Raw genomic sequence first — 114912 nt, 5'->3', positions numbered from 1 at the left:
CCAGCCGAGGAAGCCCAGGGGCGCGGAAATCAGCAGCAGCGACATCACGAGCATCAGGTTCACGGCGTCCTCCTAAAACTTCAGATCGATAATCTTGCGCAGCCAGAGGCCGCCGATGCTCATCATGATGGCCGACGCCCCGATCATGATCCAGCCGAGCGGCTCAGTAAACAGCGGAGTGACATAGCCCGGGCTGACGAGCATCAGCATTGCGCCAATCCCGAAGGGCAGGGCAACCAGAATGTAGGCGGAGAACTTGCCTTCCGCACTCAGGGCGCGGATCTGACCCTTGATTTCGCTGCGCTCACGGATGGTTTCGGCAACATGGTCCAGGACTTCCGCGAGGTCCCCGCCCACCTCGCGGTTGATCTGGATTGCCTGTGCAATCCACGCGAAGTCATCACTTTCCATGCGTCGGGAGGCATCGAGCAGGGAAACCAGCAGATCCTTGCCGAGGCTGGTCTCGGTCACCACGCGGCGCATTTCGTCCGACGTCGGTGCGTCCGCTTCGGTTGCCGCGGCGTCGATCGCCCGCAGGATGCTGTGGCCGGCGCGGAGGCCACCGGTGAGCAACTGCAGGGTGTCGCCGAGCTGGGAATCGAACTTCGCGCGCCGTCGTCCGGTCCGCATCACAAGGACAAGTTGCGCAGCGAACGGAGACAGGACAAGCAGCAGTATTCCGAGGAAGGGACCAGCGATGGCCCAGCCGAGGAGAAGGCCTGCAAAACCTCCGCTGATGACCAGGAGGAAGACATCCGCCTGGCTCAGCCGCACTCCGGCGGTGTCCAGGATCTCCTGGCGATACAGCCGCTTCGGGTGGCGGCGCAGGTAGCGCTCCATCGCCCGCACGGCTGAGCCTGCGAAGCGGGTCAGCTGGGAGGTCGATTCCTCCTCCGGCGGGCGACGCCGGTCTAACGGTACCGCCGATTGCCGCGGCCGCAGGGCGATCACCACCAGCACGACGGCGGCGACGCAGAAGAGCGTGCCCCCCACGAACAGTATGGTCATGTGGGTCACCGCCGGCCGGTCAGCGCAGCGCCGAACACCCCGGGTGAGACGGTGATTCCCATGTCCTCGAAACGTTCAATGAAGCGCGGACGGATCCCGGTCGGAATGGGACGGCCAAGGAACCTTCCGGAGGAATCGACGCCGGCCGAGTAGTCGAAGACAAACGCGTCCTGGAGCGTGACCACTTCGCCCTCCATGCCCTGTACCTCGGTGACGTGGGTGATGCGCCGTGTGCCGTCACGCAGGCGGGCAATCTGGACGATCAGGTTGACCGCTGAGGCGAGCTGTTCCCGGATGGCCCGCAGGGGCAGGTCCATACCGGCCATCAGGACGAGGGTTTCAAGGCGTGCTACGGCATCGCGCGGTGAGTTGGCGTGGACAGTGGAGAGCGAACCGTCGTGTCCCGTGTTCATGGCTTGCAGCATGTCGAGTGACTCGCCGCCGCGAACCTCACCGATCACAATGCGGTCCGGGCGCATACGCAGGGAATTGCGCACCAGGTCGCGGATGGTGACCTGGCCCTTCCCCTCGGTATTCGGCGGACGGCTTTCCAGCCTCACGACGTGCTGCTGCTGAATCTGGAGTTCGACGGCGTCCTCGATGGTTACGATGCGGTCCGAGTTCGGGAGGAACGAGGAGAGCACGTTCAGCAGGGTGGTCTTTCCGGTGCCGGTTCCGCCGGAGACGATGATGTTCAGCTTGGCCTTGACGCACGCGTCGAGGAGCTCGGCCATTTCCGGGGTCAGCGTGCCGTAGCTGATCAGCTTCTGCACCGTGAGGGGAGTCTTGCTGAACTTACGGATGGTCAGCGAGGAACCGTTCACCGCAAGCGGTGGAATGACGGCGTTCACACGGGAACCGTCCTCAAGCCGCGCATCGACGAACGGTGAGGACTCATCGATACGGCGTCCCACCTTGGACACGATGCGTTCGATGACCCTGCGCAGATGCTCTTCCGAGCTGAACCGTGAGCCGGTAAGGACCAGCTTCCCGTCTTTCTCAACGTAAATCTGGTCCATCCGATTGACCATGATTTCGGTGATGTCTGGGTCATCGAGCATGCGCTGGAGCGGGCCGTAGCCGAGGACGTCGTCGGCCACGTCCTGGATGAGCCGGCGGCGTTCATCCGGACTGAGCGGAACCTGCTCGGCGTCGATCACCTGACTCAGTTCCTCGCGGGCGGTGGCGCGGAGGTCTTCCTCGCGCAGGGAGGAGTCGCTGAACCGGGTGCCCATGCGTTCATAAAGGGCTTCAGCGGCGCGCTGCTTCAGACCGGCGAAAGCGTCGATGCGCGCGCTGGTCGGCGCTTCGGGCGATGACGACGGCGTGCCGCCCGCCACAGTAGCGCCGGTGAAAGCGGGTGTTTCGGTGGGGCGAGCCAGGGGTGGGGTGGGCAGGCGCTCGGCTGTCGCCGTCGTCGTACCGGGTGTTTCAGCTGTTGCGCCGGCATTCTGGAGGCGTTCGGAGAGTTTCACCTAGATCACTACCCTGCGGTGGAGCTTGCGTTGGGTGCGTGCACGCCACTGTGGGTCGAAGCGCTCGACGAGGCCGCGCAGGTTCTTGGTTGCGGGGTCGCGGACTTCGTCCTGGAGGAGTGGAACGCCCCTATTGGTTGCGAGTGAGAGGCCGCGGGAGCGAGGGATGGAGACGTCCACGGGCGCGCCGAGGGTCGCTTCGATGTCCTGGACCGAGAGTCCGGTCTTGGAATCGGCGAAGTTCAAAACCACGTGACGCGATTCGGGGAACAGGTTGAGGGAGCCGAGCACATCCAGGCCCGTGCGCAGGCCGCGGACGCTGGGTACGTCCATGCCGGTGACCCAGATGGCGTCCGTGCACTGTTCGAGTGCGGCGAGGCTGTGCTCGGTGAGGCCGGGGCCGGTGTCCACGACCACGTACGGGAACTCCGCGGTGAGCTGCTTCAGGAGGACGGCGAGTTGGGCGGCCGAGATGTTGTCGGCTTCTGCGGGGTTCTTCGGAGCGCATAGGGCGTAGATGCCGGACGGGTGCGGGGTGAGGAACGCCTTGAGCACCATGGTGTCCTGGGCGGCGGATCCGGAGACGGCGTCGAGGACCGAGTACTCCGGGTTCAGGTACAGGTTGGAGGCGACGTCGCCGAACTGCAGATCGAGGTCGACCAGCACAACGCCCATCGGCGCAAGCTTCCCGAGTCCGACGGCGACGTTCGTGGCGACCGTGGTTTTACCGACGCCGCCTTTGGGTGAAAACACGCCGATCACCAGGCCGTGTTCCTGCTTCGCGGCCTGGTGCGGATTCTCGGTGCGGTGGCGGCTGGCAAAAGCGTGGCAGGCGCGTTCAAGCAGCATACGGACGGCGGGGATGTCCGCTGCCGGCTGGAGGACGTCGCGGATGCCGGCGCGCATGGCCTGCAGAACAAACTCGGGATTTTCATCCGAGATGAGCACCATGCTGACGTTGGGGAATCGGACGTCGACAACGGTGGCGAGCCTCAGCGCGCCGTCCGGCGCCATGCCCGGACCCAGGATGAGGACTTCGGGACGTTGGACGGCGAGCAGGTCCAGGAGGTCCTCGGGCTGTTGCAGGAGCTCCGGCTTGACGGAGAGAACGTCGCCGGGGAGTGCGCCGGCCGCGGCGAGCCGGACTGTCTGCTCGAACGCGTTGTCTGCGGTGATGAGAAGGAAACGGCTCATCGGTACAGCTCCTTGTCGTGGACGATGAATGGGGGAGCGTCGTTTTCGGCAACCGTGGCCTTGCTGAGCCAGATCGATTCGAACTCGCTGGCGAACACAAGCCGCGTGGCCTGGTCCGGGTTGACGGCGAGGGTGAGCATCAGCGAACCGGTGGGCAGCGCTTCTGCCTCAGCTGCGGCACGTTCTTCCTCGGACAGGTTGGGGTCGATAGGCGCTGCATCGGGTGCGCGTTGAACCGCGGAGACGAGGACGCGGGGGAGTACCAGCTCGGTAGATTCGGCTGCCGGGTCTTCTTCGAGGCCTCCGGAAACCATGGACATGAAAACACCCACGTAGTCTCCAGCCGTGATGCGGCCGCCGGCGATGCGCTGCGGTTCGACGAGGATGGAGACCTCGTGCAGACCGGCGGGAACCTCAACGGAACCGGGGGTCACGACGTCCGAGGGATCGACCAGCCGTTCGGTGACGAGCTGCTCACCGACTACGAGATCGACGGCGGTTACCTTGCCTTCGGAGCTATTGAGGTCCTTGAGTGCGGTGTCGGCGACGGCGGTTGCCGGCAGCTCGGTCGCTGCGATGGCCGTGCCGAGTTCCGAGACGGGGGTCCCGGCCGGGACCGGCTGCTGAACCACGAGGACGCTGATCGGGTCAAGGTCCTCGACGGCGCGGGCTTCAGCTCCGTTGGCGTAGGTGTAAACCATCATCGCGCCGACCAGTGCGAGCACTACGGCTGCGATTCCTGCAATGAGGCGGGACTTCATGGGATCTCTTCTTCTTCGAGAGTGAGTTTGACGACTGTGGTCTTCAGAGAGGGGTCAACGGGACCCAGTTTGTACCCATCTTCCAGGGAGACCATCTTGATGAACTTTCCGATGATCCCGATGCACTGAGTGGTGTTGCATTTGGAACCCGAGTAATGGTTGTGACGGAAAGCGTCAGGAAAACTCGGATTGCCGGTTTGCTTCAGCTTCCAGCCATAAACCTCAAACGCAGCAAAACCTTTGAGGGCGTATGTGGCGTTGTTGCCGGAATCTGTAATGGATGTATAGATTGGAAAAAGGCCGATTGGAGCCCTTCCTGCCTCGATTTCGCTCCGCCAGAAAGTAAGAAGAGCCGTGCAGGTCGAGTCCACACCCTTGTTTCCCACGTTGCTGCCAGATGCTCCGGCGGAAACGGTAATCATTGCTTCGCATTTTCCTGCCACGGAGTCCAGGTGGCTGAACCCTCCTGGTGGTCCGCTCGGACAGCCGGAAGTATTGTTACCCTTCTTGCGAAACTCCACTACTTGCATTTCGCTGCCGTCTGAGAGTTCACATTCTGAGAAAACAACGGGAAACGGCGCTGGACCGGAGACCGGGCTACCCCAGGCTGCATAAGCGCTCGCGGTAACGTCGGCCTCAGCGATCCCTAATGCATTCGCGAAGAAGAGCGACACGCGGTTGGCAGTCGCACCGTTTTCGAGCGCACCGGTTTCGACGGATACGGTCCTTAACGAGGGGTCGATGTCGACAACTTGGGGGTTGCTCCGGCCGTCGAGCGCGTTTCCGTCAGCCAGTTGCTTGGCCAGCGAACTTGCTGCCACAGATTCGACGCAATCCGCAGTTGGAGGAGTCGACGCGCAAGCTTGGGCTACGCCTAGAGCAGTTGCGTCAGCTCCATTCTGGAGCTGTGCCTTTTCTGCATAAAGCATCCCCACGTCGACGGCTAGCGCGGCAAACGCGAGGAGAACCACCATCAGGAAAGCAGCGAGAACGCTGACCGCGCCCTGCTCTCCGTCCTTCTGTGTCAGCCGCCGCATCGCATGACTCCCTTGCCCGTCAGGGTGAACGGCCCAGCGATGCCGGTAAGGGTGGTGAGTTCGTAGGTGATCGTGACGATGTGCGCGTCGTCGACACAGGCACCAACGGATACGTCGGCGTCAGTCAATTCAGGATTGAGCGTTACTGCTGCATCCTTGGCGGCTGTCTTGGCTTTGCTGGCGACACCACCGATCGCCATCTCGCGGACCGCCTCACGGGCCGCGTTGGTTAACGTCACCTGGGCGTTGAACGCCCGGCCGAACTCCATGATGCCGAGGAGCAGAAAAAGGAGGAGTGGGAGAAGGAGCGCCATTTCGACGGCGACGGCGCCGCGGTCATTGATTGTGCGCATGCCTCCCCTTCTCATGGTCGCCAGGTGGGGAAGGTCAGCGAAAGTCCTTCCCCACCGGTTGGATGTGACTACGGGGTGCAAGCAACGGCGTCAGTGCCGGCGCCCGTAACTGTTCCGCCTTCGATGCCACAAGCAATTTCTTCGAACATGCCGGTTAGTTGCCCCCCGAGCAGCGTGACAGCCGCAATTACAACAACGGCGATGAGCGCGACCATGATGCCGTACTCGACGGCCGTGGCGCCGGTCTCGTCGCGGTTGGTGCGGGACTTGATGATGGTTTTGACGTCAGAGAAGAACGAGGTGAGCATTGGATTTCTCCTGTACGAGGAAGAGGGTGGCTGGCCCTTCGCCAGCTCATGGCAAAGAAGCTAGCAACGAATTTCCTCGAAAGCTCCAAGCTTGAACTAAAGCTGAGTAAACCCTGTAGCTGTCGCGTTCTTAGGCGTCAATCCTGAGTATTCCCTGTGCATCCGCTAGGGATTGCGCCGATGCCGCCCGGAGTAGGAGCGAGGCACTTCAATCATCTCCGGCGAGGCTTCGTCACTTGGTTCGACGGAGGAGGCACCAGCCGAAGCAGTGGCCTGGCCGCCTAGAATCCGTCCGTCGTGCAGTTCAAGCACACGGTCCGCGCGTTGCATGAGCAGGGGATCATGAGTAGACACGATAGCGGCGACCCCGTGACTGTGCACGAGATCGCTGATGAGGTCCATCATGGTGCCGGCCGTGACGCTGTCCAGCTGGCCAGTCGGCTCATCCGCGATGAGCAACTTCGGCCGGTTCGCCAGCGAACGAGCCAGGCCCACGCGCTGCTGCTGACCGCCCGAGAGTTCAGCCGGACGCTGGTGGTGATGGTCGGCCAGGCCTACCAGCTCGAGCAGCTCATCGACCCGTGCCTGCCGCTCCGCAGGCGGCATCCCGACCAGCCTCATCGGAACCTCCACGTTCTCCGCGGCCGAGAGAATTGGAATCAACCCAAAGGACTGAAACACGAATCCCAGTTGGGTCTGGCGCAGTTCGACCCGATCCGACTCGCGCATCGCGGTCAGCTCGCGATCCCCGATGAACACGGTGCCGCTATCCGGCTCGTCCAGTCCGCCGATGCAGTTCAGCAGCGTGGTCTTCCCGGAACCGGAAGGCCCTTTCACCACCAACAGCTCGCCGGGTTGCACGGACAGGCTCGCATCCTGACACGCATGCACTGCGCTCTCGCCCTTGCCGTACGTCCGGTTTATCCCGACAGCCCGCATTGCGGGAGCAGAATCGCTGCTCATCGTGTCTCCTCAGCATCGGACGAAGCTTTCGACGAAGCTTCGGATAAAGCATCGGTCGAACCATCAGGCGAAGCATCGGAGGAAGCCGGGGTGACACGCACATGGTCAGGTTCCAACCCCAACCGGACCCGGTCCTTCATCTCCAGGGTCTGCATGAAATCCTGCGGAAGCTGCAAGCGGCCCACGCGGTCTATCACGGCGAATTCCTCGGCAATCAGATGTTCGTCGCCGTCGTTGTTCAGGCCGGTCCGGCGAAGGGTCTCAGTGGAACACCGGCCATCCCGGATCTGGACTGTGCGCTTCACATGCTCGGACACCGTCGGGTCATGCGTCACGATCAGCGTGGTGGTACCAAGCTCCTCATTCACCGTGCGCATCGCGCCCAGCACATCGGCCGACGTATGCTCATCAAGCTCACCAGTGGGCTCATCAGCCAGGATCACCGCCGGCGAATTGGAAAGCGCGACGGCGAGTGCCACCCTCTGCTGTTCACCGCCGGACATCTCCTGCGGCCTGCGATCCTTGCAATGACCCACTCCGGCAAGTTCAAGGAGTTCATTAACGCGCGTCTGCTGCTCCTTACGCCTGCTGATTGCCATCGGCAGAGCGACATTCTCGGCGGCAGTGAGATAGGGCAGAAGGTTGCGCGGGGTCTGTTGCCAGACAAAGCCCACCGTCTGCCGCTGGTACCGTGCCCGATCCTTCCTGCCGAGTCCGAGCAGATCCACGCCGGCCACCTGCGCACGTCCCGCCGTCGGCCTGTCCAGACCGGAAAGGATCGTCAGCAGTGTGGACTTCCCCGATCCGGAAGCGCCGACGACGGCGGTCATCTCGCCGGGCATCACGCGCAGGTTCAGCCCTTGAAGGGCCTGAACCTCGATCCCTTCACCCTTGAAGATCCGCACCACGTCCTCGCAGAGGATGTGCGGCTGCGTTTCTGTTCCCATGTGTGAACGCCCTAACTGTCTGTCATTCGAAGCACCGCTGCCAACCGTTGTCGTCGTCCCGCGGCCACAGCCGCGGCAAGCGAAGCAAGCACCACCACCATAAAACCAGCCACCAATGCCAGAACCAGCAGAGGATTGATGGCCAGCGCCGGCTCGTCCTCGCCACCGGTGAAAGCCGAGAGGTCAATACTGTCCAGAATGATGAGCGGCAGAACCAGGCCCAGTGCTGTTCCAGCGAGAATCGCGGCCGCAGCGATGGGCCCCAACTCCCACAACATCAATGCGCCATCCCGGCGCGGCGGAAAGCCAAGCGTACGTAGCAGCGAGATCAAGCGGTTCCGGGCCGGCGTGTTCACCACTGACGTCATCACAATCGTCAGGGAACAGAGCAGCACCATGGAGACAATGACCGCCCACAGCCCTAACTGCAGCCCGAATCCTGAGGCCGAGCCGAGTGTTCGCTCAACATTCTGGTCGGGCGTCTGCAGCAGGATCTGCGGACCGGTGATGTCCTCGACGGCACCCATCACGGCCTGCGGATCGGCATCCTCGCCTAGATCCGTGAGGATGACCGACGGCTGGAACGTCCGTTCCTCAACCGAGTTGATGGCGTCCTGCCCCACCAGCATCCATTCGGCCGCTGGAGTGAACACCGTATTCTCCGAACCAACCCCAACAACCTCAAGGTCGATGGTTGTTCCGCGATAGCGAAGCTCGACGGCGGTGCCGGGCTCAAGCTCCAGGACCGGTGAGACTACAACCGGGAGCGCGCCGTCCGACGTCGGTTCCTCCAACGCAGCCAGCAGCGACGGCGGGAAGGCGCCCGCCAGCCCCTCCTGCACTCCGCGCATCGCCGACGGATCCGTCGTCAGCAGGTTCACGTCCTTGGTTTCTCCACGGACTTCGGCGCGGAGGCGGCTGAGGTCAGTCACCGGGGCAACGGAGGTTACGCCGTCGACCTCCCCAATCGCCGCAACCTCCTGGGTTGTGAACGGTGGCCCCTGAATACGGAGGTCAGCGCCGACGTCAGCCTGCGCCGCATCGCCCACTCCTGCGCGGAAGGTCGAGAGCAGGACTCCGGAGAACAGTACGACGGCGAGTCCCACGATCAGCGCCAACACCGGCACCAGTCCGGCGCCCGGGGACCGCACAGCACGTGTTGCGCCGAGGAAGCCGATCAAGCCCGGCTGCCGGCGTCGTGCTCTTGCGAACCAGGCCAACGGCACCGGGTACAGGCGCAGCACAAGAACGCACACGGCCAGCGCAATGAGCAGGGGAGTGGCAGAGAGCAGCGCATCAACCTCGCCATATTCGAGGGTTCCCTGGGCAATACCCCGCTGGAACAGCAGCGTGGTCGCGACCACGGCGAGCACGACGACGGCGCCCTCCGCACTCAGGCGCCAACGGTTGCGTGTGAACGGGGCGAGGTCATCGCGCGCATCGTCTCCACGGCGGTGCTGAAGCGCCATCAGCGCAGCGGGAACGAAAGCTGCCGCTACGGCCCAGCCCACGTGACCGACCGCGAAGGGCACGGGTACCAGCAGAATCGCTGCCAGCGCGCCCAACGCGGCGGCGGGAACCGCGAGGATCAGGCCGTCGAGCGCAAGGGAACCGCGCACCTGCCACTCGCTCGCACCCCGGGCGGAGACCAACGCAAGGGCCTGCCGCCGTCGTTCTATCAGGAGCCGGACAGCCAGCGCCGCCGTCGCAAGGCACACGCCGAGGGGGCCGGAAGCAAGCAACGCGAGGATCTGGTTCGTGGATGCGGCGCGCTGGGTGGCTTCGGCAATTGCATCCGGTGTTTCGGATCCAAAGACCACCGTTGGCCCCGGCACGAACGCAGCGGGAACGGACTGAGGTGTACCAAGAAACTCCCTTAGCTGTGCTTCGACCTGCGGAGCGGTGCGGGCGGTCAGCGCCTCGGTGGCCATCGGGTACCAGTACGAGGTCTGTTGCTGTTCCGCTGCCAGCCGGGTTATGAGGAATGCGCGTGGCGAGATGAAGGCTGTGGCATTGACGGCGGTTCCGGTGTCGGGATCGTACTCCTCGGCGGCCGAGAGGAGCGTATTGTTCAGGCTCCAATACTCCGCGCCGGGGTCGATTGCCTTGTAGATGCCGCTCAGAACCACCCGCTGTTCCGAGGGGATGTTCTCCCGTTCGCGGATGGTGGCGGACAGCCGCACCCGCACACTGCCCTCTTCTCCGACGGTCCACTTAGCCGCCTCGGCAGAATCCTCCGACAACAGGAGCTCGATCGGATCGCCGCCGATCTCGTCGGGCGGCGGTCCGGGCAACGTACCCTCGATGACTTCGATGTGCTCCAGCACCTGCAGATCCACGGCGTAGTTCAGCACCAATTCGCGGATGCGATCCGGCAGCGGACTGATGACCGGTGAACCGAGGCCCATGGCTATCCAGCGCCCGTCACCCAATGCAGAGCCGAGTGGCTGCGCAAGGTCCGTGCGGATCCGCTCGAGCGCCCGCGCAGTCTGGCCCTCGTTCTCGGACTCTTCCATCGGCTGGTTGAAGTCCGCGTCCGGCGGTGAGGCCGAACCGAATGCACGTATCGCCTGTTGCGAACCGGCGAGGTTCGACACGGATTGCTGTAGATCCGCGGTGTACATGGCGTCCACTGCGCGCGGCCATGCGCAGAGCAGCGCTGAAACCACCAGCACGATCGAGGCGAGAAGGACAGACGGCCAGCGCGAATGCCGGAACTGCCGGCGCAACAGGGCAAACAGTGTCACAGCGCGTCCACCGCCTGTGTGGGACTCAGCGCCTGCCTTCGGACGCGCTCGCCGTAGAACCAGCTGGACAGAAGCAGGATGAGCACCTGCGCAGCCAGCACCGCGCACAAGGGGACAACCGCGACCGACAGGGGTGCGCGCAGCGATTCGGCAGCGTTGACCACCACTGCCTCGGCGAGCAGAGAGACGGTCAGTGCGGAGACGCCCAGGCCGGCCAACAGGCCCAGGACGACGGCGGCCGCCCCGACACTGAGCACCTCCCAGCGGCGCCCGCGCACCTGGTCCCGGGCCTGCATCCCGAGCGCCCGGAGAACAGCAACTTCGGACCTCCGGGACTGAACCAGTGTCACGATGCTCGCGGTCAAAGCTGCACCGCCCACCAGCAGGGTCCCGATGGCACCTATCCAGAGTGCGGTTGTCGCCGGGCTGAGGAATCGCGCGATGAGGCTGTTGTCCGCGCTGGTGACGGTGCTGCCGGGACCCGCGATGGCTGCTGCCGCAGCGGAGGTGGAGGCGCGATCCCCGGACGCAAGCCAGATTTCGCCCGGGCGCGGCTGCGTGGATGAGCTGCCTAACCACGCCTGGCCATAGGCCTGCAGGTCCGTCAGGGCTGCAACGCTCTCGGTTGTTCCCGGAAGAACGGGGGACACGGCGCCCACAACGCCTGCGATCTCAACTCCTCCCGGCCGCAGGGATACCGGGTCGCCAACCGCGAGGTCCAGTTCGGCCATGAGCTGGCTGGTAAGCGCAAGGGGCAAAGGGGGCTGGTTCTGGGCGTCCGGTATCAGACGCACCTGCGCTGTGCCGAAGACGGAGCCTTCCTCGGGGAAGCGCACACCGACGCCTTCCTCCAGCGGCTCGATCCCGCTCTGGGCAACACCGAAGAGACCGTTGACCATTCCCAACGAGGAGTCATCGGTGAAGCGGGTTTCCCCGGTTCCCACACCGCCGTCGCTGGCGATGCTGGTGATCTCCAGTTCGTAGGAGGAGGAAACGGCAGCACGTTCAAGGGCGATGTCGACGGCCGCGATGGCAACGGGATCCAGATTCTCCGGGAGCGGGAAGGAGAGGGAGTGCGCCCGCTCGCCCGGCCCGGAAAGGGTCAGCGTTCCGGCCGGCAACGGAACCAGGAATCCCTGCTCGGTGCGGATCCAGGCGGTTATCGTGGCGCGTCGGTTGGCGGCGCCGTCGGTCACTCCCGACATGGCATTAGAGGTGAGCTGCATGCGTACCTGCGTTGCCGACGGCCGCAGGACCAGCGCGGGCTCCGGTACCGGCGGCTCGTATGCCAGGGAGCTGGCGAGGTGCCCGGCGTCGACAGTGCTGCCACCCGCGGACAGAAGGCCCGGGAGCTTGGCCGCGTCCACTGCAAGGAGTGGGACCGTCACGGAGGCCAGGCGGGCTTCGCCGCGGTAGGCCAGGGATGCAGCCGAGACCGAGTCAATGGCGGCGTAGGGCTCCAGATCCGGGATGTCTTCGGGAGAACGGACTACCAGGGGACCGGGCAGGGTTACCCGAACATCCGATCCATTGCCGAGCTGGGCAGCGGCTTCCTGCGACTGGCTGGTTGTCTGCGCATACGCAGCGGTGAAGGTCGCGCTTCCCACCGTGACGGTGACCAGTGCGATCGGGATGATGTACGAGGCGATGCGGCGCGAAACCTGCCGTGCTGCCAACGGAATGCCCAGGGCCGTCCGCGCCGCAGCCCGATGCTCTACGCGCCGCGCCGACCAGCCGGTGATCAGCAACGCCAGAGCGGTACATGCGAGCAACAGCAGCGCCGGTGCGGGCGCGGCCAGTGGATTCACGGCCAGTGCACCGCTGGCGGTTTCCGACAGGGGCGAGCGGTACAGAAGGAACTGCCACACGGAGATACCGGTGGCCGCCACAAGGAGCGCCAGTATGCCGAAGGAGGCCACCTGGGCACCTCTTCGTGCTTCGGCGCCGGAACCCCTCGCACGCACCGCGTCCAGCAGGGCAACCCCAATGAACACCGCGGCGGCGAGAGTCGCGCACAGCAGCGGCACGGTCCAGCTCGCTGCCGCGAATTCCGCCACGCCCTCCAGGTATTCGGTCTCGCTGCCGGTCGAGAGCAGCGGGCCGAGCATTACCGCAACAGCCCAGCCCAGAAGGGCACCGCCTGCCGCTCGTGGAACCATCTCGAAGGCCGCTACCGCGGCATGCTGCCCTGCTGTCGACCCCCGTGCGCTGATCAACCGGTCCTCGATCGTGCGGGTACCCGCAAGCAGGCGTGCGAACTGAACCACGGTCACCGCGCTCAACGCAATCAACAGGATGATGGCAATCGGGACGATCGCGCGAACTGCCTGCGTCGCATCAGCCGCGGCGCCCAGCAGGGCGGCGAGTTCACCAGAAGGTATGACTCCGCCGTCGTTGATTGTGGGATCTGCTCCCATGAGCTCGGGAAGTTCGCGTAGCCCGTCCGCAAGGCCGGAAAGTGCTGCAGCGGAAACCGTTTCAGCGTTCACCGTGAAGACCCACTGGATCTTCGGCTGTCCGCTCAGCAGCGGGATGGCTTCAGGGGGTACGACGACGGCGGTCGGCTCGCTCTCGGCGCCCTGCACGGGAACAGGATCAAGCAGGGCTGCGTCGGCACCGCTTGGCTCGAGGGTTGCCACCAGTTCCAGGCGTACGGTGCCGTCTGCACCCTCAAGGGCGACTGTGTCACCGACTGCAATCCCCAGGGATTCCGCGGTGGAGGCCTGCATCGCGGCCGGTATGGGCCCGGACGCCGTCTCCTGGTTCGAGCCAGGGGCGAAGGCGTCGAGCGAGCCTTCTGCCGGCGTCGTCGTCGGGCTTGCACCGACGGGAAGGAAAGTAAGTTCCGCGGGCAGGTTGGTGGCGGTGCCACCGGAGGGGACGAGGGGCCGCGGCGGGGAGTATGGTGCCGGGGTGATGCGTAGGCCGTCATCGAGGCCCAGTTCACTAAAGATAGCGGTGGTGGCGGCGCGTTGGGGTTCGGCGTCGTCGGCGATGGTGGTGTGGATCCGGAAGTAGCCCTGCGTGCCTGACGCGGAGGCGAGGGACCGCAGTGCCTCAGTGGCGGCGAGCTGTGTGTAACCGCTGATGCCGCCGAGGACGGCGGTGATGAATGCCAGCGACAGGGCAATCAGCGTAAGGAGGCCACGGCGTGAACCAGCACGGCGGAACGCAAGGTGTGCCAGCACGTAGAACGCCCTTCCCCCGGGATGCTGTGGCTGTTGGCCAGGTGCTCCGAGCGCCGGCCACCGTATGACCCGCGCCACAATCAATGATCTCCTGCCATCCTAAATGCTTCTGGGGAGTGACCGGAACAGCGTCAAATTGCTGTGAATAACGCAACAATCGGCATGGCAAGCGCTTTCCCAATCATCCTTCGATAGACTCGCTCGCGGAACTACGTAACGTTCGTTGCGCTGAAGCGCCAGGAGCGTACCGACCGAGGGAGAGGCCAACTTGCAGGTAATACTGTGTGATTCCGCGGAGCATGTCGGAAAGCGCGCGGCAGACATCGTGGAGGACTACGTTCGGGCGGGTTCGGCGGTGCTGGGCCTCGCGACCGGCGGCTCACCCAGCAGCACCTACAGGGAGCTGATCCGCAGGCACCGCGAAGAAAGTCTCGGCTTCAGCGACGTCAGGGCGTTCACGCTCGATGAGTATGCGGGGCTAGCCCCCGACCACGAGCAGTCCTACCACACGACCATCCGCCGGGAATTCGTCGACCACGTGGATCTACCGTTGGAAAACCTGATGACTCCGCAAGGGGATGTATCGGATCTCGCTGCCGAAGCCGAGCGGTATGACGCCGCTATCGGCGCGGCAGGGGGAGTCGACGTGCAGATCCTCGGCATCGGGGCCAATGGGCACATCGGCTTCAACGAGCCAACTTCCTCATTGAGCTCGAGGACACGCGTGAAAACCCTTGCGGGCACCACGCGTCGAGACAATGCACGCTTCTTTTCCGACGGCGAAGTGCCGCGGTTGTGCCTGACCCAGGGCCTGGGCACCATCCGTGAGGCCCGCACTGCGCTCCTGGTTGCGATGGGCGCCAATAAGGCGGAGGCCGTCCGGGCAATGGTTGAGGGGCCGGTCAGTGCACATTGTCCGGCCTCCGTGCTGCAGCTTCATCGACGTGCCGTGGTCATCCTCGACCCTGACGCAGCTTCCCTTCTCTCGCTTGCGGACTACTATCGTGAGGCGCAGGAAATGAATGACGAGTTGGGCCTGTCCGCGCGCAGCGGCGGCTTCGACTGAATTCCTGCATGAGCGTCTTTCCGTCGGGCGTAGGACCGCTTGAAGTGCGGCGTGTGGCGGTGTTGCGGTCTGTTTTGACCGGTGGGGGCGGTCCACGCTAATCTTGGAAGTCGTTGTGCGTGTCCCACCTCGATACGTCCATGTCCGCGTGCGGCTCAGTTGCAGAGCTACCTGGTCCGCGGAAATGGCCGAGACCCAAGGGATCACCGGTGTCGTTTCAGTCCTCACCTGAAGTTCCGGTAACGCATGCATCAGCTGCGTTGGCATCTGGAGTTTCCCTCCGGCCGCCGGCGTCACCGTAGAACAAGAAACGAAGGCAAAATCGTGCGTACGTACACCCCGAAGCCCGGCGACATCAACCGCCAGTGGCACGTCATTGACGCCACCGACGTTGTCCTAGGCCGTCTTGCCAGCCAGACCGCAACACTGCTGCGCGGAAAGCACAAGCCGACCTTTGCACCCCATATGGATATGGGCGACTTCGTCATCATCATCAACGCAGAAAAGGTAGCCCTCACCGGCGCCAAGCTAGAGCAGAAGCGCGCTTACCGCCACTCCGGTTTCCCGGGCGGCCTCAAGTCCGTGACTTACGCGGAGCTGCTTGAGAAGAACCCTGTGCGCGCTGTGGAGAAGGCCATCAAGGGCATGCTCCCCAAGAACTCGCTCGCTGCACAGCAGATCGGCAAGCTGAAGGTTTACCGCGGTGCGGAGCACCCGCACGCGGCCCAGCAACCCCAGACTTTCGAAATCACCCAGGTCGCTCAGTAGTCCTGGCCACCACAGACTAAGAATCACTCAAGGAGAACCGTGGCTCAGAACACTGAAGAGCTGAATGAACCAACCGAGGAGCTCACCAGCTACACCTCGGAATCCTCGGCCGTCTCAGACGCCCCCGTCAAGGAGCGCCCCGCGCTCACCGTCGGTGGCGCCGCCGTAGGCCGTCGCAAGGAAGCTGTTGCACGCGTCCGCGTTACACCGGGAAGCGGCAAGTGGATTGTCAACGGCCGCGAGCTGTCTGACTACTTCCCCAACAAGCTGCACCAGCAGGAAGTCAATGACCCGTTCAAGCTCCTCGAGCTCGACGGCGCGTACGACGTCATCGCCCGCATCCACGGCGGCGGCCCCTCCGGCCAGGCCGGTGCGCTGCGCCTCGGCGTTGCCCGTGCGCTCAACGAGATCGACCGCGAGAACAACCGCCCCGCCCTCAAGAAGGCAGGCTTCCTGACCCGTGACGCCCGCGTCATCGAGCGCAAGAAGGCCGGTCTCAAGAAGGCACGTAAGGCGCCTCAGTACTCCAAGCGTTAGAAAAAGTCTTCCCCGTGGAATACCGCTGGCGCGTTATTCCACGGGTCCCCTCGACTTTTTCCAGCGCTCGGCTCCACGCTCCTGCCTGCCACTTGGGTCTAAGGCGCTTGGGAGCCCGAGTTACATGCTTTACCCGTTACGCCCGTTCGGCAGCTGCCGGGCGGGCGTAACGCTTTAAGCACGGCTTCGAAGGCCCGGCACCCTTCTGACTTAGGATGGACCACGATGACTAGATTATTTGGGACCGATGGCGTCCGTGGGCAAGCGAACGGCCTCCTCACAGCTGAGCTCGCCCTGCAACTCGCGCAGGCAGCGGCCATGGTGCTCGGACACCGAAGTTCGGACGGCAGGCGCCCCACTGCGGTCATCGCCCGCGATCCGCGCATCAGCGGTGACTTCATCGCGGCGGCCGTTGAAGCAGGACTGGCCAGCGCAGGTGTTGACGTCTACGATGCCGGGGTGCTTCCCACCCCCGCCGCAGCCTTCCTGGTCGCTGACCTCGACGCGGATTTTGGCGTCATGATCTCCGCCTCGCACAATCCGGCTCCGGACAATGGCATCAAATTCCTCGCCCGCGGCGGCAAGAAGCTGGACGACGCCGTGGAAGACGCCATCGAAGCGGAACTCAATGCTCCTCCCCGCCGCCCGGTGGGGCCGGATGTGGGCCGGATCCAACGCTTCGCGGACGCTGAAGACCGCTATGTGGTTCACCTCCTGCAGTCCCTGCCGCACCGCCTGGACGGGCTCAAAGTTGTGCTGGACTGTGCCAACGGCGCGGCAAGCGGCTGCTCACCGCAAGTGTTCTCCGATGCCGGCGCGGACGTCGTCGTCATCGGCGCAGACCCGGACGGTAACAACATCAATGACGGTTGCGGCTCCACCCATCTGGAAATGCTTCAGGCTGCGGTGCTCGAGCACGGCGCCGACCTCGGCATAGCGCATGATGGCGACGCCGACCGCTGCCTTGCTGTGGACCACGAAGGAACCGTGGTGGACGGCGACCAGATCATGGCGATCATGGCGGTCGCGCTCAACGCGGCCGGGCGGTTGAAGGACAGCACCCTCGTCGCGACCGTTATGAGCAACCTGGGGCTGAAGCTCGCGCTGCGCGATGCGGGCATCAGCCTCCGCGAGACCGCCGTTGGCGACCGCTACGTGCTGGAAGGAATGCGCGACGGCGCGTTCAGCCTCGGCGGAGAGCAGTCCGGCCACGTGATCTTCGCCGACCACGCAACAACCGGTGACGGTGTACTCACCGGACTCCAGTTGGCAGCCCAGGTAGCGATGACCGGGCGCAGCCTCAAGGAACTGTCCACGATCATGACCAAGCTCCCGCAGGTCCTCATCAACGTAAAGGGAGTGGACAAGTCGAGCGTGAACAGCGACGACGAAGTGCAGCGCGCAGTCCGCGAGGCGCAGAACTCCCTCGGCGAAACCGGGCGGGTGCTGCTGCGACCGTCGGGCACGGAGCCCGTAGTCCGCGTTATGGTCGAAGCGGCGGACATGGCAACCGCAGAATCAATTGCGGACCGTCTGGCGGACACGGTGCAGAGGCAGTTGGCTCTCGAGCCTGCCTAGGCTCGATTTACGTTCGCTGGCGAAGGCTGTCCCGGATTTCGGTCAGCAGCGCGATCTGCGGATCGACTTCCTCCACCTTCTGCTTCAACTCAAGCTTCCGGTCGCGGCGTTCAATGAACTTGTTCATTGGCAGCACGATCACGAAGTACACAGAGGCAGCCACAAGCAGGAAGTTCACCACTGCCGTGAGGAATACGCCGAACTGAATCTCGTTCCCGTTGAGCGTGATCCGCGCGAAGTCGTCAAACGTGGGCGATCCGGCGAGCGCCGAGATCAGCGGCATCAGCACATTGTTGACCAGCGAGGTCACCACAGCGCCGAAAGCCGTGCCCATGACAACCGCCACGGCCAGATCGATGACGTTGCCCTTCATGATGAAATTCTTGAATCCACTCAGCATGGTTTCAGGCTATCCAAGCGAAGGGTCAGCCGGACAGGGCACGCCGGTACGGAAGGTGAACGTTAGTATCCGGGCGCGGGCGGCAGGCCGAAGAACTCCTCAAGGGTCGCTACGCCGTTCTCGCGCATCGCCTGTGCAGCTTCCAGCCCGACGTACCGGTAATGCCAGGGCTCGCCCGAGAATCCGGTGACCCCCTGGGCTCCGATTGGGTAGCGCAGGATGAAGCCGAAAGCGTGTGCGTTCTCTGCCATCCATTGCCCTGCCACAGTGTCCGCGAAACAGGAGGACAGCGTGCAGGCGCCATCGGCCTGGCCAACGTCGAACGCGAGGCCTGTTTGGTGCTCCGAATAACCCGCCCGGGCAGAAATACGGTCAGCTTCGGCAGCGTTTCCTCCGTATTGGGCGACCCAGTGTTGATACGTGGCCACCTGATCCTGGTAGGAGCGGTAACCGCTCACCAGGGTGAGGCCCACGCCGTCGTCGGCGGCCGCAGCGAACAGTTGCTCCACCGCCGCGCTGGTGTCCGCCCGCAGGAGAGCATTGGGTTCGGCCACGGCCAGCGGAACTGCGGGAAGGACAAGCCCGGACGGGAAGAAGTCGAGCGGGTCGAGCGGACGCTGCTTGTTGACGACCACGAGGATCGACGACGGATCGCTCAACTCCTCCGCTTCGGGTGGGGGCGCCGGCGCTGTGCTCGGCGCGGGAGCCGGAGGCTCTTCTGTGACGGCCGGGGTCGTGCTCGGGGCGGCCGCGGGCGACGGCGGCGCGCTGTTTCCCGCGGGGGACGGAGGCCGCTGCGCAGGAGCTGGGATCTCGCCCGGAGTCTGCGGTGCGGACGACGGCGGCGGCTGGCTGGCCGGGGCGGTGCCGTCCGTGGTGGGCGCGGGCGTTCCGCAGGCCGAAAGTACGACGACGAGGGCCGTCGTCGTCATCAACCAGACCGGCATCCCTCGGAGCCGCCGCAGGGGTTCCATCAGGTTTTCCGTAGCAGCATTCGGCGGATGGAGTGGTCGGCTTCCTTGGTGAGCACCAGGGTGGCTCGGCCGCGGGTGGGAAGGACGTTCTCGGACAGGTTCGGTTCGTTGATGCGCCGCCAGATGCCTAAAGCGGTCTCCTCGGCTTCCTTATCCGTGAGGGAGGCGTACCGGTGGAAATAGGACGCTGGATTCGCGAAGGCGCCGCTGCGCAGGGACTGGAAGCGCTGGACGTACCACTCCTCTATATAGGAGGTCTTGGCGTCCACGTAGATGGAGAAGTCAAAGAAATCGCTGAGCGCCAGGCCTGAGCGCCCGTCCGCCCGGGTTCGTGCAGGCGCGAGGACGTTCAGCCCCTCGACAATCAGTACGTCAGGGCGGCGGACCACAATCTCGCGTCCAGGAACGATGTTGTAGGTCAGGTGCGAGTACCAGGGTGCACGCACTTCCTCAGCACCGCTCTTGACCTCGCTCACGAAGCGTAGGAGCCGACGCCGGTCGTACGACTCAGGGAAGCCCTTGCGCTGCATAAGGCCGCGCCGTTCCAGCTCCTCATTGGGGTAAAGGAAACCGTCAGTGGTTACCAGTTCCACGTTCGGAGTGCCCGGCCAGCGGCGGAGAAGCTCACGCAGCACACGCGCGGTGGTCGACTTCCCGACGGCAACGGAGCCTGCCACACCGATCACGAACGGCGTACGGGTTGTGCGCTCCCCGAGGAACGTGGTGGTGGCCGCGTGCAGTTCGCCGGCAGCGGCAACGTAGAGGGAGAGGAGCCGGGATAGCGGAAGGTAGACCTCCCGCACCTCATCGAGGTTCAGTGCGTCTCCGAGGCCGCGAAGCCGCTGCACATCCTCGACGTTCAGCGGAGACTCGATCTCATTCGACAGCCGCGCCCACATCTGGCGATCAAGCTCGACGAACGGGGTAACGCCCGCCTCCACCGTGGTGGTGGGGCCGGTACCTCGAGTTTCGTCGCTCACCCTAGAATTCTGCCCCCTGGCCAGGACATTAACAAACAGCCCGCGGGAGCCGGGCGTGATGCGCACCACTCTGGCAGGTCGCAGTTCAGGGCTGAACCCGCGCTACGGGTACGCTTAAGGCCATGTGTGGAATCGTAGGATACGTAGGCCGTAACGGCGGTAAATCCCTTGGCGGAGCGCTTGGAGAAGCAGAACTCAACGGAGCTGATTCCAACGGTAGCCACGGCGCCCTGGACGTGGTCATGGAGGGCTTGCGTCGCTTGGAGTACAGGGGTTATGACTCAGCGGGCGTCGCAGTGCTGACCGAAACAGGTATCCAGTCGCGGAAGAAGTCCGGCAAGCTGACCAACCTTGTGGCAGAGCTGGACTCCTCACCGCTGCCCGCATCGTTGACCGGCATCGGCCACACCCGGTGGGCTACGCACGGTGGACCCACGGACCAGAACGCACATCCGCATCTCGCCGATGACGGGCGCCTTGCCCTCATCCACAACGGAATCATCGAGAACTTTGCCGAGCTGAAGGCTGAGCTGCTGGAGCAGGGCGTTGTCTTCGCTTCGGACACCGACACCGAGGTTGCTGCGGCGCTGCTCGGCAGCATCTACCGTCGTCGAACGGATGCCGGCACCGCAGATGCCCTGACCAGTGCTATGCAGGAAGCCTGCCAGCGCCTTGAGGGCGCATTCACCCTGCTTGCCATCCATCAGGACGCGCCCGACGTCGTCGTCGCCGCCCGCCGTAACTCACCGCTTGTTGTGGGACTGGGTGACGGCGAGAACTTCCTTGGCTCGGATGTTTCCGGCTTCATCGACTTCACCCGCCGTGCGGTGGAACTGGGCCAGGACCAGGTCGTGACCATCACACCGGAAGACGTCACGATCACCGACTTCTACGGAGCGCCCGCCACCGGTAAGGAGTTCCACGTCAGCTGGGACGCTGCCGCGGCGGAGAAGGGCGGCTACCCGTCCTTCATGGCCAAGGAGATCAACGACCAGCCCGACGCCGTTGGGCAGACCCTGCTGGGCCGCACCGACGCGAAGGGCAACCTTGTCCTCGACGAACTGCGCATCGACGAATCAATCCTGCGCTCGGTGGACAAGATTGTTGTCCTCGCCTGCGGAACGTCCGCGTACGCCGGCCAGGTGGCCAAGTACGCAATCGAGCATTGGTGCCGGATTCCAACGGAGATCGAGCTTTCGCACGAGTTCCGCTACCGGGATCCGATCGTCAATGAGAAGACGCTCGTGGTGGCCATCTCCCAGTCCGGCGAGACCATGGACACCCTGATGGCTGTGCGGTACGCCCGTGAGCAGGGCGCCAAGGTTGTGGCAATCTGTAACACCAACGGCTCAACCATTCCCCGGGAGTCGGATGCGGTGCTGTACACGCATGCCGGTCCGGAGATTGCCGTCGCTTCCACCAAGGCGTTCCTCGCGCAGATCACCGCCACCTATCTCCTCGGGCTGTACCTGGCGCAACTGCGGGGCAACAAGTTCCGTGACGAAATCGCGGACGTACTGGCGGACCTCAGCGAGATGCCGGCGAAGATCCAGGAGGTCCTGGATAACTCGGACCCCGTCAAGGAGCTCGGACGGAGCATGGCGGATGCCAAGTCCGTGCTGTTCCTCGGCCGCCATGTGGGGTTCCCGGTGGCCATGGAGGGTGCGCTTAAGCTCAAGGAGCTCGCCTACATCCATGCGGAAGGATTTGCTGCCGGCGAGCTCAAGCACGGGCCCATCGCGCTGATCGAGGAGGGTCAGCCCGTCGTCGTCGTACTGCCTTCGCCCCGCGGACGCGACTCGCTGCACGCCAAGGTGGTTTCGAACATTCAGGAGATTCGGGCCCGTGGCGCAGTCACCATTGTGATCGCCGAAGAGGGCGATGAGTCCGTGGCTGCGTTCTCCGAGCACGTCATCCACGTTCCGCAGACTGCAACACTGCTTGCGCCGCTGCTCACCACGGTCCCGCTGCAGATTTTCGCGTGCGAGCTGGCCGCTGCCAAGGGCTATGACGTGGATCAGCCGCGGAACCTGGCCAAGTCCGTCACGGTCGAGTAGTAGGTATCGGCGTGATTGTCGGCATTGGCGTGGACGTTGTGGACGTCGCGCGGTTCGAGCGGCAGCTTCAGCGCACGCCCGGGCTGCGGGACCGTCTGTTCGTTGCGGCTGAGCGTGCGTTGAACACCCGCTCGCTTGCCGCACGCTTTGCAGCAAAGGAAGCCGTTGCCAAGGCGCTCGGCGCGCCTGCGGGCATGAACTGGCAGGACTGCTGGATCGGTCTCGACGGCAACGGAAGCCCTACCGTCGAGGTGTCCGGGACTGTGGCAGCCGTCGCGTCTGGCCGCGGCGTTACCCGGTGGCACCTCTCGCTCAGCCACGACGGCGGGGTCGCAACCGCAATGGTTGTCGCCGAAGGAGAACTTCCGCCGGCCACCCGCTAGGATTCTAAGCATGCTTAGTGCCTATACCGGGAGCCAGATCCGGGCAGCGGAAGCGCCGCTGCTTGAGGCCGGATACGGCGATGCTTTGATGCAGCGGGCTGCCCACGGCCTTGCGCAGGTTGCCGGCGCCGAACTCCGCGATACCGGCGGAATCTACGGACGCGCCGTCGTCGTGCTGGCGGGGAGCGGAAACAACGGCGGCGACGCCCTGTACGCCGGCGCGCGGCTGGCGGGTCGTGGCGCGGGCACGACGGCGATTCTCACCTCCGAGCGGGTACATGTCGAGGCGCTGGTTGCGTTCCGTGCGGCCGGCGGCAGGGTTGAGCAGCTCACCGACGACCGCGTTGACGCCCTGGCGATGCGGATTGCGTCCGCCGCCCTGGTGATTGACGGGATCCTTGGCACGGGTGGTAGTGGCGGCCTGCGCGGCGCGGCGGCGAAACTGGTCCAGCAGGTGAACGCACGTGGTGTGGCCCGCGTTGTCGCCTGCGACCTTCCCAGCGGAATCGACGCGGACACCGGCGAGGCAGCCGGAGAGATCCTCCCGGCCGATGTCACAGCAACCTTTGGTGGCGTCAAGACCGGGCTGCTCGCAGGCGCCGGAGCACGGGCAGCGGGGCGGGTGGTCACCATCGACATCGGTCTCACCCAATCCCTTCCGCCGGCGGCGGCGTATTCGCTGGAACCGGAGGATCTCCGGCAGCTCTACGCGCGGCCCGGACCAACGGACCATAAATACAGCAGGGGAGTGCTCGGCATCGCGGCGGGCTCGGCGATGTACCCGGGGGCTGCGGTGTTGGCGACCGGTGCGGCGCTGGGTACCGGCGTCGGGATGGTGCGCTTTCTGGGCCCGCCAACAGTTGCTTCTCTCATCAACGCCGTCCATCCGGAGGTTGTCTGCTCGCAGGGCTCTGTTCCGGAATCACATGTGCAGGCCTGGCTTGTGGGGCCGGGCGCCACGGAGGATCCCGGGCAGCGGCAGCGGGCACGCGACGCCATCGCGTCCGGCCTGCCCACCGTCGTCGACGCCGGTGCGCTGCCCCTGCTGCCGGAAAAAGTGGGTGAGCAGGTCATTCTTACGCCCCACGCTGGTGAACTGGCGGCGCTGTTCCAACGCCGGGGCGAAGACGTTGAACGGGTTGCCATTGAAGCAACGCCCGCCTACTTCGCCCGCCGTGCAGCCGCCACAACCGGTGCAACCGTCCTGCTGAAGGGCTACACAACGGTGGTCGCGGCGCCGGGCGGCGAGCTCTTCATCCAGTCGAATGCCACACCCTGGCTGGCCACCGCGGGATCGGGTGACACACTCGCGGGGATCCTGGGCGCGCTGGTCGCGACCAACGCCGGGAACGACGACGTCGCCGCACCGCTGGGGCTGCCGCCGTCGTCGCGCTGGGCTGCTTTGGGAGCGGCGGCCGCGACGCTGCACGGACTGGCGGGGCGGCGCGCAGCACGGCGCGGACCGGTGATGGTCGGAGAGCTGCCCAGGCACGTGGGCCGCGTACTCGCGGAACTGCTGTAACAGCCGCACCCCGACATAGTTCACCGAAATGTCGGAGTCCTGCGCTATGAAAGGATGCAGGACAAAAGGTCACTGAGAACATTCGGTCAACTTCACTGAGGACCGAACTGAGTATTGAAACGAGCAAGGAGAACACATGGAGCTTTGGCCAGGAGATGCCTATCCGCTAGGGGCAACCTATGACGGCACGGGAACCAACTTCGCGCTCTACAGCGAAATTGCCGAGAAGGTGGAGTTGTGCCTGATTGACGACGACGGCGCGGAGACCCGCATCGAACTCAAGGAAGTGGACGGCTATGTGTGGCACGGCTACCTGCCGCAGGTTTCACCCGGGCAGAAGTACGGATACCGCGTCCACGGGCCCAACAATCCGGACGAGGGCCACCGCTGCAACCCGAACAAACTGCTGCTGGATCCCTACGCAAAAGCGGTGCACGGCCAGATCGACTGGGACCAGGCCCTGTTCGGCTACAACTTCGGCGACGAGCATTCGGTCAACAATGAGGATTCCGCGGCGCACATGATGCTCGGCGTTGTCATCAATCCCTTCTTCAACTGGGACGGCGACCGCATGCCGCGCACCCCGTACCACCAGTCGGTGATCTACGAGGCGCACGTCAAGGGGCTCACGCAGTTGCACCCGGAAATCCCGGAGGAGCAGCGCGGCACGTACGCCGGCGTGGCCCATCCGGCGGTTATCGCGCACCTGCAGAAGCTCGGCGTCACGGCGATCGAGCTCATGCCCGTGCACCAGTTCGTCAACGACAGCACGCTGCAGGAAAAGGGCCTGTCCAACTACTGGGGCTACAACACCATCGGCTTCTTCGCACCGCACAACGCCTACGGCTCCACCGGCGATGAAGGCGAGCAGGTGCAGGAATTCAAGGCCATGGTCCGCGAGCTGCACCTGGCGGGCATCGAGGTGATTCTCGACGTCGTGTACAACCACACGGCGGAGGGCAACCACATGGGGCCAACGCTCTCGATGCGCGGCATCGACAATGCGTCCTACTACCGGCTGGTGGAGGACGACAAGCAGTACTACATGGACACCACCGGCACCGGTAACTCTCTGAACGTTGGAAACCCGCACTCGCTGCAACTGCTCATGGATTCGCTGCGCTACTGGGTCACGGAAATGCATGTTGACGGGTTCCGCTTCGACCTTGCCTCGGCCCTGGCCCGCGAGTTCTACGAGGTGGACCGGCTGAGCGCGTTCTTCGAACTCGTGCAGCAGGATCCGGTCGTGTCCCAGGTGAAGCTGATTGCCGAGCCCTGGGACGTTGGTCCCGGCGGGTACCAGGTGGGCAACTTCCCTCCGCAGTGGACGGAATGGAACGGTAAATACCGCGATACCGTGCGCGATTTCTGGCGCGGCGAGCCCTCCAGCATCGGGGAGTTTGCCTCGCGGCTGACGGGTTCGGCGGACCTCTACGAGCATTCGGCGCGCCGGCCGGTGGCATCGATCAACTTCGTCACGGCCCACGACGGCTTCACGCTGCGGGACCTCGTGTCCTACAACGAGAAGCACAATGAGGCCAACGGCGAAGACAACAACGACGGCGAATCCCACAACCGCTCGTGGAACTGCGGCGCCGAAGGATCCACCGACGATCCTGAGGTGCAGACCCTGCGCGTTCGGCAACAGCGGAACTTCATCGCAACGCTCCTGCTGTCACAGGGCGTGCCCATGATCCTGCACGGCGATGAACTGGGCCGCACGCAGGACGGCAACAACAACACCTACTGTCAGGATTCGGAGCTGTCCTGGGTGCACTGGGACAACCTGGACCAGCCGCTGCTCGAGTTCACGGCAGCCGTGAGCCGGCTGCGCTCCGAGCACCCGACGTTCCGTCGTCGTCGTTTCTTCGACGGCCGGCCGGTTCGGCGTGGAGAGGGCGAGGCGCTGCCGGACATCGTCTGGCTGGACACTGAGGGCGAGCTCATGGCTCCGGAAGACTGGAATGACGGCTTCGGCCGCTCCATCGGCGTCTTCCTCAACGGTCAGGGCATCCGCGGACGGGACCAGCGCGGCCAGCGCATCACCGACCTGAACTTTCTGCTCTACTTCAACGCCCACGATGAAGCGGTGAAGTTCACGGTGCCGTCCGAGGAATACGGGCCGATGTGGGACGAGGTCATCGACACCGCAGGTGTCTACGCGGACTCCGACCCCATCCCGGCCGGTGCGGCGGTGACGGTGGAAGCCAAGTCGATGGTGGTTCTGCGTGCGCATGCCGAGGCAGAAGACCTTGACCACTCTGTCGCGGCATCGCTTGCGATCCTCGCCAACGAGAACACCGCGAAGACCGGCTCAGCCTGAGCCCGGCACGTTCAGAGCACCTGGAGGAGAAGTACGTGAAGGCACCCAAGTCGACCTACCGGTTGCAGATTCGTTCTAGCTTCGACCTGTCCGCCGCCGTTGAGGTTGTGCCCTATCTGAAAGACCTCGGGGTGGACTGGGTGTACCTCTCACCGGTGCTGACGGCCGAGCAGGGATCCGACCACGGGTACGACGTCACCGACCCCACCACGATCGACCCCGAGCGTGGTGGGCCGGAGGCGTTCGACGCCCTGTGCCGGACCGCGCACGGGGCCGGTCTCGGCGTGCTCGTGGACATCGTGCCGAACCACGTCGGTGTGGCCACCCCGGCCCAGAACACATGGTGGTGGGATCTGCTCGCGAAGGGACGGGACTCCCGGTATGCCGAGGCGTTCGACATCGACTGGGACGCCGGTGGGGGACGCATTCGCATTCCTGTGCTGGGCGACGGAGACAACGAGGTGGACCAGCTCAAGATTGTCGACGGCGAGCTGCACTACTACGAGAACCGTTTCCCCATCGCAGACGGTACGGCGCAGCCGGGTGACACCGGCGCGCAGGTGCACGCCCGGCAACACTACGAGCTGGTGAACTGGAGGCGCGCGGACAGCGAACTGAACTACCGGCGATTCTTCGGCGTGAACACGCTGGCGGGCATCCGGGTGGAGGTCCCGTGGGTATTCGACGAGGCACACTCCGAGGTTCGACGCTGGTTCGGCGAATCGCTGGTGGACGGGCTGCGCATCGATCACCCGGATGGGCTCGCCGACCCGGCAGGCTACCTCGACCGGCTGCGCGAACTCAGCGGCGGCGCCTACACGCTGGTGGAGAAGATCCTTGAACCCGGCGAGGAGTTGCCGGAGCGGTGGGCGTGCGAGGGAACCACCGGCTACGACGGGCTTGCGCTGATTGATCGGCTGTTCGTCGATCCTGCCGGCCGCCCCGCGCTCGAAGCGGCTGTTCCAACTGAACCGTTCGTCCACATGATCCACGGCACCAAGCGCGGAATCGCGGACGGAATCCTGCGGTCTGAAGTGCTGCGCCTTGCACGGCTGGTTCCGCAGGAGGCGGGCCTGGACTTCGAAGAGAGCGCCGATGCGCTGGCCGAGCTGCTGACCTGCTTCCCGGTCTACCGCAGCTACCTTCCGGACGGCGCGCACTACCTCGCCGAAGCAGTCCTAAGCGCGAAGGTCCGCAGGCCGGAGCTGGCGAATGTTCTGGACGCGCTGCATCCGCTCCTGAATCCGTTCCTTGAAGATGGGGGAGCTGAGGACAACGGCGCTGACCTGTCTGGGTTGGCTGTACGGTTTCAGCAGACCTCGGGCATGGTCATGGCCAAGGGCGTCGAGGATACTGCCTTCTACCGCTACAACCGGCTCACTTCCCTCAACGAGGTTGGCGCGGATCCGTCCATTTTCGCGCTCGACGGGTACGAACTCCACCGTGCACTGCTGGAACGCCAGGAGTCCTCGCCGCTCACCATGAACTCGTTGAGCACGCACGACACCAAGCGCGGCGAGGACACGCGGGCCCGGATCTCGGTGCTGTCGGAGATCGCCGAAGAATGGGTGGCCTCACTGGAGCAGCTGGACCGCCTGGCCCCGATCGGGGACAGGGCGTTCGCGTCGCTGATGTGGCAGGCGCTCATTGGCGCCTGGCCGCTAAGCAGGGAACGCGCGCACGCCTACGTTGAGAAAGCTTCCCGCGAAGCAGATGCGAGCACGCACTGGACCGCGCCGAACGATGCCTTCGAAGAGAAGATGCATGCCGCCGTCGACGCCGCCTTTGACGACGCGGAGGTGCACCGGCTTGTGACTTCGCTGGTGGAGCGCGTGTCTGCGCCGGGCTGGTCCAACTCCCTATCGGCGAAACTGCTGCAGCTCACCATCCCGGGCATTCCCGACGTCTATCAGGGTTCCGAGCTCTGGGAAACCTCGCTGGTGGACCCGGACAACCGCCGTCCCGTCGACTTTGGACTGCGCAAGCAGGGCCTCGTGGACCTGGCATTCGGCGCCCTTCCGCAGATTGACGACGGCGGGATGGCCAAGCTCCTTGTCGTCTCCCGAGCGCTGCGGCTACGCAGGGATTCGCCGGAACTGTTCTCGACCTACCGCTCGGTGACAGCCACGGGCCCGGCGGCGGAGCATGTGTTCGCCTTCGACCGCGGCGGCGTTGTTACGGCGGTCACCAGACTCCCACTGGGACTGGACCGGGCCGGCGGCTGGCGGGACACCGCCGTCGTTCTGCCCGAGGGCGCGTACAGCTGTGCCATTACGGGCACCGGCTTTGAGGGCGGCCCTGTTCCGGTCAACCGGCTGTTCGAAACCTATCCCGTGGCACTGCTTGTGAAGGAGGACACACGATGAGTTCAAGGTTTAATGTCTGGGCACCGAAGGCCCAGTCCGTGACGCTGCTCGCAGACGGCCAGAAGCATCCGATGGTTGCCCGTGACGGCGACTGGTGGGAAGCACCCGGCGCGCCCGCTACCGGCGAGGTCGACTACGGCTACCTGCTCAACAACGCGGAGAATCCCGTGCCGGACCCGCGCTCGCGAAGGCAGCCGGAGGGTGTGCACAAGCTGTCCCGAACGTTCGACGCCGGCACCTACTCCTGGAGCGACGACAGTTGGGTTTCCCCTGGCCTCGACGGCAGCGTCATCTACGAACTGCACATCGGCACCTTCACCCCTGAGGGCACCTTCGACGCCGCCGTCGGAAAGCTGGACTACCTGGCGAACCTCGGCGTCCAGTACATCGAACTGCTGCCGGTCAACGCGTTCAACGGCACCCACAACTGGGGATACGACGGCGTCCTCTGGTACGCCATCCACGAGCTCTACGGTGGACCGGAGGGATACCAGCGCTTCGTCGACGCAGCGCACCAGCGCGGGCTGGGCGTGATCCAGGACGTGGTCTACAACCACCTTGGGCCGAGCGGGAACTACCTGACACAGTTCGCGCCCTACCTCACCGAGGGCAAAGCCAACACCTGGGGGGATTCGCTGAACCTCGACGGCCCGCTCTCTGACGAGGTGCGGCGTTACGTTGTGGACAATCTGCTCATGTGGTTCCGCGACTATCACGTGGACGGCCTACGGCTCGACGCCGTGCACGCGCTGCATGACGAGCGCGCGATCCACATCCTTGAGGAATTCGCGGTCGAGACCGCGCACTGCGCGGAAGAGCTGGGTAAACCGCTGTTCCTGATCGCGGAATCGGACCTGAACAATCCACGTCTCATCGCAGCACGCTCCGCAGGCGGTTACGGACTCGCAGGACAGTGGAGCGATGACTTCCACCACGCGGCGCACGTGAACCTGACCGGTGAAACAGCCGGTTACTACTCGGACTTCGATTCCGTCGGCGCGCTCGCCAAGGTTTATCGGGAGGGCTTCTTCCACAACGGAACCTGGTCCTCCTTCCGCGAACGGTCGCACGGACGGCCGATCGACCCGGCTAAGCACAGCCTGCATCAGCTGGTGGTGTGCACACAGAATCACGACCAGATCGGCAACCGCGCCGCAGGGGACCGCCTCAGCGGAACGCTGAACTCGGCCCAACTGGCCCAGGCCGCCGTCCTGAACATCGCCGGCCCGTTCACGCCGATGCTGTTCATGGGTGAGGAGTACGGTGCCACCACGCCGTGGCCGTTCTTCACTTCGCACCCCGAACCGGAGCTCGGCAAGGCCACTGCAGAGGGCCGCCTTGCCGAGTTCGAGAAGATGGGTTGGGACCCGGAAGCCGTGCCCAATCCACAGGACCCGGGGACGTTCGCGTCCGCCAAGCTCGACTGGAGCGAACTGGAGCGTCAGGACCAAGCCGGCTTGCTCAACATCTACCGGGACCTGATCAGGCTCCGCCGGGAGAACAAGGACCTGCGCAACCCGGACTTCACCTCGGTGAGCGTCGAGTTCGACGAAGACCAGCGCTGGCTGGTGCTTCGCAGGGGTAAGCGCACCGCCGTCGTCGTCAATTTCGCAGGCGAGCAGCGGGAGGTGCCGTTGGCAGCGAAGGAGGTCCTGCTGAGTACCGAGCCGGGCGAGTCGATTGGAAGCGGAACGGTGACCCTGCCCGCTCATGGTGCGGCAATCCTGAAGGTGTAGCCTACCGACCATGCGCGAGCTTCGAACAGAAGTGCTGGTGGTGGGAGCCGGCCCCACCGGGCTGATGCTCGCCGCGTGGTTGGCGAAGCTCGGCGTCGATGTGCTGGTTGTGGACGGCAAGGACGGCCCTACGCGCGAATCCCGTGCCCTGGGAGTCCACTCGCGAAGCATGGAGATTTACGACCAGCTGGGTGTGATCGACCGCGTGCTGTCCGAGGGTTGGCCCGTCGCCAAGATCCGTCCCGGCTACGAGGCCTCATCCTTCGGCGCGGTTCCCATCGGCACGATCGGTGCGGACCTCACGCCCTACCCGGGCATCCACGTCCTGGAGCAGAGCAAGAACGAACAAATCCTGCTTGACAGGCTGGAAGAACTCGGCGGAGCTGTGCACTGGGGGCGGCAACTCGTAAACCTCAAGCACGACGTCGTCAGGGTCACGGCCGACTGTGCGGGAACTGAAGCGCTCTCTATCAGCGCGCGCTTTTGTGTGGGTGCGGACGGCGGTTCGTCGGCGGTGCGGAAACTCTCCGGCATACCTTTCGAGGGACTGACGAATGAACACACCTTCTACGTGACCGATGTAATGGGCGCCGAGGGGGTGGCCGAGGACAGCGTCAACCTGCGCTTCGGTGCGGACGAGTTCCTGCTCGGCTTCCCCATGGGCCCGGACGGACACCACCGCCTGCTTGGCGTCCTTCGCACTACCGGCAACGAGGATGTCCCCGAGTTCCTTGCCCGGGAGCGCCTGCAGCAGACGTTCGACGTCGGTTACCGGGAATCGATCTGGTTTTCCACCTACCGCATCCATCACCGGGTGGCCGCACAGTTCAGGAAGGGGCCGGTGTTTCTCGCAGGAGATGCGGGTCATGTTCATTCGCCGGTGGGTGCGCAGGGAATGAATACCGGCCTTCAGGACGCGCATAACCTTGCGTTCAAGCTGGCGGAGGTTCTTTCCGGGCGGTCCTCCGAGCAGCTGCTGAACCGGTACGAAGCCGAGCGGCGGCCCGTCGCGCTGAGGCTCGTCAACAGCACCGACCGCGTGTTCGCTTTGGTGACCTCCCGCAATCCGGTGGCCCGCACCGTGCGGCGTGCCGCGCCGCGGTTCCTTGTCCCGGTGGCCATCCGGGTGGTGCCGCGGCTTCCGATCGCGCGGCGTCTGATCGGCTATCTCTCCCAGCTCCGGATCCATTACTGGCTGGATAGCAATCCAATGAACGACGACGCCGCCAGGCAGGCTCCCGCACGCGGCCGCCGGCGTGGGCGAGTGGTCGGCAGGCGGCTTCCCTGGACCGGCGAGAACTTCGAGGCGCTACGTTCCGCGATGTGGCAGGTTCACGTCTATGGCGACGTGGACGCGGAGGTGGCGGACGCCGTCGGGCGCGGTTTGAACATTCCCGTGCACTTGTTCCGTTCCGCTCCCGGGAAGGGACTGCTGGATGGGACTTGCTACCTGGTGCGCCCCGACGGTTTTGTGGCTGGAACCGCTCCCGTGCACAGGGCGGTGTCAATGTTGCGTCCGCTGTTGCCGGATCAGTGGAACGCCCGTCCAGGTTCTAGGATGAATGGATGACTTATCACCCTGCAGATAACCGCTATGACACCATGCCGTACCGCCGGGTCGGGCGGAGTGGGCTGCACTTGCCCGCCGTGTCCCTGGGCCTGTGGCACAACTTCGGCGATGACAAGCCGTTCGACGTGCAGCGGGACATCCTTCGCCGGGCATTCGATCTCGGCGTCACGCACTTCGACCTCGCCAACAACTACGGACCTCCCTACGGTTCGGCTGAGACCAACTTCGGAAGGCACTTCAAGGACGACTTCAAGCCGTTCCGCGACGAACTGATCATCTCAAGCAAGGCCGGTTACGACATGTGGCCCGGCCCGTACGGAAACTTTGGTTCGCGCAAATACCTGCTGGCGAGCCTGGACCAGTCGCTGTCCCGGATGGGCCTGGACTACGTCGACATCTTCTACAGCCACCGTCCTGACCCGGAAACGCCGCTTGAGGAAACTATGGGGGCACTTGATACCGCTGTGCGCTCCGGCCGCGCACTCTATGCGGGCATCTCTTCCTACTCGCCTGAGAAGACGGCCGAGGCCGCAGCCATCCTGCGGGATCTGGGCACGCCGCTGCTGATCCACCAGCCCTCGTACTCGATGTTGAACCGGTGGGTCGAGAACGGAGAGCCGAACCTGCCGGAGGTACTGGAGTCGGTAGGTGCTGGTTCCATCGCCTTCTCACCGCTGGCGCAGGGTCTGCTGACCACCAAGTATCTTGGCGGTATCCCGGAGGGCTCGCGTGCGGCGTCGAACAAGTCCCTGTCGGAGGACCATCTCTCCGAGGACAACCTTCGCCGGGTTCGCGGTCTGAACAGCATCGCCGAATCCCGTGGCCAGACCCTCGCGCAGATGGCGATCGCGTGGATCCTCCGGCCACAGGGCAAGGGGTCCCCGATCACCTCGGCGCTGATCGGCGCCTCCAGCGTGAAGCAGCTTGAGGACAGTCTGGGCGCGATCAACCAGTTGGACTTCAGCGATGACGAACTACACGCCATTGACGAGTTCGCTGTCGAGTCCGACATCAACCTGTGGGCAAGGGCGCTCGACGCCTGAGTCCGCTTGCCCTACCGCCACAGCCCGCGTAGCGAGGGAAAGGCTTCCTCGTACTTCGCCAGCAGCCGACGGGCCGTGTGAGCCGAGTCGATCAGCGGGTGCAGCGCGAATGCCCGAAGGGCGAGCGTCCGGTCTCCGTGTACGACGGCGGCAATGAGGTCCTGCTCCACGCCTTTGACCTGCGCCATGAGACCGAGCTGATGGAGACTCGGCGGAGTGATCGGCAGCGCGGTTGCACCGTGGGCGTCGATACGTGCGGGTACTTCAACGACGACGTCGGCCGGTACTTCCGCGATGGCGTTGCCGTTGCGGACGTTGACGATCAACTCCGTGGAAACGCCGGTCAGCAGAGCGTGCATGACATTGAGGGCCACCTGCTCGTACCCGCCGCCGGCGAGGTCTTCCTCGTTTCGGGACTCCTCTGCGGGGCGGGCTTCGGCGAGGTAGCCTTCCTCCCGCTTCCGGCGGGCGGATTCCCAGCGGGCGTAGGGCCGTTCTCCGGACAGGAGCTGCGGATATAGCCCTTCCTGTTGCTGCTGGAGCGCCTCCCCACGGGTCTCAGCAGCGGATGCCAACGCGCGGCGCGCTTCGGCGTGGAAGTAGTAATAGAAGAGGTACTCGTTCGGCAGCGCCCCCAGTGTCGAGAGAAGTTCCGGCCCGAACACCCTGCCTTCCTCAAACGTTGCCAGCCGCGCGGGATCGGTGAGCAGCCCGGGCAGGAGGTCGCCGCCGTCGTACTCCAGCTGACGCAGCCAGCCCAGGTGGTTCAAGCCGACGTAGTCCACACCGGTGAGCGTGCCGAGCGGCAGCGATCCGCCGGCTGCAGCGGCCGCCCGGCGCACCAGGCCGGACGCGGAATCGCAGATGCCGATCACCCGCCGGCCCAGGAGAGGCTGTAGCGCCTCGGTGATGATGCCCGCGGGATTCGTGAAGTTGATGAGCCACGCCTCAGGACAGATCCGGGTGATGTTCTCGGCCAAATCGAGCATCGCGGGGACCGAACGGAGCGCATAGGACAGGCCGCCGGCACCAACCGTCTCCTGTCCCAGCACTCCGTGGGAAAGAGCCACCCGCTCATCCAGGACCCGGCCTGCAGCCCCACCCGGGCGAATGGCGGCGAAGACGACGACGGCGCCGGCCAGCGCTTCCTCCAGGCTCGCGGACACGTTGACCCGGGGCGGACGCGCGTCCGCCGGAAGGGGCATGTCCGCGGTCACGCGGGCGATGGCAGCAGCACGCGAGGGGTCGTCGTCGTACAGTGCGACGTCGTCGATCAGTCCGCGAAAAGTGCCGGTGCTGAGGGCCCGGTACACGAGCGGCACGCGGAACCCGCCGCCGCCGATCACAGCCAACTTCATGGTGCGCTCCTTCGTGGAAGGCCTAAGAGTATCGTGCCGTACATGGGCACCCAGTTTCGATTCGACCCGCTCGCGTCCTCCCGCACAGGGGAAGACCCGGAGTTTGACCTCCTGCTCACCGGTTCGGTGTTCTTCGACATCATCTTCACCGGGATGGAAGGGCTGCCAATGCCGGGAACCGAGGTGTGGGCAGACGGCATGGGTTCCTGCCCGGGCGGAGTGGCCAACCAGGCGATCGCCGCCAGCAGGCTCGGCCTGCACACCACACTGGCGGCGGCCTTTGGTGACGACGGCTACGGTGCTTTCAACCGCAGCATCCTGCAGGGCCAGGAGCACGTTGACCTCTCCCATTCGCGAACCTTCGAGCAGTGGCATTCCCCGGTCACCGTGTCCTTGTCGGTCAACCGGGACCGGTCCATGGTCACTCACGGGCATCCGTCCCCGCTGTCCGCTTCCGAGCTGCTGCAGGACCCGCCGCGCTGCCGGGCCGCCGTCGTCGACGTCGGCAGGACAGTTGAGCCGTGGGCGATCGCCGCCCGCGCGAACGGGACCCGCCTATTCGGTCACGTGGGATGGGATCCTAGCGGTGCCTGGTCGAGTGACGCGCTGGATACACTCGAGCACTTTCACGCGTTCCTGCCCAACGACGTCGAAGCCATGGCCTACACGCGCACGCAGGATCCGTGGGCTGCGCTGTACGCGCTCGCCGACCGTGTGCCGGTAGCGGTGGTGACCATTGGCCAACAGGGAGCGATCGCCGTCGACTCAATCACGGGAGAAGAGGAGTGGGTGCCGGCACTGCCGGTCAATGCGTATGACCCGACGGGTGCGGGAGACTGTTTCGGAGCCGCTTTTGTTACCGGCGATCTCGCTGGATGGCCGCTCGCGGACAGGCTGGCATTCGCGAACCTGTGTGCGTCGCTCTCCGTCCAGGAAGTTGGTGGCTCGCTTGCGGCGCCAGGGTGGGGCGACATTGCGGACTGGTGGCGCCGGATGAGCGCAGGCCGCGACGGCGTCCGCAAACAGTGGTTGCGGCGCTATGCCTTCCTTGAACACATTGTGACGGACGTTCCGCCGGAAGCGGTGCGGCGGGCGACGGCGACGATAGCCACGCAGTCGGATGCCTGAGGGTGGACGCTCGTCGATAACTGACAGAATGGTCCTGTGAGTTTTTCAGGAACCCCGCTACCGGAACGACGGGTGGACATCGACCTTGCCGCCGTGCGGCACAACGTGCGCCATATTGCCGAGATCGCGAGCCCCGCGCGTGTAATGGCCGTCGTCAAGGCGGACGGCTACGGTCACGGGGCGGTCCCGGTGGCTAAGGCCGCGCTGGAAGCTGGCGCCACATGGCTCGGCGTCGCGCACATCGCCGAGGCGGCGCAGTTGCGCGAAGCCGGTATTGAGGCGCCGATCCTCGCTTGGCTGCATACCGAGTCCAGCGACTTCTCCGCTGCGATCGAAATGGGCGTAGACCTCGGAATTTCGGGCTGGGAACTGGCGCACGTGGTTGCGGAAGCGCGCCGTCTGGAGCGCCCTGCCCGCGTACACCTCAAGATTGATACCGGCCTGGGACGGAACGGGTGCCCGCCCGAGCACTGGGAAACCCTGCTCGGTGAAGCGCTGGAACATCAGGAGGACGGGCTCCTGCGGGTAGTCGGTGTGTTCTCCCATCTGGCGGTGGCGGATGAGCCCGACCGCGAGGAAACCGACGAACAGATTGAACGCTTCCGGGACGCCGTCGCCGTAGCCGAGGACGCCGGCGTCGACCTCGAGGTCCGCCACCTCGCCAACACGCCGGGGACGCTCTCCCGGCCTGACAGCCACTTCGACCTGGTGCGCGTGGGCCTCGGCATGTACGGGCTCTCGCCGTTCGAGGGGCAGACCTCACTGGAACTCGGGCTCCGGCCGGCGATGACCTTCCGGACCACCATCGCCAACTGCAAGGAGGTCCCCGCCGGACACGGTGTCTCCTACGGGTTGTCCTACCGGACCGAGAAGCGCACCACGCTCGGCCTGATCCCTGTCGGCTACGGCGACGGCGTTCCCCGCGTCGCCACCGGCGCCCCGGTCAGCGTTGACGGCCGGCGCTACCCTGTGGTCGGGCGGATTGCCATGGATCAGTTCGTCATCGACTTCGAGGCAACTGGGATCGTCGGCACGGACGACAGCCTGTTGGGCCACGAGGTGGTGCTCTTCGGCGACGGCAACGGCACACCCACCGTGGACGAATGGGCCCGTGCGTGCGGCTCCATCAATTACGAGATCGTTACCCGCATCAGCCCCCGCGTGGTTCGCCGGTACGTCGACCCGGAGGCTGATTCGTGAGCGATCCGGTCTGGTCGCAGGAGTTTTCTGTGTCCTCCGTCGAAGAACTGCAATCCGCTGCTGCGTCGCTGGGAAGTCGGCTTACCGCAGGGGACCTGCTGATCCTCACCGGTGAACTCGGCGCCGGGAAGACAACCTTCGCTCAAGGCCTTGGCCGCGGCCTGGGAGTCCGCGAGGGGATCATTTCCCCGACCTTCGTGCTCGTGCGCAACCATCCTTCGCTGACGGGCGGTCCGGCGTTGGTGCACGTTGACGCGTACCGACTGGAATCGGATGCGGAGATAGACGACCTGGACCTCGAATCCACCGTCGATGATTCCGTCACGGTGGTTGAATGGGGAGCCGACAGGGTGGAGCACCTTGCCGAGAGCCGGCTCGTCGTCACTTTGGTGCGTCCCTCTACGGTGCCGCCTAGTCACCAGAGCGGGGACGCCGTCGTCGTGCCGACAGCCCAGATGAGAGAGAACGACGACGACGACGAACCTCGCCACGTCCGCATCGCCGCCTATGGTCCGCGCTGGGCGGACGCAGAGCTGGGGGCCCTGACCCGATGATGATTCTTGCAATCGACACATCGGCTGCCGCCAGCGCTGCACTCACGCGCGACGGCGAGGTTCTGGAGCGTTTCGCGTCAACGGACACACGTTCACACGCGGAGGTCCTGGCGCCCGCTGTACAGGAGTTGCTTGCCAGAGCGGGCCTACCCGGAACCGACCTCGATGCGCTTGTTGTCGGCGTCGGGCCCGGTCCTTTCACCGGCCTGCGGGCAGGCATCGCGACCGCGCGGATGCTCGCGTTTGTCTGGGATGTTCCGCTCCACGGGGTGATGAGCCTGGACGCTGTTGCGCTGGAGGCGGGTCATGCGGAGGGCGAATTCGCGGTGGCAACCGATGCCCGCCGCAAGGAAGTGTACTGGGCACGCTACCGTGCGGCTTCTCCGTCACCGGAGCTCCTGGATGGGCCGCATGTCGGCCCCGCCGAAAACGTTCCCGACGTACCTGTGTATGGGCGAGGTGCGGGCCTGTACGCAGACCGGTTGGCGGGGCGGGTGCACGCAGGGGAGCTCACTCCGGATGCGGCGGCGCTCTCAGCAGTTGCGTATCGGACGCTGTCCGGCGGCGGTGCGCTCCGCGACACGACGCCGCTCTACCTGCGTGAATCCGATGCCAAGGTTCCCGGCCCGCGGAAGAAGGCGCTGTAGGTGAAGTTCACATTGCGTCCGATGCGGCTGGAGGACATCCCGCACGTCGGCTCCCTCGAGCAGAAGCTCTTCCCTGTGGACGCCTGGCCGCTTGAACTGTTTTTCGATGAGTTTGCGCAGACCGAGACCAGGCAGTACCTGGTGGTCGAGGTGGACGGCGCGGTGGTGGGTTACTGCGGCGTCATGGTGGTGGGCGCAACGGCGGACATCCAGACCATCGGTGTGTTGCCCGGGTTCGAGGGGCAGGGCATCGGCACCGCCATGCTGACCGAAATGCTCTCTGAGGCCCGTCGCCGTGGCGCCAGGGAGACGCTGCTCGAAGTCCGCGAGGACAATCCGCGAGCCCGCAGGCTGTACGAGCGATTCGGCTTTGAACATATCCACACCCGGCGGGGTTACTACCGTGACGGCGTCAGCGCCTGCGTCATGCGCCTGATCTTCGAGGAGAGCAAGGAGGCGGCGCATGAACCGCGCTGAGCCACTGGTCCTGGGCATTGAATCGTCCTGTGATGAGACCGGTGTCGGTATTGTCCGCGGCGCCACCCTGCTGACCAACGCCGTTTCGTCCTCCATGGATGAGCACGTGCGTTTCGGCGGAGTGATCCCGGAGATCGCTTCGCGGGCGCACCTGGACGCGATGGTGCCGACCCTCCAGCAGGCGCTTAAGGACGCATCGGTGACACTCGATGAGGTGGACGCCATCGCTGTGACCTCCGGTCCAGGGCTCTCGGGAGCGCTGATGGTCGGGGTCGCTGCTGCCAAGGCGCTGGCTGTGGCAACAGGCAAGCCCCTGTTCGCGGTGAACCACTTGGTTGCCCACGTCGGTGTTGGCCTGCTCGACGCCGGAGAGTTGCCGGAGAACCTTGGCGCCCTGTTGGTTTCGGGCGGACACACGGAGATTCTTCGCGTCCGGAACCTGGCCGCCGACGTCGAGCTTCTGGGTTCAACGATCGACGACGCCGCGGGTGAGGCCTACGACAAGGTCGCCCGCATCCTCGGCCTGGGGTATCCGGGCGGTCCGGTGATCGACAGGATGGCTTCCGACGGCGACCCGAAGGCTATTCGCTTCCCCCGCGGACTGACCCAACCGAAGTACCTGGGCACGCCGGAAGCCCCGGGACCGCACCGTTACGACTGGTCCTTTAGCGGGCTGAAAACCGCCGTTGCCCGCTACGTCGAGGATTGCGAGGCGCGCGGAGTGACGGTGCCGGCAGCCGATGTCGCAGCGTCGTTCCAGGAGGCCGTCGTCGATGTCATTACTGCGAAGGCGGTGCTTGCCTGCACCGAGCACGGCATCACGTCGCTGCTGCTGGGCGGCGGAGTGGCATCGAACTCGCGGTTGCGTCAGCTGACCCGGGAACGCTGCGAAGCTGCCGGAATCACGCTGACCATCCCGCCGTCGTCGTTGTGTACCGACAACGGAGCGATGGTGGCGGCGCTTGCTGCCCGGATCATCATGGACGGCGGCAGACCGAGCGGGATCGGGTTCGGCACCGACTCATCACAGCCGGTAAGCACCGTCCACCTTTAGCCTGCTACGGGTTGTTCATCCGCAGGTACTCGCCCGGAGTCATGCCGATCACCTGCGCGAAGTCACGCGTGAAGTGCGCCTGATCGGCGTAGCCGAGGTTGGCGGCCACCTGGCTGACCGTGCAGCCGCCTGCGGCCAGTCTGACGCCCGCCTCCTGCAACCGGCGGCGCTGGATGAGCCATTTGGGACTCAGGCCGAGGCGTTTCCGGGTCAGGCGCTGCAGCGCCCGCTCATCCAGCCCGGCGTGGACGGCCAATTTGTCCACCCGCGTGAGTGACGGGGTCGTCTCCACATGGTCTGTGATGGCGTTGATGAGTGACTCCTCCGGGTCCAGCGGCCCGCACATCGGGCCCAAGGTCTCGACGGCAAGTGCCATGCACCGTGCGTGGACAGCGGACGACGACGGCGCGGCCGCCATCTCGGCCCGAACCCTGCGGATCAACCCGGTCATGCCCGGTGCAACCTCGGTGAGGGGGATTTCGCCGTTGACCAGCTCGGCCAGCCGGGCGCCGTGCAGCCGGTACCCGGCCGCGGCCTGGAAGAGTACGCCGAACGCCCACGAGGTACCGCTGAGCACTTTGTGCGAAAGTGCCAGCTCGGGTCCCTTGGCGATGGCATAATCCGGTGCGATGACCAACAGAGTGCTCGGGTACTGAAGCACCTTCTGGTGGGAGGTGACACCGTTCGGAAAGTCCCAGACCGGGATCCAGAAGTGCCGGATGATGTGGGCGTACTCCGCATCGGGCGCATACCGGAACAGTTGCGGCGCGGGAAGGCTCGGGTCCTGAAGTTGTCCCCGGCTGATCGGATCCGTCTGCGCTGCCACCTGTCGGATTTTATCAAGACGGTTTCACCGAGCGATGGTTAGCCTAATTCCATGACTACCTACTCGGAACTGTTTCGGACAGAAGACGCACGCCTGACGGAGATTCTGGAGACCATCGAGGACTGGAACGCCGGTTCACCCTGCACGGGGTGGACGGTGCGCGATGTCCTTGACCATCTGATCAACACGCAACGAGACTTCCTGAACCAGCACAATATCGAGATTGGCGCACGGCCGGATACTGCGAAGGATCCGGTAGGTGCATGGAAATACCACTCTTCGAAGGTGCAGAACGTTATGGACACGGCGGAGCTGGCGGAGACAGCCTTCGACGGCTTCTTTGGGCCGACGACGGTCGGGGCGACCCTTGCCAGGTTCTACGGGTTCGACCTGCTGGTCCATCGGTGGGATATTGCGCGCGGCGTGGGGCAGGAGACCCACTTTTCCGACCCGGAGCTGGACCTGATTGAAGAATCGCTGGACGGTTTTGGCGAGCACCTGTACATGGAGGGGATCTGCAAGCCTGCCCTGTCCGCTCCGGAGGATGCCGACCGGGAGACCAGGCTGCTGGCACGGATGGGGCGGGACACCGGGTGGCGGGCTGGCGTCAACGCCTGATCAGGCGCGGAGCTGGCGCACCATATCCAGCACGACGGCGCCAAGGTCACCATTGTTTTCCTCGGCCACGCGGCGTTGACGCTGGTACCCGGCTCCGCGCTGCAGGATCTTTTCGACGTCGGCGAGTTCTTCCGAGCAGCCGAGCCTGGCGGCAACGGGCTCAAGCCGGTTGAGTTCCTCGGTCAGGTGTTCGGTGACCAGCCGTTCGTTCCCCGCGGCGTCGAGGATGATAATCGCGTCCAGGCCGTAGCGCGCGGCCCGCCACTTGTTCTCCTGCACATGCCATGGCGGCATCGTAGGGATGGTGCCGCCGTCGTCGAGCGTGGAGGAGAAGTCATCCACCAAGCACTGGGTGAGGGCCGCGACTGCGCCGACTTCCTCGAGCGTCGAGAGTCCGTCGCACACCCGCAGCTCGATGGTGCCAAGGTTCCCCACCGGCCGGATATCCCAACGGATTTCGCTCACCGTATCGATGACCCCGGTGGTGAACATGTCCTGCACATACGCCTCATACTCGGCCCAGGAGGGGAACTGGAAGGGGAGTCCCGCCGTCGGAAGCTGTTGGAACATGAGCGCGCGCTGGGAGGCGTAACCGGTGTCCTCTCCTCCCCAGAACGGAGAGGATGCGGAGAGCGCCTGGAAGTGCGGGAAGTAGTTGACCAGCCCATCGAGGACCGGAAGCGCTTTGTCGCGGTGGTCGAGCCCCACATGTACGTGTACCCCGTAGATCACCATCTGCTGGCCCCACCACTGGGTCCGGTCGATCAGCTTGGCGTACCGTTCCTTGTCCGTCACCGGCTGGGATCGCGGTGCGCTGAACGGGTGTGAGCCGGCGGAGAACAGTTCCACGCCCATGGGGTCGGTGACTTCGCGGACGGCTGCCAGGGAGCGGCCCAGATCCTCTTTTGCCTCCGCGACGGTATGGCAAATGCCCGTCACGATCTCCACGGTGTTGAGCAGGAGTTCCTGCTTGATGTGCGGGTGTTCCTCATCCGCCTGAAGCTCGGGGTGGCGTTCGTTGACTCCACGTAGCACTTCCTTGGCAACGGACACCAGATCGCCGTTGTACCGGTCCACCAGAGCGAGTTCCCACTCGATGCCGAGGGTCGACTGCTCGGACTGCGCGAACTCAATCTTCAATGGTGTGCTCCTGACCCGTACCGGACGGTGAAAAGTGGGTGCCTCGGTATCGCTTGAATCGCGGGTGAGAACTGAGCTCAATAGTAGTGCAGGGGCGCGGACTTACCGGGTTCAGACCGGATCGACGACGACGGCGATGCGGTCCTCGCCGATCCTCGTCAGTACCAGCATCCCCTTATGCACTGCCTTGTTCCCCGACCTGTTCGATCCGGCGAGGAGTTGCTTTCGAAGCTCCTCGGGGGTGACGGACGTTCCGCGCTTCTTGATGTCCAGCACCCCGATGCCGTTCGCCTTCACCCAGGACTTCAGCGCCTTCACGTTGTACGGCAGAACCTCGAGGATCCGGTATGCCCGTGCAAACGGTGTTTCCACCAGTCCGGGAGCACACACATAGGCGATTTTCGGATCAATCAGGTGGCCATCGAGTTGGCGGGCGACGTCGGCCACCAGGCCCGAGCGGATGATCGCTCCGTCCGGCTCATACAGGTACCCCTCAACGGGTCCCAGCGGCGCGTCGTCGTCGTGTCCGAAGTCGGTGTTGCTCGTGAGCTCAGCGGCGCCGTCGGCACGGATCAGCAGCGCTCCCCGGCGGACGTTCTCACGGCGGAGGGTGTTGAACCACAACACCACTTCGGCGACGTCGCCGTCCACCGAAACCCACTGCGCCTCACAATTCTCAGGAACGGACTCGTGCGGAATTGCAGGGCCAAGCTTCACGCCGAGGGGCATGCCCGTTTCGGCGAGGCCTTCGACGAAGGACAGCGGCGGTGAGAAAGCCTCCGGGTCGAAAAGGCGTTTGCTGCCGGAACTGGACACAGTCCTGCGGGCGGGGTCCAGCCACACGCCGTCGTACTCCGACAGGTCCACCGTACATGCGTCCGCGTTGAGGACGGTGGCGTTGGACCAGGGGAGCAGGTTCATGGTGGCTGCCGCGGCGGTGGTCTCGTCGAGTTCGACGGCGGTGACCTCGCGTTCGAGCGTGGCCAGCGCCATGGAGTCGGCCCCGATCCCGCAACCCAGATCGGCAACCCTGCTGAGCCCGGCGCTGACATAACGCTGAGCGTGCCGGGCAGCAACGGTGAGCCTGGTGGCCTGTTCGAGTCCGTCCGGCGTGAAGAGCATGCGGGCGGCGAAAGGCCCGAACTTCGCCTGGGCTTTCGCACGCAGCCGCGACTGCGTGAGGGCTGCCGCGACCACCTCCGGGGAATGTCCGGCATCGCGCAGTTGGCTGCTGAGCCGGAGGCTGTCCGCTTCCGAATAGGGGCCGAGCGAGTTGAGCAGCTCCCAACCATCGGGAGTGAGGACTGGCTCTAGGAGGTTCTGGGTCACGGTGTCGCTTTCGAACGGGAGCTTATCGCGGGCGGCGGAAGGACCGGCCCTTCAGTCTAGAGGTTCTGCATCATCAGGGCGGTGGCAGGAGTAAAGCCGAGCCGCTCGTAGAACGGAATGGACTGGGTGCTGGGGGAGAGGACTACGCGCACTGCGCCGAGGGCTCTGGCCCGCTCCAGCGCGGACTCCATGAGCGCGCCGCCGATGCCGCGCTTCCTCTCGTCCGGCAGCACAAAGGCATTACCGACGTAGACCCAGCACGACGGCGGTGCGTCCGGCTTCGGCATCCGATTGAAAACCAGGAAGTTCACCATGCCGATGGCATCACCGTCCCGTTCGGCGAGGAACGTTATTCGCGGGTTGCTCGCTGCCCACTCACTGAAGACGCTCTCGAAGGCGGCGCCGTCGTCGTTCCGTTCGTGGTTCTGCCGGGCACCGAGCTGCTCCGCGGCCCACTTCGCCCTCAGCTCCGCAAGTGCCGGCCAGTCCGCTTCGGTCGCTTCCCGGACGGTGATTTCAAGCATCGGTCGTGAGCCACTTTGCGCGGACCTCGACGTCGGAGCGTTCGTAGCCCAGGCGCTCATAGAAATTGAGCACCTCCGTGTTGGTCTCGCGGATCATCAGCTGCACCTTCACAGCGCCCTGCCGGCGCAGCCACTGTTCACACGCGTCCATCATGAGCCCGCCGAGGCCCTCTCCCCGTCGGTCCTCGGCCACCGCGAGGTAGTAGACCCACCCGCGGTGCCCGTCATGGCCCACCATCGCGGTGCAGGCAAGCTCGTCGTCGATCAAGCCGCCCAGCACTGTGGAAGAGGGGCTCTGCACAGCGCGGAGGAGGTCTGCTTCCGGGTCATTCCACGGTCGGGTCAGTCCGGCCGCCTCCCAGAGCTGGACGGCGTCGTCGTAATGAGGTGGCTGAAGGTCCGTGATGAGCATCCGTCGAGCTTATTTCACCTACGCTGCCAGTATGGGACGGAAAGCGGACGACGGCGGGGTGTTGGCCACGGTGCTCAGGCGCGCCTTCGGGGGTGGCAGGGTTCTGGTGGGCGTCGACGGTGTGGATGGTTCGGGCAAGACGACGTTCGCTGATTCCCTTGCGGCTCTGGCCTCGCGTGATGGCCGGGCTGTGGTCCGTATCGGGCTGGATAACTTCCTGAAGGCAAGCGCAGTGCGTTACCGGCGCGGACGGGACTCTCCCGAGGGTTTCTGGCTCGATTCCTATAACTACGGGCGGTTTCGCGAGTGGGTGCTGGAGCCGCTTCGCGGTGACGGGTTCTACCGGGAGGCCTGCCATGACCTTGCCACTGATAGTTCCCTCTGTCCGCCGTTGCAGCAGGCACCATCCGATTGCCTCGTGCTGATTGATGGCATGTTCCTGCACCGGGACGAGCTTGCTGGGGTTTGGGATGTGTCGGTGTTCCTGGACGTGCCGTTTACGGTGACGGCTGAGCGGATGGCAATCCGCGACGGGTCCAATCCCGATCCTGAACATCTCTCCATGCGGCGGTATGTGCAGGGGCAAAGGCTTTACCTCGGCGGATGCGATCCGGCGTCCAGGGCTACGTTCGTGGTGGACAATTCCGATCCGGGTGCGCGTCGTTTCGTCGAGCCGGAATCCGTTTCCTACCGTGCGTGAGCTCTACCCGGTCGATTCCGCGCAGGTCTCGTCAGAGGGCGACGCGTTTGCAGCGCGTGTCGGGGGCGACTCGCCGTCGTGTCTGGCCGAACCTGCACGGAATCGACAGACAGAACAGACGTGAAGTGACAACTCTCTGGCACTCGCCTTGACCGAGTGCTAACCGTTGCATAAAGTCAGACTTGGCACTCTCATCATGAGGGTGCTAATCCTTCGAGGATGCGCCAACCGGCACCGCGACGACGGTCAGCGCCTGCTCGAAACCTAAGATTCATACAACCAAGTGAAGGAGAGGTCCGAGTGTCGGTCTCTATCAAGCCTCTTGAAGATCGTATTGTTGTCCGGCCGCTGGAAGGCGAGCAGACCACTGCTTCCGGCCTGGTCATCCCGGACACCGCCAAGGAAAAGCCCCAGGAGGGCGAAGTCGTCGCAGTAGGCCCCGGCCGCGTTGACGACAACGGCAACCGTGTTCCGGTTGACGTTTCCGAAGGCGACGTCGTCATCTACTCCAAGTACGGTGGCACCGAGGTCAAGCACGGCGGCCAGGAGTACCTGGTTCTTTCCGCCCGCGACGTCCTGGCGATCGTCGTCAAGTAGTTGTGCAGAAGAACCCCGGTCACCATTGGCCGGGGTTCTTTTCCTGCTGGTACACACCCCTGCACACGCCTGAAAGGAACAAGATATGGCAAAGCAGTTGGAGTTCAACGACGCCGCGCGCCGCAAGCTCGAAGCCGGCGTCGACAAGCTGGCCGACACCGTCAAGGTGACCCTCGGCCCGCGGGGACGCAACGTCGTCCTCGACAAGAAGTGGGGCGCACCCACCATCACCAACGACGGCGTGACCATCGCACGTGAGGTGGAGCTGGACGACCCCTATGAGAACCTTGGCGCCCAGCTTGCCAAGGAAGTTGCCACCAAGACCAACGACGTCGCCGGTGACGGCACGACGACGGCCACAGTCCTCGCGCAGGCACTGGTCAAGGAAGGCCTCCGCAACGTTGCAGCAGGTGCCGCTCCCGGCGCCCTGAAGCGCGGCATCGAGGTTTCCATCGAGGCTGTTGCCGATCGCCTGCTGGAAAACGCCCGTGAGGTTGTCGGAAAGCAGACCGCCAATGTCGCTGCCATCTCGGCCCAGAGCCAGGAAGTCGGCGACCTGCTGGCCGAGGCTTTCGAGAAGGTCGGCAAGGACGGCGTCATCACGATCGAGGAATCCTCGACCACGCAGACCGAACTGGTCCTCACCGAGGGCATGCAGTTCGACAAGGGATACCTCAGCCCGTACTTCGTGACTGACGCAGAGCGCCAGGAAGCTGTCCTCGAAGACGCACTGATCCTGATCAACTCCGGCAAGATTTCGGCGCTGCAGGAATTCCTGCCGCTGCTTGAAAAGGCGCTGCAGGCGGGCAAGCCGCTCTTCATCATCGCTGAGGATATCGAGGGCGAGGCGCTGTCCACTCTTGTGGTGAACAAGATCCGCGGCACCCTCAACGTGGTTGCAGTCAAGGCACCCGGCTTCGGCGACCGCCGCAAGGCCATGCTCCAGGACATCGCAACCCTCACGGGTGCGCAGGTTGTCTCGCCGGATCTCGGTCTGAAGCTCGATCAGGTTGGCCTTGAGGTCATGGGTTCGGCCCGCCGCATCACCGTCACGAAGGACAACACGACCATCGTCGACGGCACCGGCAGCGCGCAGGATGTCGCTGACCGCGTAGCCCAGATCCGCGCAGAGGTTGAGCGTACGGATTCCGACTGGGACCGCGAGAAGCTGCAGGAACGTCTTGCCAAGCTTGCCGGTGGCGTGGGCGTCATCAAGGTCGGTGCAGCTACCGAGGTTGAGCTCAAGGAAAAGAAGCACCGCATCGAGGATGCAGTTTCCTCAACCCGCGCGGCCCTTGAAGAGGGAATCGTCGCAGGTGGCGGATCCGCCCTGATCCACGCCTCGAAGGTGCTGGACGAGGACCCGAGTGTCCTCAAGCTTGAGGGTGACGCAGCAACCGCCGTCGGACTCGTCCGCCGCGCTCTGGTCCAGCCGCTGCGCTGGATCGCCGAGAACGCCGGTTACGAGGGTTACGTTGTCATCGACAAGGTCAGCCAGCTTGAGGTCGGTCACGGTTTCAACGCCGTCACCGGTGATTACGAGAACCTGGTCGACGCCGGCATCATCGACCCGGTAAAGGTCACCCGGTCGGCACTGCGTAATGCAGCTTCGATCGCCGCACTGGTTCTCACCACTGAAACGCTTGTGGTGGAGAAGCCAGCGGACGACGACGACGAGCACAGCGGCCACAGCCACTAGGGTTCACGGCCGCTCTCGAAGCAACGCTCCGTTTCCCGAAAGGGAAGCGGGGCGTTGCCCGTTTCGAGCGGTGAAGAGCCCAGGAATAGGGCTTGAATTCCTTTCGTTCTACGATAGAAGTCGGAAAGCGCCGGTCCACCCCGCCGGCAGGTTAGGTCCAAAACACCCCGAAAGAGGCGCCGCGTTGAGCGAACTGTCAGCCCCCCATGATCCCTTTGGCTTTATCGGTCTGACCTACGACGACGTTCTGCTGCTGCCGGGACACACTGACGTCATCCCTTCGGAGGCGGACACGTCTTCCCGCGTTTCCAGGCGCATCACCGTCCAGACGCCGCTGCTGTCATCCGCGATGGACACCGTGACTGAGGCACGCATGGCTGTTGCCATGGCACGCCAGGGCGGCCTCGGGGTCATCCACCGTAACTTGTCCATCGCCGATCAGGCCGAACAGGTGGACCGCGTGAAGCGGAGCGAGTCCGGCATGATCACCAACCCGGTCACCATCGGACCGGACGCCACACTCCAGGAGCTGGATGACCTGTGCGGTCACTACCGGGTCTCCGGCCTTCCCGTCGTCGACGGCGAGGGCAAGCTGCTGGGTATCGTCACCAACCGCGATACCCGGTTCGTCTCCGACCACGAATTCCCGCGGCGTCTGGTCCGCGAAGTGATGACCTCCATGCCGCTCATCACCGGCCATGTGGGCATCAGCGGTGAAGACGCCATCGGCCTGCTGGGCAAGAACAAGATCGAGAAGCTTCCGTTGGTGGATGATGCAGGCGTCCTCCGGGGCCTCATCACCGTCAAGGACTTCACGAAGGCGGAGCAGTATCCGTTGTCCACGAAGGACGACGAGGGCCGTCTCCGTGTCGGTGCGGCAATCGGCTTCTTCGGTGACGGCTGGGAACGTGCCATGGCCCTGGTCGAGGCCGGTGTTGATGCCCTCTTCGTCGATACCGCCAACGGCCACAGCGCCGGCGTCCTCGAGATGATCGCCCGGCTCAAGGCCGAGAAGGGCGCCGCGCACGTCGACATCATCGGCGGCCAGGCTGCAACCCGCGAAGGCGCCCAGGCACTGATCGACGCTGGCGCCGACGGCATCAAGGTGGGCGTCGGCCCGGGTTCAATCTGCACCACCCGCGTGGTTGCCGGCGTCGGCGTTCCGCAGGTGACCGCCATCTACGAGTCCGCCAAAGCCGCCATTCCCGCGGGCGTACCGGTGATTGCCGACGGCGGTCTCCAGTACTCGGGCGATATCGGCAAGGCGCTGGTTGCCGGCGCTGACACGGTGATGCTCGGCTCACTGCTGGCCGGTTCGGCCGAGGCTCCCGGCGAGCTGATCTTCGTCAACGGCAAGCAGTACAAGACGTACCGCGGCATGGGCTCACTCGGCGCCATGCAGACCCGCGGCAAGAACACCTCGTACTCGAAGGACCGCTACTTTCAGGCGGACGTGACCGGTGACGACAAACTGATTCCGGAAGGCGTTGAGGGTCGGGTGGCTTACCGCGGACCGCTCTCCTCCGTCGCGTACCAGCTGGTGGGCGGACTGCGCCAGACAATGTTCTACACCGGAGCCCGGACCATCCCCGATCTGAAGGCCAAGGGCAAATTCGTCCGCATCACTGCATCGGGCCTCAAAGAATCGCATCCCCACGACATCCAGATGACGGTGGAGGCACCGAACTACGGTTCGAAGTAGGCGTTCCTTACCGGCACTTTTGTGTGAGGGGCCCACACTTTCGGATGTTCGGCCGTATTTCAGCGTTGCTGATGAAACTGGAACAGGTGTAAGAAACATCGCTTGGCCGGAAACATTAAGGGTAAAGCGCAGCACAACACGCGAGGGGGCGGATGATGCGCACGGAGCCTGATAGCGACATTGTCGCGATCCACACGCGGAACTACCAGCGGGTCTTGGCATACATCCTGCGTCGGGTCAATGACAGGGAAGCGGCGCAGGAGCTTGCCGCGGATGTGTTCCGGATCGCCTGGCAAAGGGAGCGTGGCGCGGACACTGGAATTGGCTGGTTGCTGGGAGTCGCACGCAACGTCATCGGAAACGAGTACCGCGGACGCAGGCGCGCCAGGGAACTGGAGTTAAAGCTTCAGGACGGCATGCGGGCGCAACTGCACGGACACCCTGACCCCCGCCGGGACTTGGTGGCAAACGCGTTGGGCAAAGTCAGCGCAAAACACCGGGAGGTGCTGATCCTGGCCTACTGGGATGACCTCAACACCGCCGAACTGGCGCAGGTACTGGGTTGCTCGCAATCCAATGCCGGCGTTCGCCTTCACCGAGCCCGCGCCGCCCTTGCACAGGTACTGCCGTCGGCCGCCGATCCCGGAAATGGGGTTTGACATGGACCGGATAGAGAGAAATGTGCGAAGCGTCAACCCGGTTCCCGAGCTGCCCGAGGTGGAATTGCCGCCAGCGCTGCTTCGGGACCTGATGGATAGGGAGAACCACATGAGCACCGATGACCAGCATGCCGATACCGCAACCGAGCCGCAGAAGACAGGCATCGGCTGGGTTCCCAAGGCCGCGGGTGTGCTTGCGGCCGCCGTTGTCGTTGCCGGGGCGGTTTTTGTTTCGGGACAGTTCCAGCGGGAAGCCGCACCGCCTGCGGGGCCTATGAGCGAATCGGCACCGGCCGGAACTCCCGAAGGCAGCGCCGACCCCACGGACAGCGCCGAGCCCACAGACCCGGCGAAGCCCACGGACAGCGTCGAGCCCACCGGAGAGCCGGACGCCACTGGATCCACAGAGGAGACCGGCGCTGACTGGTCCACCTACACAACGCCTAGCGGGCTCATGGCTTTCGACCTTCCGCCCGCATGGACGGTGGAGGCCGCGGATTTCTATCCCGCCGAGGAGGTGCTGGCCGTGCGGAACGCGGACGGTCAGCTGATGGCCACGTTGGCACACGGAGTCCCGCCCACTGGCCACGCCTGCGGGCCGGAGCAGTGGCCGTACACCATCCTCGATTCGGAGCCCGTCGACCTTCCCTCGGCCCAGCAGGGGGCAGGGGCGATCGACCCGGTGTTCTCCTACCGGGTTTTGGAGTCCAGCCCCATGGTGGCGTCCTACGGGCTAACGGACGTGACCGGTTCACCCACCGGAGAGAACTGCGTCCTTGGCAACTACATTCAGGACCCCGGCGAATTGGGCACGTACTTTTTCGCCAATCATCTCTTTGTAGCGCCGCCGGTGGAAGATCAGGACATTCCGGGCTACAGGGTTCTGACGTTCGACAGTGTCGAGGAGGCCGCGGCGTACACCGAAACCCGGGAGTATCGGGACATCAAACGGATGATCACGTCGCTGCAGCTGCAATAGACGAGTGAGTCCTGATGGTCGCAGACGATGAGGGAACGTTTGCGGAACTGCGATTTTGAATCTGATGGATCTACAGCGGACCGAACGGTAGTCGTCCGCTCGGATCGCTGTAGGTTCGGGCCAATTCCTCCAACGCCTGCCTCAACCGGGCGTCGTGGCTTACACGTGCGCGGAAGAGGCGCCCTGCATTCTCGATGTGCCACGCCGGTATGAGCAGTGTGCCCATGAACAGGGTGATCACGAAGAACATTCCGAGCACGCCTGGCGTGACTGATTCCGGCGAGGAACTCGCCTGGTCCGTAAGGACGAGGGCCACCAGCAGAGCAACACAGCCAACGGCGACAAGGGCCACGCCCGTCCAGGCACCCCGGACCGTCCGGGGTGCCCTCGAAGACGCCGGGGGGCGGTCAGATGGCAGGATCCGGCGACGACGGCGGAGGGTAACCAGGGTTGCCAGGCCGCCGAGGATCAGGGCGGGTACGGCGGGGTAAAGAACGGCTGAGGGTGCGAGGAACAGCAGAGTGATGCTGATGAGGGCCAGCCATGCACACCAGAACCACAGCATGAGACCGGTAGCCATACTCTGGGCGTCGTTGAGGGCCATACGCCGCAGGACACTGGACGTACCGTGTCCGGCCTGGCTGAGCTGCGGCGACATCCAGTACTCGAGCGGAGATTCGGTGCTCACTGCGGCGCAGCTGTCCCTTCATCCAGGTCCAGGGCCTTTCTGAAGTGGTCCAGGGCCTCCGGCTCTGCTACTTCCGTCCTGGTCATGCTGTCGCCTTCGCCGATCGCTAGGTGCCAAATACCCGACTCGTCCACCATCAGGTTGGCTGTCCTAGGTGTTGCGTCCAACCCATGGTGCTTGATATGGGCGGCAACCGGCCGCTGCCGTTGGGGGTCCTGCAGGTACGTGGCGGCCGCATCCAGACCGAAAGCCAGGATTGGGCGGTCGTTCTTCAGCGGCGAGAATCCGTGCGTGCCGTCGCCGTTTACATTTGCCACGAAGGCGCCGCCCGCAGATCCCACCACGAACATGACGTGGTTTTTCTCGGGTGTCACCAGCGCGATCTCAAGCCATTCCCCCGCTGTGGCCATCACGGCTGTCAGGAACTCGGCCGGTCCTTTGACAACGAGGTCACCGTCGCTGAGAACGGCGAGATCGCGTACCAGCAGGGTGGTCATTCCGGCTTTGGTCAACTGCTCGTTGTCTGCCTGTGGAGTCAGTCGGAAGATGTCGCGCGTCAGGACAGTTGGTTCACCATCGTTGAAAGCGAGCAGGGCAAGGATCTCGTGCTCGGTGAGTTGGAGGGCGTCCGTGGTGGTCAATTCATTCTCCCGAATCGATGGTTTGCATGTTGGTCCAAATACGAAGCTACTATCCGAACGCCCAGTTCCATGCGTCCTTTGCGCCATCGGCTACCGCACCCGCACCGTCAGAGATAACGTCTCCTGCGTCGGAAGCGAAATCGGTGATCCGCTCAGTCACCGGAACGTCGCCGGACAGGAACTGGGCTCCGGCCCAGACCAGGGACGCCGCAGCGAAGAACGGCGCGGCCGGTGTTGGAGTAAGGCTGCCCGCAGCAAGGATGGTTGTGATCGCTCCATCTGCGATGACGTGCCCGTCCCCTGACTGGATGCCCTGATACGTCTGTCCCAGACCGGTGAGAACGCTGAGGCCACCCGCAAACCTGCCGGCCATGTTCAGAGCGTTCAGGGTCTGGGTTCCGCGCAGGTACCCCACCCCTTGCGCCGTTCCGAAGTCCGGTGTCAACAGTCCTGCCCGGGACATTGCGTTGAGGAGACGCTCGGCGCCCAGCCCGCCCGCTGAGGTGACCCAGTTCGCTATCTGATACGGCGGCCACGCTCCCAAATCTCCGGGAAGGTTGAGAAGGTCGAGCGGGTTGTCGTCCTCTGCGTCGGTATTGCTGGAACCGGACCCGCCGGATCCGGAACCGGAAGAACCCGACCCGCCGTCGTCGTCGTTGCTTGTAGTGTCCTGTTGGGTGGCTTGATCCACCAGCAGGCGGGACTGCTGATCCAGCATGGCCGCAGTCTGGTTCAGTTGGACCCGGATGGTGGTGTGCCAGCGATTGCGGAACTGGCTTGCGTCAGGGCCGTTCCAGGGCATCCCGCTCAGCACGGAGGTGATCGTCTGGTCGGCTGCCGTGATGGTCTGGCTTGAACTGCCCATCGAGCGGGCAAGGTCCCGTAACTGTTCAGGATTGGCACCGATCATGTCACCTGTCATGGTTTGACTCTAGGGACTGCCGACGTTGGCCGCGATGGGGACAACTCCCCGCTGGGATAACCTAGACCAGTGACTTACGAGATTGAGATCGGCCGAGCCAAACGTGGACGCAGGGCGTATTCCCTCGACGACCTTGCGGTGGTTCCTTCCCGCCGCACGCGCGATCCACGGGACGTCTCAGTTCAGTGGCAGATCGACGCGTACCAGTTCGAGATGCCGGTCATCGCAGCACCCATGGATTCGGCCATGTCACCTGCTACGGCCATCATGATGGGCAAGCTCGGCGGGCTGGGTGTCCTGAACCTCGAAGGCCTGTGGACCCGGTATGAGGATCCGGAGCCAGTTTTGGAAGAGATCGCAGGCTTGTCCACCGACAACTTCAGCCCCGCGGCGACCCGGCGCATGCAGGAGATTTACGAGGCGCCGATCCAGGCCGAACTGATCACCAGCCGCCTGGCCGAGATGCGCGACGCCGGCGTCACCGTTGCAGGTTCGCTCACCCCCCAGCACACCCAGCAGTTCTACAAGACGGTCCTGGCGGCGGGGGTGGACATCTTCGTCATCCGCGGCACCACCGTGTCGGCGGAACACGTGTCCAAGAATGAGGAGCCGCTGAACCTCAAGCAGTTCATCTACGAACTCGATGTCCCCGTCATAGTCGGCGGGGCAGCCGGTTACACACCCGCGCTGCACCTCATGCGCACCGGCGCGGCCGGCGTACTGGTCGGGTTCGGCGGGGGAGCGACGACGACGACGCGACGTGCCCTGGGCATCCACTCGCCCATGGCATCGGCCATCTCCGATGTCGCTGCCGCCCGCCGCGACTACCTCGACGAATCAGGCGGCCGCTACGTGCATGTGATCGCCGACGGCGGCATGGGCACCAGCGGCGACATTGTGAAGGCGATTGCTGTTGGAGCGGACGCCGTCATGCTCGGCTCTGCGCTGGCCCGCGCAGAAGAGGCGCCAGGAAAGGGTTGGCACTGGGGGCAGGAAGCGCACCATCACGAGCTTCCCCGCGGCGATAGGGTCAATGTCGGTACCGTCGGTCCGCTGGAGGAAGTGCTCTGGGGGCCATCGCACCACACTGATGGGACCTCGAACCTGATCGGCGCCCTCCGCAGGGCGATGGCCACTACCGGGTACTCGGATCTAAAGGAGTTCCAGCGGGTCGAGGTAGTCCTCTCGCCCTACCTTTCCAACGGGTGATTGCCTAGAGTTGAGGAACCAATCCGCAACAGCGAAGGTGGATACCGGCCATGATCAAAGGCGCCCTCAGCCCGCAGCAGCGCGAGGAGTCCCTCGCAGCGCTCAAATCCACGACTGAGCCCGGCAAGGAACTCGACATCCTGATCGTGGGCGGCGGCGTCGTCGGCGTCGGCTCGGCCCTGGACGCGGTGACCAGGGGGCTCGACGTCGGGATCGTGGAAGCGCGTGACTGGGCGTCGGGGACGTCCTCCAGGTCCTCCAAGCTGATCCACGGCGGGCTGCGCTACCTGGAGATGCTGGACTTCGCGCTGGTCCAGGAAGCACTCAAGGAACGGGGGCTGCTGATCCAGCGGATCGCCCCGCACCTGGTCAAGCCGGTCCCGTTCCTGTATCCGCTGACCAAGCGGTTTATCGAGCGCCCCTACGTCGGTGCAGGTATCTTCCTCTACGACACCATGGGCATGACCTCGGGAAATTCGCGGGGCGTGCCCATGCACAAGCACCTGACCCGGCGGGGTACGCTGCGGGCCGCGCCCAGCCTCAAGGACGACGCCATGGTCGGCTCGATCCGCTACTACGATGCCCAGGTAGATGACGCGCGGTACGTGGTGAACATGATCCGCACCGCCGCCGCCTACGGGGCGAAGGCCGCGAACCGAGTGTCCGTTGTCGACTTCCTCCGCGAAGGCGAGCGGGTTGTCGGCGCGCGGGTAACTGATCATGAGACCGGTGAAGAGTTCAATATCCGTGCCAAACAGATTGTCAACGCTACCGGCGTCTGGACCGATGAAACGCAGGCCATGGTCACGGAGCGCGGTCAGCTGAAGGTCCGCGCGTCCAAGGGGATCCACCTGGTGGTTCCGCGGGACCGTTTCCAGTCCACGGTTGGTTTGATCCTGCGCACCGAAAAGTCCGTGCTCTTCGTGATTCCGTGGGGCCGGCATTGGATCATCGGTACTACTGACACGGACTGGGACCTGGACAAGGCTCACCCTGCGGCGTCGTCGAAGGACATCGACTACATCCTCGAACACGTCAACCGGGTGCTGAAGCGTCCGCTGACCCGTGAGGATGTTGAGGGTGTTTACGCGGGCCTGCGCCCGCTGCTGGCGGGCGAGAACGATTCCACGGCGAAACTGTCCCGCGAGCACGTTGTTGCCCACCCGGTTCCGGGGCTCGTGGTGGTAGCAGGCGGGAAGTGGACAACCTACCGGGTGATGGCCAAGGACGCGGTCGATGAAGCATCGCGCGCGTTGGATGAGCGGGTTCCCGCGAGTTGCACGGAGACGGTTCCTTTGTTGGGTGCCGAGGGCTACAGGGCCGCCTGGAATAAACGTGCACGGCTGGCGGAGGCATCGGGCGTCCACGTGGCGCGGGTCGAGCATCTTCTGCAGCGCTACGGGACCCAGGCCGAGCACGTGGCCGCACTCATCCGGGACAATGCGCAACTCGGCGAGCCGCTTCCCGGCGCGGACGATTATCTCGGTGCTGAGGTGGTGTTCGCGGTGACGCACGAGGATGCCCGCCACGTTGATGATGTCCTGACCCGCCGCACGCGTATTTCGATCGAGTCCTGGGACCGGGGCGTCTCGGCAGCGCCGGTGGTGGCTGAGCTGATGGCACCGCACCTCAAGTGGAGTGAGGCCCAGGTGGACCGTGAGGTTAAGCACTACCTCGCGAGGGTCGAGGCGGAACGGCTCAGCCAACAGCAGCCTGATGACGTCTCAGCGGACAGTGCACGCATGGGGGTCGAAGACATCGTGCCGCTAAGCTAGGGACAGGGGTACCCGCACGAGCGAAGCGAGTGTGGGGAGGTTCCGACGCGCTAGGGACAGGGGTACCCGCACGAGCGAAGCGAGTGTGGGGAAGTTCTGACGCGCTAGGAACGGATTGGTCCGGCGCACTCTTTCTGCGCATTTTCGTTCCGTAGAACTCGCGAGAGGCCGGTTGTGACACCGCTTGACCTGCACGACGCCGAATTGACCACCCCTGAGTTGGTGGTCCTCGACATGGTGGCTGTGGACAAGTCCGACGCCGCAGCCCAGCTTGCGCAGCGGCTGTTCGAGAGCGGCCGGATCACCAATCTCGACGCCTTCCTCGAACAGGTCAACTCCCGCGAGCACCAGATGGCTACGGGCCTTCCCGGCGGGGTGGGCGTGCCACACGCGCGCAGCCAGTACGTGCAGCAGACCTCCATAGCCGTGGGAGTCACGCGTTATGGCCACAGCCTGGACTTCGGGGCGGTGGACGGCCCAGCAACCCTCGTGCTTCTGATCGCTACGCCGGCGGAGTCGTACTCGGAACACCTTGAGGTGCTGGCCACCCTGGCGCGCTCGCTGTTCAAGGAGAACTTCCGGGAGTCCCTGCGCCGGGCTCACGACGCCGAAGTCATCAGTGAACTCATCAACTCGTCCCTGGTCTTCTTCGACCACTGATGCCGGCTACGGGGAGCAACCTGGAGATTGGTGAGGGAAATTTCCCTCACCAATCTCCAGGTTGCTCGTGCTGCTGTCCACGTTGCTCACCGGCGAAGAGCGCGGCCCACATTGGGGAAGCTATTCAGTCCGCCAGGACCTCCACAGCGAAGCGTACGAACCATTTAGCGCCAGCAGTTCGTCGTGCGACCCGAGTTCGGTGATGTTGCCGTTCTCCACTACGGCGACGCGGTCGGCGTCGTGCGCTGTATGCAGGCGGTGCGCAATAGCCACAACCGTCCGCCCCTCCAGCACCGCGCTGAGTGATCGCTCCAGGTCGCGCGCCGCCTGCGGGTCGATCAACGACGTCGCCTCGTCCAGTACCAGTGTGTGCGGGTCTGCCAGCACCAGCCTTGCCAGTGCTACTTCCTGTGCCTGTGCCGGGGTGAGCTCGTAGGCGCCGGAGCCCACTTCCGTCTCGAGGGCTTCGGGCAGGGCACGCGACCAAGCCAGGGCGCCGACGTCGTCGAGTGCTTTTTCTATCTCGCCCTGCGTGGCGTCCGCCTTGCCGAGGCGCACGTTATCCGCAAGGGATCCGACGAAAACGTGGTGTTCCTGCGTCACCAGGGCCACCTCCCGGCGCAGCGCATCGAGTGGGCGGTCCACCAACGGGACACCGCCCACTGTCACCGAACCGTCGGTTGGCGCATGGATACCCGCAATCAGACGTCCGAGCGTCGACTTGCCTGCACCCGATGGACCGACCATCGCCAGCCGCTCGCCACGGTGCAACTGGAGGTCGACGCCGTGCAGGACGTCATGTCCCGGCCGGTACGCGTAACGGGCCCCTGAGACCAGGATGTCCTCCGTTACCGGCTGTGCATCAGTGGCTGTCCGGTCGGAGGGCACGTCCTTGATGCCGATGATTCGTGCGAGGGACGCTGCGCCGACCTGGATTTCGTCGGTCCACATGATCAGCAGGTCCACGGGGTCTATCAACCGGACCGCAAAGAGGGCCACCGTCGCAACGGCTCCTGGTGTAACGGCGTCGAGGGAGGCAAGCCAGCCACCCCACAGGAGGACACCGGCGACGGGAAGCCAGAATGCCGTATCGGCGGCAGGAAACAGGATTGACCGGAGCCAGAGGGTGTAACGCTCGGCCCGGAAGCTGCCTTCCAGTGAATCATTGATGCGGTTGCGGCGCAGGCCACCTAGACCGAGCGCGTCAACAGTTCGTGCACCCTCGATGGTTTCGGTGATGGAGCCGTTAACTACCGCGTAACTCTCCCGCTCCGCCTTGTATCCGGCGGAGCTCCTCTTCAGGTACCAGCGCGTAGCGGGATAGAGCAAAGGCACTCCGACCAGCAGTGCAATGGAGAGCAGGGGAGAGGTGAGTACGGCAGCAGCGAGGGTGATGATGATGGTCACGACCGACACCACCACCTGGGGTACCCCGAAGCGCACGGTGTGTGACACGGAGTCAACGTCGTTGGTTGTGCGGGACACAAGGTCACCGGTGCCGGCTTTCTCCACAGTCGAGAGGGGAAGCGACGTCACCTGCGCCATGAAGTCCTCGCGCAATTCGGCAAATACTGTTTCGCCGAAGACCATTCCCGCACGCACGGCGAACCTTCGGAGGATTGCCTGGACGGCAAGGAACCCCAGCATGAGCAGTGACATCGACGCAATGAAACCGGCAGTTGTCCCGGCAAGCACCGCATCGACGACGTTGCCGAGGATAAACGGACCCACAAGCCCCGCAGCTGCCGACCCCACGTACAGCAGCACAACCTTGCTCAGCCCGCCCTTGTGCCGGCGGATCAGCCGGAGCGACTCCACCTTCACCGCGCGGGCGTCGGCAACGGGAAGCTTCCCCGACGTAAGCGTGTCTGCGCCCTGCGTATGCGTTGCTGTCTGGGTATCACTCACTGCGAATCACCACGTTTCGGTAGGCAGGGATGCTGGACATCAGTTCCTGGTGTGTTCCTTCGGTGCTGAGACGCCCGTCCTCGAGGAAGACGACGTGGTCCATTACCCCGAGCATCAACGGGCTTGCGGTTACGACGACGGTGGTCTGGCCAGGCGTTCCCCGCGCACTTCCCAGCCGCGCGGCAATGCGGGACTCCGTGTGCGCGTCGACGGCGCTCGTTGGCTCGATGAGCACCAGCGTTTCGGCGTCAGTCAGTAGCGCCCGTGCGAACACCAGCCGCTGCCGCTGTCCACCCGAGAACCCGCGGCCGCGTTCGGTTACCTCGTGGTCGAGCCCACCCTCCAGCCCGTCGAGGATGTCCAGCGCGCTGGACGCCTCAAGTGCTGCGAGGATATCGGCGTCGGAATGGCGCCCGTGCGGATCCAGCTGACTACGAAGACTGCCGGTGAACAACTGCGGACTTGCCTCGCTCACCACAATCCGGGTCCGGACCTCATCCAGCGGCACCTCGTGCAACGCAGATTCGCCCCACCGGACAACTGCCTCGCGCAGCACCGCGTCATCGAATCGGCCCAGGCGGGTCGCGAGATCCGCCGAAGAGCGCGGGTCAGCCGACACCAGCGCGGTCAAACGGCCGGGCTGAACGGCCACGGAACTGACGGAGTCCACAAGCACTGCGGGACCTGCCGGGGCACCGGCGGTTCCCTTGTCGGAGACGTTCGCGTCCACGGACAGGACGTTGATGATCTTCCGCGCGCCCACATGCGCACGGATCGAGTGTGAGACGCCGTCGGCTGCCGTGCGGATCGGCGTCATGAGGAAGATCGAGTATCCAAACAGGGCAACGAGCTGGCCCGGCTCAATATCGCCGTTGAGCACCAGCGTGGCGCCCACCCAGGTGAAAATCACGCTGAAGGAACCGGCGATGAAAACCTGTGACGCCTCCAGCGTTGCCAGCGAATGCGCTACGCGGATGCCGGCGTCGCGGGTGTCCGTGGATCGCTCGCGGTAACGGTTGACGAAGATGTGCTCTCCTCCGATGCCGCGCAGGACACGCAGGCCAGCCACGGTGTCCGCGCCGACAGCGGTCATCTTGCCGGACGCGTCGCGTTGTTCACGCTGACGTGCCTGCAGCGGACGCACCACGAACAACAGCAGTGCACAGCTCGCTGGAACGCCGAGAAGCACCACCAGGGCAAGCACAGGTGAGCTCAGCGCTATCAGACCGCACACGACCAGCCAGGAAGCGAGAGCGCCGGCAAGCCGGGCCGCTATATAGAAAATTTCGCCCAGGCGCGTGGCATCTGATGCTGCGGTGGAGACAACCTCACCCGTGGAGAGCTTCTGCGGCAGCGCGTCGCCGGTCCGCGTGATTTTGAAGCCCACGAGGCGAATCGACTTGAAGGCCGCCTGCATCCAGTTGCTGATCGCCGCGCGGTGTCCCAGCATGCCGGCGAAGGCCTGCGCCAGCGTCAATGCGACCAGCACCGAGACCCACATCAGCAGCGTGTCGGTGTTGCCTGCGATGATGCCATCGTCGATTGCACGGCCGAGCACAAAGGGCACCACTGCCTGCGCCACCATGAGGAGCGTTTCCAGTACAACGGCGGCCGCCAGCGTGCCCTTCTGCTTCGATGCCAGCCACAAAAGGTAGCGGGTAGGAGTACGAAGGTCAGGAGGGCCTGGATCGGGGTAGGGGTACGAGCGCACGAGAATCAATCGTAGTCTCAATTCCCTCGAAGTGATAGATATTTCCCAATCACTTTTTACTGTGTCCGCTCCCGACGTGATTTCCGTCTCGGTCTGCTCCCTGGACAGAGCCGCAATTCGTTGGCGCAAGCGCTCAGGAAGTACCGTTGAAGAGTGTTGAAAACCGCGCTCAAGCCGCGATGGATCCTCGCGCTGATCTTCGCGATGACCATCGCTGCGGTTTTCGTCCTGTTGAGCCAGTGGCAATTCAGCCGGTCCCAGGACTCCGCACCCCCGCCGAGAAGTACCACGGAACAGGTAAAACCCCTGCAGGAAGTGTTTGAACCCGGTGTTCCCATGATGGCGACGGCGGCGGACCAGATGGTCAGCATGGAGGGCCGCTTCCTTGCAGACACTCGGGTTCTCGTCCAGACCCGCCTGCAGGGCGAGCGTGAGGGCCTATGGGTAGTCTCGGCTTTTCAGGTCAACCAAACCAACGACGACGGCGCCCCCGCGCCTCCCGCGGTCATCCCGGTGGTTCACGGCTGGGTCCCGGACGCCCAATCGGCCGAAACAGTCCCTGAAACTACCGGCCCAGCCACGGTCGAAGGCCGTCTGCTACCAACCGAGGCCCCGGTGGCCCAGCGTCCGGTCCCTGGGCAGGTCCCCACGCTGTCCGTGGCTGAGCTCATCAACGTCTGGGACATTTCCGCCGCCTACTCCGGCTTCGTGGTGTCCTTCAACACCGTCGTCGATGGGCAAGCGCTTGCACCCGAACCACCGCTGGAAGCTGTAACGGTTGCTCCGCAACCGCAGGAAACACCGGTCAACTGGCTCAACATCTTCTACGCCGTCGAATGGTTCGTCTTCGCCGGCTTCGCATTCTTCCTGTGGTGGCGCCTGGTGGCCGATGACCACCGTCGGCGGCTTGAGGAGGATCAGGACGAGCAGCACGAACAAGATCCACTCCCAACCCCGCCTGAAGCCAACGAGGTAAAAACGTGACCACACCTGCACACCGCCCTGCGGCCAAGAAGCGCCGCTTCGGAGGCACGCACGCACAGATCCGTTCGGCCCTGGGCTTCTACAAGGTGCTTGCCTATGCCACCGGCGTCATGCTGCTGCTCGTCGTGGTGGAAATGGTGGCGAAGTACGGGTTCCAGTCGGAGATCATCGCCGGCGGTTCCGCCGGGGCACTGGGACTGGTGAACGAGGCGGCAGCCGATGCCGCGGGAGGCTTCAACCTGTCCACTGCGGTCCTGATCGTTCACGGCTGGCTCTACGTCGTCTACCTGATCGCCGATTTCCGGCTGTGGCAGTTCATGCGCTGGCCCTTCTCGCGGTTCGTATTGATCGCGCTCGGCGGGGTGGTCCCACTGCTTTCCTTCATCGTGGAGAAGCGCATCCACCGCAGGGTCGAGGAAGAGCTGGCCGCGCATCCCGAAGCAAGCAAAAGGTACTGAGCAATCGATGTGCAGCTCAAGCCCCGCTACCACTATTGTTGACGCGTGAGTACCCCCGTTTCCCCATCAGAACACCAGCCGGTTCTTGTCGTCGATTACGGCGCCCAGTATGCACAGCTGATCGCACGCCGCGTCCGGGAAGCGGATGTGTATTCCGAAATTGTCCCGCACACCCTCAGCACTGAGCAGATGCTCGCCCGGAATCCTGTGGCGATCATCCTTTCCGGCGGGCCCTCCAGCGTGTATGCGGAAGGTGCCCCGCGCGTTGATCCGGAACTGTTCGACGCCGGTGTTCCCGTTCTGGGCATTTGCTACGGCTTCCAGGCGATGGCTTCTGCTCTCGGCGGCACCGTCGCGAAAACCGGTCTGCGGGAGTATGGATCCACCGACGTCGCGGTCTCCGAAGGCGCCCGGTCCATCCTCGAAGGCACCCCGGATCACCAGAACGCCTGGATGAGTCACGGCGATTCGGTTCAGGAAGCGCCAGCCGGCTTCGATGTTCTGGCAAGCACTGCCGGCGCTCCGGTAGCGGCGTTCGCCCACGAAGGTAAGCAGCTCTACGGTGTGCAGTGGCATCCGGAGGTGAAGCATTCGGCCCATGGGCAGCGGGTGCTCGAGAACTTCCTCTTCAAGGGAGCGCGCCTGCATCCGAACTGGACCACGGGGGACATCCTCGAGGAGCAGGTCGAGCGTATCCGGGCGCAGGTCGGGGATTCCCGCGTGATCTGCGGATTGTCCGGTGGGGTTGATTCCGCCGTCGCTGCCGCTCTCGTCCAGCGTGCTGTGGGCGACCAGCTCACCTGCGTCTTCGTTGACCACGGATTGCTGCGCGAAGGCGAGGCAGAGCAGGTCGAACGCGACTTTGTCGCCGCGACCGGCGTCAACCTCTACGTCGCCAACGAACAGAAACGGTTCCTGGACGCGCTCGAAGGCGTCGAGGATCCCGAAGCCAAACGGAAGATCATCGGACGCGAGTTCATTCGCGCTTTCGAGGAAGCCGAGCGCGCCATCATCGCCGAGGCGGAGGCGCACGGCGAGAAGATCCGCTTCCTCGTTCAGGGAACCCTGTACCCGGATGTTGTCGAGTCCGGCGGCGGCGAGGGCGCAGCCAACATCAAGAGCCACCACAACGTCGGTGGCCTGCCGGAGGACTTGCAGTTTGAGCTCGTTGAGCCGCTGCGCACGCTGTTCAAGGATGAGGTGCGCGCAGTGGGCGCCCAGCTTGGCCTACCCGCCGAGATCGTGGGACGCCAGCCGTTCCCCGGACCGGGACTCGGCATCCGCATTGTAGGGTCCGTCAACCAGGAACGGCTGGACCTGCTGCGCCGGGCAGACGCCATAGCCCGCGCGGAACTCACGGCTGCCGGCCTCGACAACGAGGTGTGGCAGATGCCTGTGGTACTCCTCGCGGATGTGCGGAGCGTTGGGGTTCAGGGTGACGGCCGCACCTACGGCCACCCCATCGTCCTGCGGCCGGTATCGAGCGAGGACGCCATGACCGCGGACTGGTCGCGTCTTCCATACGAGCTGTTGGCCCGGATCTCCAACAGGATCACCAACGAGGTCGACGGCGTCAACCGCGTGGTCCTCGACGTCACCAGCAAGCCGCCGGGAACTATCGAATGGGAGTAGCGTCTCCGCTGTAGCTGCCGGGCACAGCTTCGGAATTTGAAGTCCTGTCCGCGTTGCTTGCAGGCGGTCGGGCGTGCCGTCAGTTAGCTTGGAAGACATGCCTATCTGGTCAAGATCAGGTCGTGAGGCCGTAGGGAAGAGGACAACCGTGCCAGTGCAGGACGCCGGGGACTCCGCTGAGGATTTCCTGATCCCATGGCTGCGCAGGCTTGGACCGCACGCGGGCATCGATACTCTGCTCCACTTCACCCCCTCGCGAGCCAACAGCATCGATCTCACTCACGCCCACCCTTCGGGTCTCGCCCAGCTGCTTGCCGGGCGGCGCACCCGCCTGTCAACACTGTTGCGGGACGCGGACCAGTATGCGGCAGCGATGAAGGCCGCGCGGCTGCTGCGGGCGAAGGTATACGAGCTTGCCTCCGAGCGAGGCATCGATGTCGGCTACCTCGCCGCGGGAACCGCCTCGTGGCGCACTATGGCCGACGACGGCCGGACTGACTCGCTGACCGCTCCGGTCCTCCTCACGGCAGTGACGCTGACGGTTCATGCGTCCCAGGATGACTACGAGCTCCAGCTCACCGAGCATGCGCGGCTGAACCCCGCCCTGGTCCGCACCCTGCGCACGGATCACGGCATTGAATGCGACGCCGATGCTATTGCGCGCCTGGCATACAGCACCGCCCGGTTCGATCCGCATCCAGTGCTGGACAAGCTCCGGATGCTCACGGACAACGTCCGTGGAATGACCATCGAGCACCACATCCTGGTCTCAACCTTCGCTGACCTTGCCGACGTGGGGGCGGATCCTGCCATTAGCCCCGAGCACCCGCTCCTTTCGGCGCTCATGGACGCCGCGCGGGAGGGCATCGAAGCGCGCTCGGACGCGGAGGCTCCCACCCGCGAGACGCCCCTCGATGACAGGCATCCTTCCTCCGAGTTCCTCATTCTCGACGCAGATCCGGGACAGCAGCGTGTCCTGGACGCCGTCGCCGCCGGTGGATCCGTCGTCGTTTCCTCGCCTCCGGGGACAGGACAGACCCAAACTGCGCTCAACGCCGCAGCGGCGCTCGCCGAGCAGGGCAAGAGCGTTCTTGTGGTCGCCGAACGCCGCGGAACACTGAATCAGTTTGTACAGGAACTCGACGCGGTCAACCTTGGCTCACTTGTGCTCCAGCTAAGTGCCAACAGCACCCCACCGCAGCTGACCGACCAACTCGTCCGAGCTATCGTGCGGAACGAGAAAGCGGTGAAACCGCAACTCGATTCGCTGCATGAGACGCTCGTGTCCCACCGCCACAAACTGCTTGACCACGTCCGTTCCCTGCACAACGTTCGATCGCGCTGGGGGTGCTCGCCGTACCAGGCGATGCAGTCCCTCGCGGAGCTCACCTCTCTGAACCCAGCGCCCGCAACCACCGTCCGGCTGAAGCGCAGCGTCATGGACAGTATTCCCAACAGGGCGGAACTCACAGCGCGGCTTCGCCGGGCGGCAGAGCTCGGTGGTTTCAGTAAGGAAGCGACCCAGAGCCCCTGGTATGGCGCCAAGCTCCGCAACCGCAAGGAAACCGAAGACGCTCACGGTCTCGCCGTCGATCTTGCGCGTGACATACCGCTGTTGCGGGACAAAGTGCGTGCCGTCGCCGAGCACTCGCATATCGAGCTCGGTGTCACCTTCGAGGAATGGGGCGGGCAGCTCGACCTCCTGGTCGCCGTGCGGGCAAGCCTCGACAAATTCACGCCCGACATATTTGACCGTCCGGTTACGGACCTGATCTCGGCGACTGCTTCCTCGTCCTGGCGTCGCGAGCGGACGATCGAGATGAGCTCGATGACACGCTCCCGGCTGCGCCGTGTGGCAAAGGAGTACGTCCGGCCGGGCGTGCACATCGCAGACCTGCACGAGTCTCTGGTCGAGGTGCAGGAGCAGCGGACCCTGTGGACGAAATACGCCACCACCGAACGGCACCCTTCCGTGCCTACCGGCCTCGCCGAGATCAACAATTTCTACCGGAAGGTAGACGGCCAGCTCCGCGAAATAACGGGGATACTGGCAGGCACAGCGGGTGCACCAAAACTCGCGAAGATGCCCGTGGAGAAGCTGATAGACCATCTTGCTGCCCTGGCACGCGACAAACAGAGTCTTGCAACCCTGCCCGAGCGCACCCTTCTCATCGACGAAATGCGCGAGAACGGGCTCGGAGAGCTGCTGGATGACCTCGCGGCGCGCGAGGTGGGCCCCCGGCAGGTCGGCGGGGAACTGGAACTGGCGTGGTGGCAGTCCGCACTCGAGGCAATGATCAGCGGTGATGATTACCTCGCTATGTCCGACGGCGAAAGTCTGCGCAGGCTCGAGGCCGAGTACCGGCTGGCGGATAATGCCCACGTCGCTTCCGGCGCGGGCAGGATCCGGTGGGCGCTCGCTGAACGCTGGCAGGCCGCGCTGGAAACCATGCCCGCGGAAGCCGAACAGCTGCGGGCTCTTTTGCGCGACGGCGCCCCGGACCTTGAGGCACTGAGCGTCCGCGCCGATGAACTGGTGACCGCGCTCATGCCCGTGTGGGCAGCGAGCCCCCTGGTTCTTCCGCTGGTACTCCCTGAGGGAAAGACCTTCGACGCCGTTATTGTGCTCGATGCGGAGTCGATCTCCCTGCAGTCGGTTGTGCCCGCGCTTGCCCGGTCGCGGCAGGTCATAGCCTTCGGCGACGACCAGCTTGACGGGCCCCGCAGCTTCACGGTCTCGGTCGAAAACGGGCGCCGCGCCACACCCGAGCACCTGCCCAGCGCCTTCACCGCGCTCGGTGCGGTCCTGCCGTCTCTTCCCCTGCGCGAGGTTTACCGTGGCGTGGACAAAGCGCTGACGTCCTTTTTGAGCGAGCGTTTCTACGACGGCTCGCTGACCCGGTTGCCGTCAGGATCGGAAGTTACAGGTGCGGCCCGCGCACTGACAGTGGAGTACCTGCCGGACGGCACAGGCATGCCGAGCGCCGATCACGACGGCGTTGAAAGCGTCGCGGCCGAGGTCACGAGGGCGGTGGACCTGGTTTTCGAGCACATCCGCTCCCGTCCCAGCTACTCGCTTGCCGTTGTTACGGCCAGCGCCCGCCACGCACAGCGCGTGGGGGAGGCAGTGCGCTTTGCCATGGCGGATGCTCCCTGGGCTGCCGACTTCTTCAAACCCGGTAGGGAATCCTTCCGGGTTGTGCCGATCGATCGTGCGGCAGGTCTGACGCGCGACGCCGTCATCTTCTCGCTCGGATTCGGGCGCACCCCGCATGGCAGGGCCCTGCACAACTTCGGTCCGCTGTCCGTGCCGGGCGGTCGTGGAACATTCGTCACCGCCCTGACCCGCGCGCGTTACCGTCTGCATGTGCTGACGTGCTTCCGCCCGGAGGACCTCGACCCTGAACGGCTCGGACATGGCGCGCTCGACTTCTATGAGCTGCTGCGCCGGGAACTCTCCGGCGGAGAACAGCAATCAACGTCCACGCCGGTCGACTCCACAAACGAGGATCCGCTCGTGGCCGATCTCATTGAACGCCTCCGCAACCGGGGCGGCAACGTCTCAGCACATCCTGAGGGCGTCCTGGATATTGTGGCGACCGGCTCCCGGCTGGGGAGTGACGGCGATGACCCTGATCAATACGTTCCACCGATGGCCATCGAGTCTGACGGTACAGAGCGCTACCGGGCGCTGACCGTGCGTGAACGCAGCAGGTTGCGCCCCCAGCTTCTGGAGCGGATGGGCTGGCGCTATATGCCGCTTTGGACGATTGAAGTGTTCACCGATCCGGAGGGTTGCGCAGACCTGGTTGGCCGGTACCTCGGACTCGCTGACGGAAACGGCCTCGCTGCAGGAAACGGAAATAACATGAACTCGGGAACCCCAAACGGGACTCCAGCCGAAGACGATGTCCGCGCTGCAGGGGACATCCGAGCTGCAGGGGAGGCTCCCGCAACCGAGGGCGTCGTTGGCAGCGACGGGCAAGCGCAGGAGGAGTCGCCTGAGCAGGAGGGCCAGGATTCCCTGGCCGCCCAGCCGAGTTCAGCGGCTTCAACATCATCCGGAGCGCACGGGGACGTTATCCCGCAGCGCGCCGCTGAAGACGACCCCCGCGCCTGGAACGACGAGGATGGTAACCACGACGAATGGTTGAAGGAACAGAAACCTCCGCATTGGAGCTAGGTGAAGACTGACCGGTTGCGATCCCCTGCCGCTTAGCCGCCTCCGGTGAGCACAAGGTGTACCTGACCGCTGCTTGATGCGCCCGCGAGTGTTGCCGCTTCATCCGGGTTGGCCGCTACGACAACCAGGCCGTCTTGCTGACTGCCGGCGGGGGAGAACGGCCCGCTGGCCGGTTCCTCCGAGGTCCAGAGGATGGGAAGGCCCTTCGCGATCACGGTGTTCTTGCCTGAGACTTCAAAGCCGTTTCCCGTACTGAGGACCACGTCCACGCGCTGTCCGGGCGAGAGCAACTGGACGGTCGAGGCATCGGCCGGCCGGAGCGGCACGGCGACGGTGCCCTTGTCCGTTCCCGCCAACAGCCCCTCACCAACGAGGAAGTTCTCGGCAATCACATCTCCGGCGTATACGGGGGTTGCCAGCTGCTGACCTGTCACGAGCTCAGCCGACGAGTATGCGTGCTTCGGAACTGCCTCCCTCGGCAGGTGTACCAGTGCGAGCTGGTCAGCCGTGATGATGCTGCCCACAGGAAGATCCGCGGCGGCCGCTACCACGGGTGTGGTCTCCGCTTCAGCAGGCAGGAGCGCTTCGACGGCAACGCCGGCGGCCACGCACAGCACGCCGGCCGCGAGCAGCCGCCGTTTACGGAAGAGGAAGGACCGTACCCGGGTTGAAAGCGGATTGGCTGGTCTGGTTGATGCGCTCATGCCCACCACGGTATTGGCCGCCCGGCTTCGGAACTGGAACAGCCCGCACTATGTGGAGAACTCGCTCCAATAGTGCGGGCTGTGCAGGAAGGGTGGTGCGGCTGGCAGGTCTGCGCAGGGAACTGCAGTCAGTAGCCCTGAGGCTCAGGCAGACGCGGCTGCGGCAGCTTTCGATGGGCTGGACGCAGGCGCGGACCCTGAGGCCGGTTTGGCAGCCGACGAGGATGAGTCGGATGAACCAGAACCGGACGCCGGGGATGACTTCGAAGAGGAGCCGCTTCCTGCCTCAACGGAGGACGAGCTGGAGCGGGAATCCGTGCGGTAGAAGCCTGAACCCTTGAAAACTACACCGACGCTGTTGAACTTCTTCCGGAGCAGCCCTTCGCACTCAGGACAGACCGAAAGTGAGTCATCAGAGAACGACTGCTGTACGTCAAAGGCATGGCCGCAGTCCCTGCAGGCGTAAGCGTATGTAGGCATGGAAATCCTCCTGGGAAAACGCTGGTGGCGGTCCGTCGTCAAGCCCTGACACGTTCATTGTTGGCACTCCGCCGGTCCGAGTGCCAATTCTACACTGACGGACGTACTTCTATCGAATAGGCCAAAGCGTCCGGCTCACAGCGCCGACCGGTAGCCCGACGGCGTGAAGGCCCCGGGAAGTGGCATGTCCAGCACAGTGGCGCCGAAACTGCCTTTCGGGAGAACCTCCTCGTCATACAGGTAACCGATGGCGGGTGCAGCAGGGTGCTCGGCATGAAGTTGCGCGAGGAAGCGGTCGTAGTAGCCTCCGCCCTGACCCAGGCGATTCCCGGCGGCATCCATCGCCAGGCCGGGAACAACAACCAGCTGAATGGTTCCCAGCTCGGTGAAGCGGAATCGGCGTCCCACAGGCTCCAAGAGCGGCGCGCGAGGGCTCTTGGCCAGCTCAACACCCGGCTCCCAGCGCACCCAGCTCAGTTGGTACTGCGGTTCACACACAGGCACGACGACGTCGTACCCTGCCTTCCGGAGCGCCGGCAGCAGTTCCCCGGTTCCAGGCTCGGGCGGCCCGGAGAGGTATGCGGCGACCGTGCCCGAACTCTCCCCAGCCGAGGTTGCGGCGAGCCAGGAGAGCACATGCCCGGACAGGGAGGCTGCAGCGGTGCGCTGGGCCTCCTCAGGTACCTGCGTGCGTCGTTCCCGCAGCGCACGCCTGAGTTCTTCCTTGCCAGTGAGACGAACGTCGGAGTCCATGAAGCCGACTCTACCGCCGGGCGCGGCAGGTAGTCCGTGCGCGGAACACACGCGCGATTCTGTAGTGTTGTGCCATGACTGAGCGACCAAGAGTGAATAAGGCCGTCATTCCCGCAGCAGGCCTGGGTACCCGGTTCCTTCCTGCAACCAAGGCAATGCCCAAGGAAATGCTGCCCGTTGTCGACAAGCCGGCCATCCAGTACGTGGTGGAGGAAGCTGTCAACGCAGGGATCAATGACGTCCTGATGATCACCGGCCGAAACAAGCGTTCGCTGGAGGACCACTTCGACCGTGTGCCCTTCATCGAACAGATCCTCGAGGACAAAGGCGACCATGAGAAGCTCGCCGCCGTTCGCGTAGCGTCCGAGCTCGGGGACATCCATTATCTGCGCCAGGGGGACCCCAAGGGTCTGGGCCATGCGGTGCTGCGTGCAAGGCTGCATGTCGGCGATGAGCCGTTCGCAGTTCTGCTCGGCGATGACCTCATCGATGAGCGCGATGAACTACTTGAAACCATGATCGAGGTCCAGGCAAAGACCGGCGGTTCTGTGATTGCCCTGATTGAGGTCGATCCTGCCCAGATCAGTGCCTACGGTTGTGCTGATATTTCCCCGATGGACGGGGCGGACTACGTCCGGGTGAATGAACTGGTGGAGAAGCCTGCAGTTGATGAGGCGCCCTCGAACCTTGCCGTGATCGGCCGGTACGTGCTCCATCCGCGGGTGTTCGACGTACTTGAGCAGACCGGTCCGGGCCGCGGCGGCGAGATTCAGTTGACCGACGCACTGCAGACCCTTGCAGCTGCCGAGGGTGAGGGCTCCGGGGTATACGGCGTGGTTTTCCGCGGCCGTCGCTACGACACCGGGGACAAACTCAGCTACCTCAAGGCAGTGGTCACCCTGTCATCCGAACGTGAAGACCTCGGCCCCGACCTGCGGGCGTGGCTGCGGGAGTTCACCGGTTCCCTCGACGGCTAGCCACGAACATGTGGGGGCGGTTCGCCTGGCCGGTGACCCTGGAATCCGAAGACCTATTCCTTCGCCCCATTCGCCACCGCGACAAGCGGGAATGGATGGAGTTGCGGCAGCGCAACCTGGATTGGCTCTCGCCGTGGGAAGCCTCGAACCCCGCACCGGGCGGCTACCTCCCCAACTATCACGAGATGGTGCGTGCCCTGAATTCGCAGGCTCGGGCGGCCAGCGCCCTGCCGTTCGTCATCACTGAGCGGCAAGGTGGCAGGCGGCCGATCGTGGGGCAGCTGACGGTTTCCGGGATCGTGTGGGGATCGGCGCTGACGGCAACGCTCGGCTACTGGGTGGCAAGGGACCGCGCCGGACGCGGTATCGCACCCACCGCCGTCGCGCTTGCCACCGACTACTGCTTCTGGGAACTCGGGCTGCATCGCATGGAGATCAACATCCGGCCCGAGAACGCGGCGAGCCTCAGTGTGGTGCGCAAGCTTGGATTCCGCGACGAAGGCATTCGAAAGGACTACCTGCACATCGCAGGTTCATGGGCGGACCACCGCTCCTTCGCGTTGACTGCGGACGAGGTGCCTGGCGGCTTGCTCCGCCGCTGGCTTGCGTTCCATCGCTGAGGTTTCGCACCCGCTGCCCAACTTCCAGGATTCCAGCGGGGACACACCGGGTTGAATGAGGGTCCACGGCCCACTCTGCTCCTAACGTTTTGTAAGTGGACTTCTCTCTGAACAGCTCGGTGGTACTGGCGGCGATTGTCGGGCTCTGGCTTATCTGGGTTGCCCCGTATCTTCTGCGTCGTCGGGTGTCCCAGCCGGCCGTCGGATCCATTACTAGCGCACTTTCCAGCACCGCAGCCGGGGACGCCGGTTTCCAAAGGAGCGTCATGAACATGTCCAGCACAGAGGAACCCGCTTCCGCATCCCGCCGCGCAGGAAATGTCGCTTCGGGCGCCAGTCAGCGGACGCACCCTGCGCCGCCGGAGTTCCGGGTGCGTTGGGGCCGGTTGGGTATTGCCCTTGCTGGCTCCGTGAGTGTTGTAACTGCGCTGGTCACGTCCGTGCTTGCCGTGATGGCCGTGATTCCCTCCGTTGTGCCGGTGTTGGCGCTGCTGGTCGCCATAGTCAGCGTGGTGGCGTTGCGCACGCTTGCCCTTCGCGACCGCCGTCGTCGTCGTGCCGGTGCTGCACGCCCGGCAGCGGAACAGTCGGCCGCGCCCGCCGAACACGAGGATCCCGCGGTTCAGCGCCCCACCAAACTGTTTGACGGCGAGAGCGCGCCTGCCGGCACCACAACAGCCGACGACGACGACGCCTCCGAACCGGTTGCCAACCCCTTCACTGCCGCTGAGCTCCGTGCTGCGGCGCTGGCCGTGGCAGCGGAAGCGGGAGACCCGGCGATCGGGCAGGGGGCGCCGTGGCAGCCCGTCGAGGTTCCCAAGCCCACCTACGTTGAGGCGCCAAAGGCCGAACGTGGGGACCCTGCTCCCCTTGATCTGCCGGACGCTCCAAAGCCGCAGACGAAGACGCCCATCAAGAACGGTGCGGTGGCCCCGAAAGTTGAGGCGCCCGCCACTCCCCGTATGAATCTGGACGATATCCTGCAGCGGCGCCGCGCGTAGGAGCTTCGAATCACGCTCGCAATGAGCGAGTCCGACGAACTGGCGCTCCTCGAAGGGCGCGGTATCGGCCCTTCGATCGAAGCTGCCGCGGCAGTGCTCGGAACCACCGTGCAGGGATGGCGCCTGCTCCGGATTCACCACCGCCCGGGCGCCGGAGTTACGGGAATCTTCGCTGTTCAAACCATTCATGCCGGCGCGGTTCTGGACGGATTCCTCTGCGTAACGACCGCGGAGTTGCCTGGGAACCCGCCTCGCTCTGCGAGGGTCGCCGGGCCACGCGGTGAGGAGCTCATCGCCTGGAGCCACCCGCACGACCCACTCCTGCCGGGTATGCCGTGGGCAAGTGACGCGCGGTCGGTGGGCCCGGCGCTGTTCGGTATCGATGCCGCCAACATCACCACGGTGAGCTACCGGCCGTTGCGCCGCGCGGTTCTGCGCGCCGAGGGAGCGGGAAGCAGTATGTTCCTCAAAGTACTGCGGCGCGGGCGGGCGGCTGCGCTTCGTGACCGCCACGAGCTCCTCTACGGAGTGGGTGTTCCTGTCCCACGAACCTTCGATTCGCCCGGGAAGGACGTCCTCGTCACCCAGGCTGCAAACGGAGTGCCGCTCGCGGAACGGCTGATGGCGGACGGAGCGCGGGACCTGGACCCTCTCGCGCTGGTCGAGCTGCTGGAACGGTTCCCCCCGGCCGCGCTGGAGCTTCCCGCGCGGCAGTCCTGGGCGGAACGCGTCCGGGACTATGCGAAGGGCGCTGCGGCCGTACTTCCGGCGGAAGCGGAGCGGATCACGGCGCTTGCGTCACGTGTGGAACAGGTTGTGCGATCGGCGCCGACCGGTCCGCTGGTGCCCACCCACGGCGACTTCTACGAGGGAAACTTACTGGTCGCCGACGGTCACGTGACGGGTCTGCTGGATGTCGATGCCCTTGGCCCGGGCCACCTCGTTGACGACCTCGCCTGCTTCCTCGCCCATCTCGCCGTCCTTCCCTGCCTGGACGATCGCTACGTGCACGTTCCTGCAGCTGTCGCGCGATTCGCCGAAGACTTCGAGACGCGGGTTGACCGGGCAGCGCTGAATGCGCGAGCCGCGGGGGTCGCACTCACTCTTGTCGCCGGAGCCAAGCATGCAGCACCTGCGCGCGCGGGCGAGCGCTGGCGTCAGGATGCGCAGCGACGCCTGGTTGTTGCGGAAACCTTTCTGAGCGCCGCCTGCAACTGACACGCGTTTGTGAGAGCACTCTCATGCACGGCTCCTCCGCCTCTCACATTGGGCCGCCATGCTTGGAAGCAGCCCAGCAACGTCAACCGACAACCCGGACGGCGCCCGACGACGGCGCTCTTCCGCGGCGAACGTGGCTTACAGACCAGTGGCCAGCCTGGGGCAGGATAGTCCGGCGGCCACTTCCGAAGGACCCGGGTGCGTTCCCCCAACCGCACCCGGGTCCGTCCATGTGAAGACCGGATCGGGCCAGCTGAAGCGGTGCGTTTCAGGTGTCTTCTGACACCAACCGGTAACCCATTCCGCGTACGGTGGCGAAACGCTCCGCGCCCAGTTTGTTCCGCAGGTACCGGACATATACGTCCACCACATTGGAGCCGGGATCGAAGTCATAACCCCACACGCGTGAGAGCAGTTGCTCCCTGCTCAGCACCTGGCCGGGGTTGCGCAGGAACGCTTCCGCAAGCGCGAATTCGCGTGCCGAAAGGTCGATCTCCTTGCCGTTGACCAGCGCCCGCCGGGACCGCAGGTCGAGCTGAAGGTTGCTGTGGGAGAGTACCGAGTTGTCGGCGGACGGTGTTTCCTGTCGGAGGCGTAGCCGGACTCGGGCGAGCAGTTCCTCGAACCTGAATGGTTTGGACATGTAGTCGTCAGCGCCGCCCTCAAGCCCGGCTACCGTGTCGTCCACGGAACTCCGGGCAGAGAGGATGATGACAGGCGTCGCGTTCTTCGATTCGCGGATTCGGCGCAGCACGGTGAAACCGTCCTGGTCGGGCAGCCCAAGGTCGAGCACGATGAGTTCGAAGTCACCGGTCTGCGCGAGGTGGTAGCCGTCCCGGCCGTTGTCTGCGACGGTCGGCACATAACCCGCGGAACGGAGACCCTTGGCCACGAAAGAGCTGATCCGTTCCTCGTCCTCAATAATCAGAATCTGGCTCACTGCCGTCCTCTCGTCTCGTGCGTCTCCGGGGCAGTTGTGCGCAGGGGCGGAAGAACCATCGTGAAGGTGGACCCCTGCTGCGGGGCGGACATCAGCTCAACCTGCCCGCCGTGCGCCTCGGTGATTGCACTTACGATGGTAAGTCCCAGGCCGGCACCTTCGGTTCGCTTGCTACTTGCACCGCGCTCAAAACGTTCGAAGATCCGCTTTTGGTCCTCCCGCGCAATGCCCGTGCCCTCATCCCGCACCCACAGCCGGACGCCGTCGTCGTCCCTCCGCGAGCCAAGGGCGATGGTGGAGCCCTCCTCCGTGAACTTGACCGAGTTCGCCGCGAGCTGCAGCCATGCCTGGGTGATCCGGCGCGGGTCGAGCATCGCGATGGCCTCGGCACGCCCGTCCACGATCCAGCGGCGGGATCCAAGCGAGCGTGCCTTGTCCATGACATCGTCCGTCAGGCGTCCCACGTTGATGGGTTCAAGGCGCACGAAGTCGGGCCCGGAAATCCCGGCGAGGGTCACGAGGTCGTCCACGAGCATGCGCATGCGGTCGAGCTCGTCCAGGGCGATGTCCCGGACCGCGCGCACGTCAGGTGGGTCTTCGGAATCCTGGAGTTCGAGATGCCCCTGGACGATGGTGATGGGTGTTCGCAGTTCGTGGCCGACGTCGTCGAGCAGCCGCCGCTGCGAGGTGAATGAGCCTTCGAGCCGGTCCAGCATGGCGTTGACCGTCCGGGTGAGCTCGGAGAGGTCGTCGTTGCCGGTCACCTGGATGCGCTGTGAAAGGTCCGTGTCCGTGATGCGCTGGGCGGTGGTGCGAAGGCGGCGGATGGGGTCGAGCAGTTTGCCGACAAGCAGGAAACCGACGACGCCGATCAGCACCAGGGTGCCGAAACTGATGAGCGCGTAGGTGCCGAACGTGCGGTTGAGCTGACCGTACTCGGCTTCGGCGTCGAAGCCCAGGACGAAGAAGGTCGGTTGGGTGTCCTCGGCAAGCTGCACGGGCGCCACCATCACGCGGTAGGTGGTGGCGTCAGTATTCACCGAGTCGATGGTGACCTCGTTCTGCGGCGCTACATTGTTCACGTAGTTCAGGAGGTCGTCGTCGTCCTCGAGCCGCACGTCGACCTCCTCATTGGCGAAGAAGATCACCTGTCCGCCACGGAGGGCCATCATTCCTTCGTTGGGCTCGGTGAGAGTCCGCTGCATGACGAGGAATACCAGCTGGTCCGCTTCGACGAACGGCTCACGAGTATTTGGGTCGATGCCCGTGGCCAGCAGTGTCTCGAACTCCTGGAAGCTCCGGGTCAGGGAGTCGTCCATCTCGTTGTTGAGGTCATTGCGCTGGAGCGCGTAGGCGGTGACGCCGGCCAGCAGCAACCCCAACGCACTGAGGGCAAGCATCGCGGCAAGCACCCTGGTGCGCACGGTCGAATAGCCGCGCCAGGCCTTGGGGAACCTGCTCCGGAAACGGCGGCGCCCGCGGGCTTCCGTCCCCGGCTCAGTGTCGACAGCGCGCGGAACCTTGACGAGGATCGTCGGTTGCGCGGCTGGAGGCGGCGGAAAGTTCGGCAGTCGCTCCGTCGGCGGTCCTGCCGGTGGCACCCGAATTGCCTCGGTCGGCGCTGAACCGGTCGCCGGATCGGAGGAAGGTGGCGGTGAGGATGGGTGTGGTGATGAGGGCCCCCCGGAGACTGCCGCGTCTGCTCCGGCGTTGAACCTATTCATCGTCAAAGCCGTCGTCGTCATCGCCGCCGTCGTCGTCCCCGCCGTCATCATCGCTGTCGTCGCCGTCCTCTGTGGCGGGCGGCGGCACCGGAACCACGGCGGGCGGCTCGGTTGTTTCTGACGGAGCGGGCGTTGGGGTCGGCTCGGGCGCAGGGGAGGGCGGTTCGCTGGAGGGCGAAGGGGGCGGGGAAGGAGTTTCGGAAGGTGTTGGCGTGGGTGTGCCCGGAGGCTCCGGGGTCTCGGTGGTGACGCCCACTGCCGGTCCCAACGGAATCAGCCCGGGGCTCCTGAGCGCTCCGAACAGTCCAAGACCCACCGCGATGACGGCCCCGGCGCTGGCCGCTGCAATGAGCCAGGTGTGCGCTTTCGACCGTTTCATGAGTCAAGTATCCCCATTCATCATGAGATGGAGATGAGAAATCCGCGTACTTTCTGCGGTTCTCATCCGCTTCTCATTACCTCGGCCTAGGCTGGAGCAACAATCCATCCGAAGGGAGAGCGCGATGCCGCTCAATGATCTGAAGAAGCTTGCAGCAGTTCTTGCAGTCAGTGCAGTGTTCCTCGTGGGCTGCGATGACACGGCTCCCGGGGACGTTCCCCAGGACCAGGAGCAGCAGCAGGAAGAGGGAAATAACGACGACGGCGCGGATGACGGCGCAGACGACAATGCTGATGACAACGCAGATGATGGCGCTGACGACAACGGCGGTGAAGGCGGCGGAGGCGACGAGGACGACGGCTAGTCGGCCGCACACGCACTATGCCGCGCCAACCTACGGGCGCGTGTCCGGCTTCTGTTGCGCTTTGTCAGCCAGCAGCCGGTCCAGGAGCGGTTCGGTCCGGTAGGGGATGTGCTCGTGCAGCGCCAGCACAGTCTCGGTGCGAATCACGCCCTTGATGCGCAGCACCGAGCGGAGGGCGGACTGCAAATGGTGGGTGTCCTTGGCAGCGACCCGGCACCACACATCGCCCCTGCCTGATATCTCATGGACCTCAAGTACCTGGTCCAGCCTCCGCAGAGCGGTGATCACGCCGTCGAGTTCGCGGTGGGTCACTTCGATAGTGACGAAGGCGACGACGTCATAGCCAAGGACCGCAAGGTCCAGTTCCCTCCCGCTACGGCGCAGGATTCCTGAGCGGAACAACCGCTGGATACGGGCCTGCGCAGTGTTGCGGGCCATTCCGAGCGTCTCGCTGAGCTGGCTGACCTGCGATCGCGGGTCACGCACCAGTTCCAGCAGGAGCCGCACATCGGTGCGGTCAAGCATGGACACCTCCTCGTTCAGCTCATCTCAGGGCAGTTCTGCCCACGATAGTTGAGCACAATGTTCAGGGTATGCGTTCAGAACGCAACGGTCTAACCATCTTCACTCACCATCGATAAGTGAAATGGTGGAAGCGTTAGAACAATACGAAGAGGACCGGCATGAGCGTCATCAGTGAACTCCGCATGCGCCCGGCGCCGGTGCAAAGCCGACGCTGGAATGCGTCCGTTAGCGCCCGGCTGGTGCTCGCCGTCGTCGTCATCGCAACGCTCCTCGTCGGGGCGAACCTCGCCACGCCGCTTTATCCGCTCATCCGATCCAACCTCGGGCTGAGTGCCTTTGACACCACTGCGGCATTCGCGGCCTACGTCTTCGTGCTCGTGGCCGGACTGCTGCTGGTTGGCCACTGGTCCGATCACATCGGGCGAAGGGCCGCCCTCGTGCTTGCGGTCGGGGCGGGCGTGGTCGGCGCCGTGGTGTTCGGTGCTGCAACCTCCCTGCCGATGCTCATTCTTGGCCGTTGCCTCCAGGGTGCGGCGGTGGCCTGCGCGACGGGCGCCAGTGCCGCGGCCCTGCGTGACCTTCTTCCGCATCGGCCCGAGTGGGCCTCCCGGTTCACCCTGGTAGCGTCGGCCGGCGGTGTTGCAGCGGGGCCGATGATCGGCGGGCTGCTCTCGCTGCTTCCCGAACCCACGCGCCTGCCGTTCGGCATCTATGCCGTCTTCCTGCTGCTCCTGCTGATTCCCCTCGTGCTGCTTGATGCGCGCCCCGCCATCAATGCGCCCGCAGGGCGTCCACTCTCGGCGCTGAAGCCGCGCCGGCCCACGGTGTCGCGGGCTGCTGCCCGGGCGTTCTGGACTGCTGCGACCATCGGGTTTCTGAGTTTCTCCCTGTTCGGCTTTGCGCTGAGTCTTGCCCCCACCTACTTCGCGCAGATCGCCGACGACGCCGGTCGTCCCCTCATCGGGCTGCTTGCGGGACTGGTGCTCGCGGTGTCGGCAGTCAGCCAACTATTCCCGCTTCGTGTCCGTCATTCGGCACCGATCGGTCTGGTTGCCATGACCCTCGGGGTGGCGCTCATGCCGATTGCCGGCGCAACGGGCAGCATCCTCCTCCTCGTAACGGCGTGCATAGTGGCTGGAGTCGGGCAGGGAACCGCGTTCCGGACAGCGTTCAACGAGGTTGCACTAAAGGTCGAGGTCGCACAGCACGCCCAGATCATCAGCACGGTCTATGTGATCACTTATCTCGGCAGCGCGGTGCCGGTGCTGGGCCTTGGACTGGCAGCAGATGCCCTGGGCCTATCCGCTGCGGTGGCACTTTTCGCGGGCGTGATCGCGATTGCGAGCGCCGGGATGGCCGTGCTGGTTTGGCGGACAGGGCAGCCCTGAAGCCGCGATTCAGGAAGCGATTCCAGATGCAAAGAATCCATTGCAAATAAAGTGTTGCAAAGAAATCTTTGCAGCTGTAATCTAGGGGTTATGGACTCAAGCCAGCCCGCCGACCGCACAGTAAATGTCAGCGCTTTGAAGGCACTCACTCATCCGCTTCGGATTCAGCTTCTCAATGCGCTATCGCAGTTCGGTCCACAGACGGCCAGCGTGCTGGCCGCCCGGCTGGGGGAGTCCAGCGGGTCCACCAGCTACCACCTGAGGCAGCTCGCCAAACATGAGCTGGTGCGCGAGTTGGAGGGCAAAGGATCCGCGCGCGAACGCTGGTGGGAGCGCCCGCCGGGCGCCCTCAGCCTGTATTCCAGCGAGATCGCCCACGACCCGGGTACCCGGGACGTTGCCGCGATCGTGAACCGGGAGTTCAGCCACAACAGGGCAGCCCTGCTGGAGGACTACATGGAACGTGGTCCGCACGTGCTGCCTGATGAGTGGCTTGAGGCCTCGGTGATCTCCACCCTCAACGCCCGCCTGACGGTCGAACAATTGGCCGAGCTGTCAGATGAACTGATGCGCGTATCCCGCGAGCTGTTCGAAAAGTACCGGCCCGGGGCAAACGATAATCCGGATGCCAAAGCCGTTCAGATTCACCTCAACACTTTCCCCATCATCCAGGGCCAGTTTCCTGAGCCCCCCGCACGAAAAGAGAAAACACCATGACTGCGCTTACCGGATTCTCCAGCCCGGCCCGTCCTGAGGGCTTCGATGCCCTGCTCATAGTTGTAGGCCGTTGGCTGGTCAGCGCCGGCGAACAGCTCGCAGCAGGACATTCAACCGCCGCACGCCACACAACTTACGAAGAGCATTCCCGCGATGTGGCCGCAACACGCCACTCGGGCCTCTGGCTCTGAACGGCTGGTCAGGGCAGCAGTCCCGGATTTCCCTTTATGTGGTTGAAAACCAGGGTTGTCTCCGTGTGGCCCACCACGGGGTCGGTGGTCAGGTAGTCCAGCACCCAGTCCCGAAGTGCGTCCGTGTCAGCCACCGCCAGATGAAGCAGATAATCTACTGCACCCGAGACGTGAAAGGTTGAAACCACCTCGGGAAGGGTTGTGATCCGCGAGGTGAACCGGTCGATTTCCTCGCGGTTGTGGCCCTTCAACTGAACGGAAATCAGAGCCTGCACCGCCCTGCCGACACCGGGCAGGTTCAGTTCGGCATGGAAGCCGCTCACGACACCCCGCTCGGAGAGTTGACGGGTACGCAGCAGCGCAGTTGAGGGGGCAACGCCCACCCGTTCAGCAAGCTGCGCGTTGGTGATCCGCGCGTCGGCCAGCAGTTCCTGCACGATCCGGCGATCGACGGCATCCAGCCCGTCCTGCTTCCCTGGATCTGCCAACGCCGCTGCCTTCCTCCGTGTCTGTGCTGACTTCGCGTTCCTTCAGCCTACTCGTGCCCCGGAAGCTTCCGACGGCGTGGAGTCAGCCGGACTGCGGGAAGCGCGGGTGCCGGGATGCGCTCAGCGCCGTGGCCGTCCACAGCCCCGAATCTCGGGTGTCCGTCTTCCCAGTCCTGACGGGCCTGTGCGATTTCGTCATGGCTGCGGCCCACGAAATTCCACCACATCAGCAGGTCCTCTGCGAACGGCTCCCCGCCGAGCAGGATCCAGCGTGTGCCCGGGCGTGCAGCGAACCGGAGGGTGGACCGTCCGGTGCCGAGGTAGGCGAGTGGGCCAGACTCGATGCTTCGGCCCTCAACCTCAAGGGCCCCTTCGAGGACAAGTACACCGTGCTCGAACGTATCCTCGACGTCCAGCTGGACCATCCCGCCGTCGTCGGAAATGAAGTCTGCCCCAACAAGCGGCGAATGCACCGAAGCGGGACTGGCCGCGCCTCCCAGTTGCCCCACCATCACTGTGCCTTCGAAGCCGGGACCGGTGATTCGGGGCAGATCGGCATGCCGCTCGAACGACGGCGGTGCAGATGCCGCCTGCCCGGGCAGCGCGACCCAGAGTTGAAGCCCCGACAGGATTTCATCGTGCGGACTGAATTCGGAGTGCGAGATTCCGCTGCCTGCGGTCATGATGTTCAGTTCGCCGGGGCGGACAACGACGTCGGACCCCAGGCTGTCGCGGTGCCGTACCTGGCCGACCAACGGCCAGGTCACCGTCTGCAGTCCGATGTGCGGGTGGGGGAGTACGCGCATGGCGGTCCGGTCTGGTCCGAACGAGTCAAGAAAGCACCACGCGCCAATAGTGGGAAGCGACCTTTGGGGAAGGGTTCTGCGGACGTTCATTGCGCGGACGCCCCCGAGCGGAACCTCGCGTTCGGGCAGCAGTTCAAGAACAGGTTCCCGGCGCGCCGCGGATTCGCACGCAGACGGAACCGGGCGTGTATCGAGATTGCTCATGGGCCTCCTGCCGGATGGGTGAGTTCAGGATACGCCCGCTGATTAGACTGCTGGAATGGCTTATGAGTGGGATACCCGGGTTGGTGCGTACGCCGTCGTCATTGAAGCAGGCCGCATTCTGCTCGCGCATTGGAACGAGCATGGCAGGACCGGCTGGACGCTGCCCGGCGGAGGACTCGAATTAGGCGAGGACGCTCCCACCGCGGCGGTACGCGAGGTGCGGGAGGAGACCGGATACACGGTCCAGCTGGATGAACTTCTTGGCGTCGACAGCCTGCACATCCCAGCCAAGGACCGTGAGTCCGGCGATGACCGCCCGCTCCATGCCCTGCGCATCATCTATCGGGCTCACACAGTATCGGGTGCGATTGTGCACGAGGTTGCCGGATCCACCGACGAAGCCGCCTGGATTGAGCTGGACGCAGTGCCGAATCTTCACCGCGTGAGCCTGGTCGACGCGGCCCTGGCGCTCACTTACCAAAGTCCCGACCGCGCGCTACCATAAGGAATCCGCCCGATTTCCGATGGGCGCAAACCGAAGTACAGGAGGTGAAGTCATGAACAAGGTCATTGTCGCTGCCGTTTCTCCAGCCACACACCCCATGAACTTCGCCTTCCACCGGATGCGCTAGGCTTCAGCCGCCGTCCGCGCGGAAGGCCCCATCAGAGGACCTTTCGTTGCATACTCTTACCGATTACGGTTTCACCGATCGCATTCGCGGTCTCTTTTCCTTTCGTTTTCCAGCCACTGGCACATCCGCGTCCGTACCTGCCCGGGTGATCCGGTCGGATCGGGGGCGGGTGCTGCTCGCTACCGACTCCGGGCCGGTGCACGCCTTGAGTGACGGCGCTGAAGTCACGGGCGATTGGGTGGCCCTTACCAACGACGACGGCGCGGCGCCACCCGCCGTCGTCGGCCTCCTTCCGCGCAGCTCCACACTGCAGCGGAAGAAAGCGCACGACCCGCTGGCCGATGTGCAGGTGCTGGGCGCCAACATCGACCTTGTGGGCGTGGTGGTTCCCATCGATCGCCCACTCTCCACCAACCGGCTCGAGCGGACGCTTGTTGCCGCGTGGGATTCGGGGGCGGTGCCGATCGTCATCCTGACCAAGGCCGACCTGAGCAACCGCTTCGACGAAGTGGTTGCCCAGACCGTGGAACGTGCCCGCGGTGTCGAGGTCTTCACCACCTCGGCTGAGTCCGGCGACGGCCTTGATGCCCTGCAGGCGCGGGTCGGTACCGGCAACACGCTGGCGCTGCTCGGGCCCTCGGGTGCCGGCAAGTCAACGCTGATCAACGCGCTGGTCGGATCGGAGGTGCAGGACACCGGTGATGTACGGTCCGGCGACGGGAAGGGTAGGCACACCACCACGTCGCGGGAACTCATACCGTTCGGGAACGGTTCGGTTCTGATGGACACACCCGGCGTCCGCGGCTTCGCGCTTTGGGACGCCGAGGCGGGCCTCGAGGCGGTCTTCGGGGATATCGAAGAGCTGTTTCCGCTGTGCAGGTTCAGGGACTGTGCGCACGACCGTGAGCCGGGATGCGCCGTTCAGGAGGCAATCGTTTCCGGGAACCTGGAGGAGCGGCGTTGGTTGAGCTACCGGAAGATGGAACGGGAGCTGGCCAGTCTTCACCGTCGGCAGAGCGTCGCTGAACAGCGCCGCCATGCCAGGTCCTTCCACAAAGTGGTGAAGGAGGCGGCGATGGCGAAGGACTATCGGAACCGCTTCAGGGAGGACTGAACCCCCCCCTGTGGTGCCCGACCCATGGGCACCACAGGGGGGGGAACCGGTTCCCTCTTAACGATTCGTGACTAATGTGCCGTGATGAGCCATACATCCGCTTGTTTGCCGCGAACGCATGGCTAGACTCAACAACACCAAGCCCTGAGCGCGAGCGCTTCCGTATCGCTCCGGCGCACAACAATCGCGAAGGTCCGGCCGCGATCCGGCTTCCTATCGACGAAAGGCCACGTCCATGACCGACCAAGCACGAGGTACTGCGGCGAACCGCGGCCGGTCCGGCGCGATGATCCGGTTCGAAAACGTGACCAAGCAGTACGCCGGCGGCGTCGCCGCGGTCGAGAGCCTCAGCATGGACATCGACCGCGGTGCCATCACGGTGTTCGTCGGCCCATCGGGCTGCGGAAAGACCACGTCACTGCGCATGATCAACCGGATGGTGGAGCCGACGTCGGGATCCATCGTCGTCGACGGCCAGGACGTCGGGCAGCAGAAGGCAGCCGAACTGCGCCGCTCCATGGGCTACGTGATGCAGTCCTCAGGCCTGTTGCCGCATCGCTCGGTGATCGACAACATCGCCACCGTCCCACGCCTCAACGGAGTGCCTAAGGCGGATGCACGCAGGCGCGCCTCGGAACTGCTGGACGTCGTCGGACTCGCCTCCGCGCTGGGCAAGCGGTACCCCAGCCAGCTCTCGGGCGGCCAGCAGCAGCGGGTTGGCGTCGCGCGGGCGCTCGCAGCCAATCCGCCGATCCTGCTCATGGATGAGCCGTTCAGCGCCGTCGACCCCGTGGTGCGGCACGAACTGCAGGAGGAGCTGCTGCGCCTCCAGCGGGACCTAGCAAAGACCATCGTCTTCGTTACCCATGATATTGACGAGGCCACCGTGCTTGGTGACAAGGTGGCCGTCTTCGCCACCGGCGGCCGGCTGGCCCAGTACGCGGCACCCGAGGAGATCCTGCGCGCTCCGGTGGATGACTTCGTGGCGGGTTTCGTTGGACGGGACCGCGGCTTCCGTCGCCTCTCGTTCCAGGAGGGGGACAACGTAGCCGTGCACCCGGTTGAGACCGTGCGGGTGAGCCGGCTTGCTGATCCGAACGTCGACGTCGGATCCTCCTGGACCCTGGCAGTCGACGACGACGGCCGGCCGCACGGCTGGGTACCCCGCGCGACCCGGCAGAACATCCGCTCGCTGGCCGACGTGGTGCCCGGCGGTTCGCTCTACCGCAAGGGCGACTCGCTGCGCCGCGCGCTGGACGCGGCGCTGTCGGCGCCGTCGGGCCTAGGCGTCACTGTCGACGACGACGGCCGGGTACTCGGCGTCGTCCGTTCGGCGGAGGTGCTCGAGCTTATCGAGGATGCACGCCTGGACCGGGGCCGCGCCGACCACGACACGGCGGTGTGACATGGAGTGGTTCCTGGATAATTTCTCCTACATCGCGGAGCTGACCGGACTTCACCTGGTCCAGGCAATCCTGCCGCTGGTGTTCGGGGTGGCCGTCGCCATACCGGTTGCGCAACTTGCGCGCCTCAGCAAGCCGCTCGCCGGAGCCATCCTCACGACGTCGGCCCTGCTGTACACGATTCCGTCGCTGGCCATGTTCGTCCTGCTGCCGCTCATCCTCGGCACACAGGTGCTGGACCCGGTGAACGTGATCGTCGCGCTCACCATCTACGCAGTCGCGCTGCTGGTCCGCTCCACGCTGGATGCCCTGAATTCCATCGACGACGGCGTCCGGCAGGCGGCGGTGGCCATGGGTTTCACACCCGTGCGTCGCTTCCTGACCGTTGACCTACCGCTCTCGATCCCCGTCCTGATCGCCGGACTGCGCGTCATCTCGGTAACCAACATTTCGCTTGTGAGCGTGGGTGCGCTCATCGGTATCCCCAGCCTCGGCACACTGTTCACCGACGGGCTGAACCGCAACTTCCCAACCGAGATAGTCATCGGCATCATCGTGACGCTGCTGCTCGCGCTGGTCATGGACCTTATGCTCGTGGTCCTTGAACGCGTGCTCACGCCCTGGACGCGCCGTGCGAAGGTCTCCGACGATCCAATGCAGGTGACAGCAGATGCAAATCTGGGGTCCGACGCTTCAAGAGCGGGCGGGGTGTACTGATGGACTACTCGAGTTCCAACCTCCTCGTGCAGATGTACGAGTGGCTCACCTTCCCTGCGAACTGGAACGGTGCCGGAGGAATCCCGATCCGCATCGTGGAGCACCTTGGCTACACGGCACTGACCATCCTGATCGCGGCAGCGATCGCGGTGCCGATCGGGCTCGTGGTGGGACACACCGGGAAGGGACGCGTCGTCATCGTCTCGGGTGTTGGAATTCTGCGCGCCCTGCCCACGCTCGGCGTCCTGATCCTGTTCGTGCTGCTCGCGGGCCTCGGCCTGATGCCGCCGATCTGGGCGCTGGTGCTGCTTGCGATTCCGCCGATCCTCGCGGGCGTCTATTCGGGCATCGCTTCGGTGAATCCCGCAACGGTGGACGCGGCACGCAGCATGGGCATGACCGAACTGCAGGTCCTGTTCCGGGTGGAACTGCCCAACGGGCTGCAGGTGATCCTCGGCGGTTTTCGGGCGGCTGTGCTGCAGGTGGTGGCGACCGCCGCCGTCGTCGCCTTCATCAATCTCGGTGGGCTGGGTGTCTTCCTGATCGAAGGTACCCAATTGCGCGATAACGGACGTCTTTTCGGCGGCGCCGTGGTTATCGCCGTCGTTGCGGTGGCTGTGGACGGCCTGATGGCGCTGCTCCAACGATTTGCTGTATCTCCCGGCCTGCGCACAACGCGCAGCCCGGCAGGACCAACAAAGACAGGTGGGCAGGACGCCCACGTCAGTGCACAAGGAGGAACAACATGAGTAATCCAACAACCGGGCGCCCCGTTCGGCGCCGCATGCTGGGACTGGCCGCCGGGCTGACTGCCGCGCTGGCCATGACAGCCTGCGGAGCGAACTCGGACCCCCAGGGAGGCGGCGGGAACGACGGCGGCGGCGAAGGCAGCGGTGAGCCGCTGGTCATCGGTTCCGCCGATTTCCCGGAGAGCCAGATCATCGCCGAGATCTATGCGGGCGCACTCAACGGTGCCGGGATTGAAGCCAGCACCCAGCTGAACATCGGTTCGCGCGAAATCTACTACCAGGCACTCGTGGACGGATCGGTCGACATCATCCCCGACTACAGCGGAAACCTGCTGCTGTTCCTGGACGCCGAGGCAACCGCGGAATCCGCGGAAGACATCATGACGGCACTGCCCGACGCCCTCGCGGCCGAGACCCCGGACGTCAATCTGGGCGTACTGGAAGCGGCGGAGGCCGAGAACAAGGACGCCATGGTGGTCACTGCGGCCACCGCGGAAGAGTACGGGCTGACCTCCATCGAGGACATGGCCGAGGTGTGCGACCAACTGGTTATCGGTGCCCCGAGCACCTTCTCCGAGCGGGCCTACGGCCTGCCCGGGCTGGAGGAGAACTACGGCTGCGTGCCGGAGTCCTTCGAGGCAATCAACGACGGCGGCGGGCCGGTGACACTGGAAGCGCTGTTGAACGACACCATCCAGGTGGCCGACATCTACACCACCACGCCATCGATCGCGGATAACGACCTGGTGGTGCTGGAAGATCCGGCGAATAACTTCATTGCCCAGCAGGTGGTTCCACTGGTCAACCTGGACACCGTGGGTGAAGAAGCGCGCGCTGTGCTCAATGAGGTATCCGGCGTTCTCACCACCGAGGACCTGATCGACCTCAACCGCGAGGTCAGCGGCGACGAGAAGCGCAACCCCGCAGATGCCGCAGCCGACTGGCTCGAGGAAAAGGGCCTGGCAGGGGAGTAGCAAACACCAGCCCGGGTCTGCCCAGCCGCGCTTGATCAGCATGCGCTTGATCACAATGCGGCTGGGCGGGCCCGGGCTGTGGCATCCTTTATTGATGGCCGAATTCAAGCAATCCGATAAGCTCCAGAACGTCCTCTATGACATCAGGGGGCCGCTGCTTGAGCACGCGAAGTACATGGAGGCGGAAGGCCACCGCATCCTCAAGCTGAATATCGGGAATCCCGCTCCGTTCGGATTCGAAGCACCCGACGCCATCCTCGTCGATATGATCCGTCACCTGCCCAACGCGCAGGGCTACAGCGATTCCCGCGGGATTTTTTCTGCCCGCACAGCAGTGGTGCAGTACTACCAGGGCCGCGGGATCCAGAATATTGACGTTGACGACGTCTATCTTGGGAACGGCGTCAGCGAGCTCATCACCCTCTCACTGCAGGCGTTGCTGAACAACGGGGAGGAAATCCTCGTTCCCACTCCGGACTATCCGCTGTGGACCGCTTCGGTGAGCCTCGCAGGCGGAACCGCCGTGCACTATCTCTGCGATGAGAGCAACTCCTGGTGGCCGGATGTCGAGGACCTGGAATCCAAGATCACCCCGCAGACCCGCGGCATTGTCCTCATTAACCCGAACAACCCGACCGGGGCCGTCTATCCGCGGGCGGTCATCGAACAGATTGTCGAGCTCGCGCGTCGCCACGACCTAATCATCTTTGCAGACGAGATCTACGAGAAAATCCTGTACGACGACGCCGTCCACGTGAATGCCGCGTCGGTCACCGGCGACGACGTCCTGTGCCTGACTTACAGCGGCCTGTCCAAGGCCTACCGGATCGCGGGGTTCCGGAGTGGTTGGATGGCCATTTCCGGCCCGAAGCATCGGGCGGCCGACTACATTGAGGGCATCAATCTGCTGGCCAATATGCGCCTGTGCGCCAATGTCCCGGCACAGCACGCGATTCAGACGGCTCTGGGCGGCTACCAGAGCATCAACGACCTTATCCTCCCGGGTGGACGCTTGCGCCAGCAGCGAGACAAGGCGTACCAGTTGCTGAACGCAATTCCCGGTGTCTCGTGCGAGTTGGCGCAGGGGGCGCTCTACCTCTTCCCCCGGCTCGATCCAGAGGTTTATCCGATCAAGGACGATGAGAAGTTCGCCCTGGATCTCCTGAAGCAGCAGAAGATTCTCATTTCCCACGGAACCGCGTTCAACTGGATCAATCCCGATCACTTCCGGATGGTTACCCTGCCGAGCGTTGAGGACATCGAGGATGCGATCGGACGTCTCGCAGAGTTCCTGAGTACGTACAAACCCTGATTCAGTAGTGTCCATTCGCGCCGCACCAGGAGGTTCCAATGCAGGTTGTTCCTGATTTCAGTGTCTCCCCGAGCCAGGCGCTGCTTGCCGGGCCGGATGTCCGCCTGGATCAGCTGGACCCTGCATCGAAACCAGGGTTCGACGGCGGCAAGCAGGCTGGACAGGCGCGGCTCGCTGCGGGTCGCGAAGCACTGTCCGGGCTTCAGGAGAAGCTGTTCGCAGAGAGCCGGTTTGGGAGTGAAATTTCGGTTTTGCTGATTCTGCAGGCAATGGACACGGCGGGTAAGGGCGGAATTGTCCGCCATGTGGTCGGTGCCGTGGATCCTCAGGGCGTCCACCATCACGCCTTCAAGTCCCCGACAGCGGCGGAGAAGCGCCACCATTTCCTCTGGCGGATCAGGAAGGAGCTCCCGGGTCCCGGCATGATCGGGGTCTTCGACCGATCGCATTACGAGGACGTGTTGATTGCACGCGTGCGTAAGCTGGCGGCGCCTCCGGTGATCGAAGAGCGCTACGAGGAGATTCGGGAGTTCGAGGCGGGGCTGGTGAGCTCGGGGACACACGTGATCAAGGTGATGCTGCACCTGAGCAAGGAAGAGCAGAAGAAACGACTCTCCAAGCGGCTCGAACGCAAGGACAAACACTGGAAGTACAGCCCGGGTGATCTTGAGGAGCGCGCGCTGTGGGATGAGTACCAGCGTGCCTACCAGACTGCGATCGAGCGCACCAGCAGCCCCGACGCTCCCTGGTTTGTAGTGCCTGCCGACCGGAAGTGGTACGCGCGGATCGCGGTTCAACAACTGCTGATCGACGTGTTGACCGGCATGCAACTCAGCTGGCCAAAGGCCACCTTCGATGTGGCTGCCGAGAAAGCAAGACTTGCGGCGAGCTGAAGGCTAGGTGTGTTTCAAACCTGGATGAAGGCCTGCACCTATAAGTCTTCGTCTGGTGCACTGCGTACCGAGCTGCAGGCCGACACCTGGTTGTATCCCCCTACGCCTGGGTTTGGGAGCCGCCTTGCTCTTCCGGCTGACTCCTGGCCGCGGCGAGGCGCTTCCGGGCTCCCTCCAACCATTGTTCGCAATGGTCCGCAAGTTCTTCACCGCGCTCCCATAGCGCGAGCGACTGCTCAAGACTGACGCCTCCGGCTTCGAGCTGGCTGACAACCTTGACCAGTTGTTCGCGGGCATCCTCGTAGCTCAGCTCGGAGACCGGCGGCAGGCCAGCACCTGCAGAAGGTGAAGGATCGATGGTCATTCTGGTTCCTTACTCTCTGTTTGCCGCACCGAGCCTCGTTTCTTGGTCGGGCGTTTCTTGCTGCTGGTTTCAGGAGCCGACATGCCGGGTTGCCCGGGCGCACCGTCGACGCCAACGGTGCGGGCAGCCAATCTGCCACTGGCCACCCTGATAGCCAACATCGAGCTCGGAGCCACGGTTTCCGCCTCCCGGACTACGCTGCCGTCTTCTGTCTGAACTACGGCATAGCCGCGGTCGAGCGTGTTTTGGGGGGATAGTGAACGTACCTGCGCCCGGAGGTGAAGCACACGGTCTGCTTCCCTCGCGACCGCGCTGTCCATCGCCGTGGTTATCCGCTTGCGGATCCGCAGCAGGTCTTCGTGGCGCACAGTCACCATGCCGATGGGCTGGGCGAGGACGGGCCGGGAACGCAGATGGGTGAGGCGTTCTGACTCGCGGGATACGAGTTGCGCGACGCAGCGGGACAACTGGGTGCGGGCTTGCCTGATGCGCTGAAGTTCCTCGGTGACCTCCGGCACTACGCGCTTGGCGGCATCGGTGGGCGTTGAGGCCCGAAGGTCCGCTACGTCGTCGAGCAGCGGATGGTCAGCTTCGTGGCCGATCGCACTGACAATGGGAGTGGTGGCCGAACTGACGGCGCGCACGAGGTCCTCATTGCTGAAGGGCAGCAGGTCCTCCAGAGACCCTCCGCCGCGCGCAATGATGATGACATCCACGCCAGGCATCCGATCCAGTTCCGACAGGGCAGAGCGCATTTGGGAAACAGCGCTCACGCCCTGGACAGCAACTTCCCGGATCTCAAATTCGACCGCGGGCCAGCGAAGGCGTGCATTGCGCAGCACGTCCTTCTTGGCATCGGAATCACGGCCTGTGATGAGCCCGATCCGGTGCGGCAGCAGCGGCAGCGGCTTCTTGCGGTGGGAAGCGAACAGGCCTTCGGCAGCGAGCGATTGTCGCAGCCGCTCGATTCTGGCGAGCAGGTCTCCCAACCCGACGGGGCGGATGTCCCAGGCCTGCATGGACAGCCGCCCTGACTTCACCCAGAAGTCTGCCTTCAGACGTGCGACCACCCGTGAACCGCGCTCAAGCGGTATTGACAGCCGGTCCATCACCGTCCCCCACACGGTAAGGGAAAGGGAAATCTCGGCGTCGATATCGCGCAGGGTGACAAAGCACATGGTCCCGCGTTTGTTGAGTTCAATGACCTGACCCTCCACCCAAGCGGCTGGAGCGCGTTCGATGTGCGCCTTCAGCTTTTCGGAGAGCACATGCAGGGGCCAGGGGCGGTCCGCCGATGTCTCAGCGGCGGTTTCGGGAAGGGAGGATGGATCCGCCGCCCCAGCCGGAGCGGCCGCGATCGCGGTGCCCAGCGACGCGCCGTCGTCGTTCATTGTCTGTCTGTCCTCCCGTACCACCTGCCCTCCTGGCGGGCGGTGTCTGTAGTTAATGTTTATCAGGTGCTCCCGACAACAGTGGCACCTGGACTGTTGTTGTGCAGGAGTAGAGCGGATCGCAAGTCATGAAGCGGGCATAATCGGAAGAACGCGCTACTGGTGGAATGGGAGCTCATGAGAACAGTAGGATCGGCATTTTTTGTCCTCTTTACGGTGGTGTTCGGTGTTCTCGCCCTGCCGAGCGCCTGGATTGCCGCGCATGTGGTCTCGGAGGAGGGATTCGTACAGTTGGCGTCTCCTCTCAGCGAAGACCCTGAGTTCACGCAAGCACTGGCTGACGCGCTCTCCGAGGAAGCGACTGCCGGCGTGGACCTGCCATCCGGTATTGCGGAAACCGTCCAGCCGATTGTCGCTGGGATAGCTGAGCGGATCACGGAACTGCCCGGCTTCGAGCAGGCGTGGGATGAGACTCTCACGCGTTCACACTCGTTGACCTTCGCCGACTCAAGGCAACTCCCGCCGGAGGCGGACGCGAGCTCCTCGTTCACCCTGGACGTTGCACCGTTGGTTGCGCTGGTAACAACGGAGATCGGGAACCAATTCGGAGTGGATGTGCCGGCGCCTCAACAGACACTGGTGAACATCGGTCAGGCAAACCATCGAGCTCTCCTGGAGCGCGTCGAAACTGCCGCTTCACTATGGCCCGCTCTTACGGCGGCGGCAGCGATCGGAGCGGTGTTGAGTCTTCTGATCGCCCGACGGCGAAGCACCACCCTCGCAGTACTAGGCCTGGGAGTCGTGCTGGGTGGAGCGCTCCTCTGGTTCGTCGCGGGCTTTGCTCCACAAATCGTTGATCGAACCGCTGACGCGAACGCGGTCGCGGACGTTTTCAAGGATGCGCTGACCGTTCGTGCGGCTGACGGTTTCCAGGCCTGGTGTCTTGCCGCTATTGCGGTCGGATTGCTGCTGGCGGTTGCTGGGCTTGCCGCACGCCTTCTGAGCGGGTCTCGGCGCAGGCGGCTTCCGTCTGAGCGGACCGCTCGGCTCTGACCGGACCGCTCGGCTCTGAGCGGACAGAGAGTAGCTCCCGGGCGGGTAGCGCAGCGTAGGCCGCTAGCATGGAGATATGTCCACCACAGCAGTGCCGGTTCCCATGCCCATGGTGCCCAGGAAGCGCCGAACGCCGGAAGAAGTGCACGCAGCAACGCCCGTTTCCGGGTCCCGCAAGGTGCTGCTTGCCGCTCCCCGAGGCTATTGTGCCGGAGTGGACCGCGCTGTCATTGCTGTGGAGAAGGCGCTCGACCATTACGGCCCGCCCGTGTATGTGCGGAAGCAGATCGTTCACAATCTCCACGTGGTGTCCACCCTCGAGGAGAAGGGCGCCATTTTCGTCGAGGAGACTGACGAGGTCCCGGAGGGGGCGCTTGTGGTGTTCTCGGCGCACGGGGTATCGCCGGCTGTGGTGCAGGCTGCGGAAGACCGCAACCTCCGAACCATTGACGCCACCTGTCCGCTTGTCACCAAGGTGCATCGTGAAGCGGTCCGGTTCGCGCGTGACGACTTCGACATCCTCTTGATTGGTCACGAGGGGCACGAGGAAGTAGAGGGAACCTCGGGTGAGGCACCTGAGCACATCCAGATAGTCAACGGTCCGGAGGACGTGGATAAGGTATCGGTCCGCGATCCGGACAGGGTGATCTGGCTTTCTCAGACCACCCTCAGCGTTGACGAGACCATGGAGACCGTCGCGCTGCTCAAGGAGCGGTTTCCCACGCTCCAGGATCCGCCCAGCGATGACATCTGCTATGCGACTTCGAACCGCCAGGCAGCGATCAAGAAGATTGCCCCTGATGCCGATTTGGTGATTGTCGTGGGGTCGTCGAACTCCTCCAACTCCGTTCGGCTGGTTGAGGTTGCGCTCGAGTACGGGACAAAGGCCTCCTATCGTGTCGACTTCGCTAATGAGGTGGACGAGTCCTGGTTCGAGGGAGTATCCACAGTTGGAGTTACTTCCGGAGCTTCTGTGCCGGAGAACCTGGTTCAGGACGTCCTTCGATTGCTGGCAGATTACGGCTACGCCGATGTCGAGGAAGTGGTCACTGCCGAGGAAGACATCATTTTCTCCCTGCCCAAGGAGATCAGGGCTGCGCTGAAGGCGATGGGCGACCCATCGAGCGGGCTTGGCGGACGCGGCCAGCGACCCACTTCCTGATAATGACTCTTGAGTGCCGCAACCGTCGCCTGAGTGATCCGTCCAGCTAAGCGGAGCGTTCCTCAGCTTCCGAGCCGGTCTCAGAATCGATGAGTTCGGGCGCGCTCAATAGCCTTGGCGTTGTCTCTACAGTCTGGGTCGATAGAGGAGCGTCGACATCAGCGGGCTCGAAGGCGTTGATACGTCGGGCTGTCGGCAGCACCCGTGACTCGAGGGTGCCGACGAACGAGTTGTACTTCTCCACGGAGCTTTTCAAAGAGCTGCCCAACCGGGTGATGTGCGAACCCATTGTGCCAAGCCGCTCATAGAGTTCGCGCGACAGGTCGTACAACTCCTTGGCGTTCTCCGTCAGCACATCCTGGCGCCAGCTGAACGCGACACCCTTCAAGATCGCCAGCAACGACACAGGGGAGGCGAGCACCACATTGCGCGAAAAGGCATAGTCCAACAGTGCTGGGTCAGTGTTGAGCGCCGCCGACAATACGGACTCCACAGGAATGAAGCACACCACCAGATCGGGAGAGTTGGCTGCGCCCTCCCAATACTTCTTGCGACTCAGTGCGTCAACGTGCGCCCGCACGGCCTTCACATGTTGCAGGAGAAGATCCTGCCGACGGCGTTCCTCTGCAGCGACCTGTTGTTCATCGCCGTCCTCGATGGAACTCTGCGCTTCCAGGTACGCCGCTAGTGGCACTTTGGAGTCAACGACGATCTGTTTGTTCCCCGGAAGCTGGATGACCATGTCCGGCCGTGCCGTGGAGGCTGATTCCTTCGAAGTGATCGTGAACGTTGTCTGTTCATGGAAGTCCACGCGCGGAAGCATTCCCGCTGCCTCGACCACGCGGCGCAGTTGCACTTCACCCCATTGACCACGCGCCGTGCTGCTGCGTAGCGCAGACGCAAGCGAATGGGTGGTGGACAAGAGCTTGGAATCGGAGAGCTGCGCTTCCTGCAACTGCCGTGCCAAGTGGCCGAACTGCTGCGCGCGTTCCCGCTCCAGTTGCCCTACCTGTGCCTGGACCTGCCCCAGCTTGTCCGCGAGAGGCGCCAGCGCACGAAGGACGGACTGCTCCTCACCCGACTGCTCAGTAAGCCGACGGTTGTGCTCGTGAAGGATGCGGTTCTCGCCCTCAGCCGCAGCGCAGGCCGACACAGCCCGCCCAAGCCTTTCCCCGGCGTCGTCCAGTTCAGTGCGCAGGTCGGTAATAGACCGACGTGAGAGAACGAGTGCAACGCCTGCGCCAATGCCGACGCCAAGTAGAGCCGCGAGAATGATCGAGAGAAGCGTGAATCCGTCCATGGATCAACCATTGCAGGTGCCGGTGACATTCTTGATTGACGTAGCGGCGCGGCGGCCACGGGCACCGACGGTAGACTATTTTTCCGTGGCTCTTACTATCGGCATCGTCGGACTGCCCAACGTCGGCAAATCAACCCTCTTCAACGCGCTCACCAGGAACACCGTTCTCGCTGCGAACTATCCGTTTGCAACGATCGAACCGAATGTTGGCGTGGTCAGCCTGCCGGACCCGCGGCTCGGTGAGCTCGCAGAGATTTTTAGTTCGCAGCGCATCCTGCCTGCCACCGTCTCCTTCGTGGACATAGCCGGGATCGTGAAGGGTGCATCTGAGGGTGAGGGGCTTGGCAACCAGTTCCTCGCGAACATCCGCGAAGCTGAAGCGATAGCTCAGGTTGTCCGGGTGTTCGATGACCCCGACGTCGTGCATGTTGATGGCGCAGTGAATCCGGTCTCGGATATGGAAACTATCAACACCGAACTCATCCTCGCGGATCTGCAGACGCTTGAGAAAGCGATCCCGCGCGTGGAGAAGGAAGTCAAGATCAAGAAGCGGGAGGCCGCGCAGCTGTCCGCCATGCAAGCGGCACAGGCAGTCCTTGAGCGCGGTGACACCATTTTCTCCTCGATTGCACAGGACAAGCTGGAAATGGAACACCTTCGGGAACTGAGCCTGCTCACGGCGAAACCCTTCATCTACGTATTCAATGCGGATGACGCAGTACTCGGGAGCGATGAGCGGCAGAAGGAACTCCGCGCGCTGGTAGAACCCGCCGACTGCATCTTCCTCGACGCCAAGCTCGAAGCTGACCTCGTGGAACTGGACCCGGAAGAGGCGCGGGAGATGCTGGAGATGAACGGGCAGGAAGAGTCCGGCCTTGACCAGCTGGCGCGCGTTGGATTCCACACACTCGGGCTTCAGACCTACCTCACGGCGGGTCCGAAGGAGGCTCGTGCCTGGACCATCAAGAAGGGCGCTACCGCTCCCGAGGCGGCCGGAGTGATCCATTCCGATTTCCAGCGCGGCTTCATCAAGGCTGAGGTTGTCTCCTTCGCCGACCTGGTTGTTGCAGGGTCGATGGCAGAAGCGAAGTCCCGTGGCAAGGTCCGCATCGAGGGCAAAGAGTACGTGATGTCAGACGGGGACGTGGTGGAGTTCAGATTCAACGTGTAGTTGGGTTCCGGTCAGACATCTGTCAGGGATGACCTCGGCCAGCTCAGGCAATTTCGAGAAATCCGGCTTTCAGCCTCCTCGGGCGAAGTCCTCAGGTAAGTTTCCCTACTACGTGCTGGCACGGCCGCCGCAGAGATCGGAGCACTCGTGAAGCACCTCCTGACATCGGGCGGGATCAGCAATCCGAGCATCGAGCAAGCGCTTGTCGACCTGCTCGGCAAGCCCATCGCCGAGGCCAGCGCGCTGATCGTCGCGACAGGCATGTATCCCTTTCCCGGCGGCAGCGGCATGGCCCGCGATGCGATCACCGGCGCGGCGTCGAGTCCGTTGGCAGGGCTCGGGTGGAAGTCCTTGGGCGTCCTCGAGCTCACAGCGCTTCCTACCCTCCGCGACGAGGCCTGGGTGCCGGATGTGCAGGAGACTGACGCCCTTCTCGTGTACGGCGGGGACGTGCTCTATCTGGTTCATTGGATGCGTGAATCAGGTCTCGCGGAGCTCCTGCTGACCCTCAAGGACTCCGTATACGTCGGGGTGAGTGCAGGGAGCATCGCCGTCACTCCGTATAACTGCGACGCCGAGTTCGATCTGGAGTTCGTCCCCGAGGACAGCGATATGGGACGGGACGCCGAGCGAGCGCTCGGGCATGTCGACGTCGCGCTGTACCCGCACCTCGGGAACCCTGAAATGCCCGACACGACCCTCGAGAACATCGGACGCTGGGCAGATCGGATCCCGGTCCCCGTCTACGCAATCGATGACGACACTGCGCTCCGTGTCGAAAATGGCAAGATCGACGTCATCTCCGAAGGGACCTGGAAGCTATTCCCTGCGTGATCCTTGCGCGGTCGGACTGCAGCCTTCGTTCCGGGCTGCGCGAGGTGCTCGACTACCCATGGCGAAGCCGAACCTGCGACTCGGGCACCACGTCCCCGTTTTGGCATCTGGGTAAGCAAGCCACCGTCAGGAATTCGCCGGTACCCGTGTCGAGCCGCTCAACCGTGGACTGTCTGACCGCCGCGCTCCACCAATCGGGCAGCTCATTCGGGGTCAGGGCGACTGCGGGTGCGCTTGATCTCGGAGCGCAACCGTTTTCCTTCCAGGCGACGACGTCGCGAGCCAATCGTCGGGCGGGTCGGTCGCCGGATGACAGCGGGAGCCACTGCCTCTCGCAGGATCGCGGCAAGGCGTTGCCGCGCCGCAATCCTGTTGCGCCGTTGGGAGCGGTGCTCGGAGGCGCTGATGGTAAGTACTGTGCCCGAGAGCCTTTCGGAGAGCCGGTAAATGGCGAGTTCCCGTTGGACCTCATTGAGCGCTGATGTTGTGCCTAGATCGAGACTGAGTTGCACACGGGAGTCGGCCGTGTTGACGCTCTGGCCGCCGGGGCCGGATGCTCGGGAGAACTGCTCGACCAGCTCCCCCGCCGGTACCCGGAGGCCGCGGGGCGCGCCGGGCCCCGCGGGTACACGCAAGTTGTCCACACGATTATTGTGCCCCAACTCCGAAACAGTTGCTGCGATCAGCGCCGGTTAGAAACAGCAGACGCTAGGTGCGTAAGCCATCGTCGGGACGTCTGCTCAGATGGAACGACGTGCCCCGCGCAGTCCCATTGCAATCACCGCGTCAATGACGAACAGTGCAAACATCGTGACGGTATTGCGCCTGCGGTCTTTTCGCATGTACTCGCGCCCGAATAGAAGGTGAAGCAGGGAGCGTGCCGCAACAGCACGCCACCGCCAACGTGACGACCGTCCGGCCAAGGTCGTGATGCCGAGGACAAGGTCTGCCATTCCAAGTACGCGTCGATATCGAACGTCAGTGCGAGTTAAGTCGAGCCACCGCCCGCCCGTCAGCGGGGCCACGGTCAGTAGGCCACCGAGAGCTGCGGAGACCGCACCCACACCATCGGCCGCGATGGTGAGGACGGCGTTCCTGGATGCTGGCATGTGGGGACTCTACAGCAGCCGGTGTAAGGGAGTAGTCGGCGCTTCACCGAGACCGAGCCCAGGAGAGATCGCCGACGGCTCGTCACTCACCCGCGACGATGGTCTTGCAATCGGCAAGATCGACTCCTCTGGGGCTTCCAACCGTGGCAACGTGGTAGAAATTCGCCTCAGAGTCCAGGCGCAGGAACATCACCGTAGGGCATCTGCGCGGTAACCGACGGGTGTCGGTAGGGGCATCTTTGGTTGCATCTCGGTAACAACACCTGGCCCTCCTAGCTTTCGATACCTAGTAGTAACAATTACCCCTTAGGCTTTTCATCATGTGAGGCACGCCACTTTGACCATCAGAGTGCGTGTCAGTCCTTTGTAAAACCATGAAGGACATCTTCCACAACATGAAACTAGGAGGCGGAATGCGTTTCGGACGTACTTCCAAAGCCGTAGGTGTAGCGGCAATTGCTGCACTTGCACTGAGCGCCTGCGCTGAAAGCGGCGGCGGCGACGACACTGGCACCGACGGTGGCGGTAACGAAGCGGCCGGCGGCGCCGTAACCGTTGCTGAGGTCAACCCGTTCACCTCATTCAACTCGGACAGCGCCACTGGCAACGTTGATATCAACGGCAAAGTCAGCTACCTGACCCACAGCGGATTCAACTACATCAGCAACGAGTACGAACTTGTTCCCCGGGAGGAGTTCGGCACCTACGAGCTTGTATCCGAGGATCCACTCACTATCACCTACACGGTCAACGAGGGCGTCACCTGGTCCGATGGAGAACCAGTCGACGCCGATGATCTGATGCTTGCCTGGGCAGTCACCTCCGGTCATTACAACGACCTTTCTGATCCGGATCCGGAAGTCGAGGGCGACGAAACGGGGGTTGACTACTTTACCTACGCTGGTTCGACCGAGGGCCTCGGTCTCACGGATGTGCCCGAGATTGGTGAAGACGGCCGTTCGATCACTCTCGTGTACTCAGAGCCTTACGCCGACTGGGAGTCAGCGTTCGATATTCTCGATACTCCCGCTCACGTTGTCGCAACGGGCGGCGGCCTGGCTGACGGAGACGCACTGATCGAGCTGTTCCAGTCCGCTCCTGCAGGTGACCCAGAGAACCCGGAGGAGCGCCCCGAGCTTCAGGCGGTCGCGGACTACTGGAATACGGCGTTCGACACCACTACGCTTCCCACTGATCAGGGCCTGTACCTGTCCACCGGACCGTACATTGTCCAGGACATGGTTCCGGACCAGTCAATGACGCTGGTACGTAACGAGGACTACAACTGGGGACCGGTCCCGGCAGTTGAAGAAATCACCATCCGGTACATTCCGGACGCCAATGCACAGGTGCTGGCGCTACAAAACGGTGAAGTCGACATCATCCAGCCGCAGGCATCTGCTGACACGTTGACCGCGCTTGAGGCCATCGATGGCATCGAGATCCAGCGCGGCCCGGAGCTGTCGTTCGACCACATCGACATCTTCCAGGGCGGAGTCTTCGAGGACCCTGAGGTCCGTGAGGCATTCATGCTGACCATTCCCCGTGAATCAATCGTCGACGCAACTATCCGTCCATTGGACCCTGAGGCTGCACCGCGAAACTCGCACATCTTTGACTTCGGGACAGATGGCTACAACGCAGCTATCGAAACCAATGGGTCTGATGCTTACGCTGAGGTCGATATCGCGCGCGCTACCGAGTTGCTTGGCGGCGCAACGCCCGAAGTTCGCATCATGTACAATGCGGACAACCCGAACCGCGTAGATGCCTACACCCTTATCGCTGAGAGTGCAGAGCAGGCCGGCTTCCGGGTTGTCGACGGTGGCCTTCCCGGTGCAGAGTGGGGTGCAGCTCTGGCCAACGGTGGATCGGGTTGGGACGCAACCATCTTCGGATGGATCAGCACGGGCGTCGGCGTAACCGGCGTACCTCAGCTGTACGGTTGCGGATCTGCGTCGAACTACGCTCAGTGGTGTGACGAAGAAGCTCAGGCAGCAATGGACGAGCTCATCATCACTACCGATGAAGCCCAGCAGCAGGAGCTGCAGATCCAGGTCGACACCGCTCTCTTTGAGACCGGCTTCGGTCTGCCCCTGTTCCAGTCTGTTGGTATCAACGCTCTGAGCGATCAGATCGAAGGAACCGAGTACATGGGCAACCAGACCGGTATCTGGTGGAACTTCTGGGAGTGGTCGATCGCTGAGTAAGCGGCCGGTTCCAGCTCATTAGGACCCAAAGGTAATGGAAGCGTTGGGACGCAGCAGCGTCCCAACGCTTCCTGCCGCAGTGAACGAATCGACACTGATTGGCGATTCCCAAATTCAGCTGGAACGTAACGTGCATTACACTTCTTGCCACAACCCGGCATCATCCGGGGCACCTCCGGGCACTTGCCCAACGCTCAACACTGAGGCTCACAAACTATGCTGACGTATATTGTCCGGCGGCTGATCGCCGCCGTGCTCATCCTCTTTGGCGCATCCTTCCTCGTGTACGTCTTGACTGCGCTGTCAGGCGACCCACTTGAGGACTTGCGTCAGAGCAACGCCCCTAACAGAGAGGCGTTGATCCAACAACGCATTGAACTGCTGGATCTCGACGTACCGCCTGTTCTTCGTTACTTTGCGTGGTTATCAGGCGCAGTGAAGTGCCTGGTCCCCTTCGCGCTTACCTGCGACTTGGGAAACAGCGTCACCGGCATCGAGGTCACCCAGCTGCTAGGCCGCGCGATGGGACAAACCATCCTGCTCGTATCAGCCGCTACCGTGCTCGCCATCATCATTGGCATCACGCTCGGCATCGTGACTGCGCTCCGGCAGTACAGCGGCCTTGACTATGGCGTAACCATGATGGCCTTTCTTTTCTTCTCGCTCCCGGTCTTCTGGGTAGCCGTGCTACTCAAGGAATTCGGTGCGATTGGCTTCAATAACTTTCTGGCCGAACCAGACATAAGTTTTGCAGCCACTATTATCTGTGGATTAATAGCTGGATTCCTCTTCTTCTTGACCTCGGGTGGAACCATGAAGCGGAAGCTTCTCTGGGCCGCCATCGGATTTGCCTTCGCGTTCGCTCTCGTCTGGTTCCTCGACTTCACTGGTTGGTTCCTCACCCCAGGCTTCGGACCGATCGTCATTGCGCTGCTCTCGGTAGGCATTGCATACGGTGTAACTCTCCTCACCGCAGGGCTGAAGAATCGCAAGGCCCTCTACAGCTCCCTGATCGTGGTCGGAATCGGCGTCATTGCCTACTTCGCGGTGCAGCCGTTGCTGGATCGCGCAACCCTTTTGATGGTCATCCTGCTCGCTGTCGCAACGGTGCTGATCGGCTTGGTAGTCGGCTACTTCATGGGCGGCTATGACAAGCGCCAGAACATGAACGCCGCTGGACTCACCGCGTTCCTGATGGGTTTCCTCATCCTGCTCGATCGGTTCATGCAATCCTGGCCGGACTACTTCGACAACAACCGAATCAACGGTCGCCCCATCGCCACCATTGGCTCCTCAACTCCAAACCTGGAGGGCGACTTCTGGGTTGGCGGCATCGATATATATACGCACCTCTTGCTTCCCACCATTGCGCTGATGCTGATCTCGCTTGCAGGCTACAGCCGGTATTCCCGCGCGTCGATGTTGGAGATCATGAACCAGGACTACATCCGCACCGCTCGTGCAAAAGGTTTAGGTGAGCGAACCGTCGTCATGCGGCATGCGTTCCGTAACGCGCTGATCCCGCTGGCCACCCTGGTCGCTTTCGACATCGGCGGGCTGATTGGCGGAGCCATCATCACCGAGAACGTCTTCGCATTCAGCGGCATGGGCCAGCTGTTCATTGATGGCTTGCAAGCGCGCGACCTCAACCCGGTGATGGGCGTCTTCCTGATCACTGGCATCGTGGCTCTGGTATTCAACCTGGTGGCCGACCTTGTCTACTCCGTACTTGACCCGCGCGTAAGGGTGAAAGCATGAGCACTACCGCACAAGAAACCAAGCAGCAGCAACCCGAAGAGGCCAAGGGTCTCAGCCAGGGACAGATAGTCCGGAAACGCTTTTTCGGTCACACGGCAGCGGTCGTGAGCCTGATCATCTTCGCCTGTGTCGTGATTCTCGCGTTCACCTCAGTCGGCTACGCCGGCATTCCAGGCTGGTGGCAGTGGAACTATGTTGAAACTCCCAGGCTCGCGACTCCCACTGGCGAACCTACATGGAGCCCGGAACTAGGAAATCCAGGATCGTGGTTCGCATTCGGCGATCACCCGTTCGGACAAGACCGGGTCGGACGCGATCTCTTCGCCATGACGATGCGCGGGGCGCAACTTTCACTGATCATCATGTTCATCATCGGATTCGTGGGCGGCCTGATCGGGGTAGTAATCGGCGGCGTTGCCGGCTACTTCCGCGGCTGGGTTGAAACCGTCCTGATGCGACTGACCGATGTCATCATCATCATCCCGCTTGTGATCATCGCAGCGGTGCTGGGAACTTTTGGGCGGAGCTTGTCCGGACCTGGAACCTTCTTTGACACGATTTTCGGTGGAAGCGCGGGCGTGATCCTGCTCGGAATTTTCGTCGGCTTCATCATCTGGACTGGTCTTGCCCGTCTTGTCCGTGGCGAGTTCCTCTCTCTGCGTGAACGCGAGTTCGTGGATGCAGCGAGAATTGCCGGTGCCTCGAACAGCCGAATCATCTTCAAGCACATCGTGCCCAACGCTGTCGGCGTCATCATCGTCAACACCACGTTGGTGATGGCTTCGGCGATTCTTCTTGAGACCGCGCTGTCTTACCTTGGAATCGGTGTTCAAGCTCCGGATATCTCGCTCGGAAGCCTGATCAGCGACAACCAGGCGGCTTTCAATACCCGTCCTTGGTTGTTCTGGTGGCCTGGGCTCTTCATCGTGATCATCTGCCTGTCGATCAACTTCATTGGTGACGGGCTTCGCGATGCGTTTGACCCACGTCAGAAGAAGTTCAACGCCAAAAAGGCTGCAGAGCCGAAGAAGCCGGCCTGATGATAGCGACCTTCGACGGGCTGGCCGGTCTTACGGCCAGCCCGGATGCCGATCTGCTGCTACTGAACGCTCAGAGTGGCCACGCTCAGCAGCAGCAGTCCGGCAATGAGCCCGAGAGGGAGCCAGTTGATCCTGCGGATCACCATGGTCTGCTCCGTGGTGTCAACGTCGATCAAGCCGCTTTCGACCTGCCGTTCCCACTCGGTGCGAACGAGCAGCGCGGCCATACCGGAATCGGTATTACGCAAGTCACCTGGACGAACGCTTCCTCCCGCGCCGTAACTGCTCCCTGGAAGGTGCTGCATGTGCTCCGGTTTGCCGGTGTGCGTTCCTCGGATGCCAGGCGCTGGTGCAGCCCAGGCGGTAAAGCTGCCTCCAGGCGTTACAAGCTTCAGTGCGTACTTGGTGTCAACGTGGATCAGCGCGGCCCAGGGGACCTCGAAGGTCCGCAGCGGATTGCGGAGTTCCACGGCGGTTGGCCCGACAGCGACGTACGGGTACCAGAACAGCCACCACGCGGCGGCTCCAACGGTGAGCAGTGGTGCGGAGGTGACCAGTGCAGGCAGGCCGGACGTCACGACGGAACCCACCAGGCCAATCCCGATCACGGTTCCGGCGATTGCGATGATCCATTTGCTGCTGCGGGGACGGAAAACAATTCTCTGGGCCGGTCCGGTAGGCGAAGTCATACCCCCATATTTTCAAGATTCAGGTCAAGTGCAGTAATCGGGGGCCAAACAGGCCCTGCAACTGCTCAGCGCCAACGGTCACACAGTGGAAGGACAGCACTATGACCAACGACATTATTGATGGCAACGGGAGCGAAAACGGGAAGAAATCGTCCCGCGGCCCGGTCCTCGAGGTCAAGAACCTCAGCGTCGACTTCGGCGTGGAAAAGGAGTGGGTTCCTGCAGCGATTGACCTGAACTACTACGTCAACGCTGGTGAGGTTCTCGCCATCGTCGGCGAATCCGGTTCAGGCAAGAGTGCAAGCTCGATGGCGCTGCTGGGCCTCCTTCCCAGCAACAGCCGTGTGACGGGAGAGGTGAACCTCAACGGCAAGTCGATCCTGAACCTTTCAGCCAGTAAACTCCGCGAAGTGCGCGGCAACGATGTCGCAGTGATCTTCCAGGAGCCCATGACCGCGTTGAACCCCGTCTATACAGTGGGATTCCAGATCATTGAGACGCTCAGGCTGCACAATGCAATCTCGCCCGAGGAAGCCCGGGAGCGGGCCATCAAGCTGCTGGACATGGTTGAGCTGCCGGATCCTGAGAAGGCGTTCCGCTCCTACCCTCACCAGTTGTCAGGCGGACAGCGTCAGCGCGCCATGATCGCGCAGTCGCTCTCGTGCGACCCGAAACTCCTCCTCGCAGACGAACCGACAACCGCATTGGATGTCACCGTGCAGGCCGAAATCCTCGACCTAATGCGCAACCTCCGCAACAAGCTGGACAGTGCAATTGTGCTCATCACTCACGATATGGGTGTTGTTGCTGACCTCGCAGACCGCATTGCAGTGATGCGCAAGGGTGTCATCGTCGAGACCGGTACCGCAGAGAAAATCTTCAGCAACCCGGAGCACCCGTACACTCAAGCTCTGCTGGCGGCTGTACCCCACCTTGGTCAGGGCACTGAAGGCGGTGGGGACGACGTGGACATTACCGCTGCACTGGCAGCTGCCACCCATTCGGACCTCGCCGGAGTGGATAAAGAAGAACTCGAGCGTCGCGAGCGTGCCGTGCTCCAGGGATTGGATGAGAACGCCGAGGAGCGGAGGTCGAAGCGCGGCGAAGCTGTGCTGGAGCTGCGCGAAGTTGCGATCGAGTACCCGAAGCAGGGTCGAGTCCCTGCTTTTCGTGCGGTCGAGAATGCAACACTGAGCATTCACCCGGGTGAAGTCATGGGACTGGTGGGGGAGTCGGGCTCGGGCAAGACGACGATCGGCCGCGCCGCCGTCGGGCTACTTCCGGTTGCGGAAGGTTCCCTGAACGTTGTCGGGACTGACATCTCCGGCTTCAAGCCCACCTCCCGCGAGTTGGGCGCCGTCCGGCGGAATGTCGGCATGGTCTTCCAGGACCCGTCGTCGTCCCTGAACCCCCGCCTTCCGATCGGTGAGAGTATCGGCGAACCGATGTTCCTTGCCGGCGAGGCGAAGGGCGCGGACCTCCAGAAGCGCATCGAGACGCTGCTGGACCAGGTGGAACTTCCGCGCTCCTACCGGAACCGGTACCCGCATGAGCTCTCCGGCGGGCAGAAGCAGCGCGTGGGCATTGCCCGTGCGCTCTCGCTCAAGCCGAAGCTCATGGTTGCTGATGAGCCAACCTCCGCACTCGACGTATCGGTGCAGGCAAAGGTACTTGAGCTCTTCCAGAACCTTCAGCAGGAGATGGGCTTCGCGTGCCTCTTCGTCACACACGACCTGGCCGTGGTCGACGTTCTTGCCGACTACATCTGCGTTATGCGCCGCGGCAAGATCGTTGAGCAGGGCACGCGCGACCAGATCCTGCGCAACCCTCAGGACCCGTACACGCAGCGCCTGCTGGCAGCGGTTCCATTGCCGGATCCCGAGAAGCAGCGCGAGCGCCGTGAGCTGCGCGCGCGCCTTCTGGCGGCCGCTGAGTAACCACTCAGCCTGCAGCAAACGACGACGGCGACGCCCACCGGAAGGGGGCGTCGTCGTCGTCGTTGGCTGGGTCCGTTTAGGCCTTCTTTTGCTGCAGAGTTTAGACTGTTAACTGAAGTGCGCTGTGCTGCCCACTTTCACATCTTTCTCCACACCATGAATTGAGTCATCACGCATGCCTGTATCCACGAGCAACACTGCAGTTCGCAGCGACCTCCGCAACGTTGCCATCGTGGCCCACGTGGACCATGGCAAGACAACCCTTGTGGACGCCATGCTGAAGCAGACCAACTCCTTCGCGGCCCATGGCGAGGTTGCCGACCGCGTCATGGACTCGGGCGACCTTGAGCGCGAGAAGGGCATCACCATCCTCGCCAAGAACACCACCGTGTTCTACGACGGACCCTCAGCCAATGGCGAGCCCATCACCATCAACGTGATCGACACCCCGGGCCACGCGGACTTCGGTGGCGAGGTTGAACGCGGGCTGTCCATGGTCGACGGCGTGGTCCTCCTGGTTGATGCCTCGGAAGGGCCGCTGCCCCAGACCCGCTTCGTCCTGCGCAAGGCCCTCGCGGCAAAGTTGCCGGTTGTACTGCTGGTCAACAAGACGGACCGCCCGGACTCCCGCATCGACGAGGTTGTCAGCGAGTCGATGGACCTGCTGCTTGGCCTGGCCTCGGACCTCTCCGATGAGGTCCCCGACCTGGACCTGGATTCCGTGCTGAACGTGCCGGTTGTCTACGCGGCCGCCCGCGCCGGTGCAGCCTCCCTGGAACAGCCCGCCGATGGGTCGATTCCAGACAATGACAACCTCGAGCCGTTGTTCAAGACCATCGTCGAGCACATCCCGGCACCGCGTTACAACCCCGACGGCGTCCTGCAGGCACACGTAACCAACCTCGACGCATCGCCGTTCCTCGGCCGTCTCGCACTCCTTCGCATCTTCAACGGAACCCTTCGCAAGGGCCAGCAGGTGGCCTGGGCGCGCCAGAACGGCGAGCTCAAGACCGTGAAGATCACCGAACTGCTCGCGACGAAGGCCCTCGAGCGGGTACCGGCTGAATCTGCAGGCCCGGGCGAGATTGTTGCTGTAGCCGGCATTGAGGGCATCACCATCGGTGAGACGCTCACCGATGTGGAGAATCCCCAGCCGCTTCCGCTGATTACCGTCGATGATCCTGCGATCTCGGTGACCATCGGTATCAACACCTCCCCTCTGGCCGGCAAGGTCAAGGGCGCTAAGGTCACTGCCCGCCAGGTGAAGGACCGCTTGGACAAGGAGCTCATCGGTAACGTGTCCTTGCGTGTCCTGCCCACGGCGCGCCCGGATGCCTGGGAAGTCCAGGGCCGTGGCGAGCTTGCGCTGGCAATCCTCGTGGAGCAGATGCGCCGCGAGGGCTTTGAACTGACTGTCGGCAAGCCACAGGTTGTTACCCGGACCGTCGACGGCAAAATCCATGAGCCCATGGAGCACATGACCATCGACGTCCCGGAGGAATACCTCGGCGGCGTCACCCAGCTCATGGCGGCACGCAAGGGCCGCATGACCAACATGGCCAACCACGGTACCGGCTGGGTGCGCATGGAGTTCATCGTTCCTGCGCGCGGACTGATCGGTTTCCGAACGCGTTTCCTCACGGATACCCGTGGCGCCGGCATCGCCTCGTCCTACTCCGAGGGCTACGAGCCGTGGACCGGCGACATCGAGTACCGCACCAACGGTTCCATGATCGCGGATCGCACCGGCGTGGTCACCCCGTTCGCAATGATCAACCTGCAGGAGCGTGGCTCCTTCTTCGTGGAGCCTACGTCCGAGGTGTATGAGGGCATGATCGTCGGCGAGAACTCCCGTGCAGACGACATGGACGTCAACATCACCAAGGAGAAGAAGCTCACCAACATGCGTGCGGCATCCTCCGACAGCTTCGAGAACCTCACCCCGCCGAGGAAGCTGACCCTTGAGGAATCCCTTGAATTCGCCCGCGAGGACGAGTGCGTCGAGGTCACGCCCGAGTCCATCCGCATCCGCAAGGTCATCCTCGACGCCAATGAGCGTCTCCGCGCAGCCCGTTCCCGAGCCCGCGCCTAGAACCGCGTGACGGTACCGACGGCGGGCGAGCCGCACGGAACGTACGACGACGGCGCCACGCCGGCTACCGCCGTCGTCGTGCGTTCCAACGGAACCAGCATCCGGCGCGGTGTGGCCGCGGCCCTCATCGCCGGGATAGCTGCCGCAACTCTCGGTACAGCGCTGCACGCGCACGTGTGGCATGTGGGTGGGGCCCATATCCCGGTGGGTGCGATCGGCTCAGTACTTCTGAGCGCAAGTCTCGCGGTCTTCGTCGGACTGTGGGCCCGGAATGTGATGATGGCTGCCCTGACCGGGGTAGTTGCGTATGCGCTGGTCGGCCTGATGTCCGCGACGGGTGCCGGAAGTCTCATCGCAGCCGGAATTCTCGTAGCGGGGGATACGCCGCCCGTCGCGGTAGCCGGTTATGTCTGGGTGATTGGGCTGGCGGTCGGGACCGTTGGCGCCGTCGCTGTGTCCTGGCGGGTGCTCCGGCTGTCCGACCGGCGGTCCACCCGCCGGTAAGCGCGGTATTGCTCTGCTAGTTGGCTGTGCGGTCCAGATGGTGGGCCAGCATGATTGATGTCGCGGTACCGTCTTCGTCGGACTGGCGTTGCGCGTATTCCTCGAAGACCGTGCGGATCTTCTCCATCATCTCAGCGCGATTGGCGTCATTGAGCCTCACACCCAACCGCCAGACATCAATCTCCGATGGGTTGAGTCCCTCAATCTCCTGCAGGAAGGTCTCCACCAGGACCGGAGCGGCGTTGGGCATCCGGCTTCCCCAGGAGAGCCCCGTAGCGCGGTACGGAATTTCCTTTGCTCCGCGATTGCCGGTGCGCGGTTCTTCGGCCTGGAGGAATCCCGTGGACAGCAGCGTGCGTACGTGATGCAGGGCGGTGGCGGGATTGAGCTCCAGCACCTCGGCGATTTCCTTGTTGGTGCGCGCCTTGTGCAGACAGAGACGGAGGATTCTGAGCCGAACGGGGGAGCTCAGCGCCCTGCCGCGTGCCTGGACGTCCTCATCTGTTTCCATACTCAAAAGCATACGTCAGCATGGCGTACTGATTGACAATAGTCAATCACACAGCGTCATATCCCGCGGCCCGGAACAGCACTGCGACGTGGTGGCGGCGGCGGAACAGGCTTCGCTGCAATTACGGCATCCAACGACACGACGACGGCCCCTCGGCGTCCGTTGATAGTACAACTGACACCGTCCCTCGCCACCAGGTCACCGAGCGCATCGGTGAGCCCATCCTCGATGCGATACCGCACCACCACCCGGCTACCCAGCGGCAGCGTCATAAGGATGGTCTTCGGGTGCGGGGCCATACTTCAAGCCTGTCATATTACGAACAGCGCCCGGCGATGCCGGTCACTTCGATCGTTGCGTTAAGCTGGAAAAGCAACAATGGCTGGCAGCCGCGGCCGGAACGAGCAGTGGCTGGAAGGCAACACCTTGGCCGCTAGCCGCCAAACAAACCCGAGGGAAGGCGTGGGAAGTGACCTACGTAATCGCACAGCCGTGCGTGGATGTGAAAGACAAGGCCTGCATCGAAGAGTGCCCGGTTGACTGCATCTATGAAGGCGAACGGTCCTTGTACATCCACCCGGATGAATGCGTGGACTGTGGTGCATGCGAACCCGTCTGCCCGGTTGAGGCCATCTACTACGAGGATGACACCCCGGACGAATGGGCCGAGTACTACAAGGCCAACGTCGAGTTCTTCGACGACATCGGTTCTCCCGGCGGAGCAGCCAAGCTGGGCAACACGGGCAAGGACCATCCGATAATCGCCGCGCTGCCGCCTCAAAACCAGGAAGCGTAAGAGCAGCGTGAGCCTGCAGGGAGCCTTCGGGCTCAGCCTTCCGGACTATCCATGGGACGCCATGGCGCCCTATGTCCAGGAAGCGCAACGGCACCCCGACGGCGAAGTGAACCTGTCCATCGGCACGCCCGTTGACCCCACGCCGGACCTGATACAGCAGGCGCTTCGCGGCGCTTCCGACGCCCCGGGTTACCCCACAACACATGGAACCACCCAGTTGCGGGAAGCGGTCAGCAGCTGGTTCCGCCGTCGTCGTAATGTCCCGAACCTGGATCCCGCGGCCATCATGCCGACTGTCGGGTCCAAGGAGCTCGTAGCATGGCTGCCAACGCTGTTGGGGCTGGGGGAAGGCGACGTCGTCGTTCGCCCGACCGCCGCCTATCCCACCTATGACATGGGCGCCCACTTCGCGGGAGCAACCCCGGTGGCAGCAGATTCCCTGGCTGAACTGGATCCTGACACGCGCAGCAGGGTACGCCTGGTCTGGCTGAACTCACCGTCCAACCCGACCGGCAAGGTGCTGGGCGTGAACGAGCTGAAGTCAATTGTCGACGACGCCCGTGGCCTGGGAGCGATGGTCGCCTCGGACGAGTGTTATGCGGAGCTCGGGTGGGGAAGTTGGGACCCTTCCTCGGGTGGAGAGCCGGTCCCGAGCGTGCTGGACGAGCGCGTGAGCGGTGGCTCGACTGACCTTTTGCTCGCCGTGTACTCGCTGAGTAAGCAGTCCAACCTTGCCGGGTACCGGGCGGCCTTCGTTGCAGGGGACGCCACTGTGATGCCGAACCTGATCAATTCCCGCAAGCACGCGGGGATGATTGTGCCGTATCCGGTCCAGGAAGCGATGCGTGTTGCGCTCGGCGATGACTCCCATGTCGCAGCGCAGAAAGATCTATACCGCGCCCGGCGCGAGCAGCTGCTTCCGTCACTTGAGGCATTCGGGCTCAAGATCTCCCATTCCGAGGCAGGCCTGTACCTGTGGGGGACAGCGGGGGAAGATACGTGGCTGACCGTGAAACGGTTCGCGGAGCTGGGAATCATTGTCGGGCCGGGCACCTTCTACGGCGAGGCCGGTAACGGTTTCATCCGTGTGGCGCTGACCGGATCGGACCAACGTATAGACGCTGCAGTGCGAAGGCTGCAACCCTAGGTGGTCTGTGTTGCTATTGCACAACAACGGACGTTTCGATTAGTGCTGAGGGTGTTGCTGCCGGTAGCGTTTTAGCTGACCATCGGCAAAACTCGCATGCTTTTCCACAAGCTCCACAAGGAGAGTCAATGACTGAGCACAACGGCGCCTCGCTGCAGTACCACGGGGGAAGCCTCAGCCTCCCGCTGATCAACGCGGCAGAAGGCAACCACGGGTACGACGTTTCGAAGCTTCTCAAGCAGACCGGTGCCGTTACCTTTGACCCCGGGTTCATGAACACCGCGGCCACTACCTCAGCAATTACCTACATCGACGGCGACGAGGGCATCCTCCGCTATCGGGGTTACCCAATCGACCAACTGGCGCAGCACTCCAGCTTCCTCGAGGTCTCCTACCTCCTCATCTACGGGAACCTGCCCACGCCAACGGAACTGGACGCGTTCGACCAGCGTATTCGCCGCCACACGCTTCTCCACGAAGAGTTGAAGGGCTTCTTCGGCGGGTTCCCCCGGGACGCGCACCCCATGCCCGTGCTCTCCTCGGCTGTTTCGGCCCTCTCGACGTTCTACCAGGACTCGCTCGACCCGTTCGACGACGAGCAGGTGGAACTCTCCACCTTCCGCCTCATGGCGAAGCTCCCGGTCATCGCGGCGTACGCGCACAAGAAGTCCATCGGCCAGCCCATGCTGTACCCGGACAACTCGATGAACCTCGTCGAGAACTTCATGCGCCTGTGCTTCGGGCTTCCGGCCGAGCCGTATGATCTGGACCCACTGATGGTCAAGGCGCTCGACCTGCTGCTTATCCTGCACGCGGATCATGAGCAGAACTGTTCCACTTCCACGGTCCGTCTGGTAGGCAGCTCGAACGCCAATATGTTCGCGTCGATCTCCGCCGGCATCAACGCGCTCTTCGGCCCCTTGCATGGCGGCGCCAACGAGGCCGTGCTCAACATGCTCCGCGAGATCCAGGCCAAGGGCATGCAGCCCGAGGACTTCATGGAGAAGGTCAAGAATAAGGAAGACGGCGTGAAGCTCATGGGCTTCGGTCACCGCGTCTACAAGAATTATGATCCGCGGGCCAAGATCGTCAAGGCCACAGCCCACGACATCCTGTCCCGGCTCGGCGGCAACGACGAGCTGCTCGACATCGCCATGCGGCTTGAGGAGAAGGCCCTCGCTGACGATTACTTCATCGAGCGCAAGTTGTACCCCAACGTGGACTTCTACACGGGTCTTATCTACAAGGCGATGGGCTTCCCGGAGAAGATGTTCACGGTGCTCTTCGCGATCGGTCGTCTGCCGGGCTGGATTGCCCAGTGGCGCGAGATGATCAAGGATCCCCAGACCAAGATCGGCCGTCCCCGTCAGCTGTACACGGGCGCCGGAGAGCGCCAGTACCCGGCGCGCTAGAACATCATCGAAGGACGACGGCGGGCGGTTACCTTGCAAGCGCGAGGTAACCGCCCGCCGTCGTCGTCAGCGCCCGCTCGATGGAAATCAGGAGGCGTATCCCTGGGGGTTGTTCTTCTGCCAGCGCCAGTGGTCCTCGCACATCTGGTCCAGGGAGCGGTGCGCGGACCAGCCCAGATCGGCCAACGCGGAGGAGGGATCTGCGTAACTGACCGCTGCGTCGCCGGGACGCCGCGGAGCGAACTCGTAGGGAATCTGGTGTCCGGCCGCTTTGGAGAACGCGGTGAGGACTTCGAGCACGGATGAGCCGTTGCCCGTGCCGAGGTTCCAGCGGTGCACCCCGGAGTGCGTGGTGAGGTAGTTCAGGGCGGCGACGTGGCCGTCCGCAAGGTCCACCACGTGGATGTAGTCCCGGATCCCGGTGCCGTCGGGCGTGGGGTAGTCGTTGCCGAAGACCATCACCTTCTCGCGCCGCCCGACTGCCACCTGGGCCACGAAGGGGAGCAGGTTGTTCGGGATGCCCGTGGGGTCTTCGCCGATCCGGCCGGATTCGTGGGCGCCGACGGGGTTGAAGTAGCGCAGCAAGGCGATGTTCCATCGACCGTCTGCAGCGCCGACGTCGCTGAGGATGTCCTCGATCTGTTCCTTGGTGCGGCCGTACGGGTTGGTGGCGTCCAACGGCATCTTCTCGATCAGCGGTACTTCCTCGGGAGCGCCGTAGACCGTCGCTGACGAGCTGAAGACCAGGGTGCAGACATCGTGGCGGTCCATCACCCGGAGCAGGTTCAGCGTGCCGCCCACGTTGTTCTGGTAGTAGAACAGTGGCTTCTCCACGGATTCCCCCACCGCCTTGAGGCCAGCGAAGTGTACGACGGCGTCGATGGGCTCGGCGGCGAACACGGCGTCGAGTGCGTGCTCGTCCAGAAGATCCACCTTCTGGAAGGTCAGCTGACGGCCGGCGAGTTCCTCCACGCGCTTCAGCGCCGCCTCGCTGGAGTTGTACAGGTTGTCCACCACAACCACGTCGTGTCCCGCCTCCAGGAGGGCGAGGGTTGTATGTGAGCCGATGTAACCGCTGCCGCCGGTAACCAAAATCTTCATGCGTCTAAGCCTATCCGTAGGGACCTGAAGCGAGCGAAGCGAGTCTTTGGGGGGCGGGGAGGCGCTAGTTATATGGGCACCGTGCAGACGAAGTGAGTCTTCAGTCTGGGCGGGATAACCTCTGGAGCCCTTGGCCCTACAGGTCTACCCTTGGAAGACCACCCATGGAAGCCGGACGGGTACGCCGGCGGAAAGGCCGGGGCAGCGGATGCGCGTGAACAGGGAGCCTTCCTGGAAAGTGCGTGTGCGTACCTCGCCGTCTATGTGCTTCGCTCTGTATCTGCGGGACTGTGCGGGTCTGGGCGTTATCGGCCAACCTGCTGTTTCGCCCGTGAAGCCGTCGGTCCATTGCACGGATCCGCGCCAGGCGGTCCATGCCGTCGGTGGGATGACCGCGCTTCGGGTGGAATGGGAAGCCTGGTGGTATGAGCTTGTTGCCGGCCGCGGAAACGGGCACAGAGTGCCGACGCCGCCCGAGTTTCCGGAGCTCCAGGCGATGCCAGCCCTCCAGCAGCTGACCCATGCCCACTACGGCACCGCGCTGACGTGGACAGAGGAATATGATGCAGCGCACCGGGAACGGGAACGGAGCCGGATGGCGAGGGGCGCCCGTCTGGACGTAGGCGAGTTGGTCCGCGAGCGCGAGCTGGAACTGGGCCGCGCTGCGCGAAACTTCACACTCGACATCGTCGAACTGCCGCTGAGCGAGACGCGGGCCTGGTTCGTCGAACCGGACATGCTGCTTGTCAGTGAAGACCTGCACGACGACGAAACCGCGTTTCGCAGCTACGTCCAGCCGGTCGTGGAGTTCATCGCCTGACACTCCACGTCTGACAGGCCAGCTTAGGCTGATTCTTGTGCGAGCGTAATGACAACCTGCCCGGTTTCGGTTTCCGAAGTGCTCCAGCCGCCTTCGCTGCGTTCCCACTGGAGCCCCGCGTGGGATACGGAAGTGATTCCCAGCTTCTTGGCGTGTGCCACAGCCCACTGTGCGGCAGCCCATCCCTGCGAGCCTGTTGCATTGACGACGACGCCCTGTACCTCGGGAGAGACCGGCATGTTCGGGAAGACAGCAGCGATGTCCGCTTCAACGGCCGCAGGGGCAACCGATTCAGTCGGCTTGCGCAGTACGCAGTTGAGGGATGCAGGGGACTGACCGGTGAGCGCCGAGGCGAAGGCCCGTGCCTCCGGTTCATGGTCCGCGTAGGCGTCGGGGTAGGCGCTTCGCTGCACAGTCTGTGCGGCCTCCGTGATCGGCAGGGATTCATAGCCGGGAACGGTCACCAGCTCGTCATAGAAAGCCCCGGCAGCATAGACCGGATTCTGCACCTGCTCTTCGGTGCCCCAACCCTGCGACGGTCGCTGCTGAAACAGCCCGCGGGAGTCGGGGCCGGCGAGATCACCGTAATCAAGGTTCCGCAGGCCAGACTCCTGTACCGCCGTGGCGAGCGCGATAGAGGCTGCGCGCGGCGGCAGTTCGCGGCTCACCGCGATACCGGCGATAGTGGAGGCATTCGCCGTTTGCTCCGGCGCCAGTTCATAGGTGGTGGTTCCAACGACGGCGCTGCACCGCTCCCGCACCAGAACCTCCGAGGAATTCAGCTGGCTGATCGCAAGATAGGTTCCGCCGCCGACCACCACCACCAGAGTGGTGAGGACGCCCGCGGCGCGGAAGCGGCGCCGTCGTCGTCGCTGTGCTTTGGTCATGACCACGGCAGGAACCTAGTTGGCGTGCAGTGCCGCATTCAGGGCAATACCCTGCCCGGAGCGCTGGCGCGCTTCGACGACGCCGGTGGTCGAGTTGCGGATGAAGAGGACACCTGACTGTCCCGAGAGTTCAGCGGCCTTCACGATGCTGCCATCCGGAAGGGTAACTTTGGTGCCCGCCGTGATGTAGAGGCCGGCTTCGACCACGCAGTCGTCGCCGAGGGAAATGCCGATACCGGCCTGAGCGCTCAGGAGGCAGCGCTCGCCGATGGAGATCCTTGCCTTTCCGCCGCCTGAGAGTGTGCCCATGATGGAAGAGCCGCCGCCGATATCGGAGCCGTTCCCCACTACCACTCCCGCAGAGATGCGGCCCTCGACCATCGAATGCCCCAGTGTGCCGGCGTTGAAGTTGACGAAACCCTCGTGCATCACAGTGGTGCCCTCAGCGAGGTGTGCGCCGAGCCGAACACGGTCGGCGTCCGCGATCCGAACGCCCGAAGGAAGGACGTAGTCAACCATCCGAGGGAACTTGTCGACGCCGTAGACCACCACGGTGCCGCGGGAACGCAGCCTGAGCCGCGTCATTTCGAAATTGGCGACCGGGCAGGGGCCGAAGTTGGTCCACACCACGTTGGCGAGCAACCCGAATATGCCGTCCAGATTGATCGAGTTCGGCTGGACCAGGCGGTGGGA

107 protein-coding genes and 1 pseudogene (2 of these 108 running past the window's edge) are annotated in these 114912 nt (G+C 63.9%); 62 read left to right on the top strand and 46 right to left on the bottom strand.

The genetic code is table 11. The features are described 5' to 3' along the window. The 12 genes from BJ994_RS11115 to BJ994_RS11060 all read right to left on the bottom strand — a co-directional run. Window positions 1-63, bottom strand: the start of a protein-coding gene (locus BJ994_RS11115; protein ID WP_167994134.1) for a type II secretion system F family protein. 822 nt of this gene lie to the left of the window's left edge; only the first 63 of its 885 coding nucleotides appear in the window; its start codon is at window positions 61-63; its stop codon lies beyond the left edge, outside the window. A 9-nt stretch (window positions 64-72) separates the two neighbouring features. Further along, window positions 73-1008, bottom strand: coding sequence for a type II secretion system F family protein (locus tag BJ994_RS11110; protein ID WP_167994132.1), 936 nt, complete (start codon window positions 1006-1008; stop codon window positions 73-75). 5 nt (window positions 1009-1013) lie between these two features. After that, on the bottom strand, window positions 1014-2297 hold the full coding sequence (locus BJ994_RS11105) for a TadA family conjugal transfer-associated ATPase (protein ID WP_425339407.1): 1284 nt from the start codon (window positions 2295-2297) through the stop codon (window positions 1014-1016). Between the two features lie 186 nt (window positions 2298-2483). Further along, the gene (locus tag BJ994_RS11100; protein ID WP_167994128.1) at window positions 2484-3677 is read right to left on the bottom strand and encodes a CpaE/TadZ family protein; all 1194 of its coding nucleotides are present in this window, start codon (window positions 3675-3677) and stop codon (window positions 2484-2486) included. Continuing rightward, a complete protein-coding gene (gene cpaB, locus BJ994_RS11095; RefSeq protein WP_167994126.1) occupies window positions 3674-4438 on the bottom strand; it encodes a Flp pilus assembly protein CpaB in 765 nt (254 codons plus the stop codon). The genes BJ994_RS11100 and cpaB (BJ994_RS11095) overlap by 4 nt, the downstream gene beginning before the upstream one ends. Further along, a complete protein-coding gene (locus BJ994_RS11090) occupies window positions 4435-5475 on the bottom strand; it encodes a pilus assembly protein TadG-related protein (RefSeq protein ID WP_167994124.1) in 1041 nt (346 codons plus the stop codon). The genes cpaB (BJ994_RS11095) and BJ994_RS11090 overlap by 4 nt, the downstream gene beginning before the upstream one ends. After that, complete coding sequence (locus BJ994_RS11085) at window positions 5463-5828, bottom strand: TadE/TadG family type IV pilus assembly protein (protein WP_167994122.1); 366 nt, start codon at window positions 5826-5828, stop codon at window positions 5463-5465. The genes BJ994_RS11090 and BJ994_RS11085 overlap by 13 nt, the downstream gene beginning before the upstream one ends. Window positions 5829-5896: 68 nt before the next feature. Further along, window positions 5897-6136, bottom strand: coding sequence for a Flp family type IVb pilin (locus BJ994_RS11080; RefSeq protein WP_167994121.1), 240 nt, complete (start codon window positions 6134-6136; stop codon window positions 5897-5899). A 165-nt stretch (window positions 6137-6301) separates the two neighbouring features. After that, complete coding sequence (locus tag BJ994_RS11075; RefSeq protein WP_167994120.1) at window positions 6302-7099, bottom strand: ABC transporter ATP-binding protein; 798 nt, start codon at window positions 7097-7099, stop codon at window positions 6302-6304. Continuing rightward, complete coding sequence (locus BJ994_RS11070) at window positions 7096-8046, bottom strand: ABC transporter ATP-binding protein (protein ID WP_167994119.1); 951 nt, start codon at window positions 8044-8046, stop codon at window positions 7096-7098. Before BJ994_RS11070 ends, BJ994_RS11075 begins: the two co-directional genes overlap by 4 nt. A gap of 11 nt (window positions 8047-8057) precedes the next feature. Beyond that, window positions 8058-10793 (bottom strand): FtsX-like permease family protein, encoded by a 2736-nt coding sequence (locus tag BJ994_RS11065; RefSeq protein ID WP_167994118.1) that lies wholly within the window; start codon window positions 10791-10793, stop codon window positions 8058-8060. Continuing rightward, window positions 10790-13981, bottom strand: a complete 3192-nt coding sequence (locus BJ994_RS11060; protein WP_209066798.1) for an FtsX-like permease family protein — start codon at window positions 13979-13981, stop codon at window positions 10790-10792. Before BJ994_RS11060 ends, BJ994_RS11065 begins: the two co-directional genes overlap by 4 nt. 268 nt (window positions 13982-14249) lie before the next feature. On the opposite strand from BJ994_RS11060, the gene nagB reads away from it, so the two are divergent. From nagB to glmM, 4 genes are all read left to right on the top strand, one after another. Next, the gene (gene nagB, locus BJ994_RS11055) at window positions 14250-15047 is read left to right on the top strand and encodes a glucosamine-6-phosphate deaminase (protein WP_167994116.1); all 798 of its coding nucleotides are present in this window, start codon (window positions 14250-14252) and stop codon (window positions 15045-15047) included. A gap of 324 nt (window positions 15048-15371) precedes the next feature. Further along, window positions 15372-15815 (top strand): 50S ribosomal protein L13, encoded by a 444-nt coding sequence (gene rplM, locus BJ994_RS11050; RefSeq protein WP_167994114.1) that lies wholly within the window; start codon window positions 15372-15374, stop codon window positions 15813-15815. A 39-nt stretch (window positions 15816-15854) separates the two neighbouring features. Next, window positions 15855-16352: a 30S ribosomal protein S9 gene (gene rpsI, locus BJ994_RS11045; protein ID WP_056544114.1), complete on the top strand. Its 498-nt coding sequence runs from the start codon at window positions 15855-15857 to the stop codon at window positions 16350-16352. A 225-nt stretch (window positions 16353-16577) separates the two neighbouring features. Then, on the top strand, window positions 16578-17930 hold the full coding sequence (gene glmM, locus BJ994_RS11040; RefSeq protein ID WP_167994112.1) for a phosphoglucosamine mutase: 1353 nt from the start codon (window positions 16578-16580) through the stop codon (window positions 17928-17930). A gap of 7 nt (window positions 17931-17937) precedes the next feature. Here glmM and mscL read toward each other — a convergent pair whose 3' ends face one another. The 3 genes from mscL to coaA form a co-directional block, all read right to left on the bottom strand. Then, window positions 17938-18330 (bottom strand): large conductance mechanosensitive channel protein MscL, encoded by a 393-nt coding sequence (gene mscL / locus BJ994_RS11035; protein WP_167994110.1) that lies wholly within the window; start codon window positions 18328-18330, stop codon window positions 17938-17940. Between the two features lie 62 nt (window positions 18331-18392). Then, entirely contained in the window at window positions 18393-19304 is a 912-nt protein-coding gene (locus BJ994_RS11030; RefSeq protein ID WP_167994108.1) for a M15 family metallopeptidase, read from the bottom strand. Then, on the bottom strand, window positions 19304-20245 hold the full coding sequence (gene coaA / locus BJ994_RS11025; protein WP_167995982.1) for a type I pantothenate kinase: 942 nt from the start codon (window positions 20243-20245) through the stop codon (window positions 19304-19306). The genes BJ994_RS11030 and coaA overlap by 1 nt, the downstream gene beginning before the upstream one ends. 161 nt (window positions 20246-20406) lie before the next feature. Between coaA and glmS the strand changes: the two genes are divergently transcribed. The 8 genes from glmS to mgrA all read left to right on the top strand — a co-directional run bounded on the left by glmS (window position 20407) and on the right by mgrA (window position 33284). After that, window positions 20407-22341, top strand: coding sequence for a glutamine--fructose-6-phosphate transaminase (isomerizing) (gene glmS / locus BJ994_RS11020; RefSeq protein WP_167994106.1), 1935 nt, complete (start codon window positions 20407-20409; stop codon window positions 22339-22341). Window positions 22342-22352: 11 nt separating this feature from the next. Continuing rightward, entirely contained in the window at window positions 22353-22724 is a 372-nt protein-coding gene (locus BJ994_RS11015) for a holo-ACP synthase (protein WP_167994104.1), read from the top strand. 10 nt (window positions 22725-22734) lie between these two features. Beyond that, a complete protein-coding gene (locus BJ994_RS11010) occupies window positions 22735-24246 on the top strand; it encodes an NAD(P)H-hydrate epimerase (protein WP_167994102.1) in 1512 nt (503 codons plus the stop codon). A 136-nt stretch (window positions 24247-24382) separates the two neighbouring features. Continuing rightward, window positions 24383-26569: a glycogen debranching protein GlgX gene (gene glgX, locus BJ994_RS11005; RefSeq protein WP_167994100.1), complete on the top strand. Its 2187-nt coding sequence runs from the start codon at window positions 24383-24385 to the stop codon at window positions 26567-26569. Window positions 26570-26604: 35 nt separating this feature from the next. Beyond that, on the top strand, window positions 26605-28935 hold the full coding sequence (gene treY, locus BJ994_RS11000) for a malto-oligosyltrehalose synthase (protein ID WP_167994098.1): 2331 nt from the start codon (window positions 26605-26607) through the stop codon (window positions 28933-28935). Beyond that, window positions 28932-30671 (top strand): malto-oligosyltrehalose trehalohydrolase, encoded by a 1740-nt coding sequence (gene treZ / locus BJ994_RS10995; protein WP_167994096.1) that lies wholly within the window; start codon window positions 28932-28934, stop codon window positions 30669-30671. The genes treY and treZ overlap by 4 nt, the downstream gene beginning before the upstream one ends. Before the next feature lie 10 nt (window positions 30672-30681). Continuing rightward, on the top strand, window positions 30682-32241 hold the full coding sequence (locus BJ994_RS10990) for an FAD-dependent monooxygenase (RefSeq protein ID WP_167994094.1): 1560 nt from the start codon (window positions 30682-30684) through the stop codon (window positions 32239-32241). Then, window positions 32238-33284: an L-glyceraldehyde 3-phosphate reductase gene (mgrA, locus tag BJ994_RS10985; RefSeq protein ID WP_167994092.1), complete on the top strand. Its 1047-nt coding sequence runs from the start codon at window positions 32238-32240 to the stop codon at window positions 33282-33284. The genes BJ994_RS10990 and mgrA overlap by 4 nt, the downstream gene beginning before the upstream one ends. An 11-nt stretch (window positions 33285-33295) precedes the next feature. Here mgrA and BJ994_RS10980 read toward each other — a convergent pair whose 3' ends face one another. Continuing rightward, window positions 33296-34642, bottom strand: coding sequence for a family 4 glycosyl hydrolase (locus BJ994_RS10980; RefSeq protein ID WP_167994090.1), 1347 nt, complete (start codon window positions 34640-34642; stop codon window positions 33296-33298). 42 nt (window positions 34643-34684) lie between these two features. Between BJ994_RS10980 and BJ994_RS10975 the strand changes: the two genes are divergently transcribed. The 6 genes from BJ994_RS10975 to tsaD are packed head-to-tail and all read left to right on the top strand — an operon-like array spanning window position 34685 to window position 39702. Further along, window positions 34685-35770 carry a carbohydrate kinase family protein gene (locus BJ994_RS10975; protein WP_167994088.1) on the top strand — a complete coding sequence of 362 codons (1086 nt, stop codon included), beginning with the start codon at window positions 34685-34687 and terminating at the stop codon, window positions 35768-35770. Window positions 35771-35806: 36 nt separating this feature from the next. Further along, entirely contained in the window at window positions 35807-36970 is a 1164-nt protein-coding gene (gene alr, locus BJ994_RS10970; protein ID WP_167994086.1) for an alanine racemase, read from the top strand. Then, window positions 36967-37524 carry a tRNA (adenosine(37)-N6)-threonylcarbamoyltransferase complex ATPase subunit type 1 TsaE gene (gene tsaE, locus BJ994_RS10965; protein ID WP_167994083.1) on the top strand — a complete coding sequence of 186 codons (558 nt, stop codon included), beginning with the start codon at window positions 36967-36969 and terminating at the stop codon, window positions 37522-37524. The genes alr and tsaE overlap by 4 nt, the downstream gene beginning before the upstream one ends. Then, the gene (gene tsaB / locus BJ994_RS10960; protein ID WP_167994081.1) at window positions 37521-38171 is read left to right on the top strand and encodes a tRNA (adenosine(37)-N6)-threonylcarbamoyltransferase complex dimerization subunit type 1 TsaB; all 651 of its coding nucleotides are present in this window, start codon (window positions 37521-37523) and stop codon (window positions 38169-38171) included. The genes tsaE and tsaB overlap by 4 nt, the downstream gene beginning before the upstream one ends. Then, on the top strand, window positions 38172-38648 hold the full coding sequence (gene rimI / locus BJ994_RS10955) for a ribosomal protein S18-alanine N-acetyltransferase (protein ID WP_425339380.1): 477 nt from the start codon (window positions 38172-38174) through the stop codon (window positions 38646-38648). Further along, on the top strand, window positions 38635-39702 hold the full coding sequence (gene tsaD / locus BJ994_RS10950; RefSeq protein ID WP_167994079.1) for a tRNA (adenosine(37)-N6)-threonylcarbamoyltransferase complex transferase subunit TsaD: 1068 nt from the start codon (window positions 38635-38637) through the stop codon (window positions 39700-39702). The genes rimI and tsaD overlap by 14 nt, the downstream gene beginning before the upstream one ends. Window positions 39703-39706: 4 nt before the next feature. Here the strand turns inward: tsaD and BJ994_RS18425 are convergent, their stop codons facing one another. Further along, window positions 39707-40528 carry a helix-turn-helix domain-containing protein gene (locus BJ994_RS18425; RefSeq protein ID WP_167994077.1) on the bottom strand — a complete coding sequence of 274 codons (822 nt, stop codon included), beginning with the start codon at window positions 40526-40528 and terminating at the stop codon, window positions 39707-39709. 51 nt (window positions 40529-40579) lie between these two features. Between BJ994_RS18425 and BJ994_RS10940 the strand changes: the two genes are divergently transcribed. Continuing rightward, the gene (locus tag BJ994_RS10940; protein WP_167994075.1) at window positions 40580-41146 is read left to right on the top strand and encodes a maleylpyruvate isomerase family mycothiol-dependent enzyme; all 567 of its coding nucleotides are present in this window, start codon (window positions 40580-40582) and stop codon (window positions 41144-41146) included. Here the strand turns inward: BJ994_RS10940 and BJ994_RS10935 are convergent, their stop codons facing one another. The 4 genes from BJ994_RS10935 to BJ994_RS10920 form a co-directional block, all read right to left on the bottom strand. Further along, a complete protein-coding gene (locus BJ994_RS10935) occupies window positions 41147-42286 on the bottom strand; it encodes a glutamate--cysteine ligase (protein WP_167994073.1) in 1140 nt (379 codons plus the stop codon). Between the two features lie 111 nt (window positions 42287-42397). After that, window positions 42398-43615 (bottom strand): THUMP-like domain-containing protein, encoded by a 1218-nt coding sequence (locus BJ994_RS10930; RefSeq protein ID WP_167994071.1) that lies wholly within the window; start codon window positions 43613-43615, stop codon window positions 42398-42400. Between the two features lie 56 nt (window positions 43616-43671). Then, window positions 43672-44139, bottom strand: a complete 468-nt coding sequence (locus tag BJ994_RS10925) for a GNAT family N-acetyltransferase (protein WP_167994069.1) — start codon at window positions 44137-44139, stop codon at window positions 43672-43674. Continuing rightward, window positions 44132-44551 carry a GNAT family acetyltransferase gene (locus tag BJ994_RS10920; protein ID WP_167994067.1) on the bottom strand — a complete coding sequence of 140 codons (420 nt, stop codon included), beginning with the start codon at window positions 44549-44551 and terminating at the stop codon, window positions 44132-44134. The genes BJ994_RS10925 and BJ994_RS10920 overlap by 8 nt, the downstream gene beginning before the upstream one ends. Here BJ994_RS10920 and BJ994_RS10915 point away from each other — a divergent pair. The 6 genes from BJ994_RS10915 (at window position 44544) to BJ994_RS10890 (ending at window position 50887) form a co-directional block, all read left to right on the top strand. Next, window positions 44544-45251 carry a nucleoside/nucleotide kinase family protein gene (locus BJ994_RS10915; protein WP_209066796.1) on the top strand — a complete coding sequence of 236 codons (708 nt, stop codon included), beginning with the start codon at window positions 44544-44546 and terminating at the stop codon, window positions 45249-45251. The genes BJ994_RS10920 and BJ994_RS10915 overlap by 8 nt on opposite strands. A gap of 300 nt (window positions 45252-45551) precedes the next feature. Beyond that, complete coding sequence (gene groES / locus BJ994_RS10910) at window positions 45552-45848, top strand: co-chaperone GroES (protein WP_167994065.1); 297 nt, start codon at window positions 45552-45554, stop codon at window positions 45846-45848. An 85-nt stretch (window positions 45849-45933) separates the two neighbouring features. Beyond that, window positions 45934-47547: a chaperonin GroEL gene (gene groL / locus BJ994_RS10905; RefSeq protein WP_167994063.1), complete on the top strand. Its 1614-nt coding sequence runs from the start codon at window positions 45934-45936 to the stop codon at window positions 47545-47547. 184 nt (window positions 47548-47731) lie between these two features. After that, complete coding sequence (gene guaB / locus BJ994_RS10900) at window positions 47732-49249, top strand: IMP dehydrogenase (protein ID WP_425339379.1); 1518 nt, start codon at window positions 47732-47734, stop codon at window positions 49247-49249. 152 nt (window positions 49250-49401) lie between these two features. Next, a complete protein-coding gene (locus BJ994_RS10895; protein ID WP_167994060.1) occupies window positions 49402-49908 on the top strand; it encodes an RNA polymerase sigma factor in 507 nt (168 codons plus the stop codon). Further along, entirely contained in the window at window positions 49898-50887 is a 990-nt protein-coding gene (locus tag BJ994_RS10890; RefSeq protein WP_209066794.1) for a hypothetical protein, read from the top strand. Before BJ994_RS10895 ends, BJ994_RS10890 begins: the two co-directional genes overlap by 11 nt. A 70-nt stretch (window positions 50888-50957) precedes the next feature. Here BJ994_RS10890 and BJ994_RS10885 read toward each other — a convergent pair whose 3' ends face one another. Genes BJ994_RS10885 through BJ994_RS10875 form a run of 3 tightly spaced genes read right to left on the bottom strand, consistent with a single transcriptional unit; the run spans window position 50958 to window position 53138 of the window. Beyond that, entirely contained in the window at window positions 50958-51575 is a 618-nt protein-coding gene (locus tag BJ994_RS10885) for a hypothetical protein (RefSeq protein WP_167994056.1), read from the bottom strand. After that, a complete protein-coding gene (locus BJ994_RS10880) occupies window positions 51572-52216 on the bottom strand; it encodes a hypothetical protein (RefSeq protein WP_167994054.1) in 645 nt (214 codons plus the stop codon). The genes BJ994_RS10885 and BJ994_RS10880 overlap by 4 nt, the downstream gene beginning before the upstream one ends. A 49-nt stretch (window positions 52217-52265) precedes the next feature. Beyond that, a complete protein-coding gene (locus tag BJ994_RS10875; protein ID WP_167994052.1) occupies window positions 52266-53138 on the bottom strand; it encodes a hypothetical protein in 873 nt (290 codons plus the stop codon). 69 nt (window positions 53139-53207) lie between these two features. On the opposite strand from BJ994_RS10875, the gene BJ994_RS10870 reads away from it, so the two are divergent. The 3 genes from BJ994_RS10870 (at window position 53208) to BJ994_RS10860 (ending at window position 56782) form a co-directional block, all read left to right on the top strand. Next, window positions 53208-54347 (top strand): GuaB3 family IMP dehydrogenase-related protein, encoded by a 1140-nt coding sequence (locus BJ994_RS10870; protein WP_167994050.1) that lies wholly within the window; start codon window positions 53208-53210, stop codon window positions 54345-54347. Between the two features lie 50 nt (window positions 54348-54397). Continuing rightward, entirely contained in the window at window positions 54398-56122 is a 1725-nt protein-coding gene (locus BJ994_RS10865; protein ID WP_167994048.1) for a glycerol-3-phosphate dehydrogenase/oxidase, read from the top strand. Window positions 56123-56296: 174 nt separating this feature from the next. Then, window positions 56297-56782 carry a PTS sugar transporter subunit IIA gene (locus tag BJ994_RS10860; RefSeq protein WP_342450358.1) on the top strand — a complete coding sequence of 162 codons (486 nt, stop codon included), beginning with the start codon at window positions 56297-56299 and terminating at the stop codon, window positions 56780-56782. A gap of 120 nt (window positions 56783-56902) precedes the next feature. Here the strand turns inward: BJ994_RS10860 and BJ994_RS10855 are convergent, their stop codons facing one another. Together BJ994_RS10855 and BJ994_RS10850 are read right to left on the bottom strand one after the other, a co-directional pair. Continuing rightward, complete coding sequence (locus BJ994_RS10855; RefSeq protein ID WP_167994046.1) at window positions 56903-58690, bottom strand: ABC transporter transmembrane domain-containing protein; 1788 nt, start codon at window positions 58688-58690, stop codon at window positions 56903-56905. Further along, window positions 58683-60401, bottom strand: coding sequence for an ABC transporter transmembrane domain-containing protein (locus BJ994_RS10850; protein WP_167994044.1), 1719 nt, complete (start codon window positions 60399-60401; stop codon window positions 58683-58685). The genes BJ994_RS10855 and BJ994_RS10850 overlap by 8 nt, the downstream gene beginning before the upstream one ends. A 153-nt stretch (window positions 60402-60554) precedes the next feature. On the opposite strand from BJ994_RS10850, the gene BJ994_RS10845 reads away from it, so the two are divergent. From BJ994_RS10845 to BJ994_RS10830, 4 genes are all read left to right on the top strand, one after another. Next, window positions 60555-61385: an SURF1 family cytochrome oxidase biogenesis protein gene (locus tag BJ994_RS10845; protein ID WP_167994042.1), complete on the top strand. Its 831-nt coding sequence runs from the start codon at window positions 60555-60557 to the stop codon at window positions 61383-61385. After that, a complete protein-coding gene (locus BJ994_RS10840; RefSeq protein ID WP_167994040.1) occupies window positions 61382-61843 on the top strand; it encodes a DUF3817 domain-containing protein in 462 nt (153 codons plus the stop codon). The genes BJ994_RS10845 and BJ994_RS10840 overlap by 4 nt, the downstream gene beginning before the upstream one ends. A 45-nt stretch (window positions 61844-61888) precedes the next feature. After that, window positions 61889-63475 (top strand): glutamine-hydrolyzing GMP synthase, encoded by a 1587-nt coding sequence (guaA, locus tag BJ994_RS10835; RefSeq protein ID WP_167994038.1) that lies wholly within the window; start codon window positions 61889-61891, stop codon window positions 63473-63475. 97 nt (window positions 63476-63572) lie between these two features. After that, entirely contained in the window at window positions 63573-67658 is a 4086-nt protein-coding gene (locus BJ994_RS10830) for a DUF4011 domain-containing protein (RefSeq protein ID WP_167994036.1), read from the top strand. A gap of 32 nt (window positions 67659-67690) precedes the next feature. Here the strand turns inward: BJ994_RS10830 and cpaB (BJ994_RS10825) are convergent, their stop codons facing one another. The 3 genes and pseudogenes from cpaB (BJ994_RS10825) to BJ994_RS10815 all read right to left on the bottom strand — a co-directional run bounded on the left by cpaB (BJ994_RS10825) (window position 67691) and on the right by BJ994_RS10815 (window position 69595). Next, window positions 67691-68362, bottom strand: a complete 672-nt coding sequence (gene cpaB, locus BJ994_RS10825) for a Flp pilus assembly protein CpaB (RefSeq protein ID WP_167994034.1) — start codon at window positions 68360-68362, stop codon at window positions 67691-67693. A 339-nt stretch (window positions 68363-68701) separates the two neighbouring features. Beyond that, window positions 68702-68842: pseudogene (locus BJ994_RS18420) on the bottom strand (FmdB family zinc ribbon protein); the annotation flags it as partial. Between the two features lie 135 nt (window positions 68843-68977). Next, window positions 68978-69595 carry a 5-formyltetrahydrofolate cyclo-ligase gene (locus BJ994_RS10815; protein WP_167994030.1) on the bottom strand — a complete coding sequence of 206 codons (618 nt, stop codon included), beginning with the start codon at window positions 69593-69595 and terminating at the stop codon, window positions 68978-68980. A gap of 74 nt (window positions 69596-69669) precedes the next feature. Here BJ994_RS10815 and galU point away from each other — a divergent pair, with 74 nt between their 5' ends. The 4 genes from galU to BJ994_RS10795 all read left to right on the top strand — a co-directional run bounded on the left by galU (window position 69670) and on the right by BJ994_RS10795 (window position 73411). Further along, the gene (gene galU / locus BJ994_RS10810; RefSeq protein WP_167994028.1) at window positions 69670-70572 is read left to right on the top strand and encodes a UTP--glucose-1-phosphate uridylyltransferase GalU; all 903 of its coding nucleotides are present in this window, start codon (window positions 69670-69672) and stop codon (window positions 70570-70572) included. An 8-nt stretch (window positions 70573-70580) separates the two neighbouring features. After that, on the top strand, window positions 70581-71192 hold the full coding sequence (locus BJ994_RS10805; RefSeq protein ID WP_167995977.1) for a GNAT family N-acetyltransferase: 612 nt from the start codon (window positions 70581-70583) through the stop codon (window positions 71190-71192). Window positions 71193-71287: 95 nt separating this feature from the next. Continuing rightward, window positions 71288-72193: a hypothetical protein gene (locus BJ994_RS10800; RefSeq protein WP_167994026.1), complete on the top strand. Its 906-nt coding sequence runs from the start codon at window positions 71288-71290 to the stop codon at window positions 72191-72193. Window positions 72194-72214: 21 nt separating this feature from the next. Continuing rightward, complete coding sequence (locus tag BJ994_RS10795) at window positions 72215-73411, top strand: phosphotransferase family protein (protein WP_167994024.1); 1197 nt, start codon at window positions 72215-72217, stop codon at window positions 73409-73411. 268 nt (window positions 73412-73679) lie between these two features. On the opposite strand, the gene BJ994_RS10790 is transcribed toward BJ994_RS10795, so the two are convergent. The 3 genes from BJ994_RS10790 to BJ994_RS10780 all read right to left on the bottom strand — a co-directional run bounded on the left by BJ994_RS10790 (window position 73680) and on the right by BJ994_RS10780 (window position 76454). After that, window positions 73680-74351, bottom strand: coding sequence for a response regulator (locus BJ994_RS10790; protein ID WP_167994022.1), 672 nt, complete (start codon window positions 74349-74351; stop codon window positions 73680-73682). Continuing rightward, window positions 74348-75952 carry a sensor histidine kinase gene (locus BJ994_RS10785; RefSeq protein ID WP_342450357.1) on the bottom strand — a complete coding sequence of 535 codons (1605 nt, stop codon included), beginning with the start codon at window positions 75950-75952 and terminating at the stop codon, window positions 74348-74350. The genes BJ994_RS10790 and BJ994_RS10785 overlap by 4 nt, the downstream gene beginning before the upstream one ends. A gap of 115 nt (window positions 75953-76067) precedes the next feature. Beyond that, window positions 76068-76454 (bottom strand): hypothetical protein, encoded by a 387-nt coding sequence (locus tag BJ994_RS10780; protein WP_167994020.1) that lies wholly within the window; start codon window positions 76452-76454, stop codon window positions 76068-76070. Window positions 76455-76578: 124 nt separating this feature from the next. Between BJ994_RS10780 and BJ994_RS10775 the strand changes: the two genes are divergently transcribed. Beyond that, window positions 76579-76818 carry a DNA primase gene (locus BJ994_RS10775; protein WP_167994018.1) on the top strand — a complete coding sequence of 80 codons (240 nt, stop codon included), beginning with the start codon at window positions 76579-76581 and terminating at the stop codon, window positions 76816-76818. A gap of 30 nt (window positions 76819-76848) precedes the next feature. Here the strand turns inward: BJ994_RS10775 and BJ994_RS10770 are convergent, their stop codons facing one another. Further along, on the bottom strand, window positions 76849-77349 hold the full coding sequence (locus BJ994_RS10770) for an Lrp/AsnC family transcriptional regulator (protein ID WP_342450356.1): 501 nt from the start codon (window positions 77347-77349) through the stop codon (window positions 76849-76851). 152 nt (window positions 77350-77501) lie between these two features. On the opposite strand from BJ994_RS10770, the gene BJ994_RS10765 reads away from it, so the two are divergent. From BJ994_RS10765 to BJ994_RS10755, 3 genes are all read left to right on the top strand, one after another. Next, entirely contained in the window at window positions 77502-78731 is a 1230-nt protein-coding gene (locus BJ994_RS10765) for an MFS transporter (RefSeq protein ID WP_167994014.1), read from the top strand. Between the two features lie 90 nt (window positions 78732-78821). After that, the gene (locus tag BJ994_RS10760; protein WP_167994012.1) at window positions 78822-79448 is read left to right on the top strand and encodes a winged helix-turn-helix domain-containing protein; all 627 of its coding nucleotides are present in this window, start codon (window positions 78822-78824) and stop codon (window positions 79446-79448) included. Then, window positions 79445-79639: a hypothetical protein gene (locus tag BJ994_RS10755; RefSeq protein WP_167994010.1), complete on the top strand. Its 195-nt coding sequence runs from the start codon at window positions 79445-79447 to the stop codon at window positions 79637-79639. The genes BJ994_RS10760 and BJ994_RS10755 overlap by 4 nt, the downstream gene beginning before the upstream one ends. A gap of 8 nt (window positions 79640-79647) precedes the next feature. On the opposite strand, the gene BJ994_RS10750 is transcribed toward BJ994_RS10755, so the two are convergent. Both BJ994_RS10750 and BJ994_RS10745 read right to left on the bottom strand, forming a co-directional pair. Beyond that, window positions 79648-80127 carry an Lrp/AsnC family transcriptional regulator gene (locus BJ994_RS10750; protein WP_167994008.1) on the bottom strand — a complete coding sequence of 160 codons (480 nt, stop codon included), beginning with the start codon at window positions 80125-80127 and terminating at the stop codon, window positions 79648-79650. A 47-nt stretch (window positions 80128-80174) separates the two neighbouring features. Then, window positions 80175-81137: a pirin family protein gene (locus BJ994_RS10745; RefSeq protein ID WP_167994006.1), complete on the bottom strand. Its 963-nt coding sequence runs from the start codon at window positions 81135-81137 to the stop codon at window positions 80175-80177. Between the two features lie 55 nt (window positions 81138-81192). Between BJ994_RS10745 and BJ994_RS10740 the strand changes: the two genes are divergently transcribed. From BJ994_RS10740 to BJ994_RS10705, 8 genes are all read left to right on the top strand, one after another. Next, window positions 81193-81642, top strand: a complete 450-nt coding sequence (locus tag BJ994_RS10740; RefSeq protein ID WP_167994004.1) for an NUDIX hydrolase — start codon at window positions 81193-81195, stop codon at window positions 81640-81642. Window positions 81643-81815: 173 nt separating this feature from the next. Further along, window positions 81816-82883: a ribosome small subunit-dependent GTPase A gene (gene rsgA, locus BJ994_RS10735; protein ID WP_167994002.1), complete on the top strand. Its 1068-nt coding sequence runs from the start codon at window positions 81816-81818 to the stop codon at window positions 82881-82883. Between the two features lie 286 nt (window positions 82884-83169). Then, on the top strand, window positions 83170-84288 hold the full coding sequence (locus BJ994_RS10730; protein ID WP_167995975.1) for an ABC transporter ATP-binding protein: 1119 nt from the start codon (window positions 83170-83172) through the stop codon (window positions 84286-84288). Between the two features lies 1 nt (window position 84289). Next, entirely contained in the window at window positions 84290-85003 is a 714-nt protein-coding gene (locus BJ994_RS10725) for an ABC transporter permease (RefSeq protein WP_167994000.1), read from the top strand. Further along, complete coding sequence (locus BJ994_RS10720; RefSeq protein ID WP_209066792.1) at window positions 85003-85752, top strand: ABC transporter permease; 750 nt, start codon at window positions 85003-85005, stop codon at window positions 85750-85752. Before BJ994_RS10725 ends, BJ994_RS10720 begins: the two co-directional genes overlap by 1 nt. After that, complete coding sequence (locus BJ994_RS10715) at window positions 85749-86726, top strand: ABC transporter substrate-binding protein (RefSeq protein WP_167993998.1); 978 nt, start codon at window positions 85749-85751, stop codon at window positions 86724-86726. The genes BJ994_RS10720 and BJ994_RS10715 overlap by 4 nt, the downstream gene beginning before the upstream one ends. A gap of 94 nt (window positions 86727-86820) precedes the next feature. Further along, window positions 86821-88038 carry a pyridoxal phosphate-dependent aminotransferase gene (locus BJ994_RS10710; protein ID WP_167993996.1) on the top strand — a complete coding sequence of 406 codons (1218 nt, stop codon included), beginning with the start codon at window positions 86821-86823 and terminating at the stop codon, window positions 88036-88038. A gap of 38 nt (window positions 88039-88076) precedes the next feature. Continuing rightward, complete coding sequence (locus BJ994_RS10705) at window positions 88077-88931, top strand: PPK2 family polyphosphate kinase (RefSeq protein ID WP_167993994.1); 855 nt, start codon at window positions 88077-88079, stop codon at window positions 88929-88931. A 100-nt stretch (window positions 88932-89031) separates the two neighbouring features. Here BJ994_RS10705 and BJ994_RS10700 read toward each other — a convergent pair whose 3' ends face one another. Together BJ994_RS10700 and xseA are read right to left on the bottom strand one after the other, a co-directional pair. After that, window positions 89032-89295, bottom strand: a complete 264-nt coding sequence (locus tag BJ994_RS10700) for an exodeoxyribonuclease VII small subunit (RefSeq protein WP_167993992.1) — start codon at window positions 89293-89295, stop codon at window positions 89032-89034. Further along, window positions 89292-90686: an exodeoxyribonuclease VII large subunit gene (gene xseA / locus BJ994_RS10695; protein ID WP_167995973.1), complete on the bottom strand. Its 1395-nt coding sequence runs from the start codon at window positions 90684-90686 to the stop codon at window positions 89292-89294. Before xseA ends, BJ994_RS10700 begins: the two co-directional genes overlap by 4 nt. A 177-nt stretch (window positions 90687-90863) precedes the next feature. On the opposite strand from xseA, the gene BJ994_RS10690 reads away from it, so the two are divergent. Both BJ994_RS10690 and BJ994_RS10685 read left to right on the top strand, forming a co-directional pair. Continuing rightward, window positions 90864-91739 (top strand): hypothetical protein, encoded by an 876-nt coding sequence (locus BJ994_RS10690; RefSeq protein WP_167993990.1) that lies wholly within the window; start codon window positions 90864-90866, stop codon window positions 91737-91739. A gap of 76 nt (window positions 91740-91815) precedes the next feature. Beyond that, window positions 91816-92901, top strand: a complete 1086-nt coding sequence (locus BJ994_RS10685) for a 4-hydroxy-3-methylbut-2-enyl diphosphate reductase (protein WP_167993989.1) — start codon at window positions 91816-91818, stop codon at window positions 92899-92901. Between the two features lie 46 nt (window positions 92902-92947). On the opposite strand, the gene BJ994_RS10680 is transcribed toward BJ994_RS10685, so the two are convergent. Continuing rightward, complete coding sequence (locus tag BJ994_RS10680; protein WP_167993987.1) at window positions 92948-94201, bottom strand: DNA recombination protein RmuC; 1254 nt, start codon at window positions 94199-94201, stop codon at window positions 92948-92950. Window positions 94202-94286: 85 nt separating this feature from the next. Here BJ994_RS10680 and ychF point away from each other — a divergent pair, with 85 nt between their 5' ends. Both ychF and BJ994_RS10670 read left to right on the top strand, forming a co-directional pair. Continuing rightward, window positions 94287-95372, top strand: coding sequence for a redox-regulated ATPase YchF (gene ychF / locus BJ994_RS10675; protein WP_167993985.1), 1086 nt, complete (start codon window positions 94287-94289; stop codon window positions 95370-95372). A 147-nt stretch (window positions 95373-95519) separates the two neighbouring features. Further along, on the top strand, window positions 95520-96206 hold the full coding sequence (locus tag BJ994_RS10670; protein WP_167993983.1) for a Type 1 glutamine amidotransferase-like domain-containing protein: 687 nt from the start codon (window positions 95520-95522) through the stop codon (window positions 96204-96206). A gap of 203 nt (window positions 96207-96409) precedes the next feature. Here the strand turns inward: BJ994_RS10670 and arfB are convergent, their stop codons facing one another. Together arfB and BJ994_RS10660 are read right to left on the bottom strand one after the other, a co-directional pair. After that, complete coding sequence (gene arfB / locus BJ994_RS10665; RefSeq protein WP_167993981.1) at window positions 96410-96850, bottom strand: alternative ribosome rescue aminoacyl-tRNA hydrolase ArfB; 441 nt, start codon at window positions 96848-96850, stop codon at window positions 96410-96412. Between the two features lie 96 nt (window positions 96851-96946). Next, complete coding sequence (locus BJ994_RS10660) at window positions 96947-97315, bottom strand: hypothetical protein (protein WP_167993979.1); 369 nt, start codon at window positions 97313-97315, stop codon at window positions 96947-96949. 395 nt (window positions 97316-97710) lie between these two features. On the opposite strand from BJ994_RS10660, the gene BJ994_RS10655 reads away from it, so the two are divergent. From BJ994_RS10655 to BJ994_RS10645, 3 genes are all read left to right on the top strand, one after another. Beyond that, window positions 97711-99525, top strand: a complete 1815-nt coding sequence (locus BJ994_RS10655) for an ABC transporter family substrate-binding protein (protein WP_245192285.1) — start codon at window positions 97711-97713, stop codon at window positions 99523-99525. Window positions 99526-99741: 216 nt separating this feature from the next. Continuing rightward, window positions 99742-101283 (top strand): ABC transporter permease, encoded by a 1542-nt coding sequence (locus tag BJ994_RS10650; RefSeq protein ID WP_167993975.1) that lies wholly within the window; start codon window positions 99742-99744, stop codon window positions 101281-101283. Next, window positions 101280-102323, top strand: a complete 1044-nt coding sequence (locus tag BJ994_RS10645) for an ABC transporter permease (RefSeq protein WP_167993973.1) — start codon at window positions 101280-101282, stop codon at window positions 102321-102323. Before BJ994_RS10650 ends, BJ994_RS10645 begins: the two co-directional genes overlap by 4 nt. A gap of 59 nt (window positions 102324-102382) precedes the next feature. On the opposite strand, the gene BJ994_RS10640 is transcribed toward BJ994_RS10645, so the two are convergent. Beyond that, entirely contained in the window at window positions 102383-103012 is a 630-nt protein-coding gene (locus BJ994_RS10640; protein WP_167993971.1) for a PH domain-containing protein, read from the bottom strand. Window positions 103013-103113: 101 nt separating this feature from the next. On the opposite strand from BJ994_RS10640, the gene BJ994_RS10635 reads away from it, so the two are divergent. The 3 genes from BJ994_RS10635 (at window position 103114) to BJ994_RS10625 (ending at window position 107545) form a co-directional block, all read left to right on the top strand. Then, window positions 103114-104949, top strand: coding sequence for an ABC transporter ATP-binding protein (locus BJ994_RS10635; protein ID WP_167993969.1), 1836 nt, complete (start codon window positions 103114-103116; stop codon window positions 104947-104949). A 175-nt stretch (window positions 104950-105124) separates the two neighbouring features. Continuing rightward, entirely contained in the window at window positions 105125-107041 is a 1917-nt protein-coding gene (typA, locus tag BJ994_RS10630; protein ID WP_167993967.1) for a translational GTPase TypA, read from the top strand. A 6-nt stretch (window positions 107042-107047) separates the two neighbouring features. Beyond that, complete coding sequence (locus tag BJ994_RS10625; RefSeq protein ID WP_167993965.1) at window positions 107048-107545, top strand: hypothetical protein; 498 nt, start codon at window positions 107048-107050, stop codon at window positions 107543-107545. 16 nt (window positions 107546-107561) lie between these two features. Here BJ994_RS10625 and BJ994_RS10620 read toward each other — a convergent pair whose 3' ends face one another. Next, window positions 107562-108056 (bottom strand): ArsR/SmtB family transcription factor, encoded by a 495-nt coding sequence (locus tag BJ994_RS10620; protein WP_167993963.1) that lies wholly within the window; start codon window positions 108054-108056, stop codon window positions 107562-107564. Window positions 108057-108112: 56 nt separating this feature from the next. Further along, a complete protein-coding gene (locus tag BJ994_RS10615) occupies window positions 108113-108355 on the bottom strand; it encodes a putative acetyltransferase (RefSeq protein ID WP_167993960.1) in 243 nt (80 codons plus the stop codon). 170 nt (window positions 108356-108525) lie between these two features. Here BJ994_RS10615 and fdxA point away from each other — a divergent pair, with 170 nt between their 5' ends. The 3 genes from fdxA to BJ994_RS10600 all read left to right on the top strand — a co-directional run bounded on the left by fdxA (window position 108526) and on the right by BJ994_RS10600 (window position 111411). Next, window positions 108526-108852 (top strand): ferredoxin, encoded by a 327-nt coding sequence (gene fdxA, locus BJ994_RS10610; RefSeq protein WP_167993958.1) that lies wholly within the window; start codon window positions 108526-108528, stop codon window positions 108850-108852. A gap of 7 nt (window positions 108853-108859) precedes the next feature. Next, window positions 108860-109999: a succinyldiaminopimelate transaminase gene (dapC, locus tag BJ994_RS10605; protein WP_167993956.1), complete on the top strand. Its 1140-nt coding sequence runs from the start codon at window positions 108860-108862 to the stop codon at window positions 109997-109999. A gap of 128 nt (window positions 110000-110127) precedes the next feature. Beyond that, complete coding sequence (locus tag BJ994_RS10600; RefSeq protein ID WP_167993954.1) at window positions 110128-111411, top strand: citrate synthase; 1284 nt, start codon at window positions 110128-110130, stop codon at window positions 111409-111411. Between the two features lie 87 nt (window positions 111412-111498). Here the strand turns inward: BJ994_RS10600 and galE are convergent, their stop codons facing one another. Then, window positions 111499-112512, bottom strand: a complete 1014-nt coding sequence (gene galE / locus BJ994_RS10595) for a UDP-glucose 4-epimerase GalE (RefSeq protein WP_167993952.1) — start codon at window positions 112510-112512, stop codon at window positions 111499-111501. A 208-nt stretch (window positions 112513-112720) separates the two neighbouring features. On the opposite strand from galE, the gene BJ994_RS10590 reads away from it, so the two are divergent. Continuing rightward, a complete protein-coding gene (locus BJ994_RS10590) occupies window positions 112721-113332 on the top strand; it encodes a hypothetical protein (protein ID WP_209066782.1) in 612 nt (203 codons plus the stop codon). A gap of 23 nt (window positions 113333-113355) precedes the next feature. Here the strand turns inward: BJ994_RS10590 and BJ994_RS10585 are convergent, their stop codons facing one another. Continuing rightward, a complete protein-coding gene (locus BJ994_RS10585) occupies window positions 113356-114219 on the bottom strand; it encodes a hypothetical protein (RefSeq protein ID WP_167993948.1) in 864 nt (287 codons plus the stop codon). Between the two features lie 15 nt (window positions 114220-114234). Beyond that, window positions 114235-114912 carry the 3' portion of a 2,3,4,5-tetrahydropyridine-2,6-dicarboxylate N-succinyltransferase gene (gene dapD, locus BJ994_RS10580; RefSeq protein ID WP_167993946.1) on the bottom strand. It continues 291 nt past the right edge of the window, so 678 of the gene's 969 nt are visible here — the last part of the coding sequence; its start codon lies beyond the right edge, outside the window — the gene reads right to left on this strand; the stop codon is at window positions 114235-114237.

Source organism: Arthrobacter pigmenti (assembly GCF_011927905.1).
Lineage (GTDB): Bacteria > Actinomycetota > Actinomycetes > Actinomycetales > Micrococcaceae > Arthrobacter_D > Arthrobacter_D pigmenti.
This window is presented reverse-complemented; position numbering and strand designations above follow the sequence as displayed.

Bases quoted from the DNA above. Each gene is read 5' to 3' on its own strand.
- BJ994_RS10940 (WP_167994075.1), top strand. From the start codon at position 40,580: ATGACTACCTACTCGGAACTGTTTCGGACAGAAGACGCACGCCTGACG.
- BJ994_RS10765 (WP_167994014.1), top strand. From the start codon at position 77,502: ATGAGCGTCATCAGTGAACTCCGCATGCGCCCGGCGCCGGTGCAAAGC.
- BJ994_RS11075 (WP_167994120.1), bottom strand. From the start codon at position 7,099: ATGAGCAGCGATTCTGCTCCCGCAATGCGGGCTGTCGGGATAAACCGG.
- BJ994_RS10805 (WP_167995977.1), top strand. From the start codon at position 70,581: ATGTGGGGGCGGTTCGCCTGGCCGGTGACCCTGGAATCCGAAGACCTA.
- BJ994_RS10745 (WP_167994006.1), bottom strand. From the start codon at position 81,137: ATGAGCAATCTCGATACACGCCCGGTTCCGTCTGCGTGCGAATCCGCG.
- BJ994_RS10645 (WP_167993973.1), top strand. From the start codon at position 101,280: ATGAGCACTACCGCACAAGAAACCAAGCAGCAGCAACCCGAAGAGGCC.
- BJ994_RS11070 (WP_167994119.1), bottom strand. From the start codon at position 8,046: ATGGGAACAGAAACGCAGCCGCACATCCTCTGCGAGGACGTGGTGCGG.
- BJ994_RS10760 (WP_167994012.1), top strand. From the start codon at position 78,822: ATGGACTCAAGCCAGCCCGCCGACCGCACAGTAAATGTCAGCGCTTTG.
- BJ994_RS10975 (WP_167994088.1), top strand. From the start codon at position 34,685: ATGGGCACCCAGTTTCGATTCGACCCGCTCGCGTCCTCCCGCACAGGG.
- BJ994_RS10725 (WP_167994000.1), top strand. From the start codon at position 84,290: ATGGAGTGGTTCCTGGATAATTTCTCCTACATCGCGGAGCTGACCGGA.
- BJ994_RS10890 (WP_209066794.1), top strand. From the start codon at position 49,898: ATGGGGTTTGACATGGACCGGATAGAGAGAAATGTGCGAAGCGTCAAC.
- treZ (WP_167994096.1), top strand. From the start codon at position 28,932: ATGAGTTCAAGGTTTAATGTCTGGGCACCGAAGGCCCAGTCCGTGACG.
- BJ994_RS10980 (WP_167994090.1), bottom strand. From the start codon at position 34,642: ATGAAGTTGGCTGTGATCGGCGGCGGCGGGTTCCGCGTGCCGCTCGTG.
- BJ994_RS10710 (WP_167993996.1), top strand. From the start codon at position 86,821: ATGGCCGAATTCAAGCAATCCGATAAGCTCCAGAACGTCCTCTATGAC.
- BJ994_RS10680 (WP_167993987.1), bottom strand. From the start codon at position 94,201: ATGGACGGATTCACGCTTCTCTCGATCATTCTCGCGGCTCTACTTGGC.
- tsaB (WP_167994081.1), top strand. From the start codon at position 37,521: ATGATGATTCTTGCAATCGACACATCGGCTGCCGCCAGCGCTGCACTC.
- glmS (WP_167994106.1), top strand. From the start codon at position 20,407: ATGTGTGGAATCGTAGGATACGTAGGCCGTAACGGCGGTAAATCCCTT.
- BJ994_RS11030 (WP_167994108.1), bottom strand. From the start codon at position 19,304: ATGGAACCCCTGCGGCGGCTCCGAGGGATGCCGGTCTGGTTGATGACG.
- BJ994_RS10685 (WP_167993989.1), top strand. From the start codon at position 91,816: ATGTCCACCACAGCAGTGCCGGTTCCCATGCCCATGGTGCCCAGGAAG.
- BJ994_RS10830 (WP_167994036.1), top strand. From the start codon at position 63,573: ATGCCTATCTGGTCAAGATCAGGTCGTGAGGCCGTAGGGAAGAGGACA.
- BJ994_RS10875 (WP_167994052.1), bottom strand. From the start codon at position 53,138: ATGACAGGTGACATGATCGGTGCCAATCCTGAACAGTTACGGGACCTT.
- xseA (WP_167995973.1), bottom strand. From the start codon at position 90,686: ATGAACGACGACGGCGCGTCGCTGGGCACCGCGATCGCGGCCGCTCCG.
- BJ994_RS10915 (WP_209066796.1), top strand. From the start codon at position 44,544: ATGAGCATCCGTCGAGCTTATTTCACCTACGCTGCCAGTATGGGACGG.
- galE (WP_167993952.1), bottom strand. From the start codon at position 112,512: ATGAAGATTTTGGTTACCGGCGGCAGCGGTTACATCGGCTCACATACA.
- BJ994_RS10615 (WP_167993960.1), bottom strand. From the start codon at position 108,355: ATGGCCCCGCACCCGAAGACCATCCTTATGACGCTGCCGCTGGGTAGC.
- cpaB (WP_167994126.1), bottom strand. From the start codon at position 4,438: ATGAAGTCCCGCCTCATTGCAGGAATCGCAGCCGTAGTGCTCGCACTG.
- galU (WP_167994028.1), top strand. From the start codon at position 69,670: ATGACTGAGCGACCAAGAGTGAATAAGGCCGTCATTCCCGCAGCAGGC.
- groL (WP_167994063.1), top strand. From the start codon at position 45,934: ATGGCAAAGCAGTTGGAGTTCAACGACGCCGCGCGCCGCAAGCTCGAA.
- BJ994_RS11085 (WP_167994122.1), bottom strand. From the start codon at position 5,828: ATGCGCACAATCAATGACCGCGGCGCCGTCGCCGTCGAAATGGCGCTC.
- cpaB (WP_167994034.1), bottom strand. From the start codon at position 68,362: ATGAGCGCATCAACCAGACCAGCCAATCCGCTTTCAACCCGGGTACGG.
- BJ994_RS10640 (WP_167993971.1), bottom strand. From the start codon at position 103,012: ATGACTTCGCCTACCGGACCGGCCCAGAGAATTGTTTTCCGTCCCCGC.
- BJ994_RS11110 (WP_167994132.1), bottom strand. From the start codon at position 1,008: ATGACCATACTGTTCGTGGGGGGCACGCTCTTCTGCGTCGCCGCCGTC.
- BJ994_RS10650 (WP_167993975.1), top strand. From the start codon at position 99,742: ATGCTGACGTATATTGTCCGGCGGCTGATCGCCGCCGTGCTCATCCTC.
- BJ994_RS10715 (WP_167993998.1), top strand. From the start codon at position 85,749: ATGAGTAATCCAACAACCGGGCGCCCCGTTCGGCGCCGCATGCTGGGA.
- BJ994_RS10990 (WP_167994094.1), top strand. From the start codon at position 30,682: ATGCGCGAGCTTCGAACAGAAGTGCTGGTGGTGGGAGCCGGCCCCACC.
- BJ994_RS10600 (WP_167993954.1), top strand. From the start codon at position 110,128: ATGACTGAGCACAACGGCGCCTCGCTGCAGTACCACGGGGGAAGCCTC.
- BJ994_RS10635 (WP_167993969.1), top strand. From the start codon at position 103,114: ATGACCAACGACATTATTGATGGCAACGGGAGCGAAAACGGGAAGAAA.
- tsaD (WP_167994079.1), top strand. From the start codon at position 38,635: ATGAACCGCGCTGAGCCACTGGTCCTGGGCATTGAATCGTCCTGTGAT.
- BJ994_RS10775 (WP_167994018.1), top strand. From the start codon at position 76,579: ATGCCGCTCAATGATCTGAAGAAGCTTGCAGCAGTTCTTGCAGTCAGT.
- BJ994_RS11010 (WP_167994102.1), top strand. From the start codon at position 22,735: ATGCTTAGTGCCTATACCGGGAGCCAGATCCGGGCAGCGGAAGCGCCG.
- BJ994_RS11100 (WP_167994128.1), bottom strand. From the start codon at position 3,677: ATGAGCCGTTTCCTTCTCATCACCGCAGACAACGCGTTCGAGCAGACA.
- BJ994_RS10865 (WP_167994048.1), top strand. From the start codon at position 54,398: ATGATCAAAGGCGCCCTCAGCCCGCAGCAGCGCGAGGAGTCCCTCGCA.
- glmM (WP_167994112.1), top strand. From the start codon at position 16,578: ATGACTAGATTATTTGGGACCGATGGCGTCCGTGGGCAAGCGAACGGC.
- glgX (WP_167994100.1), top strand. From the start codon at position 24,383: ATGGAGCTTTGGCCAGGAGATGCCTATCCGCTAGGGGCAACCTATGAC.
- BJ994_RS10920 (WP_167994067.1), bottom strand. From the start codon at position 44,551: ATGCTCATCACGGACCTTCAGCCACCTCATTACGACGACGCCGTCCAG.
- BJ994_RS10660 (WP_167993979.1), bottom strand. From the start codon at position 97,315: ATGCCAGCATCCAGGAACGCCGTCCTCACCATCGCGGCCGATGGTGTG.
- BJ994_RS10690 (WP_167993990.1), top strand. From the start codon at position 90,864: ATGAGAACAGTAGGATCGGCATTTTTTGTCCTCTTTACGGTGGTGTTC.
- BJ994_RS10655 (WP_245192285.1), top strand. From the start codon at position 97,711: ATGAAACTAGGAGGCGGAATGCGTTTCGGACGTACTTCCAAAGCCGTA.
- BJ994_RS10895 (WP_167994060.1), top strand. From the start codon at position 49,402: ATGATGCGCACGGAGCCTGATAGCGACATTGTCGCGATCCACACGCGG.
- typA (WP_167993967.1), top strand. From the start codon at position 105,125: ATGCCTGTATCCACGAGCAACACTGCAGTTCGCAGCGACCTCCGCAAC.
- BJ994_RS10925 (WP_167994069.1), bottom strand. From the start codon at position 44,139: ATGCTTGAAATCACCGTCCGGGAAGCGACCGAAGCGGACTGGCCGGCA.
- BJ994_RS10730 (WP_167995975.1), top strand. From the start codon at position 83,170: ATGATCCGGTTCGAAAACGTGACCAAGCAGTACGCCGGCGGCGTCGCC.
- BJ994_RS10740 (WP_167994004.1), top strand. From the start codon at position 81,193: ATGGCTTATGAGTGGGATACCCGGGTTGGTGCGTACGCCGTCGTCATT.
- BJ994_RS10720 (WP_209066792.1), top strand. From the start codon at position 85,003: ATGGACTACTCGAGTTCCAACCTCCTCGTGCAGATGTACGAGTGGCTC.
- mscL (WP_167994110.1), bottom strand. From the start codon at position 18,330: ATGCTGAGTGGATTCAAGAATTTCATCATGAAGGGCAACGTCATCGAT.
- BJ994_RS10585 (WP_167993948.1), bottom strand. From the start codon at position 114,219: ATGACCAAAGCACAGCGACGACGACGGCGCCGCTTCCGCGCCGCGGGC.
- BJ994_RS10780 (WP_167994020.1), bottom strand. From the start codon at position 76,454: ATGAAACGGTCGAAAGCGCACACCTGGCTCATTGCAGCGGCCAGCGCC.
- mgrA (WP_167994092.1), top strand. From the start codon at position 32,238: ATGACTTATCACCCTGCAGATAACCGCTATGACACCATGCCGTACCGC.
- BJ994_RS10620 (WP_167993963.1), bottom strand. From the start codon at position 108,056: ATGGAAACAGATGAGGACGTCCAGGCACGCGGCAGGGCGCTGAGCTCC.
- BJ994_RS10755 (WP_167994010.1), top strand. From the start codon at position 79,445: ATGACTGCGCTTACCGGATTCTCCAGCCCGGCCCGTCCTGAGGGCTTC.
- BJ994_RS10815 (WP_167994030.1), bottom strand. From the start codon at position 69,595: ATGGACTCCGACGTTCGTCTCACTGGCAAGGAAGAACTCAGGCGTGCG.
- BJ994_RS11080 (WP_167994121.1), bottom strand. From the start codon at position 6,136: ATGCTCACCTCGTTCTTCTCTGACGTCAAAACCATCATCAAGTCCCGC.
- BJ994_RS10795 (WP_167994024.1), top strand. From the start codon at position 72,215: ATGAGCGAGTCCGACGAACTGGCGCTCCTCGAAGGGCGCGGTATCGGC.
- BJ994_RS10590 (WP_209066782.1), top strand. From the start codon at position 112,721: ATGCGCGTGAACAGGGAGCCTTCCTGGAAAGTGCGTGTGCGTACCTCG.
- BJ994_RS11090 (WP_167994124.1), bottom strand. From the start codon at position 5,475: ATGCGGCGGCTGACACAGAAGGACGGAGAGCAGGGCGCGGTCAGCGTT.
- BJ994_RS10705 (WP_167993994.1), top strand. From the start codon at position 88,077: ATGCAGGTTGTTCCTGATTTCAGTGTCTCCCCGAGCCAGGCGCTGCTT.
- BJ994_RS10700 (WP_167993992.1), bottom strand. From the start codon at position 89,295: ATGACCATCGATCCTTCACCTTCTGCAGGTGCTGGCCTGCCGCCGGTC.